At 65.8% G+C, this 107,124-nt stretch carries 117 protein-coding genes and 1 tRNA gene (1 of these 118 running past the window's edge); 54 read left to right on the plus strand and 64 right to left on the minus strand.

From position 1 onward, the window contains the following. The 4 genes from dnaX to MRBLST15_RS19440 all read left to right on the plus strand — a co-directional run. Window positions 1-119 carry the 3' end of a DNA polymerase III subunit gamma/tau gene (gene dnaX, locus MRBLST15_RS19425; protein WP_367787443.1) on the plus strand. It extends 1,960 nt beyond the left edge of the window, so only the last 119 of its 2,079 coding nucleotides appear in the window; the start codon falls outside the window, past its left edge; the stop codon is at window positions 117-119. A gap of 6 nt (window positions 120-125) precedes the next feature. Continuing rightward, window positions 126-446, plus strand: a complete 321-nt coding sequence (locus tag MRBLST15_RS19430) for a YbaB/EbfC family nucleoid-associated protein (RefSeq protein WP_025879376.1) — start codon at window positions 126-128, stop codon at window positions 444-446. Window positions 447-557: 111 nt separating this feature from the next. Then, window positions 558-1,157, plus strand: a complete 600-nt coding sequence (recR, locus tag MRBLST15_RS19435) for a recombination mediator RecR (protein ID WP_265952826.1) — start codon at window positions 558-560, stop codon at window positions 1,155-1,157. 66 nt (window positions 1,158-1,223) lie between these two features. After that, on the plus strand, window positions 1,224-1,583 hold the full coding sequence (locus MRBLST15_RS19440) for a histidine triad nucleotide-binding protein (RefSeq protein WP_176021598.1): 360 nt from the start codon (window positions 1,224-1,226) through the stop codon (window positions 1,581-1,583). Window positions 1,584-1,681: 98 nt separating this feature from the next. Here the strand turns inward: MRBLST15_RS19440 and MRBLST15_RS19445 are convergent, their stop codons facing one another. The 4 genes from MRBLST15_RS19445 to MRBLST15_RS19460 are packed head-to-tail and all read right to left on the minus strand — an operon-like array spanning window position 1,682 to window position 6,048. After that, on the minus strand, window positions 1,682-2,209 hold the full coding sequence (locus tag MRBLST15_RS19445) for a Slp family lipoprotein (protein ID WP_265952827.1): 528 nt from the start codon (window positions 2,207-2,209) through the stop codon (window positions 1,682-1,684). After that, a complete protein-coding gene (locus MRBLST15_RS19450) occupies window positions 2,206-4,155 on the minus strand; it encodes a DUF3488 and transglutaminase-like domain-containing protein (RefSeq protein WP_265952828.1) in 1,950 nt (649 codons plus the stop codon). Before MRBLST15_RS19450 ends, MRBLST15_RS19445 begins: the two co-directional genes overlap by 4 nt. Further along, a complete protein-coding gene (locus MRBLST15_RS19455; RefSeq protein ID WP_265952829.1) occupies window positions 4,148-5,092 on the minus strand; it encodes a DUF58 domain-containing protein in 945 nt (314 codons plus the stop codon). The genes MRBLST15_RS19450 and MRBLST15_RS19455 overlap by 8 nt, the downstream gene beginning before the upstream one ends. A 2-nt stretch (window positions 5,093-5,094) precedes the next feature. Beyond that, window positions 5,095-6,048 (minus strand): AAA family ATPase, encoded by a 954-nt coding sequence (locus tag MRBLST15_RS19460; RefSeq protein ID WP_265952830.1) that lies wholly within the window; start codon window positions 6,046-6,048, stop codon window positions 5,095-5,097. 44 nt (window positions 6,049-6,092) lie between these two features. Here MRBLST15_RS19460 and MRBLST15_RS19465 point away from each other — a divergent pair, with 44 nt between their 5' ends. Next, window positions 6,093-7,934 carry a glycosyltransferase family 39 protein gene (locus MRBLST15_RS19465; RefSeq protein ID WP_367787447.1) on the plus strand — a complete coding sequence of 614 codons (1,842 nt, stop codon included), beginning with the start codon at window positions 6,093-6,095 and terminating at the stop codon, window positions 7,932-7,934. Between the two features lie 22 nt (window positions 7,935-7,956). Here the strand turns inward: MRBLST15_RS19465 and MRBLST15_RS19470 are convergent, their stop codons facing one another. Continuing rightward, a complete protein-coding gene (locus tag MRBLST15_RS19470; protein WP_265952832.1) occupies window positions 7,957-8,529 on the minus strand; it encodes a Maf family protein in 573 nt (190 codons plus the stop codon). Between the two features lie 114 nt (window positions 8,530-8,643). On the opposite strand from MRBLST15_RS19470, the gene MRBLST15_RS19475 reads away from it, so the two are divergent. The 16 genes from MRBLST15_RS19475 (at window position 8,644) to MRBLST15_RS19550 (ending at window position 21,732) form a co-directional block, all read left to right on the plus strand. Then, window positions 8,644-9,153 carry a YceD family protein gene (locus MRBLST15_RS19475; RefSeq protein ID WP_099819199.1) on the plus strand — a complete coding sequence of 170 codons (510 nt, stop codon included), beginning with the start codon at window positions 8,644-8,646 and terminating at the stop codon, window positions 9,151-9,153. Window positions 9,154-9,260: 107 nt separating this feature from the next. Further along, complete coding sequence (gene rpmF, locus MRBLST15_RS19480) at window positions 9,261-9,455, plus strand: 50S ribosomal protein L32 (protein ID WP_025879386.1); 195 nt, start codon at window positions 9,261-9,263, stop codon at window positions 9,453-9,455. A 91-nt stretch (window positions 9,456-9,546) separates the two neighbouring features. Next, window positions 9,547-10,524: a beta-ketoacyl-ACP synthase III gene (locus MRBLST15_RS19485; protein ID WP_099819200.1), complete on the plus strand. Its 978-nt coding sequence runs from the start codon at window positions 9,547-9,549 to the stop codon at window positions 10,522-10,524. Window positions 10,525-10,597: 73 nt separating this feature from the next. After that, window positions 10,598-11,380 carry a serine/threonine protein phosphatase gene (locus MRBLST15_RS19490; protein WP_265952834.1) on the plus strand — a complete coding sequence of 261 codons (783 nt, stop codon included), beginning with the start codon at window positions 10,598-10,600 and terminating at the stop codon, window positions 11,378-11,380. Window positions 11,381-11,528: 148 nt separating this feature from the next. Then, window positions 11,529-12,473, plus strand: coding sequence for an ACP S-malonyltransferase (gene fabD / locus MRBLST15_RS19495; protein WP_265952835.1), 945 nt, complete (start codon window positions 11,529-11,531; stop codon window positions 12,471-12,473). Between the two features lie 82 nt (window positions 12,474-12,555). Beyond that, a complete protein-coding gene (gene fabG / locus MRBLST15_RS19500; RefSeq protein WP_059063244.1) occupies window positions 12,556-13,299 on the plus strand; it encodes a 3-oxoacyl-ACP reductase FabG in 744 nt (247 codons plus the stop codon). Between the two features lie 152 nt (window positions 13,300-13,451). Continuing rightward, window positions 13,452-13,691, plus strand: a complete 240-nt coding sequence (gene acpP / locus MRBLST15_RS19505; RefSeq protein WP_025874077.1) for an acyl carrier protein — start codon at window positions 13,452-13,454, stop codon at window positions 13,689-13,691. Between the two features lie 145 nt (window positions 13,692-13,836). Next, complete coding sequence (fabF, locus tag MRBLST15_RS19510; RefSeq protein ID WP_236508989.1) at window positions 13,837-15,099, plus strand: beta-ketoacyl-ACP synthase II; 1,263 nt, start codon at window positions 13,837-13,839, stop codon at window positions 15,097-15,099. 92 nt (window positions 15,100-15,191) lie between these two features. Further along, window positions 15,192-16,556, plus strand: a complete 1,365-nt coding sequence (locus tag MRBLST15_RS19515) for an aminodeoxychorismate synthase component I (protein ID WP_367787451.1) — start codon at window positions 15,192-15,194, stop codon at window positions 16,554-16,556. A gap of 203 nt (window positions 16,557-16,759) precedes the next feature. After that, entirely contained in the window at window positions 16,760-17,821 is a 1,062-nt protein-coding gene (gene mltG / locus MRBLST15_RS19520) for an endolytic transglycosylase MltG (protein WP_367787453.1), read from the plus strand. Next, window positions 17,818-18,483, plus strand: coding sequence for a dTMP kinase (gene tmk, locus MRBLST15_RS19525; protein ID WP_099819205.1), 666 nt, complete (start codon window positions 17,818-17,820; stop codon window positions 18,481-18,483). Before mltG ends, tmk begins: the two co-directional genes overlap by 4 nt. Continuing rightward, complete coding sequence (locus MRBLST15_RS19530) at window positions 18,480-19,436, plus strand: DNA polymerase III subunit delta' (protein WP_100463434.1); 957 nt, start codon at window positions 18,480-18,482, stop codon at window positions 19,434-19,436. The genes tmk and MRBLST15_RS19530 overlap by 4 nt, the downstream gene beginning before the upstream one ends. Next, on the plus strand, window positions 19,433-19,786 hold the full coding sequence (locus MRBLST15_RS19535) for a PilZ domain-containing protein (protein WP_099819207.1): 354 nt from the start codon (window positions 19,433-19,435) through the stop codon (window positions 19,784-19,786). The genes MRBLST15_RS19530 and MRBLST15_RS19535 overlap by 4 nt, the downstream gene beginning before the upstream one ends. 134 nt (window positions 19,787-19,920) lie before the next feature. Further along, window positions 19,921-19,995 (plus strand) — tRNA-Val (locus MRBLST15_RS19540). 87 nt (window positions 19,996-20,082) lie between these two features. Beyond that, window positions 20,083-20,643: a hypothetical protein gene (locus MRBLST15_RS19545; protein ID WP_367787456.1), complete on the plus strand. Its 561-nt coding sequence runs from the start codon at window positions 20,083-20,085 to the stop codon at window positions 20,641-20,643. A 114-nt stretch (window positions 20,644-20,757) separates the two neighbouring features. Next, the gene (locus MRBLST15_RS19550; RefSeq protein ID WP_367787457.1) at window positions 20,758-21,732 is read left to right on the plus strand and encodes a hypothetical protein; all 975 of its coding nucleotides are present in this window, start codon (window positions 20,758-20,760) and stop codon (window positions 21,730-21,732) included. Between the two features lie 364 nt (window positions 21,733-22,096). Here MRBLST15_RS19550 and MRBLST15_RS19555 read toward each other — a convergent pair whose 3' ends face one another. From MRBLST15_RS19555 to MRBLST15_RS19570, 4 genes are all read right to left on the minus strand, one after another. Continuing rightward, a complete protein-coding gene (locus tag MRBLST15_RS19555; protein ID WP_367787459.1) occupies window positions 22,097-22,651 on the minus strand; it encodes a hypothetical protein in 555 nt (184 codons plus the stop codon). A 158-nt stretch (window positions 22,652-22,809) separates the two neighbouring features. After that, window positions 22,810-23,526 (minus strand): hypothetical protein, encoded by a 717-nt coding sequence (locus MRBLST15_RS19560; RefSeq protein WP_367787461.1) that lies wholly within the window; start codon window positions 23,524-23,526, stop codon window positions 22,810-22,812. Between the two features lie 318 nt (window positions 23,527-23,844). Beyond that, window positions 23,845-24,303, minus strand: a complete 459-nt coding sequence (locus MRBLST15_RS19565) for a hypothetical protein (RefSeq protein WP_367787463.1) — start codon at window positions 24,301-24,303, stop codon at window positions 23,845-23,847. Between the two features lie 13 nt (window positions 24,304-24,316). Continuing rightward, the gene (locus MRBLST15_RS19570; protein ID WP_367787465.1) at window positions 24,317-24,778 is read right to left on the minus strand and encodes a hypothetical protein; all 462 of its coding nucleotides are present in this window, start codon (window positions 24,776-24,778) and stop codon (window positions 24,317-24,319) included. A gap of 585 nt (window positions 24,779-25,363) precedes the next feature. Between MRBLST15_RS19570 and MRBLST15_RS19575 the strand changes: the two genes are divergently transcribed. After that, window positions 25,364-25,573: a YegP family protein gene (locus tag MRBLST15_RS19575; RefSeq protein WP_166472666.1), complete on the plus strand. Its 210-nt coding sequence runs from the start codon at window positions 25,364-25,366 to the stop codon at window positions 25,571-25,573. Window positions 25,574-25,856: 283 nt separating this feature from the next. Here MRBLST15_RS19575 and MRBLST15_RS19580 read toward each other — a convergent pair whose 3' ends face one another. Beyond that, complete coding sequence (locus MRBLST15_RS19580; RefSeq protein ID WP_367787467.1) at window positions 25,857-26,753, minus strand: hypothetical protein; 897 nt, start codon at window positions 26,751-26,753, stop codon at window positions 25,857-25,859. 1,201 nt (window positions 26,754-27,954) lie between these two features. Between MRBLST15_RS19580 and MRBLST15_RS19585 the strand changes: the two genes are divergently transcribed. Beyond that, window positions 27,955-28,233 (plus strand): type II toxin-antitoxin system RelE/ParE family toxin, encoded by a 279-nt coding sequence (locus MRBLST15_RS19585; protein WP_059063257.1) that lies wholly within the window; start codon window positions 27,955-27,957, stop codon window positions 28,231-28,233. Between the two features lie 161 nt (window positions 28,234-28,394). After that, window positions 28,395-28,715: a HigA family addiction module antitoxin gene (locus tag MRBLST15_RS19590; RefSeq protein ID WP_059063310.1), complete on the plus strand. Its 321-nt coding sequence runs from the start codon at window positions 28,395-28,397 to the stop codon at window positions 28,713-28,715. A gap of 345 nt (window positions 28,716-29,060) precedes the next feature. On the opposite strand, the gene MRBLST15_RS19595 is transcribed toward MRBLST15_RS19590, so the two are convergent. Next, on the minus strand, window positions 29,061-29,648 hold the full coding sequence (locus tag MRBLST15_RS19595) for a hypothetical protein (protein WP_367787470.1): 588 nt from the start codon (window positions 29,646-29,648) through the stop codon (window positions 29,061-29,063). Between the two features lie 405 nt (window positions 29,649-30,053). Here MRBLST15_RS19595 and MRBLST15_RS19600 point away from each other — a divergent pair, with 405 nt between their 5' ends. After that, complete coding sequence (locus MRBLST15_RS19600) at window positions 30,054-30,434, plus strand: tautomerase family protein (RefSeq protein ID WP_265951868.1); 381 nt, start codon at window positions 30,054-30,056, stop codon at window positions 30,432-30,434. An 81-nt stretch (window positions 30,435-30,515) separates the two neighbouring features. On the opposite strand, the gene MRBLST15_RS19605 is transcribed toward MRBLST15_RS19600, so the two are convergent. From MRBLST15_RS19605 to MRBLST15_RS19715, 23 genes are all read right to left on the minus strand, one after another. Next, on the minus strand, window positions 30,516-31,589 hold the full coding sequence (locus MRBLST15_RS19605; protein WP_367787472.1) for a phage late control D family protein: 1,074 nt from the start codon (window positions 31,587-31,589) through the stop codon (window positions 30,516-30,518). Next, the gene (locus MRBLST15_RS19610; RefSeq protein ID WP_089239180.1) at window positions 31,580-31,795 is read right to left on the minus strand and encodes a tail protein X; all 216 of its coding nucleotides are present in this window, start codon (window positions 31,793-31,795) and stop codon (window positions 31,580-31,582) included. Before MRBLST15_RS19610 ends, MRBLST15_RS19605 begins: the two co-directional genes overlap by 10 nt. Further along, complete coding sequence (locus MRBLST15_RS19615; RefSeq protein WP_089239182.1) at window positions 31,779-32,246, minus strand: phage tail protein; 468 nt, start codon at window positions 32,244-32,246, stop codon at window positions 31,779-31,781. The genes MRBLST15_RS19610 and MRBLST15_RS19615 overlap by 17 nt, the downstream gene beginning before the upstream one ends. Window positions 32,247-32,248: 2 nt before the next feature. Further along, the gene (locus MRBLST15_RS19620) at window positions 32,249-34,690 is read right to left on the minus strand and encodes a phage tail tape measure protein (protein ID WP_367787474.1); all 2,442 of its coding nucleotides are present in this window, start codon (window positions 34,688-34,690) and stop codon (window positions 32,249-32,251) included. Window positions 34,691-34,810: 120 nt separating this feature from the next. Next, window positions 34,811-35,101: a phage tail assembly protein gene (locus MRBLST15_RS19625; protein WP_265951871.1), complete on the minus strand. Its 291-nt coding sequence runs from the start codon at window positions 35,099-35,101 to the stop codon at window positions 34,811-34,813. Between the two features lie 83 nt (window positions 35,102-35,184). Beyond that, window positions 35,185-35,688, minus strand: a complete 504-nt coding sequence (locus MRBLST15_RS19630; RefSeq protein ID WP_093817501.1) for a phage major tail tube protein — start codon at window positions 35,686-35,688, stop codon at window positions 35,185-35,187. 2 nt (window positions 35,689-35,690) lie between these two features. Next, on the minus strand, window positions 35,691-36,893 hold the full coding sequence (locus MRBLST15_RS19635; protein WP_367787477.1) for a phage tail sheath C-terminal domain-containing protein: 1,203 nt from the start codon (window positions 36,891-36,893) through the stop codon (window positions 35,691-35,693). Between the two features lie 106 nt (window positions 36,894-36,999). Beyond that, window positions 37,000-37,659 (minus strand): hypothetical protein, encoded by a 660-nt coding sequence (locus MRBLST15_RS19640; protein ID WP_367787479.1) that lies wholly within the window; start codon window positions 37,657-37,659, stop codon window positions 37,000-37,002. A 1-nt stretch (window position 37,660) separates the two neighbouring features. Continuing rightward, on the minus strand, window positions 37,661-39,631 hold the full coding sequence (locus MRBLST15_RS19645) for a tail fiber domain-containing protein (RefSeq protein WP_367787481.1): 1,971 nt from the start codon (window positions 39,629-39,631) through the stop codon (window positions 37,661-37,663). Window positions 39,632-39,638: 7 nt separating this feature from the next. Further along, on the minus strand, window positions 39,639-40,418 hold the full coding sequence (locus MRBLST15_RS19650; RefSeq protein WP_367787483.1) for a phage tail protein I: 780 nt from the start codon (window positions 40,416-40,418) through the stop codon (window positions 39,639-39,641). After that, complete coding sequence (locus tag MRBLST15_RS19655; protein WP_367787485.1) at window positions 40,411-41,307, minus strand: baseplate assembly protein; 897 nt, start codon at window positions 41,305-41,307, stop codon at window positions 40,411-40,413. The genes MRBLST15_RS19650 and MRBLST15_RS19655 overlap by 8 nt, the downstream gene beginning before the upstream one ends. A gap of 2 nt (window positions 41,308-41,309) precedes the next feature. After that, the gene (locus MRBLST15_RS19660) at window positions 41,310-41,648 is read right to left on the minus strand and encodes a GPW/gp25 family protein (protein ID WP_265951876.1); all 339 of its coding nucleotides are present in this window, start codon (window positions 41,646-41,648) and stop codon (window positions 41,310-41,312) included. A 52-nt stretch (window positions 41,649-41,700) separates the two neighbouring features. Beyond that, window positions 41,701-42,291, minus strand: coding sequence for a phage baseplate assembly protein V (locus MRBLST15_RS19665; protein ID WP_265951877.1), 591 nt, complete (start codon window positions 42,289-42,291; stop codon window positions 41,701-41,703). Further along, window positions 42,288-42,842: a hypothetical protein gene (locus MRBLST15_RS19670; RefSeq protein ID WP_265951878.1), complete on the minus strand. Its 555-nt coding sequence runs from the start codon at window positions 42,840-42,842 to the stop codon at window positions 42,288-42,290. The genes MRBLST15_RS19665 and MRBLST15_RS19670 overlap by 4 nt, the downstream gene beginning before the upstream one ends. A 119-nt stretch (window positions 42,843-42,961) precedes the next feature. Continuing rightward, window positions 42,962-43,240, minus strand: coding sequence for a hypothetical protein (locus MRBLST15_RS19675; RefSeq protein ID WP_265951879.1), 279 nt, complete (start codon window positions 43,238-43,240; stop codon window positions 42,962-42,964). Beyond that, window positions 43,215-43,577: a hypothetical protein gene (locus tag MRBLST15_RS19680; protein WP_265951880.1), complete on the minus strand. Its 363-nt coding sequence runs from the start codon at window positions 43,575-43,577 to the stop codon at window positions 43,215-43,217. Before MRBLST15_RS19680 ends, MRBLST15_RS19675 begins: the two co-directional genes overlap by 26 nt. A gap of 11 nt (window positions 43,578-43,588) precedes the next feature. Next, on the minus strand, window positions 43,589-44,074 hold the full coding sequence (locus MRBLST15_RS19685) for a glycoside hydrolase family 104 protein (RefSeq protein WP_367787487.1): 486 nt from the start codon (window positions 44,072-44,074) through the stop codon (window positions 43,589-43,591). Continuing rightward, window positions 44,071-44,421: a hypothetical protein gene (locus MRBLST15_RS19690; protein WP_099819223.1), complete on the minus strand. Its 351-nt coding sequence runs from the start codon at window positions 44,419-44,421 to the stop codon at window positions 44,071-44,073. Before MRBLST15_RS19690 ends, MRBLST15_RS19685 begins: the two co-directional genes overlap by 4 nt. Further along, window positions 44,418-44,846 carry a Mor transcription activator family protein gene (locus MRBLST15_RS19695; protein WP_312704680.1) on the minus strand — a complete coding sequence of 143 codons (429 nt, stop codon included), beginning with the start codon at window positions 44,844-44,846 and terminating at the stop codon, window positions 44,418-44,420. Before MRBLST15_RS19695 ends, MRBLST15_RS19690 begins: the two co-directional genes overlap by 4 nt. 361 nt (window positions 44,847-45,207) lie before the next feature. Then, window positions 45,208-45,591, minus strand: a complete 384-nt coding sequence (locus MRBLST15_RS19700) for a hypothetical protein (RefSeq protein ID WP_367787490.1) — start codon at window positions 45,589-45,591, stop codon at window positions 45,208-45,210. A 168-nt stretch (window positions 45,592-45,759) separates the two neighbouring features. Continuing rightward, entirely contained in the window at window positions 45,760-46,296 is a 537-nt protein-coding gene (locus tag MRBLST15_RS19705) for a hypothetical protein (RefSeq protein ID WP_265951885.1), read from the minus strand. A 41-nt stretch (window positions 46,297-46,337) separates the two neighbouring features. Next, window positions 46,338-46,565 carry a hypothetical protein gene (locus MRBLST15_RS19710; protein ID WP_265951886.1) on the minus strand — a complete coding sequence of 76 codons (228 nt, stop codon included), beginning with the start codon at window positions 46,563-46,565 and terminating at the stop codon, window positions 46,338-46,340. Between the two features lie 346 nt (window positions 46,566-46,911). Next, complete coding sequence (locus MRBLST15_RS19715; RefSeq protein ID WP_367787493.1) at window positions 46,912-49,248, minus strand: VapE domain-containing protein; 2,337 nt, start codon at window positions 49,246-49,248, stop codon at window positions 46,912-46,914. Window positions 49,249-49,734: 486 nt separating this feature from the next. Here MRBLST15_RS19715 and MRBLST15_RS19720 point away from each other — a divergent pair, with 486 nt between their 5' ends. From MRBLST15_RS19720 to smqnr, 6 genes are all read left to right on the plus strand, one after another. Next, window positions 49,735-49,959: a hypothetical protein gene (locus MRBLST15_RS19720; RefSeq protein WP_089239225.1), complete on the plus strand. Its 225-nt coding sequence runs from the start codon at window positions 49,735-49,737 to the stop codon at window positions 49,957-49,959. 11 nt (window positions 49,960-49,970) lie between these two features. Continuing rightward, complete coding sequence (locus MRBLST15_RS19725) at window positions 49,971-50,225, plus strand: hypothetical protein (RefSeq protein WP_089239227.1); 255 nt, start codon at window positions 49,971-49,973, stop codon at window positions 50,223-50,225. Between the two features lie 211 nt (window positions 50,226-50,436). After that, window positions 50,437-50,823: a DUF2946 family protein gene (locus MRBLST15_RS19730; RefSeq protein ID WP_367787496.1), complete on the plus strand. Its 387-nt coding sequence runs from the start codon at window positions 50,437-50,439 to the stop codon at window positions 50,821-50,823. 129 nt (window positions 50,824-50,952) lie between these two features. Continuing rightward, complete coding sequence (locus tag MRBLST15_RS19735) at window positions 50,953-53,091, plus strand: TonB-dependent receptor (protein WP_367787498.1); 2,139 nt, start codon at window positions 50,953-50,955, stop codon at window positions 53,089-53,091. 11 nt (window positions 53,092-53,102) lie between these two features. Beyond that, window positions 53,103-54,656 (plus strand): PepSY domain-containing protein, encoded by a 1,554-nt coding sequence (locus MRBLST15_RS19740; protein WP_367787500.1) that lies wholly within the window; start codon window positions 53,103-53,105, stop codon window positions 54,654-54,656. Between the two features lie 214 nt (window positions 54,657-54,870). Further along, on the plus strand, window positions 54,871-55,518 hold the full coding sequence (smqnr, locus tag MRBLST15_RS19745; protein ID WP_367787502.1) for a SmQnr family pentapeptide repeat protein: 648 nt from the start codon (window positions 54,871-54,873) through the stop codon (window positions 55,516-55,518). A 15-nt stretch (window positions 55,519-55,533) separates the two neighbouring features. On the opposite strand, the gene MRBLST15_RS19750 is transcribed toward smqnr, so the two are convergent. Next, a complete protein-coding gene (locus MRBLST15_RS19750; protein ID WP_367787504.1) occupies window positions 55,534-56,217 on the minus strand; it encodes a class I SAM-dependent methyltransferase in 684 nt (227 codons plus the stop codon). A gap of 117 nt (window positions 56,218-56,334) precedes the next feature. On the opposite strand from MRBLST15_RS19750, the gene MRBLST15_RS19755 reads away from it, so the two are divergent. After that, window positions 56,335-56,808 carry a hypothetical protein gene (locus tag MRBLST15_RS19755; protein ID WP_367787506.1) on the plus strand — a complete coding sequence of 158 codons (474 nt, stop codon included), beginning with the start codon at window positions 56,335-56,337 and terminating at the stop codon, window positions 56,806-56,808. Window positions 56,809-56,819: 11 nt separating this feature from the next. On the opposite strand, the gene MRBLST15_RS19760 is transcribed toward MRBLST15_RS19755, so the two are convergent. Beyond that, window positions 56,820-57,545, minus strand: coding sequence for a hypothetical protein (locus tag MRBLST15_RS19760; protein ID WP_367787508.1), 726 nt, complete (start codon window positions 57,543-57,545; stop codon window positions 56,820-56,822). Window positions 57,546-57,603: 58 nt separating this feature from the next. Then, the gene (locus tag MRBLST15_RS19765; protein ID WP_367787510.1) at window positions 57,604-58,983 is read right to left on the minus strand and encodes a PLP-dependent aminotransferase family protein; all 1,380 of its coding nucleotides are present in this window, start codon (window positions 58,981-58,983) and stop codon (window positions 57,604-57,606) included. A 133-nt stretch (window positions 58,984-59,116) separates the two neighbouring features. Here MRBLST15_RS19765 and MRBLST15_RS19770 point away from each other — a divergent pair, with 133 nt between their 5' ends. From MRBLST15_RS19770 to MRBLST15_RS19780, 3 genes are all read left to right on the plus strand, one after another. After that, a complete protein-coding gene (locus MRBLST15_RS19770) occupies window positions 59,117-59,980 on the plus strand; it encodes a DMT family transporter (protein ID WP_100463463.1) in 864 nt (287 codons plus the stop codon). A 96-nt stretch (window positions 59,981-60,076) separates the two neighbouring features. Next, window positions 60,077-60,958, plus strand: coding sequence for an SDR family NAD(P)-dependent oxidoreductase (locus MRBLST15_RS19775; RefSeq protein WP_367787512.1), 882 nt, complete (start codon window positions 60,077-60,079; stop codon window positions 60,956-60,958). Window positions 60,959-60,997: 39 nt separating this feature from the next. Further along, a complete protein-coding gene (locus MRBLST15_RS19780; RefSeq protein WP_367787514.1) occupies window positions 60,998-61,885 on the plus strand; it encodes a LysR family transcriptional regulator in 888 nt (295 codons plus the stop codon). Window positions 61,886-62,349: 464 nt separating this feature from the next. Here MRBLST15_RS19780 and MRBLST15_RS19785 read toward each other — a convergent pair whose 3' ends face one another. Continuing rightward, on the minus strand, window positions 62,350-63,246 hold the full coding sequence (locus tag MRBLST15_RS19785; RefSeq protein WP_367787516.1) for a LysR substrate-binding domain-containing protein: 897 nt from the start codon (window positions 63,244-63,246) through the stop codon (window positions 62,350-62,352). A 106-nt stretch (window positions 63,247-63,352) separates the two neighbouring features. Here MRBLST15_RS19785 and MRBLST15_RS19790 point away from each other — a divergent pair, with 106 nt between their 5' ends. Then, window positions 63,353-64,867 carry an MFS transporter gene (locus MRBLST15_RS19790; protein ID WP_367787518.1) on the plus strand — a complete coding sequence of 505 codons (1,515 nt, stop codon included), beginning with the start codon at window positions 63,353-63,355 and terminating at the stop codon, window positions 64,865-64,867. A 17-nt stretch (window positions 64,868-64,884) separates the two neighbouring features. Here MRBLST15_RS19790 and MRBLST15_RS19795 read toward each other — a convergent pair whose 3' ends face one another. Together MRBLST15_RS19795 and MRBLST15_RS19800 are read right to left on the minus strand one after the other, a co-directional pair. Beyond that, entirely contained in the window at window positions 64,885-66,270 is a 1,386-nt protein-coding gene (locus MRBLST15_RS19795; RefSeq protein WP_367787520.1) for a sensor histidine kinase, read from the minus strand. Beyond that, the gene (locus MRBLST15_RS19800; protein WP_367787522.1) at window positions 66,248-66,931 is read right to left on the minus strand and encodes a response regulator transcription factor; all 684 of its coding nucleotides are present in this window, start codon (window positions 66,929-66,931) and stop codon (window positions 66,248-66,250) included. The genes MRBLST15_RS19795 and MRBLST15_RS19800 overlap by 23 nt, the downstream gene beginning before the upstream one ends. Window positions 66,932-67,084: 153 nt before the next feature. On the opposite strand from MRBLST15_RS19800, the gene MRBLST15_RS19805 reads away from it, so the two are divergent. Continuing rightward, window positions 67,085-68,269, plus strand: a complete 1,185-nt coding sequence (locus MRBLST15_RS19805) for an efflux RND transporter periplasmic adaptor subunit (protein WP_367787524.1) — start codon at window positions 67,085-67,087, stop codon at window positions 68,267-68,269. 4 nt (window positions 68,270-68,273) lie between these two features. Beyond that, the gene (locus MRBLST15_RS19810) at window positions 68,274-71,375 is read left to right on the plus strand and encodes an efflux RND transporter permease subunit (RefSeq protein WP_367787526.1); all 3,102 of its coding nucleotides are present in this window, start codon (window positions 68,274-68,276) and stop codon (window positions 71,373-71,375) included. A gap of 276 nt (window positions 71,376-71,651) precedes the next feature. On the opposite strand, the gene MRBLST15_RS19815 is transcribed toward MRBLST15_RS19810, so the two are convergent. Next, the gene (locus MRBLST15_RS19815) at window positions 71,652-72,056 is read right to left on the minus strand and encodes a GFA family protein (RefSeq protein WP_367787527.1); all 405 of its coding nucleotides are present in this window, start codon (window positions 72,054-72,056) and stop codon (window positions 71,652-71,654) included. Window positions 72,057-72,222: 166 nt separating this feature from the next. Here MRBLST15_RS19815 and MRBLST15_RS19820 point away from each other — a divergent pair, with 166 nt between their 5' ends. Both MRBLST15_RS19820 and MRBLST15_RS19825 read left to right on the plus strand, forming a co-directional pair. Then, window positions 72,223-73,200, plus strand: a complete 978-nt coding sequence (locus MRBLST15_RS19820; protein WP_367787577.1) for a DUF4105 domain-containing protein — start codon at window positions 72,223-72,225, stop codon at window positions 73,198-73,200. A 62-nt stretch (window positions 73,201-73,262) separates the two neighbouring features. Further along, on the plus strand, window positions 73,263-75,239 hold the full coding sequence (locus MRBLST15_RS19825) for an esterase/lipase family protein (protein WP_414716165.1): 1,977 nt from the start codon (window positions 73,263-73,265) through the stop codon (window positions 75,237-75,239). Between the two features lie 45 nt (window positions 75,240-75,284). Here MRBLST15_RS19825 and MRBLST15_RS19830 read toward each other — a convergent pair whose 3' ends face one another. After that, window positions 75,285-76,706 (minus strand): MFS transporter, encoded by a 1,422-nt coding sequence (locus tag MRBLST15_RS19830; RefSeq protein ID WP_367787531.1) that lies wholly within the window; start codon window positions 76,704-76,706, stop codon window positions 75,285-75,287. A gap of 29 nt (window positions 76,707-76,735) precedes the next feature. Here MRBLST15_RS19830 and soxR point away from each other — a divergent pair, with 29 nt between their 5' ends. Beyond that, a complete protein-coding gene (soxR, locus tag MRBLST15_RS19835; RefSeq protein WP_230109663.1) occupies window positions 76,736-77,170 on the plus strand; it encodes a redox-sensitive transcriptional activator SoxR in 435 nt (144 codons plus the stop codon). Between the two features lie 37 nt (window positions 77,171-77,207). Here soxR and MRBLST15_RS19840 read toward each other — a convergent pair whose 3' ends face one another. Continuing rightward, window positions 77,208-77,810, minus strand: a complete 603-nt coding sequence (locus MRBLST15_RS19840; RefSeq protein ID WP_165376438.1) for a short chain dehydrogenase — start codon at window positions 77,808-77,810, stop codon at window positions 77,208-77,210. 98 nt (window positions 77,811-77,908) lie between these two features. On the opposite strand from MRBLST15_RS19840, the gene MRBLST15_RS19845 reads away from it, so the two are divergent. Next, complete coding sequence (locus tag MRBLST15_RS19845; protein ID WP_312704701.1) at window positions 77,909-78,784, plus strand: LysR family transcriptional regulator; 876 nt, start codon at window positions 77,909-77,911, stop codon at window positions 78,782-78,784. Window positions 78,785-78,839: 55 nt separating this feature from the next. Here the strand turns inward: MRBLST15_RS19845 and proC are convergent, their stop codons facing one another. Together proC and MRBLST15_RS19855 are read right to left on the minus strand one after the other, a co-directional pair. Beyond that, on the minus strand, window positions 78,840-79,661 hold the full coding sequence (gene proC / locus MRBLST15_RS19850; RefSeq protein ID WP_265954696.1) for a pyrroline-5-carboxylate reductase: 822 nt from the start codon (window positions 79,659-79,661) through the stop codon (window positions 78,840-78,842). A 16-nt stretch (window positions 79,662-79,677) separates the two neighbouring features. Continuing rightward, window positions 79,678-80,355, minus strand: a complete 678-nt coding sequence (locus MRBLST15_RS19855; protein ID WP_100465689.1) for a YggS family pyridoxal phosphate-dependent enzyme — start codon at window positions 80,353-80,355, stop codon at window positions 79,678-79,680. Between the two features lie 87 nt (window positions 80,356-80,442). On the opposite strand from MRBLST15_RS19855, the gene MRBLST15_RS19860 reads away from it, so the two are divergent. From MRBLST15_RS19860 to MRBLST15_RS19870, 3 genes are all read left to right on the plus strand, one after another. Then, window positions 80,443-81,480 carry a type IV pilus twitching motility protein PilT gene (locus MRBLST15_RS19860; protein WP_004147099.1) on the plus strand — a complete coding sequence of 346 codons (1,038 nt, stop codon included), beginning with the start codon at window positions 80,443-80,445 and terminating at the stop codon, window positions 81,478-81,480. Between the two features lie 79 nt (window positions 81,481-81,559). Continuing rightward, window positions 81,560-82,723, plus strand: a complete 1,164-nt coding sequence (locus MRBLST15_RS19865) for a PilT/PilU family type 4a pilus ATPase (RefSeq protein WP_312704703.1) — start codon at window positions 81,560-81,562, stop codon at window positions 82,721-82,723. Between the two features lie 142 nt (window positions 82,724-82,865). Further along, entirely contained in the window at window positions 82,866-83,849 is a 984-nt protein-coding gene (locus MRBLST15_RS19870; RefSeq protein ID WP_100463493.1) for an aldo/keto reductase, read from the plus strand. A gap of 49 nt (window positions 83,850-83,898) precedes the next feature. Here MRBLST15_RS19870 and MRBLST15_RS19875 read toward each other — a convergent pair whose 3' ends face one another. Further along, complete coding sequence (locus MRBLST15_RS19875; protein WP_367787537.1) at window positions 83,899-84,798, minus strand: LysR substrate-binding domain-containing protein; 900 nt, start codon at window positions 84,796-84,798, stop codon at window positions 83,899-83,901. A 425-nt stretch (window positions 84,799-85,223) separates the two neighbouring features. Between MRBLST15_RS19875 and MRBLST15_RS19880 the strand changes: the two genes are divergently transcribed. Together MRBLST15_RS19880 and MRBLST15_RS19885 are read left to right on the plus strand one after the other, a co-directional pair. Continuing rightward, complete coding sequence (locus tag MRBLST15_RS19880) at window positions 85,224-85,436, plus strand: DUF4287 domain-containing protein (RefSeq protein ID WP_312704542.1); 213 nt, start codon at window positions 85,224-85,226, stop codon at window positions 85,434-85,436. Window positions 85,437-85,844: 408 nt separating this feature from the next. Then, entirely contained in the window at window positions 85,845-86,552 is a 708-nt protein-coding gene (locus MRBLST15_RS19885; RefSeq protein ID WP_099819252.1) for a YitT family protein, read from the plus strand. Window positions 86,553-86,585: 33 nt separating this feature from the next. On the opposite strand, the gene MRBLST15_RS19890 is transcribed toward MRBLST15_RS19885, so the two are convergent. Both MRBLST15_RS19890 and MRBLST15_RS19895 read right to left on the minus strand, forming a co-directional pair. Then, entirely contained in the window at window positions 86,586-87,131 is a 546-nt protein-coding gene (locus MRBLST15_RS19890) for a DNA-3-methyladenine glycosylase I (RefSeq protein ID WP_312704541.1), read from the minus strand. Beyond that, entirely contained in the window at window positions 87,128-88,939 is a 1,812-nt protein-coding gene (locus MRBLST15_RS19895) for a DUF4153 domain-containing protein (protein WP_367787540.1), read from the minus strand. Before MRBLST15_RS19895 ends, MRBLST15_RS19890 begins: the two co-directional genes overlap by 4 nt. An 81-nt stretch (window positions 88,940-89,020) precedes the next feature. Between MRBLST15_RS19895 and MRBLST15_RS19900 the strand changes: the two genes are divergently transcribed. The 4 genes from MRBLST15_RS19900 to MRBLST15_RS19915 all read left to right on the plus strand — a co-directional run bounded on the left by MRBLST15_RS19900 (window position 89,021) and on the right by MRBLST15_RS19915 (window position 91,768). After that, window positions 89,021-89,587 carry a YqgE/AlgH family protein gene (locus MRBLST15_RS19900; protein ID WP_165376445.1) on the plus strand — a complete coding sequence of 189 codons (567 nt, stop codon included), beginning with the start codon at window positions 89,021-89,023 and terminating at the stop codon, window positions 89,585-89,587. Then, window positions 89,580-90,047: a Holliday junction resolvase RuvX gene (ruvX, locus tag MRBLST15_RS19905; protein WP_025874031.1), complete on the plus strand. Its 468-nt coding sequence runs from the start codon at window positions 89,580-89,582 to the stop codon at window positions 90,045-90,047. The genes MRBLST15_RS19900 and ruvX overlap by 8 nt, the downstream gene beginning before the upstream one ends. A gap of 16 nt (window positions 90,048-90,063) precedes the next feature. Beyond that, complete coding sequence (locus MRBLST15_RS19910; protein ID WP_025874030.1) at window positions 90,064-91,014, plus strand: aspartate carbamoyltransferase catalytic subunit; 951 nt, start codon at window positions 90,064-90,066, stop codon at window positions 91,012-91,014. 262 nt (window positions 91,015-91,276) lie between these two features. Continuing rightward, window positions 91,277-91,768 carry an REP-associated tyrosine transposase gene (locus tag MRBLST15_RS19915; RefSeq protein WP_367787543.1) on the plus strand — a complete coding sequence of 164 codons (492 nt, stop codon included), beginning with the start codon at window positions 91,277-91,279 and terminating at the stop codon, window positions 91,766-91,768. A 53-nt stretch (window positions 91,769-91,821) separates the two neighbouring features. Here the strand turns inward: MRBLST15_RS19915 and MRBLST15_RS19920 are convergent, their stop codons facing one another. The 16 genes from MRBLST15_RS19920 to MRBLST15_RS19995 all read right to left on the minus strand — a co-directional run bounded on the left by MRBLST15_RS19920 (window position 91,822) and on the right by MRBLST15_RS19995 (window position 105,140). After that, window positions 91,822-92,619 carry a prolyl oligopeptidase family serine peptidase gene (locus MRBLST15_RS19920; protein ID WP_367787545.1) on the minus strand — a complete coding sequence of 266 codons (798 nt, stop codon included), beginning with the start codon at window positions 92,617-92,619 and terminating at the stop codon, window positions 91,822-91,824. 70 nt (window positions 92,620-92,689) lie between these two features. Then, window positions 92,690-92,956 carry a hypothetical protein gene (locus tag MRBLST15_RS19925; protein WP_049470046.1) on the minus strand — a complete coding sequence of 89 codons (267 nt, stop codon included), beginning with the start codon at window positions 92,954-92,956 and terminating at the stop codon, window positions 92,690-92,692. Between the two features lie 11 nt (window positions 92,957-92,967). After that, window positions 92,968-94,329, minus strand: coding sequence for a magnesium transporter (mgtE, locus tag MRBLST15_RS19930; protein WP_025874026.1), 1,362 nt, complete (start codon window positions 94,327-94,329; stop codon window positions 92,968-92,970). 217 nt (window positions 94,330-94,546) lie between these two features. Next, on the minus strand, window positions 94,547-96,316 hold the full coding sequence (gene ptsP / locus MRBLST15_RS19935) for a phosphoenolpyruvate--protein phosphotransferase (RefSeq protein ID WP_265953741.1): 1,770 nt from the start codon (window positions 96,314-96,316) through the stop codon (window positions 94,547-94,549). Between the two features lie 2 nt (window positions 96,317-96,318). Further along, window positions 96,319-96,588, minus strand: a complete 270-nt coding sequence (locus MRBLST15_RS19940) for an HPr family phosphocarrier protein (RefSeq protein ID WP_025874024.1) — start codon at window positions 96,586-96,588, stop codon at window positions 96,319-96,321. Then, window positions 96,581-96,973 carry a PTS sugar transporter subunit IIA gene (locus MRBLST15_RS19945; protein WP_367787549.1) on the minus strand — a complete coding sequence of 131 codons (393 nt, stop codon included), beginning with the start codon at window positions 96,971-96,973 and terminating at the stop codon, window positions 96,581-96,583. Before MRBLST15_RS19945 ends, MRBLST15_RS19940 begins: the two co-directional genes overlap by 8 nt. Before the next feature lie 435 nt (window positions 96,974-97,408). Continuing rightward, window positions 97,409-98,293 (minus strand): RNase adapter RapZ, encoded by an 885-nt coding sequence (gene rapZ, locus MRBLST15_RS19950; RefSeq protein WP_312704536.1) that lies wholly within the window; start codon window positions 98,291-98,293, stop codon window positions 97,409-97,411. A gap of 26 nt (window positions 98,294-98,319) precedes the next feature. Next, a complete protein-coding gene (gene hprK, locus MRBLST15_RS19955) occupies window positions 98,320-99,270 on the minus strand; it encodes an HPr(Ser) kinase/phosphatase (RefSeq protein ID WP_004147299.1) in 951 nt (316 codons plus the stop codon). Next, window positions 99,267-99,719 (minus strand): PTS sugar transporter subunit IIA, encoded by a 453-nt coding sequence (locus MRBLST15_RS19960; protein ID WP_265953734.1) that lies wholly within the window; start codon window positions 99,717-99,719, stop codon window positions 99,267-99,269. The genes hprK and MRBLST15_RS19960 overlap by 4 nt, the downstream gene beginning before the upstream one ends. 21 nt (window positions 99,720-99,740) lie before the next feature. After that, a complete protein-coding gene (gene hpf / locus MRBLST15_RS19965) occupies window positions 99,741-100,058 on the minus strand; it encodes a ribosome hibernation-promoting factor, HPF/YfiA family (protein ID WP_004147311.1) in 318 nt (105 codons plus the stop codon). 58 nt (window positions 100,059-100,116) lie between these two features. After that, the gene (locus MRBLST15_RS19970) at window positions 100,117-101,556 is read right to left on the minus strand and encodes an RNA polymerase factor sigma-54 (protein ID WP_367787554.1); all 1,440 of its coding nucleotides are present in this window, start codon (window positions 101,554-101,556) and stop codon (window positions 100,117-100,119) included. Window positions 101,557-101,596: 40 nt separating this feature from the next. Then, window positions 101,597-102,316 carry an LPS export ABC transporter ATP-binding protein gene (gene lptB / locus MRBLST15_RS19975; protein WP_025874019.1) on the minus strand — a complete coding sequence of 240 codons (720 nt, stop codon included), beginning with the start codon at window positions 102,314-102,316 and terminating at the stop codon, window positions 101,597-101,599. Further along, on the minus strand, window positions 102,316-102,846 hold the full coding sequence (gene lptA / locus MRBLST15_RS19980; RefSeq protein WP_367787557.1) for a lipopolysaccharide transport periplasmic protein LptA: 531 nt from the start codon (window positions 102,844-102,846) through the stop codon (window positions 102,316-102,318). Before lptA ends, lptB begins: the two co-directional genes overlap by 1 nt. Window positions 102,847-102,951: 105 nt before the next feature. Then, complete coding sequence (gene lptC, locus MRBLST15_RS19985) at window positions 102,952-103,527, minus strand: LPS export ABC transporter periplasmic protein LptC (protein WP_265954784.1); 576 nt, start codon at window positions 103,525-103,527, stop codon at window positions 102,952-102,954. Then, window positions 103,524-104,072, minus strand: coding sequence for a KdsC family phosphatase (locus MRBLST15_RS19990; RefSeq protein ID WP_265954782.1), 549 nt, complete (start codon window positions 104,070-104,072; stop codon window positions 103,524-103,526). The genes lptC and MRBLST15_RS19990 overlap by 4 nt, the downstream gene beginning before the upstream one ends. A gap of 66 nt (window positions 104,073-104,138) precedes the next feature. Beyond that, window positions 104,139-105,140: a KpsF/GutQ family sugar-phosphate isomerase gene (locus tag MRBLST15_RS19995; protein WP_093817547.1), complete on the minus strand. Its 1,002-nt coding sequence runs from the start codon at window positions 105,138-105,140 to the stop codon at window positions 104,139-104,141. A 54-nt stretch (window positions 105,141-105,194) separates the two neighbouring features. Here MRBLST15_RS19995 and MRBLST15_RS20000 point away from each other — a divergent pair, with 54 nt between their 5' ends. The 3 genes from MRBLST15_RS20000 to MRBLST15_RS20010 are packed head-to-tail and all read left to right on the plus strand — an operon-like array spanning window position 105,195 to window position 107,032. Then, entirely contained in the window at window positions 105,195-105,425 is a 231-nt protein-coding gene (locus tag MRBLST15_RS20000; RefSeq protein WP_089239309.1) for a BolA family protein, read from the plus strand. Between the two features lie 21 nt (window positions 105,426-105,446). Next, the gene (gene murA, locus MRBLST15_RS20005; RefSeq protein WP_251471993.1) at window positions 105,447-106,721 is read left to right on the plus strand and encodes a UDP-N-acetylglucosamine 1-carboxyvinyltransferase; all 1,275 of its coding nucleotides are present in this window, start codon (window positions 105,447-105,449) and stop codon (window positions 106,719-106,721) included. Next, window positions 106,718-107,032: a hypothetical protein gene (locus tag MRBLST15_RS20010; RefSeq protein ID WP_099819266.1), complete on the plus strand. Its 315-nt coding sequence runs from the start codon at window positions 106,718-106,720 to the stop codon at window positions 107,030-107,032. The genes murA and MRBLST15_RS20010 overlap by 4 nt, the downstream gene beginning before the upstream one ends. Window positions 107,033-107,124: the final 92 nt, after the last annotated feature.

Here is a 107,124-nt window from a genome sequence, read left to right on the forward strand (position 1 = left end):
GTGGCGAGCGGCAGCAGGCTGCCGAGGCCATTTTCATGGACGATCCGGAAGTCCAGTTGCTGATCCAGCAGCACGGCGCCCGGGTTGTTTCCGATTCCATCCGTTCTTTTGACGAGTAAGACGACATGCGCGGCAATATCGCCCAACTGATGCAGCAGGCCCAGAAGATGCAGGAAAACCTGCAGAAGGCCCAGGAAGAAATCGCCAAGATCGAAGTGACCGGCAGCGCCGGTGGCGGCATGGTCAGCGTCACCCTGACCGGTGCCAAGGAGTGCCGCAAGGTACGCATCGATCCTTCGCTGGCCAGCGATCCGGAAATGCTGGAAGACCTGATCGCCGCCGCGTTCAACGATGCGTCCAACAAGATCGACGCTGAGTCGAAGTCGAAGATGGGTTCAGCCACCGCCGGCATGCAGCTGCCGCCGGGCATGAAGATGCCGTTCTGATGTCCTGCGTGGCACCCGCACCGCCGGGTGCCACCCACCGTGCAGCGTCGAGCGTGCTCGACTGTCCGCAATTTCCAGTCGAGCGCGCTCGGCTCTACAGAACACACCGCCGTGTCCGCACCGCTGCTTGAACAACTGATCGATGCACTGCGGGTGCTGCCTGGCGTAGGCCAGAAGACGGCACAACGCATGGCCTACCACCTGCTCGAACGCGAGCGCGAAGGTGGCAAACGCCTTGCCGCGACGCTGGCAGAGGCGGTTGAACGCATCGGTCACTGTGCGCAGTGCCGCGACTTCAGTGAAACCGAGCTGTGCCCGACCTGCGCCAATGGCAGCCGCGAGCGCAGCCAGTTGTGTGTGGTGGAATCGCCGGCTGATCGCCTGGCGATCGAGAACGCCACCGGCTATCGCGGCGTCTACTTCGTACTGCAGGGGCGCCTGTCGCCGCTGGATGGCATCGGTCCGCGTGAGCTGGGTCTGGAGCAGCTGGAGCAGCGCCTGGCCGAAGCGGAAGTGCAGGAGCTGATCATTGCCACCAGCGCCACCGTCGAAGGCGAAGCCACCGCGCACTATCTCGCGCAGCTGGCGCGCGCCCGCCAGGTGCGGCCGAGTCGACTGGCCCAGGGCCTGCCCCTCGGCGGTGAGCTGGAGTACGTCGATCGCGGCACGCTGTCGCACGCGTTCGGCACCCGCAGCGAAGTGCGCGATTGAGCCGATGCCGGGCATGCCCCGGCGTTACCGGCCTACAATGCGGAAAACACCCCGCCGAGGCCGACCATGAGCAGCGAAACCCTCTTCAGCAAGATCATCCGTCGCGAGATCCCGGCCACCATCGTCTATGAAGACGAGGACGTGCTGGCGTTCAAGGACATCGCACCGCAGGCGCCGGTGCACGTGCTGTTCATTCCGAAGAACGAGATCATCCCGACCCTGGATGACCTGCAGCCGTCGCAGGCGCACCTGATCGGCAAGCTGGCCCTGGCCGCCGCCGAGTACGCGCGTCGGGAAGGCTTCGCGCAGGACGGCTACCGCATCGTGATGAACTGCCGCGAAGATGCCGGGCAGACCGTGTTCCATATCCACATGCATCTACTGGCGGGCGCGCCGCTGGGTCACTTCGGTACGCCGGGGCGTTGACGCAGCCGCCCCCGCATGGCGTGGAACTACTGTCGTTGTGTAGATGAAAAAAGGCCGCCCGATGGGCGGCCTTCTGCATCATGCGTACCGGTCCTGGACTACCACCAGCCCCAGCCGCGGTAACCGCCCCAGTAGGGGCCATAGGGGCCCGGGCCCCACGGTCCATAGGGGTAGGGCACCACATCGACCTGCCGCTGTTCCGGCCACAGATAGATCACGTCGGCCGCCAGCTTCGGCAGTCGGTAGTCGTAGTCGCCGATACGGGTGTTGGCGTAGCCATCGATCTTGCCGATGAAGGTCACGTCGCGGCCGGCTTCGAACACGGCCGGGTCGTAGAAGCCGGCACGGCAGGCGATGAAGCGGCCGTCACTGGCATCGGAGGAGGTGGTGTTCGGGCGGCCACTGCCGTTGAGCGGGCGCGAAATGATCTGGAAGCAGGTCTCGCCCTGGCCGGGCTTGGTTTCGATGATGCGGCCACCCCAGCGCACCGGCGTGCCGACCTGCTGGGTGGCAACCGAGTCGCGCGGGGAAACCAGGCTGAATTGTCCCTGCAGCGGCTTGGGGGCCGTGGCGCAGGCCGACAGGGCCAGGGCGGCCACGGCGGTGAAGAGGAACTTGGTATTCATGGGGAGGCTCCGGAAGTCGGGCGATGCCTGCGCAGGTCCCGCAATAATGGGGCGAGCTCGGTACAAGTGCCAGCGTAGCGTGCATCAGCGAAACGCTGGCTGAGTGTGATGAGGGCCGGGTCGGGGCGCTGCGCGTTGACCCGCCGCGCCCAGTGCAGGGCGGGTTCATGCGGTTCGCGGCCCAGCCCCAGCCGCGCATAGCGCTGCCCCAGTCGGTGCCAGGCGCGCAAAAGCGGGTCGCGCTCGCGTTCGCCACGGGCCAGCAGCCATGCCATCCACGCAAGCGCCAGCAACGCGGCCATCACGAAGCCGGCCAGCAGCTGTCCCGGCTGCAGATCATCCAGGCCGAAGGGTTGCAGCAGCTGCTGCTGCCGGCGCGCATCGAAGGACAGCACCAGTTCGTTCCAGCCCCTGCGCATCCAGTCGCGCAGCTGGCCCAGCTGCTGCCAGCGCTGCTGCAGCCCGGTATCGGCCCCGGCCTGCAGGCGGTCGTCGAGCGTGTCCAGGATGCGCTCGGGTGCCACGGCCGCTGTCGGGTCGATGCGCACCCAGCCGCGTTGCGGCAGCCACACCTCGGCCCAGGCGTGGGCGTCCATCCTTCGCAGCACCCAGTAGTCGCCGATCGGGTTGCGCGTGCCGCCGGCGAACCCGGTGACCACCCGCGCCGGAATGCCGGCATTGCGCATCAACACCACGAAGGCCGAGCTGAAATGCTGGCAGTAGCCGGCCTTGTAGTCGAACAGGAATGCATCGACCGGATCGCGCCCGGCGGCCGGTGTTTCCAGCGTGTATGAAAAATCCGCAGTGATCCACGCCAGGGCGCGACGGACCACGGCGGCATCATCGCTTCCCGCTTCCTGCCGCCACTGCCGGGCCAGAGATGCCGTGCGTGGGTTGAAGCCTTCCGGCAACTGCAGCGCGGCGCGGCGCTGGTACGACGACAGCGTGGCATCAAAGCGCTGCGGCGGGGCCGAGTGCAGGCGCCACCGGCTCAGCGCGGACAAGGTGCGGTCGCTGCTCAGGCTCAGGTCGGCATCCAGCCGGCTGCCGTCCGGTGCGGCGGTGGGCAGATCCAGCGCGACCAGCTGGCGACGATCGGTGGGCTCGTAGTCGATCTGGTAATCCCAGCCTTCCGTGCCGTGCTCGACCACTGCAGGCGGCAAACGCTCGGTACGGCGGTCGCGTCGCCACACATGCCCGTCGAACTGGGTCAGTACCGGCCCGCGCCAGTAGCGCTGCGCCGGCTCTGGAACCGCGCCGAAGAACTGCGCCCGCAGCGCCGGGGTGTCGTCGGCCATCAGGTCCAGCCACTGGTCAGGCTGCATCGTGTCCGACAGCCCAGGCGTTCCGACGGCGCGTTCGGGTATGCCCCACAGCGGCGTGGCCAATCGTGGAAACAGCCAGAAGCAGGCCAGCGCCAGCGGCAGACCGATCAGCAACAGGCGACCGACACCGCGAAGCTGCGCGGACAGCGGCGGTGGCGTACTGCGGCCCTCACCTTGTGCCAGTCGCTGCAGCGCAATCAGGGCGCTGATGCCGGCCAGCACGGCGAGCGCGGTGGTCAGCGGTCCCTGGTCGAGCAGGAAGGCCGCGAACGGTGAAAACAGGGCAAAGCCGAGCAGGCTGCGTGCATCGCGCACGGTGCGCAGCTCGCTGGACTTGATCGCCAGCATCGCCGCCAGCAGTGCACAGCCGGTATCGCGGCCGGGGCGCACCGCCCCCATCTGCCAGGCGATGGCAGCAAGCATGCCCAGTACCAGCAGTACGCGCACCGGCATCGGCAGCATGCCGCGCTGCGACAATGCTGCAGTGACGACCGCTGCCACGGCGATCAGGGTGGCCAGAGTGGTGGGCAACTGCAGCAGCAGCGGCAGCAGGGCCAGTGCGGCGCTGGCCAGCGTCCACGTGCGGGTGTTGCGGTCCAGCAGCAGGGCAGGCTCAGTCATGGGGAAGCAACGCCAGCGCGCGCAGGCACAGATGGTGGTGGCTGGCGCCCTGACCGGGTCCGATCGGTGGGTGCATCGGCAGCAGCAACGTGTAGCGACGGCCTTCGCGCTCGGCGCTGTCGACCCAGCGCGCCAACCGCGCGATGCGGGCCTCCTGGCCCAACGGTGCCAGCGCGCGCCAGTCCAGCACCACTTCGATGCCTGTCGGCTTCTCGTATTCGCGTACCAGCAGCGCGTCGCGGCGCGCGGAGTGTTTCCAGGCAATGCTGCGCGGTGGATCTCCAGCGCGATATGGGCGCAGCTGATGCAGTTCCTCGCCGTTGGCGTGGGCGCGGGTGTGCAGTGGATCGCTGCCCTGCTGTGGCAACGGCGGCGCCTTTGCTTCGGCCAGCGGGTAGACCAGCAGGGGTTCGTCCGGCCACACCCATGACCACGCCCTGACCAGGCCAAGCGGTTGTGTGGTGGACACGCGGATGCGCGGCAGGTCCAGCCAGCCACGGCGTTCGCTGGGCACTTCCAGCTCGGCTTCACCGCGGCCGTGTGCGGGCAGGTCGAGCCACGCTTCGCTGCCCTCCAGTTGCAGGTGCAGGCCGTGGCGTGCGCGTGGGTCGCGCAGCGACAGGTCCACGCGCAGGCGCAGCGGTTGTCCGGCCGGCAGCGGTTCGGCGGAGATCGCGTCGATCTGCACGCCCGACAACTGCAGATGCGCGGCGATGGTGCTGGCGATCGCGGCTGCGGCCAGCAGCAGCGCCAGCAACAGTGCAGGGTTGTTGTTGTAGTTCAGTGCACCCAGCAACATCGCCACCAGCAGGCAGGCCACAAACAGGCCGAAGCGGGTCGGCAGCACGTAGATGCGCCGTCGATCCAGCCGTTGCGGCAACGACTCCGGCCTACGCGGGCGTGCCAGCTGCAACAGTCGCCGGGCATGCGATGCCATCGTCAATCGACCGCGACCGTCTGCAGGATCGCGCGTGCCAGCGCCGGCCCCGAGCTTGACTCGGCTTCGCCCACCAGACGATGGCCAGCCACCGCCACGAACAGGGTCTGCACGTCTTCGGGCACCACGTGGCCGCGGCCGAGCAGCAGCGCATGTGCCTTGGCCGCGCGCAGCAGGGCCAGGCCAGCGCGCGGCGACAGTCCTACACGTACGCCGGCATGCTGGCGGCTGCGGGTCAGCAGTGCCTGCACGTAGTCGACCAGCGCGTCGCTGACATGCACCTGGCCGACAGCCTCGCGCAGTGCACGTACCTGGGTGTCGTCCAGCTGGGGCACCGCGCGTGCGATCAGCTCGCGACGATCACTGCCGCGCAGCAGCTCACGTTCCGCCTGTGCGCTGGGGTAGCCCATCGCCAGCCGCAGCAGGAAACGATCGAGCTGCGAATCAGGCAGCGGGAACGTGCCGGACAGATCCACCGGATTCTGCGTGGCGATCACGAAGAACGGATCGGGCAGGGCATGGGTTTGACCGTCGAGGGTGACCTGCTGCTCGGCCATCGCTTCCAGCAGGGCGCTCTGCGTGCGCGGCGGCGCCCGGTTGATTTCATCGGCCAGCAGCACGTGGGTGAAGACCGGCCCGGGATGGAACTGGAACTGGCGGCTGCCGGCATCGTAGACCGATACGCCGAGTACGTCGGCAGGCAGCAGGTCGGAGGTGAACTGCACGCGGTGGAAGCTCAGCCCCAGGCTGCTGGCCAGGGCATGGGCCAATGTGGTCTTGCCGAGACCGGGCAGGTCTTCGATCAGCAGATGGCCGCCAGAGAGCAGGGCCACGAAGGCCAACCGCACTTCATGCACCTTGCCCAGCACCAGCGCATTGACCTGGTCCTGCGCATTGCGCAGGGACTGACGCAGTTGATCGGTTAGCATGCTGGGCATGGGGGACGAAGCTGTCATGGTCGTCTCAAGTTCGGTAACCGGTCGATTCTATCCATAGAGCAATGCAGGGCGAACAGCGCGCACGTACGATTTTTCTCTGGTTATGGACGCTCGTCACAGCGGCCAAGCTGGTCGTGGCCGCGCGCCTGCCGTTATTCGTCGATGAGGCGTTCTACTGGCAGGAAGGCCAGCATCTGGCAGCAGCCTATTCGGATCTGCCGGGACTGACGGCATGGTTGACCCGGCTGGGCGTGGAGCTGGGAGGCCACCATGTGCTTGCGCTGCGCCTGCCGTTCCTGGCCATTGGTGCAGTGCTGCCGCTGCTGGTATCGCGCATTGCGGCGCGCTGGTTCGGCAATGTTGCGGGGTGGCAGGCCGGCAGCTTGACGCTGCTGATGCCGTTGTCGGCAACGCTGGGCCTGCTGGCCGTACCTGATGTGCCGATGGCGCTGGCAGCCGTGCTGTGCCTGGACGCCGGCGCACGCCTGCTGCGCAACGTCGACGCGTCTTCGGCGGTGAAACTGGCGTTGGGCCTGCTGATCGGCGCGCTCAGCCACTATCGCTTCATCGGTGTGATCGGCGTCGGCTTCATTGCCCTGCTGGCGCTGCCGCAGGGCCGGCGCATGCTGACCGATCCGCGCGTATGGGTGGCCCTAGCCGTTGGCGTACTGGCATGGCTGCCGCTGTTGGCCTGGAATGCCGACAATCACGATGCCGGCCTGAAGTTCCAGGTGGTCGAGCGCCATCCGTGGGCATTCGAGTGGCGCGGCCTGTGGTTCCTGGTGATCCAGCCGATGCTGGTCACGCCCATCCTGTGCATCGCGATGTGGAAAGTTGCGTTGGCCGGCACCCGCAGCGGTGGCGGTGCGCGCGTGCAATGGCGCTATTTCGGCCTGGTTGGTGGCGTATCGACGCTGGGCATCTTCGCACTGGGCTTCTTCACCGACGTCGAACGCATCAGCTTCCATTGGCCGCTGCCGGGCTACCTGGCCCTGCTGGTGGCAGTGCCGGTGATACTCAATGGCTGGCCGCGCTGGCTGCGGCGTACCGGCTGGTGGCTGGCCGGGCTGGGCATGGTGCTGGCCTTCGGCTATTACCTGATGGCGTCCTCGTCATCACTGCGCGAGCAGTTGGCCGGCGACAAGTACTACCCGCGCAACTTCGCCGGCTGGCAGCCACTGGCCGCTGCGGTCCGTGAAGAACTGCAGCAGATGCCGGAAGGCAGTCGCGTGCTGGCCGGCAACTTCAAGGTAGGTGCCGAACTGGGCTTCCAGCTGGGCCGCGGTGACATCGACGTGCTGCCGCATCCGCTCAACGACAAGCACGGCCGTACCGCGCAGCTGGCGCAATGGGGCCAAGTGCATGAGGGCGAACGTGAAGTGCCGATGCTGCTGGTGCTGTCGCCCAGCGATCAGCGTTTCCGCGATCTGCTCACGCGTTATCACGCCCTGTGCGAACAGGTCGGGCCGCTGCCGCCACCCCGCGTGGTCAGCAACGATCACGGATTCCAGCGCTTCCTGCTGTTCCGCCTGCCGGTGCAGCGCGCACAGGGTGTGTGCGTGACGCCTGCGCTGGCCTACCTGGACTCGCCGGCCAATGGAGACGTGGTGAGCGGCACGCTGGCGATCAAGGGCTGGGCGTTCAAGGAAGGTGTCGGCCTGTCGCGGGTGGAAGTGCTGGTGGATGGCCGTTCGATCGGCGATGCCACCTATGGACGTATGTTCGATATCCGCCAAGCCTGGCCGGGCAGCACCGACCCGCAGCATCCGGCTGTCGGCTTTGATGCAACACTCGATACCAGTACGCTGGCACCGGGAAAACACTGGCTGGGTCTGCGCCTGCATGGTCGCGATGGCAGCGTGGAGGCGTGGCAGGAGCAGCCGTTCGTGGTGGAAAAGCGCTGAAGCAGCATGCCTCGTGCCAGAGTTACGGCACCGCGAATCCGGCCCTGCGCAGCACTCCGCACAGGGCGATCAGCGGCAGCCCGATCAGCGCCGTCGGGTCACGGTTGTCGATGGCCTCGAACAGGCTGATGCCCAGGCCTTCGCACTTGAAGCTGCCAGCGCAGTCCAGCGGTTGTTCAATGGCCACGTAGCGAGCGATCTCCGGCGCCTGCAGCGCGCGGAAGCGCACCTGGGTCAGATCGATTGCCGTGAAGGATTCTCCGTCGCGGGTGAGACTGATGGCAGTGTGAAAGCGCACCGTCTGCCCGGACATCGCCGCCAGCTGCGCACAGGCCGCCTCGACCGTGCCTGGCTTGCCCAGCGGTTGACCGTTCAGGTCCGCTACCTGGTCCGAACCGATCACCCAGCAGCCGGGATGGCGGGCGGCCACGTCGGCCGCCTTGGCGCTGGCCAGGCGTGTCGCCAGCGCCAGCGGGGCCTCGTTGGCTTGCGGGGTCTCATCCACCTGCGGGCGTGCGCAGTCGAAGGGCAACCCCAGCCGTTCCAGCAGGTCGCGGCGGTAGCGGGAGGTGGAGGCCAGGACCAGGGCAGGCATGCGGGAATTCCGGGAGCGGGGCGCGGCAGTCTGGCCCGGCACAGCCAGCCACAGCAAGCCTTTCATGGCAGTCATTTGACACGCGACCTGCCGATCCTTAATATTCGGCGGCTTATGTCCGCGAACGTACCCGAAACGCTGGATGCCTGGCGGATGGTCGTGGCGCGAAGGCGCTTCGACGGTCAGGTCTCCCTGGCTGAATTGACTCGCCTGCAGGGGCTTGTCGCAGATACCGAAGGCGAGTGTAATTACTCGCTCGAATTCGGTCGCGACGAGATCTTGCGGGTATCCTATGTGGAACTCAGCATCGATACCGCGTTGCCGCTGACCTGTCAGCGCAGCATGCAGCGCTTCCTGCTGCCGGTGAAGATGACCCAGAGGCTTGGCCTGATCCGCGACGAAGACGAGGAATCGTCCTTGCCGGAGGAATACGAGGCGTTGCTCGTGCCGGAAGATGGCCAGCTGCGTCCGTTGGACCTGGTCGAGGACGAACTGGTGCTGGCGGTACCGGTGGTACCCCTGTCGCCGGATGGTGAGGCAGTCGACAAGGACTGGGCACCGACCGAAGAAGAAATTGAAAAGGCCAACCCGTTTGCGGCGTTGGCGGCATTGAAGAAACAATAGCAGCCGGTTGTCGTCGGCGGCTGCGGCGAAAGTGAAAAGTGTGCTGGACGCTGGCGTCCTGTGCGACGAAACGACGAAGCAAAACGAACCGAGTTTGGAGCAATCCCATGGCTGTCCAGAAATCCCGTGTTACCCCGTCCCGTCGTGGCCAGCGTCGTTCGCATGACGCCCTGAGCGCCAAGCAGCTGTCGACCGACCCGACCACCGGCGAAGTGCATCTGCGTCACCACATCACTGCTGACGGTTTCTACCGCGGCAAGAAGGTCATCCAGACCAAGTCTTCGGCTGTCCAGGAAGACTGATGTGCCGGAAGGTCGCTGCCCGCTGGGCAGCGGCCTTCGCCTTCTTTCCCGGGCACGCCGGTGAACGGCGGCTCGTGCAACAGGAAACATGATGAGCAAGCGGATCTACTCGAGGATCGCGGGCACCGGCAGCTATTTGCCGGAAAAAGTCCTGACCAACGCCGACCTGGAAAAAATGGTCGAGACCTCGGACGAGTGGATCCAGACGCGCACCGGTATCCGTGAACGGCACATCGCTGCCGAAGGCGAAACCACCAGCGATCTCGGCTACCAGGCCGCGCTGCGTGCGATCGAAGCGGCCGGTATCGACGCTTCGCAGCTCGACATGATCGTGGTCGGTACGACCACCCCTGATCTGATCTTTCCCTCCACCGCGTGCCTGATCCAGGCCAAGCTCGGTGTGAGCGGCTGCCCCGCTTTCGACGTCAACGCGGCCTGTTCGGGCTTCGTGTTCGCGCTCAGCGTGGCCGACAAATTCATCCGTTCCGGTGATGCCCGCCATGTGCTGGTGATCGGCGCGGAAACCCTGACCCGCATCGTCGACTGGGAAGACCGCACCACCTGCGTGCTGTTCGGTGATGGCGCGGGCGCCGTCGTGCTCAAGGCCGACGAAGAAACCGGCATCCTCAGCACCCACCTGCATTCGGATGGCAGTAAGAAAGAGCTGCTGTGGAATCCGGTCGGCGTCTCGGTCGGTTTCGGTGAAGGCAACAACGGTGGCGGCACCATCAACATGAAGGGCAACGACGTGTTCAAGTACGCCGTCAAGGCGCTGGACTCGGTCGTGGACGAAACCCTGGACGCCAACGGTCTGACCAAGTCCGACCTGGACTGGCTGATCCCGCACCAGGCCAACCTGCGCATCATCGAGGCCACCGCCAAGCGGCTGGAGATGTCGATGGACCAGGTCGTGGTCACTGTCGACAAGCACGGCAATACCTCGTCCGCCTCGGTGCCGCTGGCGCTGGATGCGGCTGTGCGTTCCGGCAGGGTCGAGCGCGGCCAGCTGCTGCTGCTGGAAGCATTCGGTGGTGGCTTCACGTGGGGTTCGGCACTGCTGCGCTATTGATAGTGCCAGTTACGACAACGTGAAACCGTCGTTACGGCCCCTCTGGGGCCGTAATGCGTTAAAGGAGACTGTCATGGTTGAGCCCATCGTCATCGAAGGGCAACGCGCCTGGCTGAAGCAGTACGGCGAAGGAAGCCGAGCAGTGGCCCTGGGCCTGCTCAATTTTGTTGCCCGCCGGTTCCATCTTGATGCCCTGCGCCCGCCGCCGCACCGCGGTGGCGACGCCGCGCGCGAAACCGAGGCTCGCCGGCTGGCGGAACTGCAGGCGCAGGGGGTGAATGTTCCCGCGGTGATCGGCAGCGGCCATGCCGCGCTGGTGATCGGCGACAACGGCAGGTCGTTCAATACCTGCCTGCGCGAGGCCGACGACGCTGGTCGTGATCGCCTCGTGGCTGCGGCGATGCAGGCCATTGCCGAAGCGCACGCGCGTGGCGCCTATTTCGGCCAGCCGCTGCCACGCAACCTCACTTGGGATGGTCAGAACGTCGGCTTCATCGACTTCGAAGAAGACCCGCTGGAAGTCATGGATCTGGCCGAAGCGCAGGCGCGTGACTGGCTGATGTTCGGCTATGGCGTGGCCAAGTACTACGCCGACCGCCCCGAAAGCCTGCAGGCGATGATGGCCGAGGCGATGAACGGGGTGCAGGCGCCGGTGCGTGCCCACGTACACGCCGTCAGTGGCCGCCTGCAGCGCCTGGCGCGGGTGTGCATGAAACTGGGGCGCTCGGCGCGTGCGCTGGCCCACTCCATCTTCATCACCCACGGCGCCACCACGCTGGGCCTGCTGATGGTGGTCGGCCTGTGCATGGACTGGTTTGCCGACGGCGAGCTGGACATCCTGCAGCTGCTCTGCTGATTGCGGACAGGGGGCACAGCCCTTTTCCGCAGGGAAAGGGATCCGACCCCACCCATGATCCATACGCCGTGCATACGCGCACGTACAGACGACACGGCATGTTCCCCCTTATCATGGCCCGCTTCGATTGCAACAAGCGGATGACCGCGTGACCGTATCCACCCTCGCTTTTGTCTTCCCCGGCCAGGGCTCGCAGTCTGTGGGCATGCTGGCCGAGCTGGCCGAACTGCACCCGCAGGTGCGTGAGGCCTTCACCGAGGCATCCGATGGTGCCGGCGTCGACCTGTGGGCGTTGTCCCAGGGTGGCCCGGAGGAAATGCTCAACCGTACTGAATACACCCAGCCGGCCCTCCTGGCCGCCAGCATCGGCGCGTGGCGCGCCTGGAACGCCGTTGGTGGCCCGCGTCCGTCGGTTCTGGCGGGCCACAGCCTGGGTGAGTACACCGCCCTGGTCGCCGCTGGCGCCCTCAGCCTGCACGACGGTGCGCACCTGGTGCGCCTGCGCGGACAGCTGATGCAGGAAGCCGCTCCGGCCGGTGTCGGCGCGATGGCCGCCGTGCTGGGCGCCGAAGACCAGCTGGTGCTGGACGTCTGCGCGGAAGCTGCCGGCAGCCAGGTGGTCGTTCCGGCCAACTTCAACTCGCCGGGCCAGATCGTGATCGGCGGCGACGCTGCCGCGGTCGACCGTGCGCTGGCGCTGCTGGCCGAGAAGGGCGTGCGCAAGGCGGTCAAGCTGGCCGTCAGCGTGCCCTCGCATACCCCGCTGATGCGCGAAGCCGCCAACCGTCTGGCCGAAGTGATGGCCGGCCTGTCCTGGCAGCTGCCGCAGCTGCCGGTGGTGCAGAATGTCGACGCCAAGGTGCACGACGGCGTGGACGCGATCCGCACCGCGCTGGTGCAGCAGCTGTACCAGCCCGTGCAGTGGACCGGCTGCGTGCAGGCGCTGGCCGCCCGTGGCGTCACCCAGATCGCCGAGTGCGGTCCGGGCAAGGTGCTGACCGGCCTGGTCAAGCGCATCGACAAGGCCATCGACGGCCGTTCCCTGGCCACCCCGGGCGACTTCGAAACCGCCCGCGAGACGTGGTCGGCCTGATTGCCCCTGTTCCTGCCGACCGTGCCGGTGGCCGCCGCAAGCGGCACGGGTGCGGCGGCCGCCCCAGCCTGAGGAAAACATCATGAGCAAGCCCCTGCAGGGTGAAATCGCACTGGTTACCGGTGCCAGCCGTGGCATTGGTGCCGCCATCGCCGATCTGCTGGCCGCCCAGGGCGCCACCGTCATCGGCACCGCCACCACCGAGTCCGGCGCCGCCGCAATCGGCGAGCGCCTGGCCGCCCACGGCGGTCACGGCCGTGCGCTGAACGTCACCGACGCTGCCGCGCTTGATGCCGTGCTTGACGGTATCGCCAAGGAATTCGGCCCGATCTCGATCCTGGTCAACAACGCCGGCATCACCCGCGACAACCTGCTGATGCGCATGAAGGAAGACGATTGGGCGTCGATCATCGACACCAACCTGACCAGCGTGTTCCGCACCAGCAAGGCCGTCATGCGCGGCATGATGAAGGCGCGCAAGGGCCGCATCATCAACATTGCCTCGGTGGTGGGCGTGACCGGCAACGCCGGCCAGGCCAACTATGCCGCCGCCAAGGCCGGCATCATCGGTTTCTCCAAGTCGCTGGCCAAGGAAATCGGCTCGCGCGGCGTCACCGTCAACGTGGTCGCGCCGGGCTTCATCGACACCGACATGACCAAGGCGCTGCCGGAAGAGGCGCGTACCGCGCTGATCGGCGACATCGCCCTCGAACGCCTGGGTTCGCCGGAGGACATCGCCCATGCGGTGGCCTTCCTGGCCAGCCCGGCTGCCGGCTACATCACCGGCGAAACTCTCCATGTGAACGGCGGCATGTACATGCCGTAAGCAAGGGGCGCAGGGATCGCGCCGCAAGTGGTTGATCTGCGAGGATTTTTGCTGCAATGCAAGGTCACGCCGGTTTCCACTACACTATCCCACGGCCATCGCCTTTGATGGCGACCACTTTTGAACCACTACTCCATCTGGAGCGATATCCCATGAGCACCATCGAAGAACGCGTCAAGAAAATCGTCATCGAACAGCTTGGCGTCAAGGAAGAAGAAGTCACCAACAGCGCATCGTTCGTCGATGACCTGGGCGCTGACTCGCTGGACACCGTCGAGCTGGTGATGGCGCTGGAAGAAGAATTCGAGTGCGAGATCCCGGACGAAGAAGCCGAGAAGATCAGCACCGTGCAGGCTGCGATCACCTACATCACGGCCCACGTCAAGGCCTGATGCAGGACGTCAGTGCGCGCGCGGGCGATGAGCTCGCCGCGCACGACACCCCATGGGGCCGCTGTTTGCGGCCCCGTGTGTTTGCGTACCACACCGAAGTAAACCGCGTTACCCGCAAAGAACGTTCGGGTCAGGAGAATCAGCAATGAAGCGTCGCGTCGTCGTAACCGGCCTGGGTATGGTCTCGCCGTTGGGCAATGATCTGGCCAGCAGCTGGGAAGGCATCACCCACGGTCGTTCGGGCATCGGTCCGCTGACCAACGTTTCTGATGCCTACCTGGAACGGTTCACCACCAAGATCGCAGGTGAGGTCAAAGGCTTTGACATCACCGCCGACAACGAACTGTTCGGCAAGTACCGGGTCAGCGGCAAGGATGCCAAGAAGATGGACCCGTTCATCCATTACGGCCTCGGTGCCGCCTTCATGGCCCTGCATGATTCCGGCCTGGAGATCACCGACGCCAACGCCGACCGCATTGGCGCCATCGTTGGCGCCGGCATCGGCGGCCTGCTCGGCATCGAAGAGCAGACCATCGAGTTCCACGAGGGGAAGAAGATCTCTCCCTTCTACGTGCCCAAGACCATCATCAACATGCTGCCGGGCCAGCTGAGCATCATCAGCGGCCTGAAGGGTCCGTCGTTCTCGGCGGTCTCGGCATGCGCCACCTCCAACCATTCCATCGGCACCGCCATGCGCATGATCCAGTACGGCGATGCGGACGTGATGGTGGCCGGTGGTGCCGAACGCGGTTCCTCGCCGACGGCGCTGGGCGGCTTCTGCGCGATGAAGGCGATGAGCACCCGCAACGACGCCCCGGAACAGGCCTCGCGCCCGTGGGACAAGGACCGTGACGGCTTCGTGCTGGGCGACGGCGCCGGCATCCTGATCCTGGAAGAGTACGAGCACGCCAAGGCCCGCGGCGCGAAGATCTACTGCGAGCTGGCCGGTTTCGGCGCCAGCTCCGACGCGTACCACATGACCGCGCCGAGCGAGAACGGCGAAGGCGCTGCGCGCTGCATGGCCATGGCCATGAAGGATGCGGGTGTCACCCCGGACCAGGTCGGCTACCTCAACGCACATGGCACCTCGACCCCGCTGGGCGACCTCGGCGAGACCATGGCGATGAAGACCGCCTTCGGCGACCACGCCTACAAGATGATGGTCAGCTCCACCAAGTCGATGACCGGCCACCTGCTCGGCGCTGCCGGCGGCGTGGAAGCGATCTTCTCGGTGCTGGCAATGCGCGACAACGTGATTCCGCCGACCATCAACCTGCAGCAGCCGGGCGAAGGCTGCGACCTGGACTACGTGCCCAACGAAGCACGCCAGGCCAAGGTCGACGTGGTGATGTCCAATGGCTTCGGCTTCGGCGGCACCAACGGCACGCTGATCTTCAAGCGCGTCTGATCGCACCGGCAGCGTCGAGCCAGGCTCGACTCCGCCAACCACGAGGCCGCCGCAAGGCGGCTTCCGTGTATCCGTCTCCCGAACTGGCTGCCATGACCCACGCCCCGCTGATTCATCCGCTGCCACACCCGATCGACCTGCTGGCCCTGCAGCAGCGCGACCCGGCGCGTTTCCCGCTGCTGATGGAGTCCACCGCCTCGGGTACCGCGCAGGGCCGCTGGAGCCTGCTGCTGGCCGCGCAGGGCGACACTCTGCAGCTGGACGCCGATGGCCAGGTGCGCGACCAGCACGGTGCGCTGCAGCCCGGCAGTTTCCTGCAGGCGCTGGACCGCGCATGGCAGGCACAGCGGTTGCCGCACGACGGCGGCCACGCGCTGCCGTTCCGCGGTGGCTGGGCGCTGATGCTGGACTACGAAGTGGCCAGCCAGGTCGAGCCGGTGCTGCCGGCGCGCGCGCGCGATGACGGTCACCCGACCGCGCTCGCCCTGCGCTGCCCGGCCGCCGTGCTGCATGACCACCAGGCCGACACCAGCTTCCTCATTGCCGAAGCGGGCGAGCAGGCGCTGCTGGGCACGCTGGTCGCGTTGGTGGCCGGCGAACTGCCGCAGGCCGGGCAGGGCTGGCAGCCGCCGCAGTCGGTCAGCGAAGACGAGCCGCAGCGCTTCACCGATGGCGTGCGCCGGGTGATCGAGTACCTGCGTGCCGGCGATGTGTTCCAGGTGAACCTGTCGCGGCGCTGGAGCGCGCATTTCGCAGCACCGGTCAGCCCCCAGGCGTTGTACGCGCAGCTGCGACGCGCCAATCCAGCGCCGTTTGCCGGCTTGTTCAGTGCGCATGGCCGGCATGTGGTCAGCTCGTCGCCGGAACGGCTGGTCTCGGTGCATGGCGGCCACGCGCAGACCCGCCCGATCGCCGGCACCCGCCCGCGCTTCGAGGGCGACGACGATGCCGCACGCATCCGGGAGCTGGTCGGCCATCCCAAGGAGCGCGCCGAGCACGTGATGCTGATCGACCTGGAGCGCAACGACCTGGGCCGCATCTGCCTGCCCGGCACGGTCGTCGTGGACGAACTGATGACCGTGGAAAGCTACGCCCACGTGCACCACATCGTCAGCAATGTCAGTGGCCAGCTGCGCGCGGAGGTGACCCCGGGCGAGGTGATCGCCGCCACCTTCCCCGGCGGCACCATCACCGGCTGCCCGAAGGTGCGCTGCATGCAGATCATCAGCGAGCTGGAGCAGGTGCCGCGCGGCGCGTACACCGGTGCGTTCGGCTGGCTGAACCGCGATGGCGACCTGGACCTGAACATCCTGATCCGCACCGCCGAAGTGGATGGCAACGAGGTCAGCTTCCGTACCGGTGCCGGCATCGTGGTCGACTCGGACCCGGACAAGGAACTGGACGAAACCCGGGCCAAGGCGCGCGGGCTGCTGCGGGCGCTGGGGCAGCCGGGTTGATCGATTGCCGCCGCCGGGCATGGCCCGGCGCTACCGGTCCTGGTGGGCACGGATGCTTCCATGGTCGTTCATCCACGCATGGCGTGGATCTACTGGAGAGGGTGGGTGCCGACCGTTGGTCGGCACGGACGCGTGGCCCCGGTCATGACCCCACACCGGCGGCACGGTATCCTGCACGACGGAATCGAGTTCAGAGGTAGTCCATGGCGGGAGCCAAGCGCGGGTGTCTGTGGGTGGTAACGCTGCTGCTGGTGCTGGTCGCCATCGTGGCCGGCGCGGGCGCGTGGTTCTTCTACAAGCAAAGCCAGTTTGCCGACGTACCGTTGACCCCCGCCGCGGACAGCGTGGTCATCGCCAGCGGCGATGGCATGAACAGCGTGCTGCGCAAGCTGCGCGAGGCCGGCGTGGACGAGGGCCAGGATACCCAGTGGCAGCTGCTGGCGCGCCAGCTCGATGCCGCCGGCAAGCTGAAGGTGGGCGAGTACGCGCTGAGCAAGGACCTGACCCCGCGCGAGCTGCTGCTGCGCATGCGCTCGGGCAAGGTGCTGCAGCACCGCGTCACCATCATCGAAGGCTGGAACATCCGCCAGCTGCGCGCCGCGCTCAAGCGTGCCGATCCGCTGCTGCACACCACCGACACCCTCGATGACGCCGCGCTGATGGACCGCCTCGGTTTCGCCGGCCAGCATCCGGAAGGCCGCTTCCTGCCGGAGACTTATGTCTACCAGCGTGGCGACAGTGACCTGGACGTGCTCAAGCGTGCCCACGGCGCGATGGAGAAGGCGCTGGACGACGCCTGGGACAGCCGCGCGCCGGATCTGCCGATCAATACGCCGTACGAGCTGCTGACGATGGCGTCGATCATCGAAAAGGAAACCGCGCTGGCCAGCGAGCGACCGCAGATTGCGGGCGTGTTCATGCGCCGCCTGAAGATCGGCATGCGCCTGCAGACCGACCCCACCGTGATCTACGGCATCGGCGCGGCGTACGACGGCAACATCCGCCGCCGCGACCTGACCACCGATACGCCCTACAACACCTACACCCGGTCTGGCCTGACCCCGACCCCGATCGCCATGCCCAGCCGTGACGCGCTGATGGCTGCTGCGCAACCGGCACCGGGCGATGCGCTGTACTTCGTCGCCGTGGGCGATGGCAGTGGCGCACACGTGTTCTCGCCCAGCCTGGACAAACACAACGCCGCCGTAGCCCGCTACCTGCAGCAGCTGCGCCAGCAACGCACCCAGGAGACCCCGGCGCAATGAGTTCCGCGCTGCTTCGCCATCCCCGTTTCGTCAGCCTGGAAGGCGGCGAGGGCGCGGGCAAGACCACGGCCATCAACGCCATCCGCGAGTGCCTGCGCCGCCATGGCCATGAGGTCGTGCTGACCCGCGAACCCGGTGGCACGCCGCTGGCCGAGCGCATCCGCGGCCTGGTGTTGAAGCCCGATGCCGAGATCGCCGCCGAGCCGCTCAGTGCCGAGGCTGAGCTGCTGCTGGTGTTCGCCGCGCGCGCGCAGCATGTGCGCCAGGTGATCCAGCCGGCACTGCAGCGTGGCGCTTATGTGCTCAGCGATCGCTTCACCGATTCCAGCTACGCCTACCAGGGCGGTGGCCGCGGCCTGGACCCGCAGTGGATTGCCGACCTGGAGCGCCGCGCCGTGGGCCTGCTGCCCGGTTTGACCCTGCTGCTGGACGTGGACGTGGCCGTTGGCCGCGCGCGTGCCAATGGCCGCGATCTGTGGCCGGACCGCATCGAAAGCGAGCAGGACGATTTCTTCCAGCGCGTGCGCGAGGTGTTCCGCAGCCGCGCACAGCAGGACCCGCAGCGCTTCGCGCTGGTCGATGCCGGCCAGGTGCAGGAGCGGGTGGCGGCTGATGTGGTTGCGCGTGTCGAGCGCTGGCTGCAGCAAGGGCAGGGCGCATGAGTACGTTTTCGCCCTGGCAGCAGCGCGCGTTCGACCAGACCGTGGCCGCGCTGGATGCGGATCGGCTGGGCCACGGCCTGCTGATCTGTGGCCCGGCCGGGCTGGGCAAGCGTGAAGTGGCCCTCGCGCTGGCCGACCATGTGCTGGCACGCGGCGATGCCGCGCACGCCACCCGCACCCGGCAGCTGATTGCCGCCGGCACGCATCCCGACCTGCAGCTGATCAGCTTCATTCCGAACAAGAGCGGCGACAAGCTGCGCACCGAGATCGTGATCGAGCAGGTGCGCGAGATCACCAACAAGCTGGCGCTGACCCCGCAGTACGGCGTGGCGCAGGTGGTGATCGTCGATCCGGCCGATGCCATCAACCGTTCGGCGGCCAATGCGCTGCTGAAGACCCTGGAAGAGCCGCAGCCCGGACGCTACCTGTGGTTGATCAGCAGCGACCCGGCGCGCCTGCCGCAGACCGTACGCAGCCGTTGCCAGCGCTTGGAATTCAAGCTGCCGCCGCGCGAGGAAGCATTGGCCTGGCTGCAGCAGCAGGGGCACAACGAGGCAGCCGCGCGCGAGGCACTGGATGCAGCACGTGGCCATCCCGGGCAGGCTGATAACTGGCTGCGCGAAGATGGCCTGAGCCTGCGTCGCGACGTTGGCCGCGAGCTGGAACAGCTGGCTGCCGGCAAGACCGGTGCGGTGGAACTGGCGCAGAAGTGGTGCGCCGATGACAACGCGGCGCTGCGCCTGCGCTTCGCCGCCGACCTGGCGCTGGCCCAGGCCAGCACCGATGCCTTGACCGCGCCGGAGCGATTGCACAAGCTTGCAGCCTGGTTCGATGCGGCCAACCGCACCCGCGACCTGCTGCGCACCACGGTGCGTGCAGACCTTGCGGTGGTCGAGTTGCTGCTGGCCTGGAACAAGGTGAACGAGCGGCCTGCCGCAAGGGGAAATCGATGAGTGCCAGCAACGCCCGCCAGGGCATCCTGTCCCTGGCCGTGAAGGACAAGGCCGCGCTGTACAGCGCGTACATGCCGTTCGTGAAGAATGGCGGCATCTTCGTGCCCACGCCCAAGCGTTATTTCCTGGGCGACGAGGTGTTCCTGCTGCTGACCCTGCCCGATTCCAGCGAGCGCCTGCCGGTGGCTGGCAAGGTGATCTGGGTGACCCCGGCGGGCGCGCAGGGCAACCGCGCGGCCGGCATCGGCGTGCAGCTGGCCGACGGCCAGGAGGGCGAGACCGTGCGCCACAAGATCGAGACGATCCTGGCCGGCCTGACCGGTTCGGACAAGCCGACCCATACGATGTGAGGTGGCGCCGCGGGGCCTCTCTGTAGAGCCGAGCCATGCTCGGCTGCTTTGGCAAAAGGGCCGGGGAAACACGCTGTGAAAAGGTGTTGACGCCCTGAAAAACCGCCCTATAATGAGCGGCTCAGCAACACACCGGGCGGTTAGCTCAGCGGTAGAGCATTGCCTTCACACGGCAAGGGTCACAGGTTCGATCCCTGTACCGCCCACCAAATAAACCCTTGATTTTTCAGGGTTATCGTCAAAGCCGGCCTTGAGCCGGCTTTTTCGTAAGTGCAGAGTAAGTGCAGGGAGGTCGCATGGGCTCCAACAAGCAGTTGACTCGCCGCCAGATGAAGATGGGGCTCTACAAGCTAACCCTTGCCCGCTCGGATTTCTTCGCCAGCCGAAAGGCTTGCGCGTACATGGTCAAGCATGTAACTGGGTTCGATCACCCGCTTTACTATCACCTGTACGCTTCCTCCGTTGTTTCTTACGCGAAGCCCTTCGTAAACTCGGCTATCGGCGTCCTTCCAAGCCGATGGACGAAGTTCGAACACAGATGGATGACCGACGTCCATAATGACGTGATCAGGGCGCGCCACGAGGTGATCGCGCACAACGATCAGAACGCCCGCAAGTTGACGATAGTGCCCCCTGGGGCCGCGCCAGACGACATTATTCCTGTGTCGCGCATTGGGATCGCATTAAAGCTTGACACCTACTACATCAGTGGCGGCTTGTTCTCATCGCTTGGTCAGGTCTGTGAATACCAAATCGATCGCCTCAACAAAGCAATCGATGATGCGCTTGATGCCCTCTATGAAGGGCAAGAGCTGCCATCGGAACCTTTCGAACTGACACTAGACGACGAGCTATAGGCTCAGTCCTTTCACTTCTCTTCGTGCGTTGGGCGATGCCTGGAGCGCACTGCTGCTGGTGGTCCCCGCCGTCTTGCTGCTATTACCCACGACATTGAAGCTGGTCTGCCGATGATGAAGCTCAGCCCCGAGCCGCTATTTGATCTTTCAGCTAAAACGCCTTGTACGCTTGATGGTGCTGCGATGCTCGCGGCGCTGTGCGAAATTTCGAATGAGGGCGACTACGGGCCGGCGCCTCTTGGGAGATACAACAGATCTGTCGGCAGGGTGCTGGGAAGAGTGGAGCGATATGCTCGCAATTTGCGTCCGCATCTCAAGCACAGATTAGTGGCCCCGTCCCCTAATTCTGAGACGATTAGCTCGATTGCGGAGGAGATGGAAGGGCTTATCTACGCTTGCACCGAGCATGCTGAGACGGTGAAGGGTATTCTGGGTGGGTGTGGAATTAGCAAAGGCGACAAAGCATATCGCCCGTTATTTCATGCATGGAAGAATGCTACGGACCTGTTGGATGAGATGACCAACACAATGAAGCACCAGGAAGCTAGGTGTCGATTTCATACAGTCCATATTCGACATGGCGAAATCTTCCTGCCGTTGCACGGTTTTTTTATAGAGGGGTACAAAGAGAACGCCCTCGGACCACATCCCGTTGTTCATCGTGATCATCCAGTCTATTCGGTGACTTGGCTTGCTTGGGCTGCGATTGAGTTGGTGTTGGTGCTAAATATGTTTCTGCAGTCCTCGATCACTGAGAAATTTGGAGTTTTGCCCTTCACAAAAATGGACCGGCCTGAGCTAAGATCTGCTGTCTATGAGACCACTCGGCTGCCCGCGTATAGCTTTGGTGAGCCTCATTTTTTATCTACTTCACATCCTGGTTTCATTCTTCCAGATTGTTCGAGGAAGGATTTGCCAGCGAGTCAGCTATGTTATGGATCGATCTACTACCCATGGAACCGTGATCGGGCGGTCGCCTTGGTCGGTGGTGCGACAATGCACGTGGCGGATGGTCAAACAAGGTCTTTCCAGATCGTTTCCCCAGAAAAATTTGTGTTAATCGACTGGAAGGTGATCAGTCCGGAGTAGGCTGTGCGTCAAGGTTTGCGACCGCGAAAGAACGACTTTACTTAAGTCGTGGCATAGAAGCGTGGTTGCTTGCAGTCGAGTCGGGGCTTAACCCGTATGTGGCTCCTGATCGGGTCAATGAGAGGGTCGGCGAGGCCTTCCTCATTCATTGGATGATCAAACTGGTGCTAACTAAGTGGGCGTGGCTCTGAGGACGGAGAGCGACACGCAGGACCTCAAGCTCACGAAAAAGCTAGTGAAGTGGTCTCTTCGCCATGCCGCCCCAGTTGATCCTCTGCAATTATTCCGCGACGTGCCTTTCGCGTCTGAATGTGCCGGCGAGAGCCGAAGAGTTGACCTCAGGTGGAGCGGTGGCATGAGTCCGTCAATCAACGTGATACCGACTGAAGCCTCGCTCGCCGCGGGCCTTGAAGTCCAAGTCGAGAAGGTCATTGAAAAGATTCTTGGTGCGGTAGAGATAGCCTTGTAGCTTTTCCTGGGCGTAGAAGGGGTCGTCATCCTCGGCGGTAGCCAGAATTCCTTTGTAGAGACCGCTACACCGTGCGGCCATCTCTCTCACTTGCAGCCATGCCGGCAGGAAATCGGGGCTAGGAAGATCGGTCAGCTTCAGCTCGTCCGCCGCCGCAGCTATAGATGTCCATTCAGCGTGATGCCCCCATTCGCCGAGGCCACGCCTGCCAGACTCGGTGCTCGTATCCACTTCAAGCAGCGTCATCATCTTTATCAGGTGCTGTGTGTAATGCAGGAACTCGTCTGCACCATCAAGCTTCCGTCGACGTTCCTGCCACCTAGGCACCGCCGCTGCAGCGTAAATAGCCGCTGCAGCGAAGATGGCTTGGGCCCAGGCGGCTGCTGCAGACCACCAGTCCAACGGTTGGCACAGAATCTGAAATGGGTAGCAGTAATTCGGATCGGTCATGGAAGCCTCTTCCGTTGGTGGAGGTCGAAGCGTGGACGTTTAACCGGCAACAGGACCATGGCCCGGCTGACCAGGCTCGAAGCGATCCAGGGTCTTAATACGCCCGCTGGCTAATGTGGACGACATCACTTCGTGGCGATGGGCGTGGCTGCGTGATGCTACGAAACAGTCGGCGGAATGCTGGATACCGCTGCGGCCTCTGGGCCTGGGTGGCTGGCGTCGCTTGGTCGTATACCCACGAACGCCCTAAACTCTTTTTCGAAATCGGAACTGATCTCCAGCAGCCATTTGAGTTGTTGACGCAGGAGGCTGAAATCCTCGTGGTCGCCCTTGTAGCCGAACCTTCCACCATTGGACATCGATGGATGAACGATGCGCGGCACGATGGTTGCGGCTATCTCAGCCAATGTCCTTCCGCCACCGATGAGGGTGGCCAGATCCGCGCCAATGCTGTCCGGGAGATTGTGAATCCGCTCCTCCACTCTCTCAGCCCCGGGCACGAGACTGCGAGAAACGCCATCCAAGACGCGTAGGAGCTGCTGCCCTTTTTTGATTGTCGCGGGGCTGGTCCAGTCGATGCCGTCTTCCCAAGCGGTTAGCAATGCGGACAGGTGAGTAGGAAGGGTGACCACTTCGTAGAGCAGCAGCCGACCGATGATTCGCGCGTTCTCCTGCCGCAGCTTCACGGCTTCGCCGTGCTGTTGTCGCGCGATTCCCTTCGCCTCTTCAGCGATGTCTGTAGCGCGCTTGGAAGTTCGGTAGGCCAAGAAAGCCACGACCGTGGTGCTCACCGCCGCGATCGTGCCGACGCCGACTGCAAACCAGTCGGCCAGATTCCCTACCTCGTCCGCCAGTGGACAGAACTCAATCGGCATAGACCCTCCCTGTTGGAGCAGATTCTGCCACGGGCGGCCAATGAGTGTCCTCAGTGGAAAACTGCTCGTCCGGGTCGTTGTTGTCCTGTCGGCGACTGACCTTGGATTCGTCGGTGGGCGTGGCTCGCATCTAGGAGAGCATCGCGCTGAGCGCGTGCGTGGTTGAAACGTTGAGGTCTTGGCTAGTCGAACCCTGTCTTCTATTCGGTAGCGAATAGTTTGTGCCCGGTCACCGGCACGAGGTACGCGGATCCGCAGAGTGCCGGCCCGGGCTGCAGGTGTTGTTGGGGACACCGCCTGCTGGTCCCTCCCTTCTGGCTAGTCGGCCAGCAGCACGACAGGGTTCGCGTCCGGGCGACGAGGGATGCTCTTTCCCTCGGCAGCCGCTTGGCGGATTAATCCTTCTTCCTGGTGCTCCAGGTCCAGCAGCTGGGCTTCCATCTTTTCGCGAGCGGCGTCATCGGCGACCGTCAGGCCGTTCTGGTAGATCGCCTTGACTTCATCGTAGAGGCGGGCCCGGATGACGTCGGGGAAGAACTTGCAGGCATACCTGTGGCTGTCTTCCGGATACATCGATACGGGATCACCGCCGCCAGGGGTGTGCGCGAATGCAAAGGGCTGGATTCTCACGCCCTCCGCCATCTGCTGGATATGCCGGTCAACGGCTGCGAGGGCCTCTGACTCAGGTCGCACGCCTTCGCGCAGACCCTCGATATCCTCGGCCAGCTTGGATATCTGTGCGCGCAAGCGCGTCAGTTTGGGGTGGGCATCGGTCATGGTCTTCTCCTGGTTAGCTGCTCAAGCCCCAATCGGCCAGCGTTTTCTGAAGGTGGGACTCGGCGGCTCGGAACGCCGAGACGTCGCCGCTGGTCCGCTCCGTTTCAGCGAGTGCGGCTTCCACGACGACGGCTACGGCATCGACCGCGGCCAAGTGACGTTCCATCACCGCGAGCCTCTTCTCCCGGTGCTCATCGAGGGTCAACGTGCTGGCGGTACTCGAAAAACTAATGCTTCCGCCCTGACGGACGCCGGCGTCGTAACCACGCATGGGGGCGCTCCCTATGGCGGGTTGCGGGCCGCTGAAGCTTTTGGCTTCAACCCGCATCTGTTCTTCGATTTCCCGCCGATGGGCGCGAAGATCTTTCCGGCGCTCGTTCAGTGCGTCGCGTGCGGCTCTATGCAGATCGCTGCGGATCCGCAGCTGTTCCAGCTTGATAAGGGTTTGCGGGACATCGTGGGTTTGATCGGCCACGGTTAGCTCCTGGGTGAGTGGGCGAATGCGGGCAGCCGTTCGGGCCTGGCCGCCAGCGCCCGCTGGAAGGCAGGCAGGCAGCGCAGCGCATCCGCGAGGAGCTCGGCCGGAGGGATGCCGGCTGCAGCCGCTGCGTCGCAGAGGGTGTCGCTGACAACTTGGGGGAGGTCGATCTCGATTCGAGGCATGGCGGCAGGCCGTGAGGACTGTTCCATTTCATCCCAAGCGGCCATGCCGAGCCGCCTCGGAGTGCGTAGGAATGCGCACTTCCGTAGCCCGGATTGCGGCCAGGAGGATCTGAGCATGCCGCGGGGTTGAATAGGGTTCCGATGTACAAGACGCACAGGTCCAAGAAGTGCACTTTTCCCCGGGAGAAACCTCGTTTTGGGGTGACCTGTGGTGGAGCATCCCTAAGGGCCGAAAAACTGTCGCGAACCGGGGTCCGAATTCCCCCCGGTGGCTGTGGACAACTGCAGGGGCCCCCGCTGGCAATTTTTCAACATGTTATCCACAGGCTTGTCCATGGCGAGCTGTGATCGCTGTCACATATATTCGCCCCGACCATTGCGGTCAAAGGAGAACGGCATGACGGGACATCCTCAGCAGTTCGTGATCTACAAGGACAAGGCCGGTGAGTTCCGCTGGCAGCTCTACGCGCAGAACAGCAAACTCATTGCCGATAGCGGCGAGGGGTACAAGAACCGAAGCGATTGCATCCACGGGGCCAGGCTAGTGAGCTCGATCGCTGCTGGCGCGTTGATGTGGGACAAGTCAACTCAACAATGGGTTGAGTAGCTGATGCAGGGGCGACGCACTCCTGCGTCGCCCCTTTGTCTCACTGACAGGGTTAAGGCCGTGCTCGCCCTGGGCCAGCTCAATGGCGTCGGATGCGCTTCTTACTGCAGGTGGCGCGCTTGCGGCCATTGCGTACTTCGAACACCGCCGAGGGCGGCGCCTCTCTCACTGACTTACAGTGCTTATGCAGCTGGGCGTCGATCAGAATGTAACCGCCGCGCAGCACAAATTGCGACGGTCGGCACGCGGCTGCGACCCTATCAAGAGCACCGTTGCAAATGCTCTAGCTCGCAAGTGCAGCGAGCTGCGGTAGGAAGGGGGCAACCGCGGTTCCTATGATCTGCATGTGATCTGATACGGTCGAGACAAACCTAACGTATGCCTCGTGGAAGCTCTTCTTGTTCCCAGCCGAGCGCATTTCCTCAACTGTCTGAGTGAGCCGTTGGATGGTGACTTGATCGGCCGCAGAGGTCGAAATTGCCTCCAGAAGCTCTGTGAACAAGGCGGACTCATTGTGTACCGACGTGGCTGTCTGGGTCGTTCCTGGGCTTCCGTTTGCGACGTTCTGCACAGTTCCGTAGATGTTCGTATGGAAAATCTGCTGTACTCGGTCTTGCGCGATAGGTTCAGAGTTCGGCGGCGCCTCCCCCGCTTCTGGCGCAGCCGCCTCTATGTCGATAGCGAAATTTAGGACCTTCGTACGAACCGTGTCTAGAACACCCACAATCGCTGCGACCGGAATTACCTTCCACGCCTCCATGCAGTTCATGCCGTCATAAATTTCTTGTCCAAAATGTGCCACAAGGTCAGGGTTCCAAGGCTCCTGCAGGGTGCCCCCGCTTGCGTTGCTCACAAGGCTCTCAAGCGCAGCGATTCCACTTTGGATGTATGTGTGGCTGAGCATCGCTTGGAAATCGCTTGGCAAGCAAGACAAGGGGATGTTTGCGTTTCTAAGGCCTGACTGAAAAGGTCCAGAAAAATGACCTTTAGAGATAACATTCGCAATCCGGTAGGGAGGCAGTTCGTCCTTGGAGTTGTAACCGTTGAGTTCGTTTGCAACCCAGGATCTCAACTCTTCATTCCGAAGCCGCGCAGCCAGTAGTGTGCATTTGCGGAGCAAGTCCGAGAGTGGGATCGAAGAGTCGACTGCGGCCTGTTGGATATCTCGGAGAAGTGACATAGCGTTTTCCGGCTGCTCTAGGGCTGTATTGTCAGACGTATCCTAGAGCAGAGGTGCGTCCCCATGTATATCGGATGTGTAGTCGATTAGCCCCTCAGCGGAAGCTCTCGCCGGATTCGATCCATGCAAGCAGGTCGCCCAAGTAGTACCAAGGCGTTTTGGCGGGCTGGAAGAAGCGGGGGCCCTTTCCCTCCAGTCGCCATCTTCGAAGGCGGCTGACAGGGCACGGGATCAGCGTTGCCGCAGTCTGTTCGGTTACCCGACCATCGATCGTCACGTAGTGACCTGTCGCCTCCAAGCTCTCGCGCACTTCTGTGATCGAAGTCGGAAGACTGCTGCCCTGGGCAGCGCTTGGTTCCTGACCGCTCACTTATCCCTCCGTTCCGCTGGAACCAGCAGCAGGTTGTAGTAGCCGCTTGCTGCTGCTCCACGACTTTGGCGGCAGCGCGCGCCCCGAGCAGCTAGTGCATAGGCTGTTTCTGGCCGAATGCCGCGGAGCTGCTTCACCAGGTCGAGCATCGCGTCCGTCCTGGCCAGTGCAGTCGGGGCTCGGTGGCGTACGGCGGTGGTGAACCTGGTGCACTGGTGAGCGTGGTGCATCAGGTGCGCCCCCTGCAGCCCTGCGCCCGCTGCACCATTTGTCACCCGTGACGTGGTGTCAGGGGCGACAGGTCGCTCACGGATAGCCCGTAGCCAATCGCTTTCTTGTCCTTGTCGATCTGCGCTTGCAGCTTGCCCATGGCGCCGGGGCTTTCACGTCGATGATCGAACCGTAGGCATTGAGCAGCGGGCGGAAAGCTGACCAGGGCTGCCCCATTGGCACCCCCACTGCGGCACCGTCGACTGGAAAGCTGGAGTGGTTCGAAAGCCGGCTGCCAGAGGTTGGCCCGCTGCCGCATTCCGCTATGCGCTGGAGCAGGGGGCACCGCCGCTAGGCGCAAGGGTGACGGCGTTGTGGTTCCGGTGCCAGAGATCGGTGGGGCGAGCGCGGGCGAGTTCCGGCCCACGAAGCAGACGAAGTGTCTTCACAAAGCTTGCTGCCATGAATGCAGTTGCGCGCTACGGCTCACGTCGAAGTGGTTGGAAGTTGGCACGCCGCATTGCCCGGCCCATGGCGCGATGACCGTGAGCGACTAGATACGGGGTTGCACTGGATCGCGTATCGGTATACGATACACCCGCGCTGACAAAGGAAGTGCCGATGATTAAGACGTATGCGGATAAGGACACGGAGAAGATCGCCCAAGGCAAGCGCGTCAGGGCTTGGGCGAGCATCGAGAGGCAGATTCAAAGACGCCTTGAATACCTGAAAGCGGCGGTGGAACTTGGGGACTTGCGAGCCCCGCCCGGCAACAGGCTGGAGCAGTTGCAGGGTGATCGCCAAGGGCAGTACAGCATCAGGATCAACGACCAGTATCGAATCTGTTTCAGGTGGGAAGGCGGTGACGCCTACGATGTAGAAGTCACCGATTACCACTGAGAAATGCGGCAGCGCCGGGCGGCAACCCGGCGCCGCCGAAGGGCTTAGCGGCCCAATCCACGCACCGGCCGGATAGCTCCGGCCAATTCCACACCCCGGCCGGGTAGCCTCGGCCACTGATAGGAGACGCTGCAGGGCTCACCCCTTGCGGCAAAACAATGATGAAGAACGCTATCGCGAACAAGAATGTCGCCAACGCGCTCCCACCGGTTCACCCTGGCGAAATCCTGGGCGAGGACTTCCTGTCCCCACTAGGCATGTCCGCCCGCGCCTTGGCTGCGGCAATTGAGGTAACACCCGCCCGTGTGTCGGACATCATCGCCGGCCGTCGCGGCATCACCGCTGATACAGCACTACGCCTTGGGCGCTACTTCGGAACAACGGCGCAGCTTTGGCTGAACCTGCAGACGAACTTTGACTTGGAAACTGCCCGTCGCGAACTGGCTGATTCCATTGAGCACATCCGCCCTCGGGCGGCTTAACCTGAAACCTCGTCGGCGGAAGTCAGCGCTTCCCGTCATGGAACGACAATGCCCCCGCCAGTTGGCGGGGGCATTTTGTTGGGTTATCGAAAGATCTACAGGAAGGACAGGCCCGCCCGTTTGTCGCGTGCCGCGCTGTGTCAGGGGGCCGTAGTGCTTCTAGTTCATTTCAAGCGAGGCTCCGACAAGTCGCACAACCGTGAGCGGGTCCATATCCCCGACAAAGGCATCTGTAATCCAGCAGTGCCGCAGGGTGTGCCTGCGCATGTGGGCCACGTAATCGGCGCGCGCATCGCGCACGGTGTCGATCGTCCCCGACAATGAGGCTTTTCTGTTGCCTGCGATTTAGCCGGGCTTGTTTGCCACGGCTGTGATCGCGTCGCCGAGACCTGTCAGCGCGGCATGCGCGATCTGGCGCGCGGCCAGCAGCAGACCATTTCGATGGAAGTCGCCGATCTGCTCGTCGGTATTTCCGTCCACGCGTGCGCGCTCTGCCGCGTGCAGAAGATCGAGCACGGCGGTCAGTGCGGACAGTGAACGGCCGAGGGAGGCGAGGGTGTGTGCGTTGAGCATCTGCGTGGTGCACGGCTGGCCGTCTTCGCCCTCTCCCCTGCGGATCGCATCCAGGAAGGTGAAGAACATCGGCTGCGCGGAGGGGAACTGCTCCTTCAGTGCGCACTCGATCTCGCGTGCGAGGTCTTTGGGAACGTCGCTGGCGATGTCGCCGATCAGGGCATGCAGGCTCGGGAAGAGGAAGGTGTTGTTGGTCATGGCGAAACCCTCACTGGCGTAGGCCACCTTCCAGATTGAAGGTGGCGGGCGGTGCGGGTTGGCGTGCCAAGGCAAACAAGCTTCAAGGGAGAAGAAGGCCTGGCGGATCTTGCGATCCCCACACACCGCCCGCCATTGAGGGCAGTCGGTGCATTCTCTCAACTGCGATTGCTCTCGCAGTCCTTGAAGCCTGTTCGTTTATTCGAGACGCCAATCCCGGCCCAGGCAATCTGCCTCGGCGTGGCGATCATCAAGTCGAACAATCACGTCGGTCTGTAAGGAAAGTTCTCAACTACCCCTAAGCAGGCCAAGCGTGTTCTGTTCTGTGCCGTCGAGCACCAGCCCGCTGGGCAGCCCATCACTGATGGCGTAAATCGCCGCCCCTGCCAGGCGTGCACATGACGACTCCGCAGGAACGCCACCACGGCGATCGCGTCACCTCGCGCAGTTCTGGCGGGAACATGTCACGGATGGAGGCAGAGGGTTCCATCCATGCGCTGTTCCGGCGCCCTTGGCGGGCGTAATCTCGGGCCATTGTTGTGCCCCTCCCATCCTTGGAATGCCACCATGCCGCTCGCCCGCATCGATCTTCGCAAAGGTAAATCCGTCGAGTACCGCCAGCGTGTCGGCGAAGCCATCTACCAGGCCATGCGCGCGGTCGGCGTGCCGGAAAACGATCGCTTCCAGATCTTCCACGAGCACGACGACGACACGCTCGTGTTCGACCCGGGTTACCTGGGCATCGCCCGCACCGATGACTTCATCTGCATCCAGATCACCTGGAACGAAGGGCGCACGCTGGAGCAGAAGAAGGCGCTGTATGCCGGTATTGCCGACGGCCTGCACGCGGCGGTGGGTATCCGCCGCGAGGATGTGTTCATCAATCTGGTGGAAGTGAAGAAGGAGAACTGGTCGTTCGGTGACGGGGTGGCGCAGTACGTAAGTTGAGGTGAGAAGCGCATCCACGCATGGCGTGGATCTACAGGGAGTCCGGCAGGGGTTGGGGGGCAATCCACGCGTGGCGTGGATCTACACTTCGCTGCCCACCTGCGGGGTCTGCTTGACTGCTGCGCTGCTGGCGGCCTTCACTGAGTCGGCACTGTTGGGTTGTTCGCACTCGATGCTGGTGCGATAGCCGTCGCTGCCGATGCTGTGCTCGGCACGCTTGACCAGCCACTCGCCATCCACGCCGTCGCGGAAGCCCTGCATCACCACGGTAGCCTCGGCCATCAGGGTCTGGCGGCCTGGGAGACTGTAGCTCAGCGTGCGCGTCTGCCGCGCCTGCTCGCGGTGCTTGGCGCGCGCGGCGGCTTCGGCGGATTCGCGGTCGGCGTAGGCCATGCGCAGGCGCGCGATCGGCTCGCCGCTGCCCACCTTCACTTCCTGGCGCTGGGCGCCACGCACGTCGCGGTAGTAGGCGATGGTGGTGCCGGCATCGTCGCGGGTGGCGATGGTGACGCGGTAGCTGCTGCCATCGGCCGGGGTGAGGGTCACGTCCGGAATGCGTTCGCCGCTGGCGGTAGTCGATTCGCCACGTTTGACCAGCACCAGTCGACCGCCGCCCGGTTTGGCGATGGCGTCGTGCTGCTTGGCCAGGCGCAGCAGCAGGTTCATGTCCGACTCCTGCGACTGCACGGTCAGCGGCAGCACGATGGATGCCAGCGACGCACTCACCGCCGCGGTCAGTCCGTGCTCGGCCGCCATCCGCTGGACCATGTCGCCGATCGTCGTGCCCTTCTTCCAGGTGCGCGTTTTCTGTGTCTGCAGATCGTTCTTGCCGCCTTTGCTGGTTTCGAACGGCGCGGCGCGCGCGCGCAGGGTCATGCTGCCGGGATAGCCGGAAATCTCCACTTCATCGCAGATGTACAGGCCCATGCGCCGCACTTCGCCGTCGTAGCCGATGAAGGCCTCCAGCTCCGCGCCCACCGGTGGCAGCTGGATCGGGTCGTTCGGATCATGGTCGGCCAGCTGCAGCTCCAGTGTGTCGGAGCTGTTGCCGGTCTCGTCGGTGATGCGCAGCGACTTGAAGCGCGACATGATCTTGTCGGTGATGTCCTGGCTGTTGGCCACCACGCGGAACGCGGGTGCGATGTTCAATCCCACAGCGATACTCCCTTGCGTTCATTGGCGGGACGCTGCACGTCCGGCAGGACAATCGCCACGCCTGCAGTGAGCACAGGGCCGCGCGCGGCCAGGCCGGGGTTGGCATCGAACACCGCGCGCAGGATCGCCGGTGACTGTTCGCCATAGTGCGCGTAGGCAATGCGGTCGACGACGTCGCCGTCGCGGGTGTTATACGTTCGTGCCATCGCTGTGTTTCCGCAGAGTGAGTGTGAAGTCCTGCTTCTGGATCTGGCTGTCGACGGTGAATTCGCTGGAGGTGACGTCGATCTTCTCGATGACCCACAGACCCAGGTTGCCGCCCTTGCCCGTCAGCAGACGCTGCGGTTTTCCCTGGCTGGCCAGCTTGCGCAGTTGCGACATCTCGTTGCCGGCGCCACGGAACAGCGGATAGACAATGCCTGGCAGGGTCATGGTGGCCGAGCCCGGGCCGGTGTACTGCAGGGCAGCCATCTGCCCGACGCGATCCTGGGCTTGCCAGCGGAAATCGTTGGACTGCTGGATCTGCTGGAATACAGCCGTATTGAGGCTGAACTTGAATCCACCCAGCATCAGCAGTACCGGTGCGTTGCCGGAATCGTTGCTCTTGAATTGCGACAGCAGCTTGTCCACTGCGCCGGTTACGAACTCGCGCTTCATGCTTAGTTCCTGTCTCCCAGGGTGGCGCGGGCCTGCACGGCCTGCTGGTGCTGCAGCGCGTTGGCGGTCCGCCGTGCCAGCGCCTCGCTGGATTCACCCGGTTGCTGGTGGATGGTGATGTTGTTGGTCTGTTGCTGTTGCACGGTGGTGGGTGCGCGTGCGGTGGCAGAGGAGGGCATCGGCGGTGCAGTGCGGCCCTGGGACGGCGCCGGCAATCCAGGTGTACGTCGCTCCACCACGCCGCTGTGCAAGCCGCCTACGGTAAAGCGCACGGGCGGCATCGCGACCTTGCCATCCCTGACGGCGGCGTAGCCGGCGGCCGCGCCGTTGGCTGCACCCACTGCGATGCGAGCACCATCCACGGCTTTGTCTTTGGCCATTCCAAGTGCGCTGCCGACCTTGTCCATCACCCCGCCGACGAAGTTCATCAGCGGAGCCAGCTCGGCCATGATGTAGCCGATAGCTGCAGTGGCCTTCTCGGAGATCCAGTCCCATACGCCGCCCAACGTGACGGAGATGAATCCAGCGACCGTACCGATGACATCACCGAGGAGGGAGATGGCTTCAACCACAACCCCGACGACCTGGATGACCAGACGGAAATTGGCCAGCAGTGCCGTGCCCACCAGCGAGCCAATTTCCGCGACGCGCGAAAGTTCGTTGCCGGTGTACTGCGCGGGCGCCAGCATTTTGGAGAGCCAGTCCCACGCCTGGCTCAGCAGGCCGCCGACTGCTTCCCATGCCGGGCGCAGCGGCTCGACGGCGCGCATCAGTTCGCCCACGGCGGCGGTTCCGGCGCCGCTGAGGCCGTCCCAGACGCCACCGAGGAAGGCCTTGATCGGCTCCCAGTACTTGCGCACCAGCAGTGCACCGGCGGTGATGGCGGCGACCGCGATGGCGATGGGACCACCACCAATCGCGCCCACGGCGGTCGCGACCACGCGGAAGCCCGATGCCAGGCGCATGGCGGTGGGGCCGAACTGCCCCATCTGCGCAAGCAGGCTGCCGCCGCGGAACAGCTCGAAGGCCTTCTGCACCGCCAGGATCGGGCCCTGCAGGAACGTCCAGGCGTAGCGCACGCCGAGCACGGCGGTACGCATGCCCATCAGGCCGACCACAACCTGGGTGGTATTGGCGATCAGCTTCGGGTTTTCCTGCACGAACGATGCAACACCGTTCAGCAGCTCGGTCAGCTTCACTGCTGCTTCGCCAACGGCTGGCAGCAGCGCGGTCCCGAAGGCCTTGGACAGGTTGTCCACGGCGATCTTCGCGCCTTCGATCTTCTCTGGATCGGTCTGGATCTTCGCTGCGAAGCCGGCATCGGTGGTGCCTGCCGACGCGTACAGCGCCTTGTCGCGGACGCGGGTGTACTCGTCCCAGTTCTGGATCATCGGGCGCACGAAGTTCTGCGCCTGCGCATCGCCGAACAGCTTGCCGATCTTCGCCTGATCGCCCGCGGTGGCCTGGATGATGCCCTGCATTGCCGCGTCGAACGGGTTGCCGCCGCTGCTCTGCGCCTCGCTGATGATCCTGCGCAGGTCCAGCTTGAAGCCCTTCTTGGCACGGGCCTGCAGGTCAGGCGAGAGGATGCTGGCCATGAAGCGCTGCATGTTGCCGGCCGCTTCGTCTGCGCCGGTGGTTCCCTGGCGGGCAACGTCCAGGGCAGCGCCCATGGTGGCTGCGGCCGCGTTGCCGTGCATCTGCAGCGATTGGAAGGCGCTGCCCAGCACAGGCAACGCGCCGGCCATGTCCTTCAGGCCCAGGCCGCCGTCCTTGCCCGCTACGACCAGCACATCCAGCGCCGACTGCAGGCCGGCCGGATTGATCTTCAATGCCTGCTGCAGGCCTGACGCCGCCAGCGTGACGTCGTCGATGCTCTGGCCGGTAGCGGTGGTGGTGCGGCCGATTGCGCCGAGGCTGGATTGTGCGGTCTGTGCATCGAGACCAGCAGCGACCAGCTGGCTGACCGCACGCTGCAGTTCGCCCGCGCCCTGGTGGGTGCGGCTGGATTCGGCAAGGATGGTCTGTCCCAGCGCCGCGACCTGCGCGCGGGTCAGGTTGGCGGCGTTGCCGATGGCCTGGTTCTCGCGCGCGAAGCCGGCGGCGTTCTCCACCGGTTTGGCCAGCGTGGTGATGGCGCTGCCGAGCATGCCGCGTGCATTGCCGAACGCCGAACCCAGCTTCTCGCGCTTCTCCAGATTCGCGGTGCGCTTGTCTTCGATCCGCTGCAGCGCTTCCTGCGAAGCGCGCAGTGCATCGGCTTCGGCACGCATGCGGACGAACTGGTTGCTCGATCTGCCCATGAAATTTAGCTTGCGCTCGAGCTTGTCGGCTTCCTCTCCGAGGCGTTTCAGGCCATCGTTGCTGAAGGACAGTGCGTCCTGCAACGACCGGGAAACCGAGCCGCCGATCGTGATCGTTGTCGTTTGAACGTTACTCGCCATGTACCGGCAATCCCTGTATCCACCAGATGAACTTCGACACCCGCAGCGTCATGATCTCGCGTAGGCCCCAGCCGGTATGACCGGCCAGGGCGAGCGTTCCCTGCCTGATCTGCGGCAGGGTCAGGTGGTAAAAAGCGCGACGCCGGCCTGCAGGCGGGCGTAATCGCGCAGCGGCATCTTGCGCACGTCATCCGGTGCGATCTCGCACAGGTTGGCGATCATGCGCACTTCGCGCTGGGCGTCGGTGCCCTTGTCGTCCTGGTAGCGCTCCATGTCTTCCACGGTCGGTTCGCGCATGCGCAGCACGGCAGTGTCCATGCCGTTGACCTGGCGGGGACGGGAGAGGGTGATTTCGGCGTAGCCGTCGCGTTCGATGACGGTGTCGGCGCTGGTCTTGGTCTTGCTGGACATGGATGTGTTCCCGGATGTCGATGGAGATGCGGTGGATCCGGGGGCGCTGTGCGCCCCCGTGTACGTCGAGGCGGTGCCCGGAATCAGATACCCAAGGCGCCGCGGATGCCGGCCAGTGCGTCCACGCCGCCCTGGCGGGCGATCATGTTGGTCACGTCGATCTCCTGCACGACCTGCACGCCATGGGTCAGCTTGTAGTAGCTCAGTGCCAGGGAGACCTTGACCGTGCCCTTTTCGCCGACCTTGGTCTCGCCGCGGTCGAGGGTCTTCACCTTGCCGCGCATGTTGTGCACGACCGAAGTGACCGAGCCATCGTCGGCTTCCAGCGCCTCGCGGGCGGTAAAGCCGTACTCCTTGCTCTCGATGACGTGGAACTTGGACATGATCTCCGCGTCATCGGAGGCGAAGGTGACCTCGGCGGTGAGCTTGTCGTGGCCCAGCACGATCTCCGTCGGGGCAAGCATGCCGCCGGCCTGGAAGTCCTCGGTCTTCAGCGACAGCTTGGGGGCGGTGAAGGACATCACGCTGCCGGCAAAACCCTTGCCGTCGACGTAGAAGTTGAAGTTCTTGCGGATCTTGCGCGCCATGCTTAGAAGATCTCCGAGACGTAGTTGTTGTTCATGTGCATGCGGAAGGTCAGCTGCTCACCCGGGTAGGTCGGGGTGAAGTCGAAGTCCCAGTAGAAGCGGCCCTGGGCCACGCTGTCCGCTGCGTTCAGGTCGGGGTCGATCCAGCAGTTGCCGCCGAGGATCGCGCCCTGCGTCTTCAGGCCGCGCAGGAAGGCATTGACGCCCTCGCGCACGTCATCGACGTAGGTCTTGCTGATGCCGCGGTCGACGGCCCACAGGTGGGCAGCCTCCAGGCTGTCGGCGATGATGTCGGCGGTGCGCACCACGCACAGGAACTGCCACTTGGGATCGATGCTGGCGGTGCGGTTGCCCCACAGGCGGAAGCCACCTTCGCGGATGATCGTCGCCACGTTGGCCTGGTTCAGCAGGTTGGCGCGGCTGGTCGCATCGGACAGGCCGAAATCGATCGCACGCGCAGTGCCGACGATGCCGTACAGCTCCTGGTTGGACGGCGACGCCCACCAGCCGCGTTCGTTGTCGCTGCGGGCGATGGCACCGGCCACGGCACCGGAGGCATAGCGGCTGACGATCGCTTCACCCTGCTGCACCAGCACGGCCGGGTCAACCACGTAGACACGCTTGGAACCGGTCAGTGCGGTGGTGGTCTTGGCTGAATCGTCGTTGCTGTTCGGGCCATCCTTGATGATGATGGCGCGCAGCTTGTCGGCGATGCCGAGCAGCTCGGCGATGACCGGGTTGGCCAGCACGGTGTCCGGACTGGCCGGGTCGGCCGGGTGCACGTGGGTGAAGCCCGGTGCCACCAGGATGCGCGGCTTCACACCGACGATGGACTTGGCGGCGAGCAGTGCGTGCACGCCAGAGTAAGCGCCGGTCTGTGCGTTCACGCCGCCCAGGACATTGGCCAGGGTGGCACTGTCGGAGGCGCCGCTCTCGACACGGATCACGACCACGACGGCCGACGACTGGTCGAAGATCGCGTCCAGTGCGCCCGGCAGGGTGCCGGCTTCGGTGCCGGTCTTGGCCGACAGCTTGGCCGCCTGCGATGGCGAGGTCACCAGGACGGGAGTGTTGATGGGGAATGCATCGGCGTCAGCCAGCGGTGCGGTGCCGACGATGCCGATCACGCTGGTGGAGGCGACGGCGATCGAGCGGGCACCGGTGTCGATGTTGACGACCTGTACGCCATGGAGAAATTCGGTCATTCGGAGAGGTTCCTCGGTGTGGTGGTGTGCCTGCAGATTCAGGCGACGTGTATATCTTCGGGAAAGGCGACGGCGGCGATAATTGCAGCCGTGGCCCGGTGATCGATCAGACCCAGCCGGAGGCGCTCACGCTTGCGCTGAAGCTGGAGACCTGCGCGTTGCCGCCGGCACGACGCAGGTGGACGTTGATGCTGGTGGAGGCGCTTTCAAAACTGGTGGACCTGGCGGGCACGCTGATGGAGACGCCTGCAGATTGCGAAGACGCCAGCGAGGCGAACGACGGTGCACTGTTACTGAAGTACGCCGCTCCCTGGTTGCTTACACTGAACTGCACGTCGTACTCGGAGGCATTCGCGCCTGCCGGAAGCCAACGACCGGAGGCAACGACCGTGTTGCTGTTGTTGCCACCGCCGGTGACACTTCGACGGATGCTGTAGTTGCCATCGGACAGCATGTCGATCGAGACCGATGCCGATGCCGATCCGGTCGAGTTGGTCTTGGCACCGTTGCTTGCCGAATAGCCCTGGCCATGGAACGGCAGGCGATAGCTGGCGCTGCCACGCGCAGCCCACAGGTTCGATACGTCCATGCCACCGACGCGATAGCCGACGTCACCGCGTTTGCTGCCGTACTGGATGTGGGCGTAGCGACGGCTGAGGTCGGTGCCGCCCACGCGCAGGCCGCAATCCTGCGCGACGGGGCCTTCCAGGTAAGGATCGAACAGGTCGTCGAAGTCGACGCCTGCAGAGCGATATCCGCTGGCCATGTCAGCGCTCCGCCTTCAGCGCACGCACTTCGGCGGCCAGTTCCTGGATGGCCTTGGCCATGACCGGAAGCAGTTGGTCGAGCTTTACCGTGGCGACGCGTTCGCCGCTGAATTCCACGCCCTCGAGATCTACGGCTTCCGGTACCAGACTGGCCAGCTGCTCGGCAACGAAGAACAAACGGCGACGACCATCGTTGTTGTATTCGGGCTTGTATCGGCCGGCTGCCAGTTCCATTGCTTCGACGGCCGCAAGTCCGTACGACACCGGGCCGTCGATGTCCTTGAGTTTCCGCGATGAACCCAGGTCGTAGCCGCCTTGGGTCCACATGACGCCACCGCTGTTTACAGTGACTTTGTCTCCATCGCCGGAGCGATTGAGACGGGTGACGCCGCCTTGGCAGTACCACGCCCAATCATTGCCTCCGCTACGATCGGCGAACCACAGCGCGGCGTTGCCTCCGGATGTCTTGATGCTGTCGCCAGCCGTGATGGTGGCTTCAAAGATCGCGCCCCCATTGTCCTTGCTGAATGCAAGCGTGCGGATCGCATTGCCAGGCGGGTAGCGCCAAATGGAATAGTGTCCGCCCGCATCAAGTACGACACGCCATCGCAGGGAACCGCCTGTGTATCCGTAGTCGTGCATGACCTGCTGCGTTTCCGCAGCACCGAACATGTGACCAAGTGTCCCTGTCATCGTTCCGCCTGCCCGGCTGATCTTCTCGGACGGATCGAAGTTCCCACTTGTCCAGACGGTCCCGCCGGCATTCAAGGTTGCGTTGAAACCTCCTTCGGCGTTCTTGAAGGTGAATGCTGCGCCAGACTTGAAGAGATAGCTGTCACCCGAGCCGAAGTAGACAACACCATCCGTCGCAGCGCTGCCCCAGCCAGACATCCGCAATGAATTGTTCTTGATCGTGACGGCGCCGGTGAAGCTGCCGCCGACGACGTCCATCTTCGACTCCGGCACAAAATTGCCGGCATGCCACATCGCCGAGCCGTTCCAGCGCGGGGTATCGCCGTGCTTGATGGTGATCTCACTGCTGGCCGCGCGATCATTGCTCCATACCCGCCACAGCCCGGTGTTCGCCCAGCCGCCGATGAACGATTGCTCTGCCCCCTGGGCGCCAAAGCCCACCAGTGGGAACGTTCCGCCGACAAACTGCTGGTCGGTGAAGCCGTTCGTGCCTTTGGATGCCTTGCCGTCCAAGGCAGTCTGCAGCCCGGTCACATCTGCGATGACATGCTTGTGGCCGACCGTAGCGAAGTCACCCGCCAGGGCGAACGCGGATGCGTGCTTGCCATCCAGGGTATCGGCATCCAGGCCATTGCCATGGCCGGTGTCCTTCAGCGCGGCCCCCTTCAGCTCCAACGCGGTGCGTGCGGCGGCCGTGGTTGCGGCAGACAGCAGTGTCCTGGCCAGTGCAGTCGGTGCGGCTGCGCCAAAGCGCTTGTCGGTGAATGCACGCAGGCCGCGCGGGGTCACCGCGCGCTGGGTGTCGGCCGCGTCTTCCGCCTCGATGTTGGTGGCCAGCTCGACCACGCCCAGCACCTCGGTGGTTGCCGGCGGGTAGACGAATTCGGCGTTGCCGAACTGGATCTGGGTGATGTCCACTTCGGTGAAGCGTGCATCCGTGGCCAGCAACAGCATCGAGGCCGCCGTCTTTTCCATGATCGGATCGGTCTGGCCGTAAGTGGCGAACAGCGTGCCATCAGCCAGGTACAGGCCGAAGCCGCGCAGCGAATAGGCGGTCGTGCTGTCGTCGCGGATGGTCACGTGCAGCGTGTCATCGCCCGCGGCCTGGCCACCGAAGGTGGCGACCCGCTTGATCTCGCCTGGCAGCGCGGTCAGGCCGGCCGAAGGGGTGAACGCAGTGGACGTCAGTCCGATCTGGGTAACCAGAACGGCATTGGTGCCGGTATTCGGCGGATTGACCAGCTTGGCGAAGCCGGCGTCGGTGATTTTCAAGCGCATGCGGGGTTTACTCTCCGATCAGTTGGATGCGGCGGAAGGCCGTGGCGTGTGCGGCTGCAAGCGCGCCGATTGCTGCGTCGGCCTGCATGCCCTGGGTGAAGGTGAAGTGCGAGCGCACCGGCTTGGTGCGGGTGATCTCGCCGATGACGTCCTCGACGAACATCGCGGTGGCTGGGGTGCCGCCCTGGTTGGCAATGGTCATCACCGCTTCGAAGGTATGCGGCGGTCCCTTCGGCTGCAGCTGCCACCATTCGCGGATCAGCACTGAACCCCCGAACGCTGCGACCACGTCGCGCACGCTGCCGGCCGTGCCCTTGCGGCGCTGGATGGCGATCGCCGCGCGTACCCGCGCGCGTTTCACCGGTTCGGGCCAGTACGCCTTCCATTCGTCCACCGACAGCGCCCACGCCAGCCAGGGCAGCAACGCCGCCGGACAGCGATCGGCGTCCCACAGGGCAGTGATGTCCACCGGCAGCGGGCGGGCAACGATCGCCCACGACAGTGCGCGCTCGGCATGGGTGGCATTGGGCGGCAGCAGGTTGTCCGATGACGGCACCCGGACCTGTGCGTCAGCGTCGATGATCACGCCGGGCACAGGCGCGGCTGCGAGGGTGACCACGCTACCGGCGATGGAAACATCGTTCAGGCGCTGGCGTCCCTGCCCATCCGTGCGATACACCGCCTGCACCGTTGCGAGCATGCCGCCGGGATGGCGGAATACCTGGTTCTTCCCATCAACCGCGCCACGCAGACGCGCATTGACCTGGCGCGTGGTGGCCTCACTCATCGTTGCCACCGTGGGCCAGCGTCACGGCGGTGCAGTATGTGGCCTGGGTACGGTCCACCACCACGTCCGCGGCGGGGCTGTCGATCACCACGCGCTGTACGCCTTCGGCATGCAATGCAGCGAACAACCCGGAGCGGGTCACGTCGCGGCCGAGACGATGCGATTCGATGATGTAGCGATCCAGGCGTGTGCGTGCTTCAGCCAACACGACCTGCGAGTCGGGACCGGCGAAGGTGTACAGCGTGGCGGTGACGGCGTAGTTGATGATCGTCGCCGGTTTCACCAGTACGTGATCGGTCAACGGGCGCACGTCATCTGCGCTCAGCTTCGCCTCGACCACGTCAAGCAGGCCCTGGGTGGCGGTGCCGTCGGCTTCACGCGACAGCACCGATACAACGACCTCACCGGGCGTGCTGCTGGTGGCGCTGGCATCCAGCACGCGCGGATCCGCGCTCAGTGCATGGAATACGTAGGCACCTTCCGGGCCGGCCACGCTGAAGCCTTCCGGTCCCAGCTGGATGCGGCGACGGAAGTCCTCGTCGTTCTCGTAGCGGGGAAGGACGCCCTCCTGCGGCTTGCCGGGATCGAGTACCAGGCGTGCAATGCCGAAGATCGCCGCGAGCTGATCCAGATCGCTGCCCACGGCGTAGGCCAGCATGACGCCACGCGCGGCATCGTTGACGCGCTGTCGGTCGAGCAGGCGCAGGTAGGTGCAGACTTCCAGGATCTTGAAGGCGGGATCCGACGGCAGCAGCGCGTCGAACGTGGGGTCCAGCGCCTGCAATGCAGTCAGCGACTCATCGAACATTGCTTCGAAATCGAGCACTTCGATGACCGCCGGGGCCGGCAGCTGGGAGAGATTGACACTGGTGAACGAGCCGGATGCCACGGTTAGCGAACCTCGATTCCTTCGATGGTGATGGCCTCGCCATCCGGCAGGTGGATCCCGGTCACTGCCAGGATCATCACGCCAGGGGCGGGGAGTGAGACGTCGACGTTCTCGACGTGCAGACGCGGTTCCCATCGCGCGAGTGCGTCGACGGTGGCCGCGATCAGGTCCATGCGCAGCGAGCGGTTGGTTGGCGCATCGATCAATTCGAAGATGCGCGAGCCGTACTCGCGACGCAGGACCCGGGAGCCAAGGGGCGTGGTGAGAACGTCACGCACGGACTGGTGCAGATGGGCCAGCCCATCCAGTGGTTTGCCGGTGTTGGCGTCGATTCCTCGCATGGTCTCTATCGTCGTGGAGTACGGGTTTTCAGGGCATTGCAGCGATGGCCCATCACGGCTGTGCCGGCGTGGTGGGAGCCGTCGGGCCCTGGGCGGTGTGTTTGTGTGACTTCAGGCTGATGGCACCAGCCTTGACGTCTGCCGATGTGCTGATGTCCTTGCCTGCGGTGATCGCACCCGTGACGTCCAGGTTGCCGGTTGCCCTGATCGACGGCGTGTCGAGCAGTACCGATTCACTGGCATGCACTTCTGCGTTGGCGCAGTTGACGATGACCTTGCCGCTGCCGACGCTGATGGTCAGCGTGGTGGTTTCGCGGTCGTACTCGACAAGACTGCCGTCGGCGTACTGCGTGCGCTGCAGCTGGCGTGTGTCGGCCGGTGCGGGAAAGCGATCCTGGTACAGGCTGCCGAGTACCAGAGCCTGGCCTGGGTCGCCATACGGACACGCCAGCACCACCTGTTCGCCGGGCTCCGGTGCGCACCAGCTGCGCATGCCCGGTCCGGCACGGCGTTCCAGCCAGGGAATCCAGTCGGTGAGCATGCCGTCGGCATCGACGCGCACGCGGCTGCCGGCTTCATCGAGCTCGCGCACGACGCCGATCATCAACAGGTTGCCGATCAACCGGGCATGCTCAGCGCTCATGGTGTGCCCTCCGCGAGCGGTTGGTAGTGCGACTCATGGGCCCGGCCGATCTGCGGTGCGAAGCTGTAGGACGCCTGCGGTACCACGCCATCGGCGTCCTCCCAGGCATTGCCGCCCAGCGCAATGGGCACTGACCATTCGACGATCCACGTGCGCAGATCCGGCTGCGCCGCTGCGGCATCCTCGGGTAGCGCGGCGATCACCTCGATCGCGCCGCTGGGCGCACCGGGAAAGCGGCCGAGCTGATGCAGCCAGGTGGCCAGGGTCACGGCCTTCCTGCGCAGCTGCAATGCAGCGCCGGCTGCAGCGGACTGCACTGAGATGCGAGCTTCAAAGCGCAGCACAGCCTGCAGTTGGCCGCCGCCATCATCGCTGTCCTTGCCGCGGTCGCAACGGGTCATGGCCAGCAGGCAGGCGGGCGTGGGCAAGGCATCATTGTTGGCCTCGCGATAGAACTCGACGGTGGCCAGATCCGGGAAGCGCGCCCGGATCGCCGCTTCGATGGCGGCGTGCAGCGCGTCCAGGGTGGAGGAGGGGGTGTCGGTTGCCATGTCAGCTCATGCGATGAATGGAAGGAAGAACGCGGCGGGCCGCGGCACGCGCTTTCTGCATGTAGTGTTGCCATTGGCAGGGGCGCGGGGCATTGCACGCGTGGCCGTGGCTGGCTCGATCAGGGCCGGCGCGGTCCGTGAGCGCTGGCACTGCCATCAGCGAGGCAGCCCGCAGGCATCCGTGGTGGTGCACCATTGACGGTGAAACCTTGCTGGCTGCCGAGGCTGCACAGCAGCGCGCGCATCTGGTCGGCCAGTTCGTGGTACTGGCGCGCCACGGCCACGTGGTTGCGCAGCAGCGCATCGTCATCGGCGGCCTGCAGATCGGGCAGTTCCTGCGGCGCGCGCAGTTGTGCCGGTGCAATACTGATGTCAGGGATGACGAGGGCGGCCGGCATTGGCTTCGCGCCAGATGCGCACGAACTCAGCATCAGCATCGCCGCGGTCGCGACCAGGAGTCTTGGCATGGGTGTCGATGTCCTGTTGCAGGGTGTTGAACTGGCGGGTGCGCGCGGACTGCATGGCCAGGCGCTGTGATTCGACCTGTACGCCGGCCTGCACGTTGGTGTGGTCCTGCTGGCGCGCGACGAGTGCGGTGTCGGCACGTCTGGTCTGCTGCGCGACCTGTGCGCTGGCGGCAGCGAGATCCGCGCTGCGGTCACGCAGCTCCCAGCCCAGCCAGGCGCAGCCCACGTGGCTGGCAACCAGGCCCAGCAGGGCGATGCGAAGCCTCACGGGAATCGGCATCACTGCAGAAGCCCCCCAGCAGCGCGATAGGCGGCGCGCAGCGTCTCCAGTGCGTGCTCCTTCTGCCCGTAGCCGGCGCCCGGCAGCGACGCCCAGATGCGGCGGGCGGCGGCGACCGCCGCATCGAAGCGGCCCAGGCGGATCAGATCGTAGGCACCGCATTGTTTGAGCAGCGCCACCGCCGCGCGGTCCTGCGAGACCGGGCCGAAGTCCGGCAGGTCCAGACGTGCTCGAAGGTCGTCCCAGGTGCTGCGCAGGAACTGGTAGCGGCCGGCGGCGCTGGACTTGATGCCGTAGCGTGGCAGCGACACCAGTACGCGCGGATGGTCGCGGGAATCGTTGAAAAGCTGGTCGCCGACGATCACGTCGTAGCCGCGATTGCGGGAGCGCTGGCCGGGAATATCGGTGCCTTCGGATACGGCCAGCATGTCCAGGAACGCGGCCACGTTGGCGCCACCGAGGGCGCTGGCTGCGGCGGCGGTCATGCCGTCGCTCCCGAACGCTTGCGCACCAGGTCCAGCAGCGCATCGATCTGCACGCTCTGCTGGGCAATCTGCGCGCGCAGGGCGCTGACTTCACCGCGCAGCTGGCCAATCTCCTGGGCCATGGCCTCGCGTTCGTGCATCAGTCCATCGGCGCGTGTGCGTTCGGCGGCCAGCTGTTCCTGCAGGGTGCGCAGGGTGTTGCTGGTGGCTTCATCGGCGGTGCGGTCGACCTTGGCGGACGACAGCCATTGCCGCAGCCACAACGACACTGCGATCAGCACCCCGGAGGTGCCGCCCAGGTACTTGGCCCAGTCCGGCACACCGGCCAGCAGGTCACTCTCGTTCATGCGCGTGCGTACCCCTTCAGCAGGGCCGGATGGACGGCAGGGGCCGGGGCAGAGCGCGCACCGCGGAGGGCGCGCTTGATGGTGGTCTGCGATACGCCGAACTCCTGCGCCACGTGCTCGCGGGGCATGCCGCTGGCCACCGCGCGTGCGATCTGCTCGCGACGTTCATGCGCACTGGCGGCGAAGCAGGAGGCCAGGAACAGCAGTTCACCACCGAAGTGGGCGACCAGCCGCTGGGCCACCTCCAGCCCAAGAATGTCGATCAGTCGATGCTGATCGGGCAGGGTGGACGGGACATAGACAATGACGCGGTGGCGTCCGGTGGTGCTGGAGGTGGTCGGCGGCCACGTACGCACCAGCGTGAGGGCTGCGGATTCGCCGATGACCTCGGCAAGGGTCTGGATGCTGTCGGGCAGGGCGTTCATGGCGAGGTTGGTCAGTGGCATTGGTATCCACTGTTGCCATCCCGCCCATCACGTCAACACCTTTCATCTACTTTCGAAGTATGCGGCTGAAGGTGTTCAGATGCATGCGCGAGGATCGCCGAGGACCTGCATGCGCAGGTTTGCAACTCGCCACGCGTTGTCTTTCATCCTTGCCTGTCGATCTTCTGGTTCTGCAGTACTCCTCGTCCTCATCTGCTGCAGACAAAGACAGGACAAGGGAAGGAGGCAGGTACAGGGTGAGGACGGCCAGTGGGAACAATCCTCGTGCCGGTTGCGCCGGGCCCTGAAACGAAAAAGCCCCGGACGATGCCGGGGCTTCAGGACTGCAGGTGGCGCTGGGTCAAAGGTCGAACACCAGGTTGCCGCCGGTCTTGCGCGGGATATAGCCGGCATCTCGCAGCCAGCGGGCTGCATTGACCTGGTCCATGCGCTTGACCGGGAAACGGTTGGCGAACATCAGGAAGCGTGCCACGGTGATCGACTCGCCCTTGCCCTTGAGTGCGGCCAGCGTCTCGGTGAACCAGGGGGCAGGGGGCTGCTGGTTGCCGGGGCGGGCGGCGGTACGCGCCTGTTTGGCGGCAGCGGCGTCGGGCTGGGCGCTGGCCAGCGAGCACAGCGAAATGAAGATCGCATCCAGACTCACGATGTCCTTGCCACCCTTGGGCTGCGACTTGAACAACGCGATGGCCTTCTGGCGTGTCGACGTGAACTGTTCGACCTCCATGACATTTCCTCTCTGCGAAAGCGGTTGGGGATGCAGGGTGACGGCAGGTGCCGTCATTGATGGGGGACGACCTTACATCATTTTCGCCGATGATGGGCCGGAACCTGCGTTATGGATGAAAAAAGCAACGGACCGGCCCGTCGCGCGGCGGCGGTTCCGGCAGGCCGTTCAGATCACGCCACGGCACATCAACTGGTCCAGTGCCGTGCGCACCAGATCGGCCGCGCTGCGGTCGTTGTGCAGCTCGATATCGATCAGCGCGGCGGGCAGCGGTTGGCTGCCGGCATGCAGGTCCACGCTTTCGTGGCCGGGGCGGGTGATGCGGATGACAATGCCACCCTGGCGACGGATGGCGCGTGCCTCGTCATCGAAATGGACATCGGGAACCAGGCCACCTGTGGGCAGGCGTGAGAACAACGAGCGTACCCACAGCTGCGGATGAACGTGTTCGCGGCCTCTTTCGGCGCCGGCGCTTTGCCGTAGCCGGGAAGCGAATGTGTCACAGGGCAGTGCCAGCGCAGAGGCCAGCCCGTTGGCGAGGGTGTCCTTGCCAACGCCCTTGCCACCGGCGATGCCGATGTAGAGCGGTGGCCGCGTCAACGGGACCGAGTGCAGCGGCACGCTGGCAAAGGCGGATCCGCAGCGGAATGCGGCCAGTGTGTCGGCGATCATGCGCTGGCTGCTGTCGAGCGAGGCGGGGATCATGCGGTGTCTACTCCTCGGGGAATGCACAGGTGCGGCGGCAGTCAACAATCGCTGCCGGTGCTGCTGCGGGCGCGCAGGATGCGCTGGGTGATGCGGCCACCGCGTGCTGCGGCGGCGATGGGGTCGAAGCACAGCATCGCCGTGGACGTGCGGCGGCCGGCGGAGAGGTGGTCGCGGATGGTCCGCTGCGACAGCACCGGTACGCGTTGATGGATCTGCTGCACGGTCAGCTGTTCGCCATCGAAGGCATGCAGACGGGCGCGAGGCATGGCTGGGCTCCTGCAAGGTGGCGTGGCCGTTACCGGTATGCTGCCTTTGTGCACGCCGTTAGTCAACACCTTTCATCTACTTGTGTCCAGTTTTCGGGGCACGGGACTGTTGCATCCCATATCCGCATCGCGGCCCTTGCCAGCCGATCACGCTCGGCAGGGCCGCGGGCTGCCTGCACGCGCTGGAGGTACTGCTGGCGGTGTCGGCGCGGACCGATCCTGATCCTGCGTCCGCGCGCATCGATGCAGTGGTAGCCGCCCAGCCCCAGCAAGTGCCGTGCCTCGCAGTCCAAGCGCCACTCGACGCTGCCGCTGCAGACATGACGTCTGTCGTGGGTTCGCGGCATCAGAACGGTCCGGCGGCGTGCTCGGCGGCGCTGCGGCTGCGCGGTGGCATCAGCCACACCTTAGCCCGCTCCTTGCCGATCAGCTTGGTACGCACATCATGGCGCTTGACCACGTAGGCTGCCGCCTCGTTGACGTCACGGCGGTTGGGCTTGTCGATGCCCACCGCAATGGCGATCTCGGTGGCACGATAGGGCGTGCTCCGGTGCTCGGCAGGCAATGACCAGTCGAAGTGACGGTCGATCAGCTCGGCAATCGGCGAGATCGGTTCGTGTTCGCTGTTGGTGGCGTTCAGCGCGTCCAGCTCATCGCTGGCCAGATGCCAGGTCTCGCCGCTGCAGTAGAGCGCATGGGCTTCGGCCCAGACCTGCTGCATGTCGATCCGTGCGGGTTCGCCCAGCGCCACCGCGTGCACGGTCCACCAGCGTGTATTGCCGGTGGCGTCGCGCAGGAAGCGTTCGTCATTGACACTGGCGAACAGGATCGTGCGCCGCGCGTAGCGTGATTCGGTGCGCGCATAGGGACGCCGGATCTCATCATGGCTGCGGGAGATGAACGATTTCAACGCGGCGATATCGGTGCGGCGGAACGTGGCATCGACCTCGCCCAGCTCGACGATCCACTTGGAAATCACCTGCTTGACGCTGTCCTTGTTGGCCGGGTCGAGCACCACGCCATCGGCGATCAGCTGCAGCTCGGCCGGCGCCAGCTGCCGCGCCCAGCGCGTCTTGCCCAGGTTCTGCTTCGACACGAAGGTCAGTATGCCGCGCGCGACCACGCCATCGGGTTCGAATGCGGCGGCAACACCGGAGATCAACCAGCGTCGCATCAGGATCTCCTTCAGGACGCGGCCGTCGGCCATGCGTGTCGGCTGGGCTTCCTGCACCGTATCGAAGAACGCCTGCAGGCGCGATTGCCCATCCCATGGCCGTGAGGTGATCCAGCTGGCGACCGGGTTGTACGGATTGGCTTCGGCTACCTGGCACAGGTTGGTCTCGAAGCTGGCGATGGCCATGCCGGCGCGGTGCATGCAGTCCATCACTTCGCCGGCGGCGACCTCCTTGGCGTTGTCCACCGTGGTCTGCAGGCCGGGGACGAGGATTTCCAGATCCTTGCGGATGACGTTGTAGCGCACGGTCACGCCGGTGCGCCGGCACAGTTCGGCCAGATTGCGTGCGGTCGGCAATGGTCGGCCACGCGCGCTGCAGTCGGGGAACGGGGTGAAGGTGTCGAAGGCGGAGAGATTGCCGGGCACCAGATAGCGCGCAGCGGCCGTTGCCGGTGCGTCATCCTCTGTGGCGGCTTCATCCCCGGTGGCGGCAGCGGCGGGCATCAACTGCGCACGCAGAACTTCCAGTCCCTCGCGCAGATGCAGATCGTTGAAGTCGGTGGGCCGGTGCTCCTCGTCGTGCAGAATGGCGAACTCGGGCCATACCACGCGTGCGTCGATCTCCGCAGCGGCATGCGTGGCGTGGGTGACGCCGGGATTGTCCAGCGGCTGCCGGGTCCATTGGTCGTTGTCGGCACAGATCACGAAGCTTGCCTCGGGCATGGCGGTTCGCCATGCCCGCGCGACCGATGCCAGGTTGCCGGCGTCCCAGGCCACCACCACGCACCAGCCGGTCGCCTGATGGATGGACTCCGCGGTGGCATAGCCCTCGGCGATGGCGATGGACTCGCTGGACAGCGGCTTGCCGAGGACATGGAAGCAGCCCTGTTTGCGGCCGCCAGCCAGGAAGTCCTTGTCGCGACCAAGCGCCAGATCCATGCGTGGAAAGATCGCCTGCAGCGAGACGATGCGGCCTGTGGCATTCATCACCGGAACCAGCAGTGCGTTGTCGATGTGCCGGAACACCAGGCCTTCGCTGTTGCGCACCGGCCACGCCGCTACGCGCAGGCCGTGCGGCTGGATGCCCTTGCGCACAAGATACGGATGGCTGGCATCGGCAGGCACGGCACGGTTCCACAGGACATTGGCCGCCTTGGCCGCCGCGTCTTCGCGCTCGCGCTGCTGTCTTTCCCGGTCCGCGCGGGCCGCTTCCTGGCGCTGCCGGATTGCGCGCTGTTCGGCGGCGGTCAGCGACGTCGGCGACTTCGCACACCATCCATGGCGCAGACCGGTACGCCAGCTGCCGAACTCGCCGGCGGGCACGTTGTCTCCGAACAGTACGGCCCAGCCATTGCGGGTGCCGCGGCGATCCCCCTCGACATGGAAGCGCACCAGCGTGCCGTCAGCCTTGAGTGCATCGCGGCCACGCGCATCAGGCACGATGCCGTGTGCGTGCATGGCCTGCAGGAAGGCTGGAACGATGTCCTGCACTGGGTGCGGTGTCTGCATTCGGCGGGGCCCCCTTGAAGCATGGTTCGGTTCACCGAAGCCGGTTGCGGCCATGGTGCTGTCTGCTGCCCGCTGTACGCGGGACATGCGGCGGCTGACCGACGCAAAGTGGTCAGTGGGTGATGGAAGGTGGTGATGTCATCATGGTGTCGGAATGGGCTTGTTTTTGCAACACCTTGTGGCACCTTTCATCCCCGGAATGGCGTGGCGTCATTGTCTGCGAGAGATCTGCGATGACGGTCGCAGATCGCTTCGTGGCATCGATGCGTCGCAGCCGGCGAGAACGCATTTTCCGATGATGCCGGTGCCGTTCGACACGGCCCTTCGCTCTCTCTCATAGCCCGGCCTGGGCACCATGCACAAGGAGTCCGCATGTCTGAAAACGAACCCGATGAAATACGCCTGTCCGACGCCGCGCTCCCGCCTCACGCGACCGTCGCGGCGTTCTCAATCGGTGCGACCACCCCCCGATAAAATACGACTGGCATGACGGACACCATCGACGAAGCGCAGGAACTGGAAGCGCGCCACCTGCAACGCGCCTTGGCCCAGCACGCAGTGCGGGCCAGCAACGTTGCTCCTCTCACACCCACTGGGGAATGCCACAACCCGGACTGCAGCGAAGACTTCGAAAACGATCCGGCCAGACTGTTCTGTGGGCCTGCCTGTGCCGAGCGTTTCGAAGCCATCCATCAACACCGCAACGCATAGGAACAGGGGACATGTCTCTGAACAGCAACGACGCTGGCTTCACCGAACGCATCGCCGGGGTATCGGCCGAGCTCGCTGTATTGATGAGCCTGGTGGAGCACCACATCCATCTGCAGCTGGCCGACCTGGCTGACTCGGGGGATGTGGACGCACAGGAGCGGTTCGCGGTAGCCGATCCGGAGCGCTGGTTGGAGAACGCCCGCAACAGCCTGCAGGCGGGCGTCATGTTCCTGGAACGCGCTGTGCAGCAGCCTGCGCGGTTCTAGCGTTGTCGCCAGGGGACGGAACGTGCCGGTCACATCGGTCGCCTTTCCGGCAGCTCCGGTGATATCCCCGCGTGGCAGCCCCTGCGTCACGATGTCGCAGGGCCGAAACGGCAACCCTGAACGTGGTCCAAGGTTGCCCTCGGCCTCGTAGAATGGCCGGGTGCGCCGCTCTGTTCTCCACCGCCGGTTCCAGGCCCTGGCATGGCTTGCCATGCTGCTGGTGCTGCTTGCCCCGCTGGTGAGCCGCTGGCTGGCGCATGCGCACGTTGCTGTTGCTGCACCGGTGGCGGTCATGGACCATACCCTGCACGCACAGCATGCGATGGAAGGGCACCACGACCATCACGCGATGGCAATGCAGCATGGCGAAGCGGCACCGAAGCCGCCGGCCGATCCACACGCCGACCACGAGATGGGCGTGGACTGCGACTACTGCCTGATTGCCGCACGACTGATCACCCTGCTGGTGGCGACGCTGCTGTTGATGGTGCCGCTGGCGCCGGTGTGCCGCGCGCTGCGCGGTGCAGTGCAGGCGTTGCCGCAGCGGATCAGCGGCACGTTAGGCGCGCGTGGACCACCGGTACTGCTGGCTGCTTGAGCCCTGCGCGTGCGCCCTTGGATTGATTCTCCCGAGCTGCCAGGCATGGCCTGGCACTACTGCGTGCGCGTTTCCCGAACTCCTTGAGCTTCCCTGCTACTGCGGGGTGGCCTTGCATGCCGTGAAACAATGAAAACAAACCCAAACTCCGCGCGCCTGCGCCGGGCGGCGCTGTCTGTCGCTTGTGCGCTGCTGCTGCACTCCGCTTCTGCCCTTGCTTCCGACGCGGCACCACCGACCACCCTGGATACCGTCCGCGTGGTGGATACCCGCAGCGGTGAGCTGTCCTCCACCGCCAGCACCGGTTCGGCCCTCGGCCTGAGCGTGCTGCAGACCCCGGCCAGCCTGACCGTGATTTCGCGCGAGCAGTTGGAGCAGCGCGGTGATTCCACTCTCAACGACGCGATCACCCGCGCCGGCGCGATCAGCGCACTTCCCCATCCGGGCAACGGCCTGAGTGCGCTGTCCAGCCATGGCTTTACCGATGGCGCCTCGGTGATGCGCCTGTATGACGGCCTGCGCCAGTACGGCGGCGTGGGCATCACCTTCCCGTTCGATACCTGGTCGATCGAGCGCATCGAGGTGCTGCGTGGGCCGGCCTCGGTCATCCATGGTGATGGCGCCATCGGCGGCGTGGTCAACATCGTGCCGAAGAAGCCTTCGCGCGGTGCCATCGAGAACGAGGTAAGCGTGACCCTGGGCAGCGAAGACACCGCGCGACTCGGATTCGGCAGTGGCGGTGCGCTCACGCCGGCGCTGGCCTACCGCGTGGACGTCAGCGGCAACTACAGCAGCGGCTGGGTCGACCGCGGCCACAACGGCGATGCTACGTTTTCCGGTGCGTTGCTGTGGCAGCCACGGGCGGATCTGCAGTTGACGCTGACCCATGCGCAGGGCTACCAGAAGCCGATGCGCTACTTCGGTACGCCGTTGATTGACGGGCGGCAGCTGGATGCCCTGCGCCACGAGAACTACAACGTGGCCGACAGCGTGATCCGTTTCCGCGACCGTTGGACCCAGCTCGATGCGCTGTGGACGCCGAACGAGAACGTGGAATGGCGCACGCGCGTCTATCAGATCGACAGCCAGCGTGATTGGCGCAACGCCGAGGCCTATGTCTACAACGAGCGCACCGGCCTCATCGACCGCTCCGGCAACACCCAGATCACCCACAACCAGGACCAGACCGGCCTGACGTCCACGCTGCGCCTGCTGGGAAATGCGGGTGGTCTGCCCAACAGTTTCGCCGTTGGCTTCGATGCCAACCGTGCGCATTTCAAGCACACCAACAACACCTATGCGGGCAGCTCGGGGCCTGTGGATCCCTTCAACCCGGTGCCCGGCGGGTTCGTCAGCGATGCACCCAACCTGCCGCGCTACCGCAACAGCGCCGAGCAGGTCGCGTTGTTCCTGGAAGACCGGCTGGAACTGAGCGAGCGTTGGTCGGTGCTTGCTGGCGTGCGTCACGATCGCGCCACGATCGACCGCAACGACCTGGTCAGCGGCCAGCGGGCGTTCTCGAAGACCTACAACAGCACCGGCTGGCGCGCGGGCACAGTGTTCGCGATACAACCGTCGATGACCCTCTATGCGCAGTACTCGCAGGCGGCAGACCCGGTCAGTGGGCTGTTGATGATCAGTCCGGCCAATGGCGTGTTCGATCTGGCCAAGGGCAAGCAGATCGAGGTCGGCATGAAGGAGGCCTTCGATGGGGGCGAGTGGACGCTGGCGGCCTATCGCATCCGCAAGACCGGGCTGCTCAGCCGTGACCCGTTGCAACCGGACCGTCGCGTGCAGGTGGGTGCACAGGCCTCGAAGGGAATCGAAGCATCGTTGAACTGGGCCTTCGCGCCGCAGTGGTCGCTGGATGCCAACGCGACCGTGCTCAAGGCCGAGTTCGAGGATTTCCTGGAAGCCACCGGCACGCCGGCGGTGATTGTCTCGCGTGATGGCAACGTGCCGCCGAACGTGGCCGAGCGCCTGGCCAACGTCTGGTTGAGCTGGCAGTTCCTGCCCGACTGGAGCGTGGCCGGTGGCGTGCGCTACGTGGGCAAGCGCTACGCCGACAACGCCAACACGCTGCAGCTGCCGGGCTACACCACCACCGATCTGGCCCTGACCTGGCAGGCAGCCCCACGTACACGGGTGACCGCGCGCATGTTCAACGTGTTCGACAAGGCGTACTACGCCACGGCGTACTACACCAGTACGCAGTGGCTGCTGGGCGTCGACCGGCGCGTCGAATTCACCTTCGACCATCGCTTCTGAGGACGGCCGCCATGTCGCTGCGATCCACTGCCAAGCGCTGGACCTACCTGGTGCACCGTTGGCTGGGCATCGGTGGGTGCCTGCTGATGTTGCTGTGGTTTGTCAGCGGCATGGTGATGCTGTTCATCGGTTACCCGAAGCTGACGCCGGGAGAACGCTTGGCTGCGCTGCCCACACTGGCTGATGCACGCGGCTGGCAGGCACTTTCCGTGCTGCCGGACGCCGTGCGACAGGAGCCTGAGCGGATCGTGTTGACGACGCTGCGTGGCGAGCCCGCCTACGTCGTGCGCTCCGGGGCGAACATGGGCGCATGGTCGGCGCTTACCGCGCAGGCATTGCCGCCTGTATCGGCGCAGCTGGCCGAAGTGTCCGCCGCGCAGTTCGCCGGTGGGCCGGCTTTCGTTGGTGCCATGTCGCTGGACGAGGATCGCTGGACGCATTCGCGCGGCCTTGATCCGCATCGGCCGCTGTACCGCGTCGGCGTGGGTGGCGAAGAGCCTGGTGATGTCTATGTGTCCTCGCGCACCGGCGAAGTGGTGCTGGATGCACCGCGTCTGCAGCAGCGCTGGAACTATGTGGGTGCGTGGCTGCACTGGCTGTACTTCCTGCGCATGCAGTCGGTGGACCCGGTGTGGACCTGGATGGTGATCGTGCTGTCGGCGCTGTGCACGGTGGCCGCGGTCAGCGGGGGCGTGGTCGGCATCTGGCGCTGGCGGTTTCGCGGGCAGTACCGCTCAGGGTCGAAGACGCCGTACCAGGAACCGTGGATGCGCTGGCATCACCTGATCGGGTTGATGGCGAGCGCATTCGTGTTCACCTGGATCTTCAGTGGCTTGATGTCGATGAATCCGCTGGGGGTGTTCAGCAGCTCACACGCTGCGCTCGAGGTTGCGCGCTATCACGGCGAGGTGCCGAGGGATACGGGCACCATCGCGCAACCGGCTGCGGTGCTGGCTGCCGTGGCCACGCCGCAGTTCGTGCCGGTGGAAATCCAGTGGCGACGGATCGGCGGTGACCTGTTCGCGGTGGTGCTGGATGGCAATGCCGATTCACGCCTGGTCACGGAGCGCGGCGGCGCACTGCAGGTATCCACTGCATTCGATGCAGGCTGGCTGCAGGGCAGGGTGGAGGCGATGTCCGACGCACGCCTGCGCAGGTTCACCATTCTGCAGGCGCCCGATGCCTACTTCTACCCGCGTGCTGCAGAGGCGATGAATGGTGCCGCGGTACGTCGCTTTCCGGTGGCGATGGCCGACTTCGATGACGCTGGGGCAACCCGCGTCTATGTCGACCTGGCCACCGGCGATCCGCTGTTGACGATGGGCAAGCGCGAGCGGGTTGGCCGCTGGTTGTTTTCCTTCCTGCACAGCTGGGATCTGCCCGCGCTGATGCGGCAGCAGAACGGCCGCCTGATCATGCTGCTGTTGCTCAGCCTGGCAGGTGCCGCGCTGTGCGCGACGGCGACCGTCATCGGCTATCGGCGCTTGCGGATGACACTCCGGCGCAAGCGTCATCGGCATGCTCCGTTCTCTGAGCGCAGTCGCAGGGATCTGCCTCGCCTCTGATGGCGTACGCCCGCGCCGTCCATGGCATGACAAGGACGCCAGCCGCGCTCGGGTGCATGAAGGCGTGCAGTTGCCGATCGGGCCGGACCGCTGGAGAGCCCGCCTTGGCGCTGTACACATCCCGACTGCAGCAGCCATGAACCGCGATGGCCACGCTCTACCGCCGCCCGGCCGGACGCGGCATCATGGCGATGCACCCGGCACGGAACCCCGCATGTCCTCTACCGTTCACCACAAGCTGCGCATTGGCGTCGATCAATTCACCGGCCAGAAGGTGGTCGACCAGCAGTTCCACGAGTGCGATTTCTCCGGCGCGGACCTCACCGCCACCGAGTTCGTGAACTGCGGTTTCTACGACGCTGAAACGCGCACCGGGTGCCGTTTCAGTGGTGCCACGTTGAAGGAAGCCAGCTTCCGCCAATGCGACATCAGCATGTGCAATTTCAACTTCATCAAGGCGCTGGGGCTGGAAATCAGCGAGTGCCGCGCGCAGGGCGCTGATTTCAGCAACGCTAGTTTCATGAACCAGATCACCACGCGCAGCTGGTTCTGCAGCGCCTTCATCAAGAAGACCAACCTGCGCTATGCCAACTTCTCGCGGGTGACGCTGGAGAAGTGCGAGCTGTGGGAGAACCGTTGGGACGGGGCCAACATCAGCGGCGCCAGTTTCGCAGGATCGGACTTGTCCGGCGGCCAGTTCGATGGCATCGACTGGAACACGGCCAACTTCACCGATTGCGACCTGACCAACTCCGAACTGGGCGAGCTGGATGTGCGCAGCACCAACCTGCGTGGCGCCACGCTCGATGTGCAGCAGGTCGCGCTGCTGATGCAGCGGATCGGCATCACCGTGGTGCCATGAGCGTGCGTCGCGGGCCTATACCGGCGTCGCCGGCGCGTAGCCTACCCATCCCTTGAAGCTGAAGCCGGCATAGAACAGTTCCACGTTGTCGAAGCCGGCGGCCTGCAGCAACGCCACTTCCTGTTCGGGCGACAGCAGCGGCAGGCGCTCGGTGATGGCGGCCACTGCGCGCTGCGCATCGGCACGTGGAATACCGGAGGCCTCCCCGAATGCGGCGTAGCGTTGCAGCCAGCGATGCTTGCCGGCCGCGTCCTGCGGCACGCTGTGGTGGGCTACCACCAGCGGCGCACCCGGCCGCAGCCGTTGCCGCAGTTCGTGCAGGGTGTGCAGGCGCTGTTCAACGGTGAGGAAATGCAGGGTCAGCAGGCAGGTGGCGCCGTCGAAGACGGTGTGCGGGGCATCGTCGATATAGCCTTCCAGCAGCGTGACCTGTGCCATCAATGGCCCCAGGGTCTGTTCGGCCAGCGAGAGCATGGGTGCGGCCGGGTCGATACCGAGCATCCGCCAGTGCGGGTGCGCTTCGGCGAAGGCCTTGAGCTCCAGGCCGCCACCTGCGCCGAGCACCAGCACCTGGCCATCGTCGGGCACATGTTCGGCCAGCAGCAGGTGGGTCATCTGCTGCAGTCCGAGGAAACCCGGTACCTGTCGCAGCGGGCCGTCGGTGTAGCGGGCGACGGCGTGGGGATCGGAGAAGGACATCGGAAGCATTCCTGCAGCAATGGCGAGCATCCACTTTACCGCGCTCCGCAAGTGTCGATTGCAGGGATGCCCGCCTTTGATTAAGGTCTGCGCCTGCCTGTATTCCAGAGATCGCGAATGAACCCTCGCACGCCCCCGATGCCATCGGCGGAAGCCTTCGAACTGGCGCTGACATTGCTTGGACGCGAGGACGTGGATGAGGAGCACGCCGAGCAGGCACTGCTCGCGCTCGGCAGCGAACACGGGCAGATGCGCCGCCTGCTGGTGTGGCTGCCTGAAGCATTCGCCATGACCCTGATCGGGCACATGGAACTGGACGTGCTGCTGCCGCGTACATTCACCGCCTCTGACGCGCAGGGTGAGCTGCATGAACTGCCGCTCGAGCGTGAACCGGTATTTGCCGCTGGCCTGCAGCGCGCGCTGGCCATGTACCACGAAGGTCCGCGCGCTGCGTTCAAGGCGATCTGCGAGCGGAGTTCGTTGCTCAATGCGATCGACAATGCCTTGAACGCCGGGGCTGATCTGGAGGGCGCGACGCTTTCAGGTCCAGAGCTGCTGGACATTCCCGCAGAGACCTACCTCGCCGATTGAGTCCGAGGTATTCAGAGCGCCGGCTTCATTCCGTCTGCTTCCAGTCGATACAGGCCGGTCAATCGCCAGTCATCCTGCACGCGTTGCAGCCGGTACTCATGGATGAGGACGCTGGAGCGGCGCTGTTGTGCGGTACGTATCGACGCTGCGTCGCCGATGATCTGCACGGCCATCACCTGTTCCAGTGCCGGATCATGCGGTGACTCAACGCTGGGCCGTTGCATGACGTTGCGCGGGGTGCCAGGCAAGGCGTAGTGCTCCACCAGCGTTGCGTACGTCGCACTGGCCAACGCCAGTCCGTGTGACGAGCCATGTTCTGTCACCTCTGCAAGCGAGGCATTGTTCCAGTCCAGAAAATCGGACTGGAAAGCACGTATGCGTGCCACCGGTGTGCTGCCGCCCAGATCGAGCGCGCTGCGCTCGAAAACAAGGAGCGGTAGAACCTCGCCGAACCTCACGTCGCGGCCGTAACGGAAGTTGCGTTCGGCCTGCAGCCTGCCATTGCACAGCAGCGCGACGCGACCGGGCCTGCTGGAATGAACCATCAGCTGCCGTTGAAAATACCCCTGCACCGGCGCGGCATCCGCGTTGGATGCCCCCGGCGCGGTGATCTGCAGTTGGCAGTTCCCGTCCGTGGGTGCATAGCCAATGACCTGCAGCGAGCCGTCGCGGGGCCCGAACGTGATGCAGCCACCGGTCAGGCTGCAGGCCAAGGCGATGCCGATCCATCGACGCATGCGGACGCTCCTTGCTTGGATGGCCGGCAGGATAACGCACTGTAATGCTCCAGCCGTTCTACTGCAGCGCCTTCCCCAGTACCTGCCAGATCTTCGGGTCCTGGCACTGCGACACATTGAAGCGGACGTAGTCGGCAGCCTGCTGCGACTGGCTGAAGGCATTGCCGGGTGCCACCACCACGCCTTCGCGCAGGCACTGCCGTGCGACTGACGATGCATCGCGGCCATCGGGCAGCTGGCACCATAGGAACAGTCCTGCTTCCGGTTGCAGCCATGGCGTGATGCCCAGCTTCTGCACCTGCCGCAGCGTGTGCTTGCGCGCGTCGGCCAGGCGCGTGCGCACCGCCTGCATGTGCCGTCGGTAGCCGCTGTCGGTCAGTGCGATCTGCATGAGGTGCGCGGCCAGGTGCCCACCGCCGAAGCTGGTGGCCAGCTTCAGATCGGTCAGTGCTTCGATCCAGTCAGGGCGTGCGGCGATGTAGCCGCACCGCGATGCCGCCGAGATGGCCTTGGAGAAACTGCCGACATGGATCACCCGCGACAGTCCATCCAGCGCCGCCAGCCGCGGCGCCGGGCGCAGCTCGAAGTCGGCGAAGATGTCATCCTCGATGATGATCAGTTCGCTGCGGTCGGCCAGGCCCAGCAGGCGATGCGCGGTGGTCGCCGACAGCACCGCGCCCGTCGGGTTGTGCAGCCCGGCGTTGGTGATGTACAGGCGCGGCGCGTATTCCTGCAGCGCGCTGGCAAACACCTGCAGATCCGGACCGGTATGTGTGTACGGTATGCCGATGGCCTGCACTTGATGGGCCTTCAGCATCGCGTGGTAATTGAAATAGCTGGGGTCGTCGACCAGCACGCAGTCGCCGGGCTTCAGCAGGAAGCGGCAGATCAGGTCGATCGCGTGCGTCCCCGATTCGGCCAGCAACAGCTGTTCCATCGACGCTTCGATGCCCAGCGTGGCCGCGCGTCGCTGCAGCGTCTGCCGCAGTGCCGGCAGGCCGAGCGGCCCGGCGTAGTCGGCCAGGTGTGCGGAGTCGGCGCGGGCCATGCGGCGCAGGCCACGGCGCAGGCCATCGTGGTACAGCCAGTCACTGGGCATCCAGCCGCAGCCGGGCTTGAGGTGGCCGGAAGGGGTTTCCAGTGATTGCCGCGATACCCACAACGGGTCCACCGCGCGATCAAGGCGCGGTTCCATCTCGGCCAGCGCCAGCGGTGCTGCCGGGCCAGTCACGTAGAAGCCGGAGCCGGCGCGCGCGGCGATCACGCCCTCGGCCGCCAATCGCTCGTAGGCCTCGACCACGGTGGACACGGAAACGCCCATCGTCGTCGCCTGCGCGCGCACCGAGGGCAGGCGGCTGCCCGGGCCATCCAGGCGCGAGCTGATGCGTGAGCGGACGGCGTGGATGACGCTGTCGATGCGGCTGGAAGGTCGGGACATGAGCGTGACTGTAAGGGGATTGTGGGCAGTACAGTTACTTGTGACTGTACTGGATTGTAGCTGTGTGTCTCCGCCGCCCGGTGGCTCAATGACGGGCACAGCCGGCTATTGCCCGGTACTTCTGGAGCAGGGTGTGGAACGGTCGGCAAGCGGGTGGATCAACGGCTTCATCGGTGTGGTGATCTTCGCCGGCTCTTTGCCGGCCACTCGCATGGCGGTGATGGAGCTGGACGCCAGCTTCGTTACTGCCGCACGCGCCAGCATCGCCGCGTTGCTGGGGCTGGTGCTGCTGCTGGCATTGCGGCAGCCGCGGCCGGTCAGAAGCGATCTGCCCGGCCTGGCGCTGGTCAGCCTGGGCGTGGTGGTGGGCTTCCCGTTGCTGACCGCGCTCGCCCTGCGCCACGCCTCCTCGGCACACACCATCGTGTTCCTCGGACTGCTGCCGCTGAGCACGGCGGTATTCGGCGTCCTGCGCGGCGGTGATCGTCCACGCCCGGCGTTCTGGGTGTTCTCGCTGCTGGGCAGCGCCTGCGTGGTCGGCTACGCCGCACGCAACGGCATCGAGGCCTCGCTGCAGGCCGACCTGCTGATGCTGGCGGCGATCGTGGTATGCGGGCTCGGTTACGCCGAGGGCGGCCGCCTGGCCCGGCATCTGGGCGGTTGGCAGGTGATCAGCTGGGCACTGCTGTTGGCCTTGCCGGTGATGCTGCCGCTGATGGTGGCGATGCGCCCGGTCTCGTTCACGGCGGTCGCTGCCTCGGCCTGGTGGGCGTTGGGGTATGTGGCGGTGTTCAGCATGCTGATCGGGTTCCTGTTCTGGTATCGCGGTCTGGCCCAGGGTGGCATCGCCGCGGTTGGCCAGCTGCAGCTGCTGCAGCCGTTCTTCGGCCTGGCGTTGGCGGCGATGCTGCTGCACGAGACCGTCAGTGCGGGCATGCTGCTGGTGACCGTGGCGGCGGTGATCTGCGTGGCCGGTGCCCGTCGCTTCAGCCGCTGACCGCGCAGCGCCATCGCCGCGCGATACCGTTGGCGTATCACGCGGGTGTGCAAACAGTATTGGCCGGGGACGATGGCGCTCGCCGATGCTGGCCGGATGAAACCCAATTCCAGTATCTCGTTCGAAGGCCAGGTGGGCCTGGTAACCGGTGCCGCCGGTGGCCTGGGCCTGGCCTACAGCCGCCTGCTGGCCCAGCGTGGCGCGCATGTGGTGATGCATGACGTGGGCGCTGCAACGGATGGCACGGGCGCCGATCCGCAGCGCATCGCCACGGCGGTGGCGGCATTGCGTGCCCAGAGCCTGCCGGTCGAGGCCGCCGGCGGCCCCATCAACCAGCGCAGCGGTTGCCATGCGCTCGTGCAGGACATTCTGCAGCGCCATGGTCGCCTGGACTTCATCATCCACAACGCCGGCTGGGTAGCCTACGCCGCTATCGAAGCGGTGGAAGACGATGCACTGGAGCAGATGCTGTGCCTGGCCGCGAAGACACCGCTGTGGCTGGCACAGGCGGCATGGCCCGCGATGCGCGCTGCCGGCGGCGGCCGCATCGTGCTGACCACCTCCGATCGCGCGCTGTACCCGCAGTATGCGCAGCGCGGCCTGTGTGGCTACGCGATGGCCAAGCTGGCCGCGCAGGGGCTGGTCAATGTGCTGGCGTTGGAGGGCGCCGAGCACGGCATCGTGGTCAACGCGGTATCACCGGTGGCCAAGACCCGCATGTGGGGCATCGACGGAGAGCCGGATGAACTGCATCCCGATGCCGTGGCTACCGGGGTGGCTTTCCTGGTTTCCACGCGTTGCCAGCAGGGGGGATGGATTCTGCGCGCCAGCAATGGCCAGTTCCATGCATTGCGGCTGCAGGAAGCAGAGAACGTGGACTATCCACGCGACCTGCGCGCCGTGGCCGCCGACAGCATCGAAGCGGTGGCCCTGCAGTGGCCGGTCATTGCACGGCCGAGTGTCGACGCGCGCGGCTGAGCGCGTACCCTAGGCGGGTCTCCACCTGCCTGCGATGAAATGATCGATCTGCGCCTGCTCCGCCAGTTCGTGGCGGTGGCTGAAGAACTGCACTTCCATCGCGCCGCTGCGCGCCTGCACATGTCGCAGCCGCCATTGACGGCGGCGATGCGGCGCCTGGAAGACGAAGTGGGCACGGGCTTGATCGTGCGTGGCAACCGTACGCTGGGCCTGACCGCGGCGGGGCAGACGCTGCTGGTGGAAGCGCGCACGACGCTGCAACAGGCCGAACAGGCGCTGCAGCGCACGCGCGAATCGGCGGCAGGGCAGACCGGCAGCCTGCGCGTAGGCTATGTCGGCAGCGCACTGTACGGGCGCCTGCCCGCACTGATCCGCCAGTTCCGCCATGCGTTTGCGAAGGTGCAGCTGCATCTGCACGAAGCCACCTCGCGGCAGCAGCAACAGTGGCTGCGCGAAGGGCGCATCGACCTGGGCATCCTGATTCCGCCGATCATTTCCGCAGAACTGCATCTACAGGCGTTCGACCATGATCGACTGGCCATTGCCCTGCCGCGCGCGCATCGGCTGGTGGCACGGCAACGGCTGGACGTCGCCGCCCTGGTGGACGAGCCGTTCGTTTCATGGCCCTCTGCTGAAGGTATCGGCTTCCATGCGCAGGTGCTGGGCCTGTGTACCTCTGCCGGCTTCACGCCACGGGTCGTGCAGGAAGCGCAGGGCATGCACGCAGTGCTGTCGCTGGTGGCCGTGGAAGCGGGCGTGGCAATCGTGCCAGCAAGCATGACCGGGTTCCGTCCCGAAGAAATCGTCTATCGGCCACTGGACGTCGGCAACGCTGCGTTCGAACTGCAGTTCTGCATGCGCCCGGAATCGCCGACGCCGGTGCTGCAGAATTTTCTGGCGATGGCAGCACAATCAGTAGTGTCGTGATTGCCGGCCGAGCTTCCGTGCTGCACGCGCGGGTAGGGCAGCGGCCGGCGTCGTGTGCGCCTCTGGAATGTGATTCGGCCCGCAGTTCCGTGCTGGGGAATCGTGTCCGCAGCACGCCTGATGCACAGGCGCGGATAACCCCTACATACCGCCTCGCCGACAGCGACCAGCATGTCCCCGTCGGCCATCATCGGCCGACTGGGATTGGCGTCCCACAATCAACTCTGGCACGTGATCGGCAGGCGCACGGATGGCGCCTTCGGATCACGTGACCCGCTGTCCGTGGTGGGCGATGTGTGGGGATCACCATGATCCGCCGGTCAGTCCCAGAGTTGTCCGGTACGCCAACCCGCATCGCCCGCCGCCTGTTCGTGGTCAGCCACGAATGCGCTGATGGCGCTTGCCTCGGGGGTGGCAATGCGCGTCGTGCATGGGGAGCGGCGGCGGGCGGTGCACCTGTCTGCTCAACGGGGACGGGTGAACAGATGTTCGGCCATGTAATCGATGAACACCCGCAGGCGCGCGCTGGGGTGACGATTGCCGGGCCAGAGCAGTGAGAATTGCCCGCACTGCGGCTCCATCATCGGCAACACCTGCTGCAACCGGCCATCGGCCAGTGCTTCGGCCGCCAGGAAGTCGGGCATCCAGGCGACGCCCATGGCGCCGATTGCAGCGGCCAGCAGCGCTTCCATGTTGTTGCAGGTCATCGCCGTCGCCAGAGCGGCGCCGGCGTCGCCATCGACGCCGGGCAGGCTCCAGGGCTGCAGCGTGCCGGTGGTCGGGAAGCGGAAACGCACCGCCTGCAGCGGACGCAGTTCCGGCAGCGACTGCGGCCAGCCGTGTGTTCGCAGGTAGGCCGGCGCAGCGCACAGCACGAAATGGAAGCTGCCGAGGCGCCGCGACATCAGGCTGGAGTCGGCCAGTTCACCGCTGCGTATCACCGCATCCAGTCCTTCGCTCACTACATCAACGAGCCGGTCATTGAAATCAAGTTCCAACTGCACCTGCGGGTAACGCTGCTGGAAGTCGGGCAGCACCGGCAGCAGAAAACGGTAGCCGATGGTGGGCAGGCCAATCCGCAGTAGGCCACGCGGAGCGAATTGGCGTTGCGCAAGATCAGCCTGGGCCTCGGACAGTTCATCCAATGCCCGGCGGCAGCGCTGCAGCAGCAGGTCACCTTCGTCGGTAAGGTGCATGCGGCGCGTGGTGCGGTGGAACAGTCGCGTACCCAGGTCCTGCTCCAGGCGGGCGATCCGCTTACCCACTGCCGAAGCGGACAGTCCCAGCATGCGCGCGGCGCCGACAATGCTGCCGGCCTCGGCGGTGCGGACGAAGGCGAGCAGTGCGGAAATCGAGTCCATGGCGGAATGATTGCGGAACATATGGCCGTAATCAAACGCCTTTGAGTCTGTTTTTCTCGGATCGCAGCCTGGCCATCATCAATGGTCCCGTTTGCAGGAGGCCCCGATGGCCCGTTTCTTGATGGAATCCCAGCCCGTACAACGGCGTTGGGCGTTGGTGTCGGTGTGTCTGGCAGCGCTCGCGTTGCCGTTGTCCTTCTCAGCCGGCGCGGTAGCGGTGCCGGTGCTGGCCATCCAGTTGGCCAGCTCGCCCGCTTCGTTGGCCTGGGTGACCAACGCCTTCATGCTCAGCTTCGGTAGCCTGCTGCTGGCGGCAGGGGGACTGGCGGACCGCTATGGGCGACGCCGGCTGTTCCTGCTGGGCAGCGGCGGTTTCGCGTTGGCGACGTTCTTCGTCTGCATGGCGCCGGATCTGTTCTGGCTGGACGTGGCGCGCGGTCTGCAAGGCGTGGGCGCTGCCGCGGCATTGGCATCGGGTAGCGCGGCGCTGGCGCAGGCGTGGCACGGCCAGGCCCGTATGCGTGTGTTTGCCCTGCTGGGCACCACCTTTGGCGCCGGCCTTGCGCTGGGGCCGCTGCTTGCGGGCGCGCTGCTTGAGGCGATGGGTTGGCGAAGCGTGTTTGCCGCCGGTGGTGTGCTGGCTCTGCTGGCATGCATGCTGGCAGTGCGCGTGCTGCCAGAGAGCCGCGGGCAGGCCGGGCGGCTGGACGTGCCGGGCATGCTGGCTTTCAGCCTGATGCTGAGCATGCTGACCCTGGCGCTGTTGTGGCTGGGCGAATTCGGCCTGCCCGCAGCGCGGGTACGGTGGGCATCGCTGGCGGCCGCGCTGCTGGCGGCTTCGTTCGTACTGATCGAGCGCAGGCAGCCGGCGCCGTTGCTGGATCTTTCGCTGTTCGCGCAGCGGGCATTCGTCGGTGTGCAGCTGCTGCCGGTGGCAACCTGCTTCGGCTACGTGGTGCTGCTGGTGGTGCTGCCGCTGCAGTTGCTGGGCGTGCATGGCCAGGGCGTCGCCACCGTCGGCGTGCAGATGCTGGCGCTGTCCGCGCCGATGCTGGTGCTGCCACTGCTGGCCGCGCGCTGGGCCGGCCGGATGGGAAGCACGCGCCTGTGCGTGGCTGGGTTGCTGCTCTGCGCGTTGGGGCTGTATCTGCTGTCGCGGCAGGCGGTACATCCGCTGCCTGCGCAATGGATCCCGCCGCTGCTGCTGATCGGTGCAGGCACCGCATTGCCCTGGGGGTTGATGGACGGGTTGTCGGTCAGTGTGGTGCCGGTGCAACGCGCGGGCATGGCGGCGGGGATCTTCGGCACGGTGCGGGTAGCGGGCGAGGGCATCGCACTGGCGGCGGTGACCGCATTGCTGGCGACGCTCATCAGCCACCGCCTGCAGGGCGCATCTGCTCCGGCACTGGGCAGGGCGGCGGCCTATCTGGCAACCGGAGCATTGCATTCGGCCCAGCCGCTGCTGCCCGGAGCAACGGCCCTGCAGTTGCAGCGCGCCAGCGGCGAGGCGCTGGCGCAACTGCTGCACATGTTGTCAGCACTGACCGCTGGCAGTGCAGTGCTGCTGCATATGCTGCTGCGGCGGTCAACGGCCGTTGCAGTGCCAGGAGCCGGTAACTGATGGTGGCGGTGGCCGCCTCAGGGAAGCCCGTCTGCAGCGCCGCGGATGCTCATCCAGGCGCCGCCGTCGGGCGCGCTGCCGGCGCGGACGCGGAAGCCGTGCAGTCCGGCAATGGCGGCCACGATCGACAGCCCCAGGCCAAATCCTGAACCTTGACCGGCAGTGCTGCTGCCGCGAAAGAAGCGCTGGTAGATCAAGGATCGGTCCTGCGGCGGGATGCCCGGCCCGTTGTCGATCACATCGATGCGGGGCGCGCCGTGGTCGTCCACCGCGCGCAGCAGGATGCGCCCGTGTGCGGGCGTGAACTGCAGGGCGTTGGACAGCAGGTTGGCCACCGCTTCGAACAGCAGCTCACGATCGCCGCGCAGCATGCCGATCTGCGGCGCGACCTGCAGCTGCAGCTCCTGTTGTTTCTCCTCGGCCAACGGCAGGTAGAACTGGTGCAGCTCCTGCAGCAGGTCGGCGATGTCCACCTCGTCGAAGGCAGAGCGGCGCTGGTGGCTTTCCAGCTCGGATACGCGCAGCAGCGCGGCGAAGCGCGCCATCAGCATGTCGGTCTCCGCCAGCGCCTTGTCCAGCGGGTCCGCATGCGGGTCGTGTTCGTCCAGGCCCACGCGCATGCGGTAGAGGTGCGCACGCAGCCGGGTGAGCGGTGTACGCAGGTCATGCGCGATGCTGTCGCACACGCCTTTGACCTCGGTCATCAGCTGTTCGATGCGTTCCAGCATGGCGTTGACGATGCTCGACAGCCGATCGATTTCATCGCGCCGGTTGGACACCGGCAACCGTTGCCCGAGGTCGCCGGCGATGATCCGGTTGGTGGCCGCTTCGATCTGTTGGATCCGCTTCAACGGGCGCCGGCGCAGCAGATGCCAGCCCACCAGCCCGGGAATGACAGTCAGTGACACGCCCCACAGCAGCGCATCGAGGATGATGCTGTTGACCGCCATGAGCTTGCCGTTCTGGCGCACGAACACCAGTGTCCGGCCATCGCGGGTCACCACGCCGAGCGCGCTGCCACCGCTCTCATGCCGGCCATCAACCAGTGTCCAACCCGCCACAGGATGCGAGTTGCCATCCAGCGGCAGTCCCTCGGGAATGGCCGTCAGCGGGCCCGCCATCGGCATGCCGGCGTTGTCGAACAGTCCGTACGTATACACCTGGTGCAGGTCGAAGCGCTGGCTGTCGCGCAGCGCGTCATCCAGTGCCGGGCCGTCGAAGCTCATGAACAGATGAGCGCGCTGCTGCAGACCCGATTCGGTCAGGTCGTTCAGGTAATCCGAGATGCGCCAGTACATCACCCCCAGCAGCATGCTCGACCAGGCAACGAACAGGATGCAGTACAGGCCAAGGAGGCGGCTGCTGGACGAGCGCCACTGATCAGGATTGCGCGTCGAAGACATAGCCGGTTCCCCTTACGGTCTTGATCGGCTGCGTGCGGCCGGGCTGCTCGACGCGTTTGCGCACACGACCGATATGCACGTCGATCAGGTTGGTGCCCGGATCGAAGTGGTAGCCCCAGACCTCCTGGAACAACATGGTGCGGGTGACCACCTGGCCGGCGTTGCGGACCAGGAATTCGAGCAGCTTGAACTCGGTCGGCAGCAGGCTGATCTCCTGGCCGCCACGGCGCACCGAGCGGCTCATCAGGTCCAGTTCGAGGTCGCCGGCGCGCAGCATGCTGTCGACGGTGCCCGGCTGTCCGTGGCGGCGGATCAGCACCTCCACCCGCGCTGCCATTTCATCCGAAGCGAACGGCTTGGTCAGGTAGTCGTCGCCACCGGCGCGCAGCCCGCGCACGCGCTCGTCCACGTCCGACAATGCGCTGATCATCAGTACTGGCGTGGTCACGCCTTCGCGGCGCAGCGTGGTGACCAGGGTCAGCCCGTCCACGCCCGGCAGCATGCGATCCAGGGTGATCACGGCGTAGTCGCCGGCGCGTGCCAGCGCCAGGCCATTGCTGCCATCGGCCGCCAGGTCGACCTCGAAGCCGTGGCTGCGCAGCTCGGTGGCGATTTCCTCCGCGGTGACAAGGTCGTCCTCGATGGTGAGTACGCGCGGCATGGGCCACTTTGCAGATTGGGACCAGCGCATCCTCGCAACCACGGGCGTGCACTGCAAATGAAAAATGTTTCATGCGTTTTTCGCTGGATCGCAGCGCGGGGTCTTCTATATTCGGCGCCGAGCGCTCCCCCCGGCGCGTGGAACCTGCTGCCGATGACCCTTCCGTATTCCTTCCCGCCGGCTGCGGCCTGGCGCCTGCCCCGAACCTGGCGCCTGCCGCTGCTGTTGCTGGCCCTGGCGACCCTGCTGGCCGGTTGCGGCAAGGACGCGCCCAAACCAGGCACAGCGACGCCGGAAGTGACCGTGCTGACGCTGCAGAACCAGGCGCTGGCGCTGGAACAGGAACTGCCGGGACGCACTATCGCCTCGCAGGAATCGGATGTACGCCCGCAGGTGGACGGGGTGCTGGTGAAGCGGCTGTTCGAGCAGGGGCAGCTGGTGAAGGCCGGGCAGCCCCTGTTCCAGATCGAGCCGGCGCTGTACCAGGCCGCCCTGAACGAGGCGCAGGCCAACCTGAAGACCGCCGAAGCGGCGGCCGTGACCGCGCGTCTGCGGGCGCAGCGGATGCAGGCGCTGGGCAAGGACCAGCTGGCCGCGCAGCAGGACGTGGACGATGCCATCGCCAGTGGCCAGCAGGCGGCTGCGGCGGTGCAGGCTGCGCAGGCGGCGCGCGATACCGCCAGCACGCGGCTGGGTTTTGCCACGATCACCGCACCGATCGCCGGCCGCATCGGGCGCGCGCTGTTCACCCCGGGTGCGCTGGTGACATCCGCCCAGGCCGATCCGCTGGCGCGGATCCAGCAGGTGGATCCGATGAACGTGGACATCACCCAGTCCAGCAACGAGTACCTGGCGCTGCGTCGTGCCATTGCCGAGGGTGGCGTGCAAGCCAACAGCGCGCCGGTGCGGCTGCGGCTGTCCGATGGCACCGAGTACCCGCTGCCGGGCACGCTGGAGTTTGCCGACATCGACGTGCAGCAGGAGACCGGCAGCATCACCCTGCGTGCGCAGTTTCCCAACCCCGAGGGACAGCTGCTGCCCGGCATGTATGTGCGCGCGCAGGTGGGCCAGGGCACGCAGCAGCAGGCGCTGCTGGTGCCGCAGTCGGCGGTGGACCGCAGTGCCAAGGGCGAGGCGCAGGCGTGGCTGGTGGACAAGGAAGGCAAGGCGCGGCTGCGCATCTTCCGCACCGCACGCGCGGTCGGCAACCAGTGGCTGGTGCTTGATGGCATCAGCGCCGGTGAGCAGGTGGTGGTGGCGGGTGGGCAGGGACTTGCCGATGGCATGCCGGTGCGGGTAAAACCCGCGCCCGTGGTTGCGCCGGCCGGAAAGGACTGAGCGCATGCTGCCGCGCTTCTTCATCCACCGCCCCGTATTCGCCTGGGTATTGGCGATCTGCATCATGGCGTTCGGCACGATTGCGGTGACCCAGTTGCCGGTCGAGCAGTATCCGGACATCGCACCGCCGCAGGTCAACATCACCGCCAACTACACCGGCGCGTCTGCACAGACGGTGGAAGACAGCGTCACCCAGGTGATCGAACAGCAGATCAAGGGCATCGACCACCTGCTGTATTTTTCTTCCACCAGTTCATCTTCAGGGCAGGCGAGGATCACGGTCACCTTCGACCAGAGCGCCAACCCCGATATCGCCCAGGTGCAGGTGCAGAACAGCGTCAACCAGGCCATCAACCGGCTGCCGCAGGAAGTACAGCAGCAGGGCGTGACCGTGGCCAAGTCGCAGGGCGACTCGTTGATGGTGGTTTCGCTGTACGACACCAGCCGGCGCATGGAGCGGGTGGACGTTTCCGACTTCCTGGTCAGCAACGTGCAGGATCCGATCAGCCGCATTGCCGGCGTCGGCGAGATCAACGTGTTCGGTTCGGCCTATGCGATGCGGGTGTGGCTGGATCCGCACAAGCTGCGTGCCTACGACCTGATGCCGTCGGATGTGCGCAGTGCGATCCAGGCGCAGAACACCCAGGTCACGGCCGGTGAACTGGGGGCGCTGCCATCCAGTGCGACGCAGAGCCTCAATGCCACCGTCACCGCGCAGTCGCGCCTGCAGACCCCGGAACAGTTCCGCGCGATCATCCTGCGCACGCTGCCCAGCGGCGCGGCAGTGCACCTGGGCGATGTGGCGCGGGTCGAGATCGGCGCGGAGAATTACCAGACCAGCAGCTACCTCAATGGCTATCCGGCCGCAGGTTTCTCGGTGACCCTGGCCTCCGGCGCCAACGCGCTGGCCACCGCTGATGCAGTGCGCGCGGAGCTTGAGCGGCTGCGGCCTACGTTCCCGCCCGGGCTGCAGGTCGCCTATCCACGCGACAGCACGCCGTTCGTACGGGTCTCCATCGAAGGGGTCATCCACACCCTGATCGAGGCGATCGTGCTGGTGGTGGTGGTGATGTTCCTGTTCCTGCAGAACGTGCGCGCCACGCTGATTCCGGCGATCACGGTGCCGGTGGTGCTGCTGGGTACTTTCGGCGTCCTCGCGGTGGCCGGCTTCACCATCAACACGCTGACGCTGTTTGCGATGGTGCTGGCGATAGGCCTGCTGGTCGATGATGCGATCGTGGTGGTGGAGAACGTGGAGCGAATCATCCACGACGAGCATCTACCGCCGCGCGAGGCGACCGAGAAGTCGATGGGCGAGATCACCGGTGCGCTGATCGGTATCACCGTGGTGCTTGGCGCGGTGTTCCTGCCGATGGCGCTGTTCGGTGGTTCCACCGGCATCATCTACCGGCAGTTCTCGATCACCATTGCATCTGCCATGGCACTGTCGGCGCTGGTCGCGCTGACCCTGACCCCGGCGCTGTGCGCGACCCTGCTCAAGCCCTCGTCGGCGCAGAAACCACCGGGGCGCTTCTTTGCTGCGTTCAATCGCGGCGTCGAACGCAGCCAGTCGGCCTACCACGGCAAGCTGGGGGGCGTGGTGGCCCGTCCGCGGCGCTGGATGGCGTTCTACCTGCTGGTGGTGGTCGCTATGGGCGTGCTGTACGCACGTATGCCGACCGGCTTCCTGCCGGTGGAGGACCAGGGCCAGGTGACCTTCCAGTTCTCCACGCCGGAAGGCACGCCGATGGCACGCACCGAGGCGCTGGGCGAGCAGATCAGCCGCTACTTCATGGAGCACGAGAAGCAGAACCTGGACGTGGTGTTCGTGGTGGTCGGTCGCAACAATGCGGGTACCGGCCAGAACGCCGGGCAGGGCTTCCTGGCGCTCAAGCCGTGGGACGAGCGTAACGGCGAGAACACTGCGGCAGCGATCATCGCGCGTGCCAATGCCTATTTCCGCAAGCTGCCCGATGCAAAGGTCAATGTGCTCGCTCCGCCGGCCGTGCGTGGCCTGGGCCAGTCCAGCGGTTTCGAACTGTGGCTGCAGGACACCAGCGCGGCAGGTCGCGTGGCCTTGCAGGCGGCGCAGGAACAGCTGGTGCGCGCAGCCGGCGAGGATGACGGGCTGACCTCGGTGCGCTTGAACGGGCTGGGCGACAAGGCCGAGCTGCGGCTGGACATCGACCACGCCCAGGCCAGTGCGCTGGGTCTGGCCCAGGCCGACATCAATTCCACCTTGTCTGCCGCCTGGGGCGGCAGCTACATCAATGATTTCCTGGACCGTGGCCGGGTCAAGCGTGTCTACATGCAGGGCGACCAGCCCTACCGCAGCGTGCCCGAGGACATCGGCCAGTGGTATGTGCGCGGCGGCAACGGTCAGATGGCCTCGTTCGCCAGCTTTGCCAGCAGCCACTGGGCGCGTGGGCCGCAGCTGCAGCAGCGCTTCAACGGCCTGCCTGCCATGCAGATACAGGGCAGCGCCGCCGAAGGGCGCAGCTCGGGCGAAGCCATGCAGCGCATGCAGGCGCTGGTGGCCGATCAACCTGGCTTCGATCTGCAATGGAGCGGACTGTCCTACCAGGAGCAACTGGCCAGCAACCAGACCCTGTACCTGTATGCCGCATCGATCGCCTTCATCTTCCTGTGCCTGGCCGCGCTCTACGAGAGCTGGACGGTTCCGGTGGCGGTGGTGCTGGTGATCCCGCTGGGTGTGATCGGTACGGTGCTGGCGACGACGGCTGCGGGCTTCGTCAATGACATCTACTTCCAGGTGGGGTTGCTGACCACGATTGGACTGTCGGCAAAGAACGCGATCCTGATCGTGGAGTTCGCCGAAGCGCGCTACCGCGCCGGCAGTTCAGCGGTGGACGCGGCACTGCAGGGCGCGCGCCTGCGCCTGCGGCCGATCGTGATGACCTCGCTGGCCTTCGTGGCAGGTGTCATTCCGCTGGCGTTGGCCACCGGGGCCGGTGCGGTCAGTCGCCGTGAAATCGGCATGAGCGTGATCGGAGGCATGCTCTCGGGAACCGTACTGGCGGTGGTGCTGGTGCCGCTGTTCTTCGTGCTGGTACGGCGGCCGGGCAGGGCGCGGCCAGTGCACTGAGGGCAGGGCCGCCAGCTGTCATCGGTATGCCGCAGCGCCGTCACCCGGTCTTGGCCCGGGCGTCGGTAGGGTAGATCGTCCCCGTCCCCCACGGAGACCTGCCATGTGGTTGCTCGACCGACTCTGGCCCTCGCGCCCGGTGCTGCCTACCGAGACCCTTCCGCCTGCAGCGGACATGCCCGCGCGTCGAATGCCGTTGAAGCGTCCGTTGCGCGTCGGCCGGGCCAGCATGGCGCCGTGGCAGAAGGTCGCGCCGCCGCCCCGGCGCAGCCGCCACTAGCCGGTGCGATCAGAGGGGTGGTTGACCCCGTCGCTGACTGCAACGGTTCCCAGCGCGAACGGATCGATGCCTTCCAGGCAGGCCACGTTGTAGCCGTACTGGTCCGGGTTCGAGCGGCGGCGGTGGTGCGTGTAGATGCCACAGACGCCGCAGAAATAGTGTTCGGCCACGTGGGTGTTGAACTGGTACAGGCGCAGATGGTCCTGCCCGCGCACGACCTGCAGCCCGTCCCGCGCCACGCTGGCGGCGATGGCGCCGCGGCGCCGGCACATCGAACAGTCGCAGCGGCGCGGGTCGACGATGCCCTCGGGCAGGTCCAGCAGCAGCTCGACCGTGCCGCAATGACAGCTGGCCCGGTGCTTCGCCTGCACGGCGACGCCGGCCACGGTGGTGATGCCCATCTCTGCTCCCTGCGCGCCCTTTGGTGGGTGCCAGTATGCCCTCTGCCGCGCTTGCCTGAACCGGTTGTAGATGTCGCCGTGAGGCGGCTTGTGGCTAACTATGCCGCCCCGGGACCTCGACAGGACGCCAGTGAAAGCCGCAGGACGATGGATGACAGGATGTGTGATGGTGCTGCTGGCGCTGTGGGTGGCCGGTCTGTTGACCTACCAGATGCCCGGGCCGGGCTGGCTGGGCGTCACCGCGGCGGTGCTGTGGCTGCTGGCCGCTGCCTGGGCGGCCTGGCAGGTGGCGCGCGGCCGTGGCACGCGCAGGCTGTGGGCAGCCTTTGCCGGCGCTTTGGCGCTTGCCGGGCTGTGGTGGCTGCTGCTGACCCCGCGCCAGGACCGCGACTGGGCCGATGACGTGGCGCAGCGCCTGCACGTGCAATCCTTCGATGGCCGCCACGTGGTGCTGGACAACGTGCGCGATTTCACCTGGCGCACCGAGACCGACTACGACGCGCGCTGGGTGCGCCGCAGCTACGACCTGGACCAGCTGCGTTCGGCCGATCTGGTGCTGTCGTACTGGATGGGCCCGGCGATCGCCCACACCCTGGTCTCGTTCGGATTCGAGGACGGGCGCCACCTGGTGTTCTCACTGGAAATCCGCAAGGAGCGCGGTGAATCGTTCTCGGCGCTGGGCGGCTTCTTCCGCAAGTTCGAGATGACGCTGGTCGCCTCCGAGGAAACCGACATCATCCGCACCCGTACCAACGCGCGCGGTGAGGATGTCTATCTGTACCGCCTGCATGGCATGGACCGCAACCAGTTGAAGACCCTGTTCGCTGCCTACATCGACCAGGCACGCCAGCTTGATGCCAAGCCCGGCTTCTACAACACCCTGACCAGCAACTGCACCACGATCGTCTTTGATCTGGCGCGGCATATCGCCCCGCGCCTGCCGCTGGACTACCGGCTGCTGGCCTCGGGCTACCTGGCCGAGTACGCGCAGGAGGTGGGCGCGCTCACGCCTGGCGTGCCGTACGCCGAACTGCATGCCAAGGGCCGCATCACCGAGCGCGCGCTGAAGATGGCCCCCGACGATGATTTCTCCACCGTGATCCGCCAGGGCATCCCCGGCACCGAGCAGGACCCGCAGCAATGACCCCGATGATCCTGTTCCGCTGGCAGCGCGTGCTGCCGGCGCTGTTGGCTGCCTTCCTGCTGATGGGGGGCAGCGGCTGCGCGATGGTCACCGTCAAGCAGGTGGCGTCCAGCGATTACCTGGTCAACAAGCGTGCCGACGTGCTCAACACCGGCAAGCTCAGCCCCGCCTCGCGCGAGACGCTGAGTGCGGCCGGACTGGACGAATCGCAGTGCGAGAAGGACTTCCTGGTCTGCCGCAGTACACTGTTGATGACCGATGACCTCAACGTCGAACAGCGCTTGTCGACGCTGTCCGAGCTGTGGGTGAAGGCCGCTCTGGCAATGACGCCGAAGAAGCAGGCGGCCAACGAGCCGCCGATGAGCGATGCGGCGCTGGATGCGTGGCTGGAGGCGGCGCGCTATGGCTACGCCTATCTGTTCTACAGCGGACGCTCACCCTCCGATCGCGCATTCGAGGACCGGCAGACGCAGGTGCGCGATTACTACAACTACGCTGCCGAGAAGGCCGCCGTGGTGTTGTTCGCGCGCGCTCGTGCCGCCGCATTGGCCGGCGAGGACTACACCAAGCCGGTGTCGGCGGGCAGCTGGACGCTGGCGTCCGATTTCCAGCGGCTGTCGCTGAAGAGCATCCCCAAGCAGCTGGTGCCGGCAGGCACCGTCAGTTTCGTGGGCATGCGCAGCACTTATCGCCGCGATGGTTTCGGCGCCGAGCTGGTGATGGTGATGGACCCGCCGAAGCTGGTGGTGCCGGCGGTCGCCGCGGAAGGGGCCAAGGCCGAAACGGCACAGGCGCAGGCCACGAAGGACGACCAGGAAGACGGCACCCGCCGTGGACGACGCCACCAGCACGACGATTCGGTGCCCGAGTACAGCGAGATGTCCTCGATCAACGTCACCGCATTGCTGCGTTTTGAAGGCAACACGCTGGAAGACGTGATGCGCACCCGCCAGGTGCTGCTGGATGGCTATTCGCCGGAGGCGACCGAGCGCATCAGCCTGCATGGCGAAGAGGTGCCGCTGGCGGGCAACTTCACTGCCGCCTACGGCCTGTGGCTGGCGCAGAGCGGGTTCGCCACGCAGTCGCTGCGTACCCTGTTCGGCATGAGCGAGGGCATCGGCGAGCCGCACATCTACCTGATGCAGCCGTGGGATCCGAACCGCCGCATCATCTTCATGCTGCATGGCCTGGGCAGCAGCCCGGAAGCGTGGGTGAACCTGGCCAACGAGATCATGGGTGACCCCGAACTGCGCCAGCAGTTCCAGGTGTGGCAGGTGTACTACCCGACCAATGCGCCGATCGCGCTGAACCGCTATGAGATCGCCAACGCATTCAACGACACGTTGAAGCACTTCGACCCGAACGGCAGCACGCGTGCCTCCAAGGACATGGTCTATATCGGCCACAGCATGGGCGGCGTGCTGGCGCGGCTGCTGGTCAGCGACTCGGGCGACGTGCTGTGGAACGATCTGCTGGCCAACTATGACCTGAAGGGCGAACGCCTGAAGCGGGTGCAGTCCAAGCTCGGTCCGCTGCTGCACTTCAAGGCCGAACCGAACGTGGAGCGAGCGATCTTCATCGCGGCCCCGCACCAGGGCACGGACATCGCCGGTAACAAGGTCGGTCGCCTGATCGGCCGCCTGGTTCGCCTGCCGCTGACCATCCTCGGCAAGTTCGAGGATGTGTTCCTGGCGCTGGCGCAGGCCGAGCAGCAGGTGGATGGCACGGCCAAGCCGAAGATCCCCAACAGCATCGACAACCTCAAGGCCAGCGACCCGTTCGTGAAAGCCGCTGCACAGCTGCCGATCACGCCGGGCCTGAAGTACCACTCGATCATCGCCCAGCGCAAGCCGGAACTGCCGGTGGAGAAGTCCGATGATGGGCTGGTGCCGTACTGGAGTTCGCACCTGCCCGGCGCGCTGTCGGAGAAGGTGATCATTTCCGGTCACAGCGTGCAGGAAACCCCGCAGGCGGTGCTGGAAGTGCGCCGCATCCTGCACCAGGACATCGATGAAGTGGGCACGGTGGCGAAGCCCTGATCGCGGCGTCCGCCGGGCGCGCCCCGGCGGAACCTGCGTCTCCGTCTACACGCGACGTGCAATCACGGTGGCGAACGCGGCCAGGCCCAGGGTGATGGCCAAACACAGGATGTAACCGGTATGCGGGGCGCTTTCCACGAACAACGCGAACAGCGCGCCGGATACCGCCAGTGCGGTGGTCACCGACAGCGCTTCGCTCAACTGCAGGGCCGAGGTGTTCGCGCCTTGCTCGTGCGGCGGTGATAGTGACAACGTCAGCACCGACAGGCTGGCGTAGATCATGCCCATGCCGAAGCCGGTCAGCGTCCAGCCGACCAGTGCGACCGGCAGTGGTACCGCAGTGAACAGCACCGCCAGTGTCGCGGCGATGCCCACGGTCATCAGCGGCGTGCCCACGCGCAGCAGTTGCTGCCGAGACCAGCCGCGCTGCTGGTGACCCTGCAGCCACGAGCCAGTGAACCAGCCCAGTGCACCCAGGCTCAGCACGGCACCGGCCCAGCTGGGCGACAGCCCACGCTCGCGCTGCAGCAGCAGGGGCAGGTAGGCCTCGCAGGCGAAGAACGCGGCAGCGGCCACTCCGCGCAATGCGATCACGCTGGGCAGGCCGCGGCGCAGGCGCAGGGTGCCGGCGGGCAACAGTCGATGTACGCAGAACAACAGCGCCAGCATCGCCACGCCGATGCACACCAGTGCCGGCACGCCCTGTTGCTGCCCACCCAGATACAGCAGCAGGGCGGCGAGGGAGGCGCCGCTGGCCCAGCGCACGATATTGCTGCGGCCATCATCGGCAACATCCGTGGCTGCAGCCTGCATGCGCGCCAGCGCCGGTCGCAGCAGCAGGCCGGCCGGTATCGCCAGCAGCGGCACCGCCAGGAACACCCAGCGCCAGCCCAGATGCTGCACGATCACCCCGCTCAGTGCCGGGCCGATCATCGAGGGCACCACCCAACCGGCGGAGAACGCGGCGAATACCTTCGGCCGCAGATGTTCGGGATAGGTACGGCCGACCATCACGTACAGCGAGACCGAAATGGCACCGGCGCCGAGGCCCTGCAGCAGACGGCCGGCCACCAGCATGCCCATGCGCATCGCGAAGCCAGCCAGCAGCAGGCCCAGTACGAAGCAGGCCAGGCCCCACCACAACGGCCGTGCCGGCCCGTGGCGGTCGGCCCAGCGGCCGGCCAGGGTCATGCCGATCACGCTGGTGGCCAAGGTGCCACCGAAGGCCAGCGCATACAGGCGCAGGCCGTCCAATGCCTCGGCCACGGTGGGCATCGCGGCGGCTACCGCCAGCGCCTCGAAGGCATGCAGGGAGACCAGGGCGACCATGCCCACGGTGGTAGCGCGGTAGCGCGCGGACAGGATGGAGGAATCGACCGGATCGGCCGTGGCAGCGGGGGAGGGCATCGGGTTCCTGCGGGTGGCGGACGGGCCGCGCTTGTCATCTGGCGGCGATGGTAGCAGCATGCCACCTCAACCAAAGTTGAGGTCAATCGATGCTGGCACAGGACATGAGCGTCGGCGATGTCGCCCGCCGCAGTGGCGTGGCGGTCTCTGCGCTGCATTTCTACGAGCGCAAGGGGTTGATCAGCAGCCTGCGCACGTCGGGCAACCAGCGCCGCTACGCCCGCGACGTGCTGCGGCGGCTGGCGGTGATCCGCGTGGCGCAGCGCGTGGGCATGCCGCTGGAAGCGGTGGCGCGTGCGTTCGAGAGCCTGCCGCAGGGGCGGGCGCCGACCAAGGCCGACTGGGCCAAGCTGTCGGCACGCTGGCAGGTGGAGCTCGAAGAACGCATCCACATGCTGCAGCTGCTGCGTGACGAGCTGACCGGCTGCATCGGCTGCGGCTGCCTGTCACTGAAGCGTTGCCGCCTGGCCAACCCGGAGGACGTGCTCGGCGAACGCGGCGACGGCCCGATGCGCTGGGGCTGACCGTGCTGGTGGGTGCCGACCCTGGCCGGCACGCTCGTTACCAGACAGTGATGGTTTCGCCGCTCTGGATGCCTTCCACCGCGCGCTGGAATGCCAGCGCCGCGCGCTGTGCGGTTACTGCTTCAAAGCCGGGGAAGTACGGACCGTAGGCCTCCATCGATTCCACCAGCACGTTCGGGCTGACCACGTTGATGCGCAGCCCGCGCGGCAGCAGCTCCAGCGCCGCCGCGCGTACGAAACCTTCCAGTGCATGGTTGACGGCGGTGGCATTGGCACCATCGCGGATCGGCTGCGCGCTGACGATGCCACTGGTCAGGGTGATCGAGCCGCCCGCGTTGAGGTGGTGCTGCGCCGCCAGCGCAAGACGCACCTGGCCGAGCAGCTTGTCCTGCAGGCCGACGTTGAACTGCTCGGGTGTCATCTGCTGCAGGGGGCCGAAATGCAGCTTGCCGGTGGTGGAAATCACTGCATCGACCGGGCCGGTCTGCGCGAACAGCTCGCGCACGCTGGCGTCGTCGGTGAGGTCCACGCGCAGGCTGCCGCTGCGGCGGCCGGCTGCGAGGATGTCGTGCTGCTGGCCCAGGTGGCGGGCAACGGCCTGGCCGAGGGTGCCGCTGGCACCGACGAGAAGAATCTTCATGACAGCTCCTTGCGAGAGGGAATGGACGCAGTCTGCGCCGTCACTGGGTAGTTTGGTAATGGGCGTATCATTCGCATATTCCTAACCATCGGTTTGCAATGGACACTTTGCGCTGCATGCAGGCCTTCGTCGCCGTGGCCGAGCACGGCAGTTTTTCCGCTGCGGCCAGCCAGCTGCAGGTCTCGGCGGTGATGGTCGGCAAGTACATCCAGCAGCTGGAAGCGCATCTGGGCACCGCGCTGCTGCAGCGGAACACCCGGCGCCAACGACTGACCGAAGCCGGCAATGCCTATCTGGCCGGTTGCCGGCAGGTGCTGGAACAGGTGCAGCAAGCCGAGGCCGACGTGGCCGGGCTGCAGGTGCAGCCACGCGGGCTGTTGCGGGTCAGTGCGCCGACCACCTGGGGCAGTTGTGTCCTGGCGCCATTGCTGGCCGAGCTGCTGCGGGCACAGCCGCTGTTGAACATCGAGCTGGACCTGAGCAATCGCCGCATCGATCTGATCGAGGATGGCTTTGATGCAGCGATCCGCGTTGGCCCGCTGCCATCACAGGAACTGGTGGCGCGGCCGCTGCCGCCGTATGCGATGAGCCTGTGCGCATCACCGGCGTACCTGCGCCGCCGCGGCACGCCGCGCACGCCTGCCGATCTTGAAGGACATGATTGCCTGAGCCACCTGGCCTGGCGCGGTGGGCACGGCTGGCAGTTGGCCAATGGCGAACAGGTGGACTGGGAAGCGCGGCTGACCAGCAATGACGGTTACGCGCTGCGCGAAGCGGCCGTGGCGGGTGCGGGTCTGGTGCTGCAGCCGACTGCACTGCTTGCCGGTGAAATCGCGGCAGGACGATTGAAGCCACTGCTGCGCGACTCTCTGCCCGAGCCAAGGCCGATGCACCTGATCTATCTGCCCGACCGTCGCCCTCGACCGCGGCTGCAGTGTTTCGTCGATTTCGTCATGGCGAAGCTGGGAACGTAGGTCCACGCCGCGCGTGGATGACGGTGGGTGCCGACCGTTGGTCGGCACACCTGTTTCAATCATTGGCCGCTGACAATTCCTGCCCGCGCACCTGCGCCGCACGCAGGGCCTTTTCCACCAGCGCTTCAAACCCGCCGGCCTGGAAGTTCTCGATCGCCGCCTGCGTGGTGCCGTTCGGCGAGGTCACCCGGCGACGCAGTTCGGCGGGGCTTTCACCCGCTTCGTCCAGCATGCGCGAAGCGCCCAGCAGCGTCTGCACCACCAGCGTGCGCGCCGCCTCTGCGGGCAGGCCCTGTGCGATCCCCGCCGCTTCCATCGCTTCTGCCAGCAGGAACACATAGGCCGGGCCACTGCCGGATACGGCGGTGACCGAATCCATCTGCGCTTCGTCGTCAATCCACACCGTGCGTCCAGCGCTGGCCAGAACCCGTTCGGCCTGCGCATGCTGCTGCGCATCCACCGACGGCGTTGCATACAGGCCGGTAACCCCGGCACCGAGCAGGGCCGGGGTGTTGGGCATCGCGCGCACCACCGGCAGGGAGCCCCCCAGCCAGCGCTGCAGCTGCGGGCTGGTGATGCCGGCGGCGATCGAAATCACCAAGGGTTTCTGCGCCTGCGCCAGCCCCTGCAGTGACTGGCAGACATCGCGCAGCACCTGCGGCTTCACCGCCAGCAGCCACGTATCGCCCTGTGCCGCCGCGTCGGTCGCGTTGTCATGCGTCTGCACGCCGAAATCGGCAGCGAGTGCTTCTCGCAGTTCGGCCACCGGTTCGGCCACGTGGATGTGCGCGGCCGGCATGCCCTGCCGGATCAGGCCGGCGATCAGGCTGCGGGCCATGTTGCCGCCGCCGATGAAGGTGATGGAATCAGCTGCCATGGGAATCTCCTTGGAATCAGGCCGGGCGCGGACGCGCGCCAAACAGGGCGGTGCCGATGCGTACCAGGGTGGCACCTTCGGCAATGGCTTCAGCGTAGTCGCTGCTCATGCCCATCGACAGGGTGTCCACCTGCGGATGACGGGCGGCCAGCGCCTCGAAAAGTGTGCGCATGCGCACGAACGCATCGCGCCGGCGCTCGGCCTCGGGCCACGGCGCAGGAATCGCCATCAGGCCGCGCAACCGCAGATTGGGTTCGGCGGCGATGGCCGCGGCCAGCGCCTCCACGTCCTCCGGCACACAACCGTGCTTGCTCGATTCGTCGTCGATGTTGACCTGGATGAGCACGTTCAGCGGGCCGCGTTCAGCGGGGCGGTAGCGGGCCAGGGCGGTGACCAGCTTGGGCCGGTCCACGCTCTGCACCCAGTCGAAGTGCGTGGCGACCGGCTCGGCCTTGTTCGACTGCAGGTGGCCGATCAGATGCCATTCCAGGCCCAGCTGCTGCAGTTCCTGCATCTTGGCCAGCGCTTCCTGCACGTAGTTCTCGCCGAAGGCGGTCTGGCCCTGCGCGGCAAGGGCCGCGACAGCCTCGGCCGGCTGGGTCTTGGACACCGCCAGCAGGCGCGGCGGTGGCCGCCCGGCGGCATCGGCGGCGTTGTGCAGGTTGCTCAGGATCTGGGGCAGGGGAGTGGCCACGTAACGCGTTCCGTTCAATCAGGAGGCTATACTGCCGCCCGGGGAAAGATCCTTCCAGTCGAAGCCGTTATTGGGGAGTAGCCGCTCATGGATATCGCCGAGCTGTTGGCGTTTTCCGTAAAGAACAAAGCGTCCGACCTGCATCTGTCCGCAGGCCTGCCGCCGATGATCCGCGTGGACGGCGATGTTCGCCGGATCAACATTCCAGCCCTGGACCACAAGCAGGTCCACGCGCTGGTGTACGACATCATGTCCGACAAGCAGCGCCGCGATTACGAGGAATTCCTCGAAGTCGACTTCTCCTTCGAGATCCCGTCGCTGGCGCGCTTCCGTGTCAACGCGTTCAACCAGAACCGTGGCGCCGGTGCGGTGTTCCGTACCATTCCGTCCGAAGTGCTGACCCTGGAAGACCTGGCCTGCCCGCCGCTGTTCCGCGAGGTGATCCAGCAGCCGCAGGGCCTGATCCTGGTAACCGGCCCGACCGGTTCGGGCAAGTCGACCACGCTGGCGGCGATGATCGACTACATCAACAAGAACGAATACGGGCATATCCTCACCGTCGAGGATCCGATCGAATTCGTGCACACCTCGCAGAAGTGCCTGATCAACCAGCGCGAAGTGCATCGCGATACGCACGGCTTCAACGAGGCGCTGCGCTCGGCGCTGCGTGAGGACCCGGACATCATCCTGGTCGGCGAACTGCGTGACCTGGAAACCATCCGCCTGGCGCTGACCGCCGCGGAAACCGGCCACCTGGTGTTCGGCACCCTGCATACCAGTTCGGCAGCCAAGACCATCGACCGCATCATCGACGTGTTCCCGGCCGGCGAAAAGCCGATGGTGCGCTCGATGCTGTCCGAATCGCTGCGCGCGGTCATTTCGCAGGCGCTGCTGAAGAAGGTTGGTGGTGGTCGTACCGCCGCCTGGGAAATCATGGTCGGCACCCCGGCCATCCGCAACCTGATCCGCGAGGACAAGGTGGCGCAGATGTATTCGGCCATCCAGACCGGCCAGCAGTACGGCATGATGACCCTGGACCAGCACCTGCAGGACCTGGTCAAGCGCAGCCTGATCACCCGCAACCAGGCCCGCGAATACGCCAAGGACAAGCGTCTGTTCGAGTAAGGCGGGGCAATGGCGGGGCAGGGCGCAGCACTACGCCGCCGGCCCCGCGCTGTTTCCTCCACCGATCGATTCCTGGTACATGCCCCATTGGGAGCCCGCCGTGAACACCACCGCGTCCACCATTGATTTCACTTCGTTCCTCAAGCTGATGGCGCACCAGCGCGCCTCGGACCTGTTCATCACCGCTGGCATGCCGCCGGCGATCAAGGTCAACGGCAAGATCTCGCCGATCACCCAGACCCCGCTGACGCCGCAGCAGAGCCGCGACCTGGTGCTGAACGTGATGACGCCGGCGCAGCGAGAGGAATTCGAAAAGACCCACGAATGCAACTTCGCCATCGGCCTGTCCGGTGTCGGCCGCTTCCGTGTGAGCTGCTTCTACCAGCGCAACCAGGTCGGCATGGTGCTGCGTCGCATCGAGACGCGCATCCCGACCGTGGAAGAGCTGAGCCTGCCGCCGATCATCAAGACGCTGGCGATGACCAAGCGCGGCATCATCCTGTTCGTCGGCGCTACCGGTACCGGTAAATCCACGTCGCTGGCAGCGATGATCGGCTACCGCAACCAGAATTCGACCGGGCACATCATCACCATCGAAGACCCGATCGAATTCGTGCACAAGCACGAGGGCTGCATCATCACCCAGCGCGAAGTCGGCATCGATACCGACAGCTGGGAAGCCGCGCTGAAGAACACCCTGCGCCAGGCGCCGGACGTGATCATGATCGGCGAGGTGCGTACCCGTGAGGGCATGGACCACGCCATCGCCTTCGCCGAAACCGGTCACCTGGTGCTGTGCACGCTGCACGCCAACAATGCCAACCAGGCGATGGACCGCATCGTCAACTTCTTCCCGGAAGATCGCCGCAACCAGCTGCTGATGGATCTGTCGCTGAACCTCAAGGGCGTGGTCGCGCAGCAGTTGATTCCGTCGCCGGATGGCCGCTCGCGCAAGGTCGCGATGGAGATCCTGCTGGGCACGCCGCTGGTGCAGGACTACATCCGCGACGGCGAGATCCACAAGCTGAAGGAGCTGATGAAGGAATCGGTCCAGCTGGGCATGAAGACCTTCGACCAGAGCCTGTTCGAGCTGTACCAGGCCGGTGAGATCAGCTACGAGGACGCACTGCGCTACGCCGATTCGCAGAACGAAGTGCGCCTGCGCATCAAGCTCAGCCAGGGCGGCGATGCCCGCACCCTGTCACAGGGGCTGGACGGGGTGGAGATTTCAGAGGTCCGGTAAGCAAGGCGCCGGTCACCGGCGCCAGTGAGATGGATGGCAGGTCGGCATTCATGAAATCCAGTCATGACCGACTGCCATCCAGGTCATTCAATCCGCCGGTCCTGCAGGCGTATCGTCATCGCTCCCCTACTGGAGCACGACGATGCAGACACGTGAACTCGGCCGCAGCGGCCTGAAAGTCTCCGCCCTGGGCCTGGGCTGCATGGGCCTGAGCCACGGCTACGGTCCCGCCGTCGAGCAGAGCCAAGGCATCGCCCTGCTGCATGCGGCGGTCGAACGCGGCGTGACCTTCTTCGACACCGCCGAAGTCTATGGGCCGTATACCAACGAAGATCTGCTCGGCAAAGCGCTGGCGCCGCACCGCGACAAGCTGGTGATCGCCACCAAGTTCGGCTTCAAGGACGCACAGGTCGACACCGGCCTGGATAGTCGCCCGGAGAACATCCGCGCAGTGGCCGAAGCCAGCCTCAAGCGCCTGCGCACGGACCATATCGACCTGTTCTACCAGCACCGTGTGGATCCGAACGTGCCGATCGAGGACGTCGCCGGTACCGTGCGTGACCTGATCGCCGAGGGCAAGGTGCGCCACTTCGGTTTGTCCGAAGCCAGTGCCGCCACGGTGCGTCGTGCCCATGCCGTGCAACCGGTGGCTGCAGTGCAGAGCGAGTACTCGCTGTGGTGGCGCGAGCCGGAGCGCGAACTGCTGCCGGCGCTGCAGGAACTGGGCATCGGCTTCGTCCCGTTCAGTCCGCTGGGTCGCGGTTTCCTGACCGGCGCGATCAACGCCGACACGACCTTCGCCGACAACGACTTCCGCAACACCGTGCCGCGCTTTGAAGTGGAAGCGCGCCGGGCCAATCAAGCGCTGGTTGATCGCATCACCACGATCGCGGCGGCGCGCGGTGCCACCCCGGCACAGGTCGCGCTGGCCTGGCTGCTGGCGCAGGCGCCGTGGATCGTGCCGATTCCGGGTACGACCAAGATCCATCGCCTGGAAGAGAACCTGGCCGCCGCCGACCTGCAGTTGTCGCCGGCCGAGCTGGAGCGCATCGCGCAGACACTGCAGGAAATTGCCATCGTCGGCGAGCGCTACAACGCGCAGCGTGCGGCGCAGGCCAAGGGCTGATCGCGCTGGGTGCGTTCTGCGGTGGGTGCGGACCGTTGGTCCGCACCCCTCAATTCATCATCGGCCCGCGCAGCGCATCGAGTACGGTGCGCATCGCCACGGTGACATGCCGGCGCGACGGGTAGTACGCGTAGTAGCCGTCGAAGTGCGGGCACCAGTCATCCAGTGTTGATTGCAGCCGGCCCTCCTGCAGGGCCGCCTGCACCTGGTCCTCGGGCAGCCAGGCCAGGCCACTGCCGGCCAGTGCTGCCGCCCGCGTCATACCCATGGTGTTGAAGGTCCATTGGCCGGAGACACGGACACTCAGCTCGTTGCCATCCTGGCCGAAATCCCACGGCATCAGGCCGCCATGGGTGGGCAGGCGCAGGGTGATGCAGTTGTGCCCGGCCAGATCGTGCGGATGCACCGGCGCCACGTGCTGGTGGAAGTACGACGGCGCGCCCACCACACGCATGCGCAGCGGCGGGCTGATCGGCAACGCCACCATGTCGCGTGCCAGGCGCTCACCGAGACGGATGCCGATGTCGTAGCGCTCGGCGACGATGTCGGCCAGGCCGTAATCGGTGGTCAGCTCGACCTTCAGGTCCGGGTACTGCTGCAGCAGCGGCGCCAGCCTTGGCCAGGCGAGGTATTCAGCGGCGTGGCCGGTGGCATTGATGCGGATGGTGCCTGCGGGGCGTTCGCGGTACTCGGCCAGTGCGGCCAGTTCGTCTTCGATCTCGGCCAAGCGCGGGGCAAGGGTTTCCAGCAGGCGGGCACCGGCCTCGGTGGTGGCGACGCTGCGGGTGGTACGGGTCAGCAGGCGCACGCCCAGCCGTTCTTCCAGCCCACGCATGGCGTGGCTGAGGGCGGACTGGGAGACGCCCAGCTGGGCGGCGGCCTTGGTGAAGCTGCCTTCGCGGGCGACGTGGACGAAAGCTTGCAGGTCGTTGAGGTTTTCACGCGGCATGAGGGGGATGATACGGCCGGGCTGCGCCCGGCGCCCGCGGTAGTGCCGGCCGCTGGCCGGCAACCCCAACAGCAACAGCCGAAGCAAGAGCAAAAGCCGAAGCAACAGCAACATCGGTTTCCAGGGTTTGGCAGGGTGGGTCCGGTTGCGGGGGACGCCGTGAATACGTCCCTGTAGGCTTGGCCGCAGCATCCATGCCGCGGACACCCCCGCAACCGGACCCACCCCGCCTTCGACAGTTTCCCGCGATCTTTTGGAATGGCATGGCCTGCTCTTGGTGGGTGTCGACCTTGGTCGACACGTAGATCCACGCCATGCGTGGATAGGTGCCGGGCTGTGCCGGTGCTGGTTTGTAAATCCGCCATGTCGATTCGTGGTTCCGTGGTTCGTCGAATGGGTACTTTCCAGACAACAGGGAGCAGCACATGAGCAGCGACAGCAAACCCAAGGGCCCGGCGTCCTACTTTCCTTCCATTGAGAAGACCTACGGGCAGCCGGTCGCGCATTGGCTGGGGCTGTTGGCCAAACGGCCGGGGCTGAAGCACATGGAACTGGTCAGCGTCCTGAAATCCGAGCACGGGCTGGGCCATGGCCACGCAAACGCCCTGGTCGCACACCACCTCGCCACCCAGCGCTGAGACAACCGCTCCACCGAGCGCAGCGACCCGCTTCTGCTCTTCTTTTCTCTTTACGTGGCTGGACGCGCGCGGAAATTGTCTAAGGCCGGGCGGGTGGGCTGTGCAGGGGCGTGAGCCGCATGGGCCCGAGGCATGCCTCGGGCGGGTTGGGCAGGACGCTCAACCCCGGTCTTGCCGTGCGCGCGGGATAGCGCGCACGAGCAAGCGGCGACCGAGCTTACATGGACGTACTTGCAGCGCCCCCTGCACAGCCCACCCGCCCGGCCCACTGCCAGATTTGGGGGCAGTATGCCGCCCAGCCACGAGGGGCTGCGCCGTTCGCCGGAACTCCCAACTGAACGATTTCATCTGCAACTGTCATGCAGATCGTGTCTAATACCGCTCCCCACCCGTAGTGCCCCCACCTGTATGTCCCTCCAATCCCATGGCCCGGCGCCGTGCGACGACGCTGACGGCCACCTGGTCACCGCTGGCCCGCTCACCCCGCCGCCCGACGTTGCCGGCACCCCCGCCGATGAGAAGGCACTGCGCCACTCGGTCGCCGAGGACGTGCAGGGCATGGTGCTGGCGATGCTGGTGGCCTCGCTGGGCCTGGCCATCTTCGCCAAGGGCGGGCTGATGATCGGCGGCATGGCCGGCATGGCATTCCTGCTGCACTACGCCATGGGCTGGAACTTCGGCCTGGTGTTCGTGCTGGTCAATCTGCCGTTCTACTGGGTGGCCGTGCGCCGCATGGGCTGGGAATTCACCCTGAAGACGTTCGCGGCGGTCACCGCCTGTGGCCTGCTGACCGATATCCTGCCGCGCTGGGCCGATTTCTCGCATATCGCGCCGTTGTATTCGGCACTGGTCGGCGGTGCGCTGTCCGGCCTGGGCATCCTGTTCTTCATCCGCCATCGCGCCAGCCTCGGCGGCATCGGCATCCTCGCGGTGTACCTGCAGCGCACCCGTGGCTGGAGCGCCGGCAAGGTGCAGATGTCCTTTGATGCGTGCCTGATGGTGGCCGCATTCTTCGTGCTGTCGCCGTCGAAGGTGATGTACTCGGCCATCGGTGCGGTGGTGCTCAGCCTGGTGCTGATGTTCAACCACCGCCCGGGCCGCTACATGGGCGTCTGACGGCTCACGGGCACTGCCGGCCAGCGGCCGGCACTACCGGGGGGATGCCTGCACCCATGGTGGCGCCAGCTTCAGCAGCTTGGCGTGCACCGGGCAGTCCTCGGCATGCGCGCCCGGCAGGTAGCCCAGGCTCATCAGGAACTCGCCGGTGATCTCGCCGCCGGTGAAGCGGAACGTCTTCTTGAACAGCTTCACCCAGTCAGCCTTGCTGCGCGGGTGGTGCGCGTCCAGCCATGCGGCGAAGCTGCCGTGGCTCTGCCGCAGCTGCTGGATCACCTGTGCGTTGTGGATCGCCGCCAGCACCTTCAAGCGGTTGCGGATGATGCCCGGGTCCGACAGCAGACGCTCGATGTCCTGCTCGGCATAGGCGGCGACGCGATCGACGTCGAAAGCGTCATAGGCCGCGCGGAACCCCTCGCGCTTCTTCAGGATGGTTTCCCAGCTCAGGCCGGCCTGGTTGATTTCCAGCAGCAGGCGCTCGAACAGCTCGCGCTCATCGCGCTGCGGGAAACCATATTCGTTGGCGTGGTAGTACTCGTGCACCGGGTGGCCCGGGGCGATGCGGCAGTATCCGCTCATTGTGTGGCCGCCTCCGCGCGGTCTTCGCTGCGATCAATCTCCAACTGGCCCGCCGCGCCGTCAAGCAGCAGCGTGGGCCAGCGCGGCGGTTGCACGGTCAGGCGGCCATCGCGCAGGGCCTGTGGGGCCTCGTCCGAAGTGCGCTGGTCAACGTCCTGGAAGGAAATATCACCCTCCTTTCTCCAGCCAACCGGTTCACGCACGTGCAGCTGGCAGCGCGGACCGCTGTACAGACTGGTCATGCACAACAGCACTTCATCTTCGCCATCGCCGTCCAGGTCGCGACGCAGGGCGACACAGCGCTTGTCGCCGGTCTTGTCGGCGTCCAGGCAATCGCCCGCGCTCAAGCGCCGATCCAGTACTGCCTGCCACCAGTCATCGGCTGGCGATGCGGTGCCCTTGGCCAGCACGATCCGTGCCTTCAGGTCGGCCAGGTCGCGCACGCCATCGTCGATGTCGTTGTCCCAGCGCGACTCGCGCTTCTGCCGGGCCAGTGCCTGCACGATGATGCTGGACGCGCGGGTGTCGGCCGCCAACGACGGCGCCTTCTGCAGCGTGCGCAGCGCCTGCACGCCACGGCGGCCCAACTCGAAGCGCAGCTGGTTTGCCGCGTCCGCGGTCATCAATGCCGGATCGGCGCGCAGGCGCTTCATCTGGCTGGCCAGGGTGATGCGTACCGGGTCGATCACCGGGGAGATGGCCAGCAGTGCAGTGGCCAGCACGGTCCAGCACATCCAGCGGTTGACCGGCTCAAGCCGATGCAGCCAACGCCCCTGCCGGCGCAGTGCGGCGAAGGCGTAGCCGATGGCATAGCCGGCGATCAGCACCGCAACCGCGAAGCCCCAGAAGCGCGAGAGGGTCCAGCCGTACTGGCTGACCCGCAGGGCCATCGCGTACAACGCCAGACCGGCGTAGATCGGCAATGCCAGCAGACTGGCCTCGACCAGCCGGCGCAGCCAGGCCGGGTAGGGCGGGGTGCCGTCGTCGTGCTGGTAGACCGCGTTGGCAAGGCTGATCAGCAGCGCCGCCAGCACCAGCAGCAGGCTGGCGGCCGAGCGCGTAGCCCACAGCGGCGCCAGCCCGGTGAACGGCAGCGACAGCACGAACAGCACCGCGATGAACGACAGCAGCGGCAGCAGGCCGCGGCAGATCGCGAACAGCACCTGACGGGTGATCTGCATCGCGCGATGCTGGGTGCGCCCGATCAGCACGCCGAAGCCCGCCAGCATGCCGGTGGCCAGGGCGATGAAGGCGTCGCTGCCGAACAGCTCGTGGAAGAAGTCGACCTTGACCATCCGGAACAGCGCTGCCCACAACCACAGCAGCAGCCAGGTCAAGCCGGTGAACACCGCCGCCAGCACCAGCGTGAGACCGTTCTGCCACGCACGTTCGAACAGTGCGCCATAGTCGGCCCGCCAATGACCGGCGTGCAGGCGGAACTGCCACCAGGGCAGGGCAATGAACGTGGCAACCGCCAGGCAGACCGAGAGCGGAACCTGCAGCCCGGCCGCATACAGCGCGGTTTCTCCGCTCAGGTTCCAGGCGGCCCAGGCCGCCAGCGCAAGCACCAGCAGCGAGGCCAGCCCGGCGTGCAGCCACAGGCGCCAGGCCTTCAGATCAACCAGCGTCAAGGCCACCGCGGTGGGCACGGTCAGTACCCAGGCATACCAGCAGTAGCGCCAGCCGATGTCCCGGAACGGCCATTGATCGGCCAGTTCCTGGGCGGCGAAAAGCATCAGCCCCTGCAGCAATGCGATCAACACGATCATGCTGCGGGTGGGCCATGACAGCGTTGCGTCCTGCTGCATCCGGTCGTCCTCCTTGCAAGAGCGCCATCCTAGCCCATCCCTTCGCGCCCGCATCCGGCCGCAGCGGTTAGAATGACGCCCATGCCAGTAACGCCGACTTCCCTCGCCAATCACCTGCTCGTGGCGCTGCCGTCGCTGATCGACGCCACCTTCGCTCGTACCGTTGCGCTGATCTGCCAGCACGACGAGAACGGGGCAATGGGGGTGCTGGTCAACCAGCCTTCCGAGTACACCCTGGGCGAAGTGCTGGCGCAGATGGACATCGCCACCGTCGATGGCGTCCTGCAGGCGCGTCCGGTGCTCAATGGCGGGCCGGTGCATCCCGAACGTGGCTTCGTCATCCATGACGATGCACGCGCGTGGGATTCCAGCCTGGTCGTGGGGGATGGCCTGTACCTGACCACCTCGCGCGACATCCTCGAGGCGATGGCGCGCGGCGAAGGCCCGGCCAACGCCGTGGTCACCCTGGGCTGCGCGGGCTGGAGTGCCGGCCAGCTGGAAAGCGAGCTGTCCGAGAACAGCTGGCTGACCGTGCCGGCCGACGCCGAGCTGGTGTTCCAGCTGCCGCTGGAACAGCGCTGGCAGGGCGCTGCCTCGCGCATTGGCGTCGATCTGTTCCGGCTGACCGATTACAGCGGCCATGTCTGAGCCCGCCCTCATCCGTCGCGATGGCACCGTACTCGGTTTCGACGTCGGCTCGCGCCGGATCGGTGTGGCGATCGGCAGTGCGTTCGCCGCGCATGCGCGCGCGGTGGCCGTGGTCGATGTGCACGGCAATGGTCCCGACTGGGCAGCGATCGAACGCCTGCTCAAGGAATGGAAGCCCGATGGCCTGGTGGTTGGCGATCCGCTGACCCTGGACGGCCAGGACCAGCCCAACCGCAAGCGCGCGCAGGGCTTTGCCCGCCAGCTGCGGGAACGTTTCAAGCTGCCGGTGGTGATGATCGACGAGCGTTCCAGTTCGGTCGAGGCTGCCCGCCGCTTCGCCGTCGAGCGCGCCGAAGGGCGCAAGCGCCGCCGCGATGCGGCTGCCCTCGATGCCGTGGCTGCGGCGGTGATCATCGACCGCTGGTTGTCGTCGCCGGACGACGCCATTCCCATTCCCTGACGATACGAACTCCGCCATGACCGCCCAGCAACTCGATGACTCCGGCCGCCTGCGCCACCTGTTGACGCTTGAAGGTCTGCCCCGCGACACCCTGGTGCAACTGCTCGACCGCGCCGGCCAGATCCGCGATGCCGCGGTCGGCCGTGTCGGCAACAAGCGCCACGTGCTGGGCGGATCGGCGGTGTGCACGTTGTTCTTCGAACCCTCCACCCGTACCCGCAGCTCGTTCCATCTGGCGGCGCAGCGGCTGGGTGCGGACGTGCTGAACTTCGACGCCTCCACTTCGTCCACGCGCAAGGGCGAAACCGCCTGCGACACGCTGAAGAACCTCGAAGCGATGGGCGTGCGTGGTTTCGTCGTGCGCCACCCGGATGACGGCGCCGTGGCCGCGCTGGCTGCTGTGGCGGGCGAGGGCACCGCGCTGGTCAATGCCGGCGACGGCCGTAGTTCGCACCCGACCCAGGGTCTGCTGGACATGCTGACCCTGCGCCAGGCCAAGGGTCCGGACTTCTCGAAGATGAAGGTGGTGATCGTCGGCGACGTCAAGCACTCGCGCGTGGCCCGCACCGACCTGCATGCGCTGCGTACGCTGGGCGTGGGTGAGATCCGCGTGTGCGGCCCACAGTCGCTGCTGCCGGACGACGACACCCTGAAGGGCTGCGTGGTGGGTGATGATTTCGACGCGATGCTGGAAGGCGTCGACGCACTGATGATGCTGCGCCTGCAGCGCGAGCGCATGGAAGAAGGCCTGGTGCCGTCGCTGGAGCAGTACCACGCACAGTACGGCCTGAACACCGCACGCCTGGCCCGCGCCGGCAAGGATGCAGCCGTGCTGCACCCGGGCCCGATCAACCGCGGCGTGGAAGTGACCGACGAAGTAGCCGACGGCCCGCAGTCGTGGGTGCTGCGCCAGGTCGCCAACGGCGTCGCCGTACGCATGGCCGTGCTGGAAACCCTGCTGGGTTGAGACCCCGCGTCCCGATTGGGTGGGTGCCGACCGTTGGCCGGCACAAAGGGGGATTCACCTTGAACTGCCTCGGTGGGTGCAGACCGTTGGTCGGCACAGAGGAGGATTCACCTTGAACTGCCTCGGTAGGTGCCGACCGTTGGTCGGCACAGAGCAGTCAGTCCCGTGGTGCTGGGCGCAACCATGTATTGGCTACAGCCCTACCTGCATCGGGGTGGTTGCCCGATAGAAGGGGACTGCCGGTAGGCACACGCTTGGCCCCATGAACCGTGCACGCCTATGCCTTGGCCGCCATTCCCGGATCGGGCAATCCTACATCCTGACCACCGTCACTCAAGGGCGTCGACGCTACTTCGACGATGCCACTGCGGCGCAGGTGGTGATGGACGTGGTCCGCCGCATTGATGCTGAAGGTCTGACGCACTCACTTGCCTATGTGGTCATGCCGGACCACATCCATTGGCCTGTGGAGCTCCGCGCGTTCTCGCTGGACTACATCATGCAACGCTTCAAATCGAGCAGTGCATTGAGGATCAACCGCATGTCCGGCCGGTCAGGACGATTCTGGCAATCGAGCTATCACGATCACGCGATCCGCTCCGATGAATCTCTGTTCCGTCATGCAATGTACGTGTTGGGGAATCCGATCAGGGCAGGGCTGACCGCGCAGCTTGGTGAATATCCCCATGCGTGGTGTCGATGGGAAGTTGAAGGGAGGTTCCAGTCAGTTGAACATATGGGATTGGAGAAATAGTGCCGACCAACGGTCGGCACCCACCGCGGAGGTTTTCCAGCAGGAGCTGTAGTTCAGCGCTTCTGCTTGAACAACCACGCCCACATCGCCGCGTCGGCGTAGGTGGCATCCCAGGCGTTGTGGTTGCCGTCCGGGTACTCGGTATAGCGCACGTCACGCGCGCCTGCGGCCTGGAACGCGGCATGCAGCCGGCGATCATCCTCCGGCGGCACCACATCATCCAGCGCGCCGTGGAAGATCCAGATCGGGGTGCGCTGCAGGCGCTGGGCGATCACCGTGTAGGGATCGGTCTCACGCGCCACCTGTTCGACGAACAGGGTGGGGCGGACCGCGCGCGGCGCCAGCACCGCGCCGCAGACCGGCACGATCGCGGCAAAGCGCTGCGGGTCGTCCAGGGCGATGTTCCAGCTGCCGTAGCCACCCATCGACATCCCTGTCAGGTACTGCCTTGCAGGGTCGGCGCCGAATTCGGCGATTGTTGCATCGAGCGCGGCCACGGCCACACGGTTGTTGCGTCCGCTCCATTCTTCGCGGCCGGGTACCTGCGGAAACACTGCCAGTGCCGGGAAGTCGGCGGCTTGCCGGCGCAGGTACGGGCCCAGGCCTGCATGGGTCTGCTTCACGCCATCGCCGCCGCGCTCGCCGGAGCCGTGCAGGAACAGCACCACCGGCAGCGGCCCTGCTGCACGCGCGGCAGCGGCTGGAATGAACACCTGGTAGTAGGCGGTTTCGCCGTCCACCTTCACCGCGCGTGCCTCGAAGTGGCCGCGCGCACCGGGCGGCGTACTGGCGCACCCGGTCATCATCAGCAGGGCCAGCAGTGGCAGCCAGCGCGAGAGCGATCGAAGCATGGCGATTCCCATGAGGGCGAGGTCGCTTCGATGGTAGTGCGCAGCAGCCAGCCCGGCATCGTGCGCCGCATCACTGCGGGCGCGGGAAGCTGGCGATGATCTGCAGCTGCTCCTGCGCTTCGGCATTGCCGCCTGCGGCTGCGGCCTGCACCTGCGCCATGTCCGGATGCAGCACCACCAGCAGCGGGTTCTCGCACACCGGGCACACGTACTCGGTGGCGTCCTCGTCCAGCTCCATCACCATTGCCCGCGAACTGCCTTTCCATTCGCAGGCCGCACAGGTGTGCAGCTGGTCGCGCCAACCTGGCGCAAAATAGTTTTCGATTGTCGTTGCCATGGCAGTTCCAGTCAGTGCAGCAGGACCATGGTGGCCAGGCCGAGGAAGGTGAAGAAGCCCATTGAATCGGTCACCGCGGTCAGGAAGATGCCGCTGGCCAGCGCCGGATCGAAGCCGAAGCGCTTCAGGCCCAGGGGCACCAGCACGCCGGCCAGTGCCGCGAACAACAGGTTGCAGGTCAGCGCGATGGCGATCACCGCCGACAGTCCGGGCGAGTGGAACCAGGCGAGCACGATCAGGCCCAGCACCGAGCCGAGCACCACGCCGTTGAGCAGGGCGACCCGTACTTCCTTCCACAGCAGCGTGCGTGCGTTGGAACTGCCGACCTGGCCCAGCGCCAGGCCGCGCACCATCAGCGCCAGCACCTGGGTGCCGGCATTGCCGCCGAGCCCGGCGACGATCGGCATCAGCACGGCCAGTGCGACCAGCTTGTCGATGGTGCCTTCGAAGTGGCCGACCACGCTGGAGGCAAGGAACGCGGTGCACAGGTTCACCGACAGCCACATCAGGCGGCGCCGCATCGCGCGCCAGACCGGGCTGAACAGATCCTCGTCCTCGTCCAGGCCGGCGGCGCCCAGCGCCTGGTGCTCGGCCTGGCCACGGATGATGTCGACCACGTCATCGATGGTGATGCGGCCGATCAGGATGTTGTTGTCATCCACCACCGGCGCGGAGATCCAGTCATGGTCGGAGAACTGCCGTGCCACTTCCTGGTCACTCTCGCCGACATCGATGGCAGGCTGCTCATCGTCGATCAGGCGGTTGATCGGCGTGGTGTCTTCGTGGGTCACCAGCGAGGCCAGCGACACGCGGCCGAGATACTGGTGACGGCGGCTGACCACGAACAGGTGATCGGTGTGGTCGGGCAGCTCGCCGCGCAGGCGCAGGTAGCGCAGCACCACATCGACGTTGACGTCGGCGCGTACCGTCACCACGTCCGGGTTCATCAGGCGGCCGGCGCTGTCCTCGGGGTAGGACAGCACCTGTTCCAGGCGCTCGCGGTTCTCGCGGTCCATCGACTTGAGGACTTCGTCGATGACCGTGTCCGGCAGGTCTTCGACCAGGTCGGCCAGATCGTCGATGTCCAGGTCTTCGACCGCGGCGATGATCTCGTCCGGGTCCATGTCCGCGAGCAGGCTCTCGCGCACGTCGTCGCCGACGTGGACCAGCACCTCGCCGTCGTCTTCCGGATCGACCAGGCCCCAGACGATCTCGCGTTTGCCCGGTGGCAGCGATTCGAGCAGGTTGCCGATCTCGGCCGGCGCCAGGGTATTGACCAGACGGCGTACCGGGCCCAGCCGACCGCTGTCCAGTGCATCGGACAGCATCCGCAACTGGCGCGCAGTCTTGTCGTGGCGTACAGCCTCAGCCATCGCAGCTCCCGCGGGGATAAGAAAAGCCGCGATCCTGGCAAGGATGCGGCAACAGGGGTGTTCAGCGCGTCATTATCGCAAGGGGATGTTTCAGCGCATACCCCGCCGGCCTGCGGCCACCGGGGTCCACGCATTCCGCCGGGTATGGCCCGGCGCTGCCAAAGGTGACACGCGGCGGTAGCGCCGGGCCGTGCCCGGCGAGCGCGTAGCGCGGGAATCAGGACGCGTCCGCCACCAACGCCAGCCAGCGCTCGATGCCGCGGCGGTCACGCATGCCCAGCAGCTTCGGTGCGCGGGCGCGCAGCGCACCGAGGTCGGCATCGCGGACAGCCCGGCGTACTTCCAGCAGGGTGCCCGGGTGCAGGCTGAACTCGGTCAGGCCCAGCGCCAGCAGCAGCGGGGTCATCCGTGCGTCGCCCGCGATTTCGCCGCAGACCGCTACCGGAATGCGATGGCGCGCGCCGGTTTCGATCACCATCTGCAGCAGGCGCAGCACGGCCGGGTGCAGCGGCGAATACAGTTCGCCCAGCGCTTCGTTGTTGCGGTCGGCGGCCAGCAGGTACTGCACCAGATCGTTTGTGCCGATCGACAGGAAGTCGACCAGGTCGATGAAACTCTCCAGCGCCAGCGCGGCGGCGGGCACTTCGATCATCGCACCCAGCGGTACATGCTCGGCCACCATGTGACCCTCGGCGCGCAGCTGCTCGCCCAGCTTCAGCATGCGTCGGCGTACCGCCAGCAGTTCGTCGCGGGTGCTGACCATGGGCACCAGCACGCGCAGCTTGCCGTAGGCCGAGGCACGCAGGATGGCGCGCATCTGGGTGTCGGCTACTTTTGGCCTGGCCAGCGACAGGCGCACACCGCGCAGGCCCAGCGCCGGGTTTTCCTCGTTGCTCAGGGTCAGGCCGGTGCGGTCGGCCTTGTCTGCGCCCAGGTCCAAGGTGCGGATGGTCACCGGGCGGCCACTCATGCCCAGCGCCGCATCGCGGTAGGTCTGGAACTGTTCTTCTTCGTCCGGCAGTTCGTTGCGCTGCAGGAACAGGAATTCGGTGCGGTACAGGCCCAGGCCGTGGGCGCCCAGCGCATGCGCCTGGGTCACATCTTCCAGCGATTCGGCATTGGCCAGCAGGGCGATGTCGACCTGGTCGCGGGTACGGCTGGGCTTGCTGCGCAGGCGGCCGAGCTCGCGCTGCTCGCGCGCGTGCTCCTTCAGGCGCGCCCGGTAATCACGCAGGTTGTCGGCCTGTGGGTTGACGGTGATGCTGCCGTCGGCGCCGTCGATGATCAGCACGTCGCCGTCGATCACCTTGCTCAGCAGCTGCGGCACGCTGACGATCAACGGCAGGTGCAGGCTGCGGGCAAGGATCGCACTGTGCGACAGCGCGCTGCCGGCGCTGGTCACGATGCCGACCACACCGTGCGACTGCAGCTGGGCCAGCTCGGAAGGGGCGATGTTGTCGCAGACCAGGATTTCACCGGCCAAACCCTTTACCGCTGCCGGCCGCTCGGGCTGCAGGAACGCATGGATGCGCCCGATCACATGGTCGAGGTCATCCATGCGGCTCTTCAGATAGGCATCGTCCATGCCATCGAAGACTTTTGCCAGGCGGTCGCGCTGCAGGCGCAACGCATAGCCGGCGCTGTAGGGACCACTGCGGATCAGTTCGTCCAGGCCGAACAGCAGTTCGGGATCGTCCAGCAGCAGCGCATGTAGGTCGAGGAACTCGCCCACTTCCTGGTTCAGCGCACCATGCAGGCGCTGGCGCAGCTCGTGCATTTCCGTGCGCGCCGCGTCGACGGCGCGGTGCAGGCGTGCCAGCTCGGCTTCAACCTGGGAAGGAGCGACGCGCTGTTCGGCCACTTCCAAGGCATGCGGCAGGCGCACGCGGGCGCGACCCATTGCAGTACCGCGGGCGGCGCCGTGCCCGGCCAGCAGCTGTACCGGCCGTTGGCCGGTAGGGGCTTGGCCGGCGCGCGCGCGCGGCACGCTCAGTTGTCCTCGTCGAAGCGGCGCTCGAACAGGTCGACCACCGCGTCCATCGCGGCCACTTCGTCTTCGCCGTTGATGCGGATGGTGACCGGCGTGCCTTGCCCTGCCGCCAGCAGCATTACGCCCATGATGCTCTTGGCGTTGATCTCACGGCCTTTGGCGGCCATGGTCACGTTGCAGCGGAACGGCGCCAGGGTCTGCACCAGCTTGGCGGTGGCCCGGGCATGCAGGCCCAGGCGGTTGCTCACAGTGAGTTCTCGTTCAAGCATCGTCGACTCTCGCTCCATTACGGGTGCCCGCCGCCGCAGTGGCAGGCAGTTGATCCAGTCCCTGTTCCGGATAATTCATCACCCGCAGCAACATCGGCAGACTCAGCGCCGACACCCGGCGAACCGGGGTCCCCAACCGGGCCAGCTGCCCGGCAAGGTTGGCGGGGCTGGCGCCGTACAGGTCGGTCAGGATCAGCACGCCCTCACCCCCATCGACCCGCCGCAGAGCGGCCGAGGCGAGCGGGAGCAGAGCATCCAGGTCTGCGTCGAACGGTACTTCGAAAGCTTCGGTTTTCAACGGCAACTGCCGCAGAAGCCGGGTCGCCACCTCAAGCAGGGCGATCCCGACCCCAGGATGTGTTACGAGGAGAATGCCACAGGTCATTACTGCACGTTAACAGGTCAAGGTGAATTGGCGATAGCAGCAGGAGAGGGGCACTGTGTCCCGTATTCAGTGTTGCTCGGGTCGGAGCCCTTTTTCGTTGAAAAAGGGATCCGACCCCATCCGTTTTTCGATACCCGACAGAGATTCATCCACGCATGGCGTGGATCTACCGTGTCGACCAAGGTCGACACCTACCAACAGCAGCAGAGAGCGCCAGAGAGCGCCGTCCCGACAGATCGCGGGAACCTGTCGAAGGCGGGGCGGGTCAGCAAGCGGGGGCGTGAGCCGCATGGATGCGGCGACCGAGCTTACATGGACGTACTTGCAGCGTCCCCCGCTTGCTGATCTGCCCCGCCACCCCGGGGAATGCAGGCGTTTGCCGTTGACGTTGCCGTGGTTTCTGCGGGTGCCGGGCGCAGCCCGGCCGACCTCCCCTCAATCCTGTTCGCGGTGGTACGTCGCCACGTCTTCCCAGCCCATCTCACGCGCATGGCGGGCCAGGCGTTCGGCCAGGAACACCGAGCGGTGCTTGCCACCCGTACAACCGAAGGCCACCGTCACATAGCTGCGGGTGCCATCGCCCAGCTTGGGCAGCCAGGTATCCAGGAAATCCATCAGCTGCGCCAGGTAGCGCTGCACATCCGGCTGCGCTTCCAGGTAGTCGCGCACGCCCGGTTCGCGACCGCTCAGCGCCCGCAGTTCCGGATCCCAGTGCGGGTTCGGCAGCACGCGCGCGTCGAACACGAAGTCGGCCTCGGCCGGCACGCCACGTTTGTACGCGAACGATTCGAACAGCAGCGACAGGCGGGTGGCATGGCCCATCGCGAATTCGGTGATGATCCGCCGCCGCAGCTGATGCACGTTCAACGCACTGGTATCGATCACCGCATCGGCTTCGCGGCGCAGCGGGGCGATCAGCTCGCGCTCGCGGGCGATCGCTTCCGGCAGCGACAGGCCGAGCTGGCTCAGCGGGTGCCGGCGACGGGTATCGGCATAGCGCTTGAGCACTGTTTCATCGCTGGCCTCGAAAAACAGCACCTTGGCGTCCACCCCGGCATCGCTGGCCAGCTGCCGCCAGCTGGACAACTGGGTCAGGTCGCTCTGCCCGCGCACATCGATGCCCACCGCCAACCGGCGCGGTGCCGTGCCATCGTGATGGCTCAGGACATTACGCACGAAATCCGGCAGCAGCTGGATCGGCAGGTTGTCCGAGCAGTAATAGTCCTGGTCCTCGAAGGTCTTCAGGGCGACGGATTTACCCGAGCCGGACAGGCCGCTGACGATGATCAGGGTCGGGGCGGTGGGAATGACGGTGCTCATGGACGGGCTCTTCGAAGGACAGGGGGTCAGGGCGTTCGCCGTTCCAGCAGGTTGCTGTGGCGGGCGATGAACATCGCCGCCGGGTCGATACCCTTGGTACGTAGAATGTGCAGGCGGGTGGCCGCCTCGGTCAGAACGGCCAGGTTGCGGCCGGGCATCACCGGCAGGGTGATCAGCGGCACGTCCAGGTCCAGCACGTGGCGCGTGCCCGAGTCGCCGGTCAGGCGCTCGTAACCATGGGGGGTGGGCTCGGTCATCGGCTTGGTCAGGTGGACGATCAGCCGAAGGTACTTGTTCTTCTTTACAGCGGTGTCGCCAAACATCTCGCGCACGTTCAGCACGCCCAGGCCGCGCACTTCCAGCAGGTCCTGCAGCAGTTCCGGGCAGGTGCCGTCGAGCACGTCCGGGGCGATCTGGGTGAACTCGGGGGCGTCGTCGGCCACCAGGCGGTGACCGCGGCTGAGCAGTTCCAGGGCCAGCTCGCTCTTGCCCGATCCGGCTTCACCGGTGATCAGCACGCCGATGGAGTAGATCTCCATGAACACGCCGTGCAGGATCACCCGCGGCGCCAGTGTCCGGGCCAGGTGGTAGGACAGGTGGTTGAGCAGCTCGTGGCCGCGCTTGGGCGAGAGCCACAGCGGCGTGCCGGATTCATCGGCGGCCGCGCGCAGGTCTTCCGGGCAGGGCTGGTTGCGGGTCAGCACCAGCGCCAGCGGATGCGACTGCATGATCTTTTCGATGGTCTCCCAGCGCTGGCGGGGTTCCAGCGCATCCAGCCAGGACAGTTCCTCGGTACCGAGGATCTGCACCTTGTTGGGATAGATCGCATTGAGATAGCCGGCCAGCGAAGGGCGCCGCGAGACCGTATTGCCGGCCTCCAGCTCGCGCTTCTCGCCGGATTTGCCCGCTGCCCAACGCAGACCGAGCCGCTCACGCTGCTGTTCGAAGAGTTCGCGGGCAGTGATGCTGGTATTCATGCGGCGCTCGCCGGTGGGGGCAGGTCCAGGGCCTGGCGCAGCTCCCGTGCATCGCTGGCCTCTCGCAGCGCCTGGCGGATGCAGGGTGCGGAAAACAGCTCGGCCAGCTCGGACAGCAGCATCAGGTGTTGATGGGTGTAGTGGGCAGGAACGGCCATGGCGAACACCAGGTCCACCGGCTCGTCGCCACCGAAATCGACCGGGGTCTGCAGGCGCAGCAGCGCGCCACGGGGTCGATCCAGGGTCGGTGCACGACCATGCGGAATGGCGATGCCGTAACCGATCGCGGTACTGCCCAACGCTTCGCGCTGGCACAGGTTGAGGTAGATCTGTTCGGCATTGGCCTGGCGGCAGGCCAGCAATCCGGCCGCGGCCTGCAGGACGCTGTCGCGGTCGGTGGCCGTGCAGAGCTGGGTCTGCACGGCCGCCAGGAGGTCAGTCAGGGGCATGTCTGCGGGGAGCGGTGGCGATCAGCCACCATTGTCGCCCACCGGCAGTGGTGCGTGCTGCTGTTTTTTCTCCTTGTGCTTGATCACCAGGCGGTCAAGCTTGTCCGCCAGCAGGTCGATCGCGGCATACATGGTCTGCGCATTGGCTTCAGCGTGCAGGGTCTGACCCGGAATATTGAGGCTGGCATCGACGTGGTGCTCGGTCTTCTGCAGCTTGAGGGTCACCCGCGCTTCGCAGTGCTGGTCGAAGTGTTTGCCGATCCGGGCCAGCTTCTCCTCTACATAGGACTGCAGGGCCGGGGTGACTTCGACATCTTTGCCAAACGTTTCGATGCGCATCGGGTTTCTCCTTTGATCGGATGTGCCAATGAACCTCTCCGCCGGGCGCGGCGGCGCGTCAAACGATTCTGACTCTTTCGTGCGAGGCGGAGATGTTCATGGCCTCACGATACTTCGCCACGGTGCGCCGCGCTACTGGGATTCCCGATGTTTTGAGCAGGTCAGCCAGCTTGGCGTCAGAAAGCGGCTTGCGTGGGTTCTCGTCATCGATCAGGCGCCGGATCATGGCCTGGATGGCCGTGCTGGACGCTTCGCCACCGCCGTCGGTGTCGATGCCCGAGGCGAAGAAGGCGCGCAGTGGCAGGGTGCCGCGTGGCGTACGCACGTGCTTGCGGGCAATCGCGCGCGACACGGTGGATTCGTGCAGGCCCAGTTCGCCGGCGATCTGGCGCAGGGTCAGCGGGCGCAGAGCCTGTTCGCCGAATTCAAGGAAGCCCGCCTGCTGCTGGATCAGGCTGCGCACCACCCGCAGCAGCGTCTCGCCACGCGCCTGCAGGCCCTTCAGCAGCCAGCGCGCTTCCTGCAGCTGGCCGCGCAGATAACCGGCATCGGCGTCACCGCAGCGGCGGATCATCTGCTCGTAACCGCGGTGGATCACCAGCTTGGGGCCGGCATGGGCGGCCAGCGCGGCGCGCCAGATGCCGTTCTGGCGCCACACGACCACGTCGGGCACCACGTAGGTGTCCTGCGCGAGCGGAGCGATCTGGGTGCCGGGGCGCGGGTCCAGCGAGCGCAGCAGGGCCACGGCGGTCTCGACCTCGGCCAACGGCTGCTTCATCTGTTGGGCCAGGCCTGCCACGCCGCTGCGCGGCAGTTGTTCCAGTGGGCCGGCGGCGACCTGCCGGGCCAGGGCCAAGCACGGGGTGTCGGCAGGAAGCACGTCCAGCTGCAGTTGCAGGCATTCGCCGAGGCTGCGTGCGGCAACGCCGACAGGGTCGAAGCGCTGGATCTGGTGCAGCACGGTCAGGATTTCGTCTTCACCGGCGTGGATCGCCGGCAGCAGCGCTTCGGCGATGGCCGAGAGCGGCTCGCGCAGATAGCCATCGTCTTCCAGCGAATCGATCAGCGCGGCACCGATGCTGCGGTCGCGGTTGGACAGGTGGGTCAGGTGCAGCTGCCACAGCAGGTGGTCTGCCAGGGTTTCGGTTTCGGCGACGCGTTCGGCAGCACTGCCGTTGTCGTCGTCATCATCGAAACTACCGCTGCTGCCGCCACTGCTCCAGTCCAGCTCGGCGGGCGTCCAGTCGTCGCCACTGCTTTCAGCATTGTCCGGCGGGGCGTCATTGTCGCCGCCCGCCTCGTCGCTGCTGGCGTCCTTGTCGACACCGGCGCCTTCGTCGCTGCTGTCGGACCAGTCCAGCAGTGGATTGCTCTCCACTGCCTGGGCGATTTCAAGCTCCAGCTCGGTCGTGGACATCTGCAGCAGCTTGATCGCCTGCTGCAGCTGGGGCGTAAGCACCAGCTGCTGTCCCAACGATGTCTGCAGCCGAGTCTTCATGCCTGTGCCGAACGGAAGGGAGAGGGCCCGGCGGCCGCGGTTACAGCTTGAAGGAATCCCCAAGGTAGACGCGGCGCACGTCGGCGTTGTCCAGGATCGCCTCGGGCGAGCCCTGGGCCAGTACGGTGCCCTCTGCGAGGATATACGCGCGGTCGCAGATTCCCAAGGTCTCGCGCACGTTGTGGTCGGTGATCAGCACACCGATGCCGCGCTGCTTGAGATGGGTGACGATGCGCTGGATTTCGCCGACCGAGATCGGGTCCACACCAGCGAAGGGTTCGTCGAGCAGGATCAGGCGCGGCTTGGCGGCCAGTGCACGCGCGATCTCGCAACGACGGCGTTCACCACCGGACAGGCTGGCGCCGAGCTGTTCGGACACGTGCCCCAGCTGCAGTTCGTCGAGCAGGCTGTTCAGTTCGCGCTCGCGGCCAGCCGAATCCAGGTCCTCGCGCAGTTCCAGCACCAGGCGCAGGTTGTCGGCCACGGTCAGCTTGCGGAACACCGACGGTTCCTGCGGCAGGTAACCCACACCCTGCTTGGCGCGGGTGTACATCGGGTCGCCGGTGATGTCCTTGCCGTCGAGCACGATGCTGCCGGCATCGGCGCCGACCAGGCCGACGATCATGTAGAAGCAGGTGGTCTTGCCGGCACCGTTGGGGCCCAGCAGGCCAACCACTTCGCCGGCGTCCAGGGTCAGCCCGAAGTCCTTGACGACTTCGCGCTGCTTGTAGCGTTTGCGCAGGCCAGTGGCGACGAGCATTACTTCTTGCCTCCTGCCGGAGCCGGAGCCGGAGCGGCAGCAGGCGTCTTGTTCTTCGGCGGAATCACGGTGCGCACGCGGCTGCCATCGCCGCCGGAGTTCATCTCACCGGTACGGGTGTTGTAGACCATGCGCTGGCCGGCATTGGTGCCGCGCGCGCTGGTGACCTTGTAATTGCCGGTCAGGGTGATGATCTCGGTGGTGATGTCGTAGTCGATCCGGTCGGCCACCGCATCCATCCAGCTGCCGTCGTCGAGCTGCTGCTTCATCTTGGCCTGCTTGCCGGTGAACACCGCACGCACGGCTTCGCCGCCCTTGAGGTAGATCTCGGCCTCGGACGAACGCAGGTCCAGCGTGCCCTGGGTGATGATCACGCCGCCCGACAACACGGTCTTGCCGTCACCGGTGAGGGTGCCGGACTGCGCGCCGGAATCAATGTTCATCGCTTCATTGCGGTCGGTCGACTTGGCAAAGGCGACAGCGGGGACAAGAAGACTGAGTGCGAGCACGGCTGCAAAGGGAATCTTCATCGGGGTCCGTTCTACCGGTGGTGGCCCGCCGGCGGGACCGGGGGCTGCGGGTGGGGGCTGCCTGCTTCGCGCCTGTCGGGAAGACGTCGCGGGCGGGCGGCGGAATCAGCGCTTGGGCGTGTAACGGCCCTTGGACTGGCTGAGGAAATGATACGTGTTGTTCTTCGAATCCACCTCGAACCCGACGCCGGACTGCTCCATGCCTGGGCGGGTCATGGTCACCAGGGCATCGGTGCGGGCGCGGTTGTCCTTCGGGAACACGTCCAGGTGGTCGGTGCGGAAGGTGGTCGGGACCACGCCGGGATCAGCCGGGCTGTCGCCGGCGACGTTGCCCCGCAGCTTCATCTCATCGCCCTTGGCACTGAGCCAGCCGGTCTCGGCCCGCAGCGTCCAGTGCTTGCCGTCCTTGTCGGGCATTTCGAACAGCGGGGTGGTGATGTTGAGCGTCTGGTCGCCACGCTGGCGTTCCAGCAGGGGCGCGCGCAGGGTGGTCGATTCCTTGCCGTGTTCGTCCAGGGCGACGATCTGGAAATCGTGCAGGATGTAGTCCACGCCGGCATCCTGGCCTTCGACGGCAGGCGCCTTTTCACGGTTGCGCAGCGCGGCCCAGCTGCTCAGCAGGGCCGCCAGCAGCAGGCCCACGCCGAGGATCATCCGCCAGTTCAAGGTGGGGGCATTCATGCGCCGAACCTCGCCAGCACGGCATCCAGGCGGCCCTGCGCGGCCAGCAGCACGTCGCACAGCTCGCGCGCGGCACCACGGCCGCCGTCGGCGCGGGTGATCCAGTGCACGCGCTCGGCGATCCAGGGATGGGCATTGGCCGGGGCCACGGCCAGGCCGACCGCGCCCAGCGGCGCCAGGTCCGGCAGGTCGTCACCCATGAAGGCCACCTGCTCCAGGCTGATGCCGTGCTGCACGCACAGCGCCTGCACGCTGGCCAGCTTGTCGCCGACGGCAATCTGGGTGTCGATGCCCAGGTCGGCGCCGCGCTTGAGCGCGGACTGGCTGTTGCGCGCGGTGATCAGCACGGGGTGGATACCGTGCTGCTGCAGCAGTTTCAGGCCCAGACCATCCTGCACGAAGTACGCCTTGCTCTCGTTGCCATCCTTGTCGTAGTACAGCCGACCGTCGGTGAGGGTGCCGTCCACGTCGAAGCAGGCCAGGCGGATATTGGCCGCAACGGCATGCAGATGGGCGGGGAAGGCGGGCAGGGGGGACCAGGGCATCAGGGCATCGGACTCGGTGGTTGCGGGCTCGTTGGTACAGACTGAATGGGGTCTACGGACTGTCGGTTAAACCACCCGGGCCCGCAACAGGTCATGAATGTTCAGGGCGCCGACCGCGCGGCCCTGGCTGTCGACCACGATCAGGCCGGTGATCTTGTGGGTTTCCATCAGCCGCGCAGCCTCCACCGCCAGCTTGTCGGCGCTGATGGTGCGCGGTTGCCGGGTCATCACATCGGCGATCTTCGCGGTGCGCACGTCCAGGTCGGTATCCAGCGCGCGGCGCAGGTCGCCGTCGGTGAACAGGCCGATCAACACGCCCTGGTCGTCAACCACGGCGGTCATGCCCAGGCGCTTGCGGCTCATCTCCATCAGCGCTTCGCTGAGGCTGGCGCCGACATCGACCTTGGGCAGGTCCTCGCCGGTGTGCATGACGTCGGTGATGTGCAGCAGCAAGCGGCGGCCGAGGCTGCCGGCCGGGTGCGAGCGGGCGAAGTCGTCGGCGGTGAAGCCGCGCGCGTCCAGCAGGGCCACTGCCAGCGCGTCGCCCATCGCCAGCGAGGCGGTGGTGCTGGAGGTGGGCGCCAGCGCCAGCGGGCAGGCTTCGGCTGGCACGCTCACATCCAGGTGGAAATCAGCGGCGCTGGCCAGGCTCGACTGCGGGCGTCCGGTCATGGCGATCAGCACATTGCCCTGGCGCTTGAGCACCGGCAGCAGCATCAGCAGCTCATCCGATTCGCCCGAATAGGACAGGGCCAGCACCACGTCGTCCTCGGTGATCATGCCCAGGTCGCCATGGCCGGCCTCGCCCGGGTGCACGTAGAACGCGGGGGTGCCGGTGGAGGCCAGGGTGGCGGCGATCTTGCGCGCGACATGGCCGGACTTGCCCATTCCGGTGGCGACCACCCGGCCGCGGCTGCCCAGGATTGCCCGGCAGGCCTGCTGGAAGGCGTCGCCGAGGCGGTCGGCCACGGCGTCCAGCGCCTGCCGTTCGATCTCGAACACGCGCCGGCCACTGGCGACCAGGGCGGCAGGGTCGGCGGAACGGGGGGGCAACAGGGATTCGGCCATGCGGACGCCACGCAGCGGAAGTAGAATGGACGCACATTTTATTAGGAAAGCCCGTTGGACGCCGACACCATCCGCAATCTGATCGAAACCGGCCTGCCCGGCGCCCGCGCCGACGTGCAGGGTGACGATGGCGTGCATTTCGAAGCGACCGTGGTCAGCGAGGCCTTTGCAGGCAAGATGCCGCTGGCCCGCCACCGGATGGTGTATGCCACTCTGGGCGACCTGATGGGCGGCGCGATCCACGCGCTCGCATTGAAAACCGTGACCCCGGCCGAAGCCGGCTGAACCGCAGAAGATCCCCAATACATGGCCAAGATCGTTGTGACCGGCGGCGCTGCGCTGCACGGTGAAGTAAGCATCTCCGGCGCCAAGAACGCCGTCCTCCCCATCCTGTGCGCAACCCTGCTGGCCGACGCACCGGTGGAAATCACCAACGTGCCGCATCTGCACGACGTGGTGACCACGGTGAAGCTGCTGGGCGAACTGGGCGCGAAAGTGACCATCGACCAGGGCACGCTGTCGCGCGGCAGCGCGATCGTGGTCGACCCGCGCTCGGTCAACCAGCATGTGGCGCCGTACGAGCTGGTCAGGACCATGCGCGCCTCGATCCTGGTGCTGGGCCCGCTGCTGGCCCGCTTCGGTGCGGCCGAAGTGTCATTGCCGGGCGGTTGCGCAATCGGCTCGCGCCCGGTCGACCAGCACATCAAGGGCCTGCAGGCACTCGGTGCGGACATCGTGGTCGAGAACGGCTTCATCAAGGCCACCGCCAAGCGTCTGAAGGGTGGCCACTTCACCTTCGACATGGTCAGCGTGACCGGTACCGAGAACGTGCTGATGGCAGCGGTGCTGGCCGAAGGCACCACCATCCTCGACAACGCGGCGATGGAACCGGAAGTCACCGATCTGGCGCACTGCCTGATCGCGCTGGGCGCGAAGATTGAAGGCCTGGGCACCGCCCGCCTGGTCATCGAAGGCGTCGAACGCCTGTCCGGTGGCCGCCATGAAGTGCTGCCCGACCGCATCGAAACCGGTACCTTCCTGGTGGCCGCCGCGATGACCGGTGGCAAGGTCACCGTCAACCGCGCGCGCCCGAACACCATGGACGCCGTGCTGGCGAAGCTGGTGGAAGCCGGCGCGACCATCGAGACCACCGAAGACAGCATCACCCTGGACATGCACGGCAAGCGGCCGAAGGCGGTCAACCTGACCACCGCGCCGTACCCGGCGTTCCCGACCGACATGCAGGCGCAGTTCATGGCGCTGAACTGCGTGGCCGATGGCGTGGGCGTGATCAACGAAACGATCTTCGAGAACCGTTTCATGCACGTCAATGAACTGCTGCGCCTCGGCGCGGACGTGCAGGTGGAAGGCCACACGGCCATCGTGCGCGGTCACGAACGCCTGAGCGGTGCGCCGGTGATGGCCACCGACCTGCGCGCATCGGCGTCGCTGATCCTGGCCGGCCTGATGGCCGATGGCGATACCACCATCGATCGCATCTACCACCTTGATCGCGGCTACGAGAACATCGAAGAGAAGCTGTCTTCGCTCGGCGCCACCATCCGGCGCGTGGCCGCATGATCCTGCGCGGCAAATTCAGCCGTCGCCGCAAGGCGCTGCTGGTGCTGGTGCTGATCGTACTGGCGTGGCTGGGCTACGCCTGGTACGCCAACATCGCCATCACCAAGGGCATCGAGCAGAAGGACATGGACTGGAATGGCGACGGCACGGTGACCCGTGACGAGATCATCCAGTCGTTCTACGCGGTGGCGGTGAACGACAGCCAGGACGGCAATCGCCATTGCCGTACCTTCGTGCGCCGATCGACGGGCGAGCAGATCCGGGTCGACTGCCGCACCGAGTTCGCGCCGGCGGAAACGCCGAAGAAATAAAAAAACGCCCGCGGAAGCGGGCGTTTTTTCTTGCGGCATCCCTCCACGCATGGCGTGGATGTACGGCGGCTCCGGGGTCAGAGCCCTTCCTG

It is taken from the genome of Stenotrophomonas sp. LST15-1-1.1 (assembly GCF_040815575.1).
Classification (GTDB): Bacteria; Pseudomonadota; Gammaproteobacteria; order Xanthomonadales; family Xanthomonadaceae; genus Stenotrophomonas; species Stenotrophomonas lactitubi_B.

What these genes read in the sequence shown, in the direction of transcription:
- ruvX (WP_025874031.1), top strand. Translation starts at nt 89,580, where the DNA reads ATGTCTGAGCCCGCCCTCATCCGTCGCGATGGCACCGTACTCGGTTTC.
- MRBLST15_RS19690 (WP_099819223.1), bottom strand. Translation starts at nt 44,421, where the DNA reads ATGAACGAGAGTGACCTGCTGGCCGGTGTGCCGGACTGGGCCAAGTAC.
- MRBLST15_RS19590 (WP_059063310.1), top strand. Translation starts at nt 28,395, where the DNA reads ATGAAGAACGCTATCGCGAACAAGAATGTCGCCAACGCGCTCCCACCG.
- MRBLST15_RS19455 (WP_265952829.1), bottom strand. Translation starts at nt 5,092, where the DNA reads ATGGCATCGCATGCCCGGCGACTGTTGCAGCTGGCACGCCCGCGTAGG.
- MRBLST15_RS19900 (WP_165376445.1), top strand. Translation starts at nt 89,021, where the DNA reads ATGCCAGTAACGCCGACTTCCCTCGCCAATCACCTGCTCGTGGCGCTG.
- MRBLST15_RS20010 (WP_099819266.1), top strand. Translation starts at nt 106,718, where the DNA reads ATGATCCTGCGCGGCAAATTCAGCCGTCGCCGCAAGGCGCTGCTGGTG.
- MRBLST15_RS19585 (WP_059063257.1), top strand. Translation starts at nt 27,955, where the DNA reads ATGATTAAGACGTATGCGGATAAGGACACGGAGAAGATCGCCCAAGGC.
- MRBLST15_RS19530 (WP_100463434.1), top strand. Translation starts at nt 18,480, where the DNA reads ATGAGTACGTTTTCGCCCTGGCAGCAGCGCGCGTTCGACCAGACCGTG.
- MRBLST15_RS19565 (WP_367787463.1), bottom strand. Translation starts at nt 24,303, where the DNA reads ATGACCGATGCCCACCCCAAACTGACGCGCTTGCGCGCACAGATATCC.
- MRBLST15_RS19460 (WP_265952830.1), bottom strand. Translation starts at nt 6,048, where the DNA reads ATGACAGCTTCGTCCCCCATGCCCAGCATGCTAACCGATCAACTGCGT.
- MRBLST15_RS19775 (WP_367787512.1), top strand. Translation starts at nt 60,077, where the DNA reads ATGAAACCCAATTCCAGTATCTCGTTCGAAGGCCAGGTGGGCCTGGTA.
- proC (WP_265954696.1), bottom strand. Translation starts at nt 79,661, where the DNA reads ATGGCAGCTGATTCCATCACCTTCATCGGCGGCGGCAACATGGCCCGC.
- rapZ (WP_312704536.1), bottom strand. Translation starts at nt 98,293, where the DNA reads ATGAGCACCGTCATTCCCACCGCCCCGACCCTGATCATCGTCAGCGGC.
- murA (WP_251471993.1), top strand. Translation starts at nt 105,447, where the DNA reads ATGGCCAAGATCGTTGTGACCGGCGGCGCTGCGCTGCACGGTGAAGTA.
- acpP (WP_025874077.1), top strand. Translation starts at nt 13,452, where the DNA reads ATGAGCACCATCGAAGAACGCGTCAAGAAAATCGTCATCGAACAGCTT.
- rpmF (WP_025879386.1), top strand. Translation starts at nt 9,261, where the DNA reads ATGGCTGTCCAGAAATCCCGTGTTACCCCGTCCCGTCGTGGCCAGCGT.
- MRBLST15_RS19580 (WP_367787467.1), bottom strand. Translation starts at nt 26,753, where the DNA reads ATGTCACTTCTCCGAGATATCCAACAGGCCGCAGTCGACTCTTCGATC.
- MRBLST15_RS19970 (WP_367787554.1), bottom strand. Translation starts at nt 101,556, where the DNA reads ATGAAGACTCGGCTGCAGACATCGTTGGGACAGCAGCTGGTGCTTACG.
- MRBLST15_RS19635 (WP_367787477.1), bottom strand. Translation starts at nt 36,893, where the DNA reads ATGACCGAATTTCTCCATGGCGTACAGGTCGTCAACATCGACACCGGT.
- MRBLST15_RS19765 (WP_367787510.1), bottom strand. Translation starts at nt 58,983, where the DNA reads ATGTCCCGACCTTCCAGCCGCATCGACAGCGTCATCCACGCCGTCCGC.
- MRBLST15_RS19695 (WP_312704680.1), bottom strand. Translation starts at nt 44,846, where the DNA reads ATGAACGCCCTGCCCGACAGCATCCAGACCCTTGCCGAGGTCATCGGC.
- MRBLST15_RS19550 (WP_367787457.1), top strand. Translation starts at nt 20,758, where the DNA reads ATGAAGCTCAGCCCCGAGCCGCTATTTGATCTTTCAGCTAAAACGCCT.
- fabG (WP_059063244.1), top strand. Translation starts at nt 12,556, where the DNA reads ATGAGCAAGCCCCTGCAGGGTGAAATCGCACTGGTTACCGGTGCCAGC.
- MRBLST15_RS19925 (WP_049470046.1), bottom strand. Translation starts at nt 92,956, where the DNA reads ATGGCAACGACAATCGAAAACTATTTTGCGCCAGGTTGGCGCGACCAG.
- MRBLST15_RS19670 (WP_265951878.1), bottom strand. Translation starts at nt 42,842, where the DNA reads ATGGCAACCGACACCCCCTCCTCCACCCTGGACGCGCTGCACGCCGCC.
- MRBLST15_RS19630 (WP_093817501.1), bottom strand. Translation starts at nt 35,688, where the DNA reads ATGGCGCGCAAGATCCGCAAGAACTTCAACTTCTACGTCGACGGCAAG.
- MRBLST15_RS19675 (WP_265951879.1), bottom strand. Translation starts at nt 43,240, where the DNA reads ATGCCGGCCGCCCTCGTCATCCCTGACATCAGTATTGCACCGGCACAA.
- MRBLST15_RS19755 (WP_367787506.1), top strand. Translation starts at nt 56,335, where the DNA reads ATGAACCCTCGCACGCCCCCGATGCCATCGGCGGAAGCCTTCGAACTG.
- MRBLST15_RS19875 (WP_367787537.1), bottom strand. Translation starts at nt 84,798, where the DNA reads ATGCCGCGTGAAAACCTCAACGACCTGCAAGCTTTCGTCCACGTCGCC.
- hprK (WP_004147299.1), bottom strand. Translation starts at nt 99,270, where the DNA reads ATGAATACCAGCATCACTGCCCGCGAACTCTTCGAACAGCAGCGTGAG.
- MRBLST15_RS19555 (WP_367787459.1), bottom strand. Translation starts at nt 22,651, where the DNA reads ATGACCGATCCGAATTACTGCTACCCATTTCAGATTCTGTGCCAACCG.
- MRBLST15_RS19940 (WP_025874024.1), bottom strand. Translation starts at nt 96,588, where the DNA reads ATGCTTGAACGAGAACTCACTGTGAGCAACCGCCTGGGCCTGCATGCC.
- mltG (WP_367787453.1), top strand. Translation starts at nt 16,760, where the DNA reads ATGGCGGGAGCCAAGCGCGGGTGTCTGTGGGTGGTAACGCTGCTGCTG.
- soxR (WP_230109663.1), top strand. Translation starts at nt 76,736, where the DNA reads ATGCTGGCACAGGACATGAGCGTCGGCGATGTCGCCCGCCGCAGTGGC.
- MRBLST15_RS19865 (WP_312704703.1), top strand. Translation starts at nt 81,560, where the DNA reads ATGCCCCATTGGGAGCCCGCCGTGAACACCACCGCGTCCACCATTGAT.
- MRBLST15_RS19825 (WP_414716165.1), top strand. Translation starts at nt 73,263, where the DNA reads ATGGGGGGCAGCGGCTGCGCGATGGTCACCGTCAAGCAGGTGGCGTCC.
- MRBLST15_RS19465 (WP_367787447.1), top strand. Translation starts at nt 6,093, where the DNA reads ATGCAGGGCGAACAGCGCGCACGTACGATTTTTCTCTGGTTATGGACG.
- MRBLST15_RS19785 (WP_367787516.1), bottom strand. Translation starts at nt 63,246, where the DNA reads ATGGACTCGATTTCCGCACTGCTCGCCTTCGTCCGCACCGCCGAGGCC.
- MRBLST15_RS19715 (WP_367787493.1), bottom strand. Translation starts at nt 49,248, where the DNA reads ATGCAGACACCGCACCCAGTGCAGGACATCGTTCCAGCCTTCCTGCAG.
- MRBLST15_RS19575 (WP_166472666.1), top strand. Translation starts at nt 25,364, where the DNA reads ATGACGGGACATCCTCAGCAGTTCGTGATCTACAAGGACAAGGCCGGT.
- MRBLST15_RS19615 (WP_089239182.1), bottom strand. Translation starts at nt 32,246, where the DNA reads ATGAAGCGCGAGTTCGTAACCGGCGCAGTGGACAAGCTGCTGTCGCAA.
- lptC (WP_265954784.1), bottom strand. Translation starts at nt 103,527, where the DNA reads ATGAATGCCCCCACCTTGAACTGGCGGATGATCCTCGGCGTGGGCCTG.
- MRBLST15_RS19545 (WP_367787456.1), top strand. Translation starts at nt 20,083, where the DNA reads ATGGGCTCCAACAAGCAGTTGACTCGCCGCCAGATGAAGATGGGGCTC.
- MRBLST15_RS19860 (WP_004147099.1), top strand. Translation starts at nt 80,443, where the DNA reads ATGGATATCGCCGAGCTGTTGGCGTTTTCCGTAAAGAACAAAGCGTCC.
- MRBLST15_RS19870 (WP_100463493.1), top strand. Translation starts at nt 82,866, where the DNA reads ATGCAGACACGTGAACTCGGCCGCAGCGGCCTGAAAGTCTCCGCCCTG.
- MRBLST15_RS19490 (WP_265952834.1), top strand. Translation starts at nt 10,598, where the DNA reads ATGGTTGAGCCCATCGTCATCGAAGGGCAACGCGCCTGGCTGAAGCAG.
- MRBLST15_RS19660 (WP_265951876.1), bottom strand. Translation starts at nt 41,648, where the DNA reads ATGCGAGGAATCGACGCCAACACCGGCAAACCACTGGATGGGCTGGCC.
- MRBLST15_RS19995 (WP_093817547.1), bottom strand. Translation starts at nt 105,140, where the DNA reads ATGGCCGAATCCCTGTTGCCCCCCCGTTCCGCCGACCCTGCCGCCCTG.
- lptA (WP_367787557.1), bottom strand. Translation starts at nt 102,846, where the DNA reads ATGAAGATTCCCTTTGCAGCCGTGCTCGCACTCAGTCTTCTTGTCCCC.
- MRBLST15_RS19795 (WP_367787520.1), bottom strand. Translation starts at nt 66,270, where the DNA reads ATGTCTTCGACGCGCAATCCTGATCAGTGGCGCTCGTCCAGCAGCCGC.
- MRBLST15_RS19600 (WP_265951868.1), top strand. Translation starts at nt 30,054, where the DNA reads ATGCCGCTCGCCCGCATCGATCTTCGCAAAGGTAAATCCGTCGAGTAC.
- MRBLST15_RS19920 (WP_367787545.1), bottom strand. Translation starts at nt 92,619, where the DNA reads ATGCTTCGATCGCTCTCGCGCTGGCTGCCACTGCTGGCCCTGCTGATG.
- MRBLST15_RS19805 (WP_367787524.1), top strand. Translation starts at nt 67,085, where the DNA reads ATGACCCTTCCGTATTCCTTCCCGCCGGCTGCGGCCTGGCGCCTGCCC.
- MRBLST15_RS19820 (WP_367787577.1), top strand. Translation starts at nt 72,223, where the DNA reads ATGGTGCTGCTGGCGCTGTGGGTGGCCGGTCTGTTGACCTACCAGATG.
- MRBLST15_RS19440 (WP_176021598.1), top strand. Translation starts at nt 1,224, where the DNA reads ATGAGCAGCGAAACCCTCTTCAGCAAGATCATCCGTCGCGAGATCCCG.
- MRBLST15_RS19810 (WP_367787526.1), top strand. Translation starts at nt 68,274, where the DNA reads ATGCTGCCGCGCTTCTTCATCCACCGCCCCGTATTCGCCTGGGTATTG.
- MRBLST15_RS19990 (WP_265954782.1), bottom strand. Translation starts at nt 104,072, where the DNA reads ATGCCCTGGTCCCCCCTGCCCGCCTTCCCCGCCCATCTGCATGCCGTT.
- MRBLST15_RS19845 (WP_312704701.1), top strand. Translation starts at nt 77,909, where the DNA reads ATGGACACTTTGCGCTGCATGCAGGCCTTCGTCGCCGTGGCCGAGCAC.
- tmk (WP_099819205.1), top strand. Translation starts at nt 17,818, where the DNA reads ATGAGTTCCGCGCTGCTTCGCCATCCCCGTTTCGTCAGCCTGGAAGGC.
- MRBLST15_RS19685 (WP_367787487.1), bottom strand. Translation starts at nt 44,074, where the DNA reads ATGACCGCCGCCGCAGCCAGCGCCCTCGGTGGCGCCAACGTGGCCGCG.
- MRBLST15_RS19830 (WP_367787531.1), bottom strand. Translation starts at nt 76,706, where the DNA reads ATGCTGCTACCATCGCCGCCAGATGACAAGCGCGGCCCGTCCGCCACC.
- MRBLST15_RS19560 (WP_367787461.1), bottom strand. Translation starts at nt 23,526, where the DNA reads ATGCCGATTGAGTTCTGTCCACTGGCGGACGAGGTAGGGAATCTGGCC.
- smqnr (WP_367787502.1), top strand. Translation starts at nt 54,871, where the DNA reads ATGTCCTCTACCGTTCACCACAAGCTGCGCATTGGCGTCGATCAATTC.
- MRBLST15_RS19730 (WP_367787496.1), top strand. Translation starts at nt 50,437, where the DNA reads ATGCTGCTGGTGCTGCTTGCCCCGCTGGTGAGCCGCTGGCTGGCGCAT.
- MRBLST15_RS19735 (WP_367787498.1), top strand. Translation starts at nt 50,953, where the DNA reads ATGAAAACAAACCCAAACTCCGCGCGCCTGCGCCGGGCGGCGCTGTCT.
- MRBLST15_RS19535 (WP_099819207.1), top strand. Translation starts at nt 19,433, where the DNA reads ATGAGTGCCAGCAACGCCCGCCAGGGCATCCTGTCCCTGGCCGTGAAG.
- MRBLST15_RS19780 (WP_367787514.1), top strand. Translation starts at nt 60,998, where the DNA reads ATGATCGATCTGCGCCTGCTCCGCCAGTTCGTGGCGGTGGCTGAAGAA.
- MRBLST15_RS19885 (WP_099819252.1), top strand. Translation starts at nt 85,845, where the DNA reads ATGTCCCTCCAATCCCATGGCCCGGCGCCGTGCGACGACGCTGACGGC.
- MRBLST15_RS19890 (WP_312704541.1), bottom strand. Translation starts at nt 87,131, where the DNA reads ATGAGCGGATACTGCCGCATCGCCCCGGGCCACCCGGTGCACGAGTAC.
- MRBLST15_RS19945 (WP_367787549.1), bottom strand. Translation starts at nt 96,973, where the DNA reads ATGACCTGTGGCATTCTCCTCGTAACACATCCTGGGGTCGGGATCGCC.
- MRBLST15_RS19610 (WP_089239180.1), bottom strand. Translation starts at nt 31,795, where the DNA reads ATGGCACGAACGTATAACACCCGCGACGGCGACGTCGTCGACCGCATT.
- MRBLST15_RS19620 (WP_367787474.1), bottom strand. Translation starts at nt 34,690, where the DNA reads ATGGCGAGTAACGTTCAAACGACAACGATCACGATCGGCGGCTCGGTT.
- MRBLST15_RS19840 (WP_165376438.1), bottom strand. Translation starts at nt 77,810, where the DNA reads ATGAAGATTCTTCTCGTCGGTGCCAGCGGCACCCTCGGCCAGGCCGTT.
- hpf (WP_004147311.1), bottom strand. Translation starts at nt 100,058, where the DNA reads ATGCGCATCGAAACGTTTGGCAAAGATGTCGAAGTCACCCCGGCCCTG.
- MRBLST15_RS19700 (WP_367787490.1), bottom strand. Translation starts at nt 45,591, where the DNA reads ATGGAGGTCGAACAGTTCACGTCGACACGCCAGAAGGCCATCGCGTTG.
- MRBLST15_RS19760 (WP_367787508.1), bottom strand. Translation starts at nt 57,545, where the DNA reads ATGCGTCGATGGATCGGCATCGCCTTGGCCTGCAGCCTGACCGGTGGC.
- MRBLST15_RS19880 (WP_312704542.1), top strand. Translation starts at nt 85,224, where the DNA reads ATGAGCAGCGACAGCAAACCCAAGGGCCCGGCGTCCTACTTTCCTTCC.
- MRBLST15_RS19740 (WP_367787500.1), top strand. Translation starts at nt 53,103, where the DNA reads ATGTCGCTGCGATCCACTGCCAAGCGCTGGACCTACCTGGTGCACCGT.
- MRBLST15_RS19910 (WP_025874030.1), top strand. Translation starts at nt 90,064, where the DNA reads ATGACCGCCCAGCAACTCGATGACTCCGGCCGCCTGCGCCACCTGTTG.
- MRBLST15_RS19710 (WP_265951886.1), bottom strand. Translation starts at nt 46,565, where the DNA reads ATGCCTCGCGCCCGTCTGCATGCCTTCGATGGCGAACAGCTGACCGTG.
- MRBLST15_RS19725 (WP_089239227.1), top strand. Translation starts at nt 49,971, where the DNA reads ATGTCTCTGAACAGCAACGACGCTGGCTTCACCGAACGCATCGCCGGG.
- MRBLST15_RS19960 (WP_265953734.1), bottom strand. Translation starts at nt 99,719, where the DNA reads ATGCCCCTGACTGACCTCCTGGCGGCCGTGCAGACCCAGCTCTGCACG.
- MRBLST15_RS19625 (WP_265951871.1), bottom strand. Translation starts at nt 35,101, where the DNA reads ATGTCCAGCAAGACCAAGACCAGCGCCGACACCGTCATCGAACGCGAC.
- fabF (WP_236508989.1), top strand. Translation starts at nt 13,837, where the DNA reads ATGAAGCGTCGCGTCGTCGTAACCGGCCTGGGTATGGTCTCGCCGTTG.
- MRBLST15_RS19650 (WP_367787483.1), bottom strand. Translation starts at nt 40,418, where the DNA reads ATGAGTGAGGCCACCACGCGCCAGGTCAATGCGCGTCTGCGTGGCGCG.
- MRBLST15_RS19640 (WP_367787479.1), bottom strand. Translation starts at nt 37,659, where the DNA reads ATGGCCAGCGGATATCGCTCTGCAGGCGTCGACTTCGACGACCTGTTC.
- MRBLST15_RS19790 (WP_367787518.1), top strand. Translation starts at nt 63,353, where the DNA reads ATGGCCCGTTTCTTGATGGAATCCCAGCCCGTACAACGGCGTTGGGCG.
- MRBLST15_RS19720 (WP_089239225.1), top strand. Translation starts at nt 49,735, where the DNA reads ATGACGGACACCATCGACGAAGCGCAGGAACTGGAAGCGCGCCACCTG.
- MRBLST15_RS19470 (WP_265952832.1), bottom strand. Translation starts at nt 8,529, where the DNA reads ATGCCTGCCCTGGTCCTGGCCTCCACCTCCCGCTACCGCCGCGACCTG.
- mgtE (WP_025874026.1), bottom strand. Translation starts at nt 94,329, where the DNA reads ATGGCTGAGGCTGTACGCCACGACAAGACTGCGCGCCAGTTGCGGATG.
- MRBLST15_RS19430 (WP_025879376.1), top strand. Translation starts at nt 126, where the DNA reads ATGCGCGGCAATATCGCCCAACTGATGCAGCAGGCCCAGAAGATGCAG.
- MRBLST15_RS19485 (WP_099819200.1), top strand. Translation starts at nt 9,547, where the DNA reads ATGAGCAAGCGGATCTACTCGAGGATCGCGGGCACCGGCAGCTATTTG.
- MRBLST15_RS19665 (WP_265951877.1), bottom strand. Translation starts at nt 42,291, where the DNA reads ATGAGCGCTGAGCATGCCCGGTTGATCGGCAACCTGTTGATGATCGGC.
- lptB (WP_025874019.1), bottom strand. Translation starts at nt 102,316, where the DNA reads ATGCTCGTCGCCACTGGCCTGCGCAAACGCTACAAGCAGCGCGAAGTC.
- MRBLST15_RS19815 (WP_367787527.1), bottom strand. Translation starts at nt 72,056, where the DNA reads ATGGGCATCACCACCGTGGCCGGCGTCGCCGTGCAGGCGAAGCACCGG.
- MRBLST15_RS19515 (WP_367787451.1), top strand. Translation starts at nt 15,192, where the DNA reads ATGACCCACGCCCCGCTGATTCATCCGCTGCCACACCCGATCGACCTG.
- MRBLST15_RS19800 (WP_367787522.1), bottom strand. Translation starts at nt 66,931, where the DNA reads ATGCCGCGCGTACTCACCATCGAGGACGACCTTGTCACCGCGGAGGAA.
- MRBLST15_RS19705 (WP_265951885.1), bottom strand. Translation starts at nt 46,296, where the DNA reads ATGATCCCCGCCTCGCTCGACAGCAGCCAGCGCATGATCGCCGACACA.
- MRBLST15_RS19895 (WP_367787540.1), bottom strand. Translation starts at nt 88,939, where the DNA reads ATGCAGCAGGACGCAACGCTGTCATGGCCCACCCGCAGCATGATCGTG.
- MRBLST15_RS19445 (WP_265952827.1), bottom strand. Translation starts at nt 2,209, where the DNA reads ATGAATACCAAGTTCCTCTTCACCGCCGTGGCCGCCCTGGCCCTGTCG.
- MRBLST15_RS19915 (WP_367787543.1), top strand. Translation starts at nt 91,277, where the DNA reads ATGAACCGTGCACGCCTATGCCTTGGCCGCCATTCCCGGATCGGGCAA.
- MRBLST15_RS19645 (WP_367787481.1), bottom strand. Translation starts at nt 39,631, where the DNA reads ATGCGCTTGAAAATCACCGACGCCGGCTTCGCCAAGCTGGTCAATCCG.
- MRBLST15_RS19450 (WP_265952828.1), bottom strand. Translation starts at nt 4,155, where the DNA reads ATGACTGAGCCTGCCCTGCTGCTGGACCGCAACACCCGCACGTGGACG.
- MRBLST15_RS19475 (WP_099819199.1), top strand. Translation starts at nt 8,644, where the DNA reads ATGTCCGCGAACGTACCCGAAACGCTGGATGCCTGGCGGATGGTCGTG.
- MRBLST15_RS19750 (WP_367787504.1), bottom strand. Translation starts at nt 56,217, where the DNA reads ATGTCCTTCTCCGATCCCCACGCCGTCGCCCGCTACACCGACGGCCCG.